Source organism: Pseudorhodoferax sp. Leaf265, assembly GCF_001422365.1.
In the GTDB taxonomy this organism is placed as follows: Bacteria; Pseudomonadota; Gammaproteobacteria; order Burkholderiales; family Burkholderiaceae_C; genus Pseudorhodoferax.
In genome coordinates, this window is sequence record NZ_LMMT01000015.1 from 54,516 (window position 1) to 161,955 (window position 107,440).

The 107,440-nt window shown below is 69.7% G+C and carries 97 protein-coding genes, 1 pseudogene and 1 riboswitch (1 of these 99 running past the window's edge); of the genes and pseudogenes, 54 read left to right on the forward strand and 44 right to left on the reverse strand.

Translation table 11 applies throughout. The features are described 5' to 3' along the window. Window positions 1–224, forward strand: the final stretch of a protein-coding gene (locus ASF45_RS15710; protein WP_056664235.1) for a glutathione S-transferase family protein. 445 nt of this gene lie to the left of the window's left edge; the window shows 224 of its 669 coding nt (coding positions 446–669); the start codon falls outside the window, past its left edge; the stop codon is at window positions 222–224. 329 nt (window positions 225–553) lie between these two features. Here ASF45_RS15710 and ASF45_RS15715 read toward each other — a convergent pair whose 3' ends face one another. Genes ASF45_RS15715 through ASF45_RS15725 form a run of 3 tightly spaced genes read right to left on the reverse strand, consistent with a single transcriptional unit; the run spans window position 554 to window position 3,883 of the window. Next, a complete protein-coding gene (locus ASF45_RS15715) occupies window positions 554–1,462 on the reverse strand; it encodes an SDR family oxidoreductase (protein ID WP_056664239.1) in 909 nt (302 codons plus the stop codon). A 25-nt stretch (window positions 1,463–1,487) separates the two neighbouring features. Then, entirely contained in the window at window positions 1,488–2,330 is an 843-nt protein-coding gene (murI, locus tag ASF45_RS15720; protein WP_235580930.1) for a glutamate racemase, read from the reverse strand. Further along, window positions 2,330–3,883: a fumarate hydratase gene (locus tag ASF45_RS15725; protein ID WP_056664242.1), complete on the reverse strand. Its 1,554-nt coding sequence runs from the start codon at window positions 3,881–3,883 to the stop codon at window positions 2,330–2,332. The genes murI and ASF45_RS15725 overlap by 1 nt, the downstream gene beginning before the upstream one ends. Before the next feature lie 154 nt (window positions 3,884–4,037). Between ASF45_RS15725 and fumC the strand changes: the two genes are divergently transcribed. Then, complete coding sequence (gene fumC / locus ASF45_RS15730) at window positions 4,038–5,423, forward strand: class II fumarate hydratase (protein WP_056664245.1); 1,386 nt, start codon at window positions 4,038–4,040, stop codon at window positions 5,421–5,423. Between the two features lie 13 nt (window positions 5,424–5,436). Here the strand turns inward: fumC and ASF45_RS15735 are convergent, their stop codons facing one another. Further along, complete coding sequence (locus ASF45_RS15735; protein WP_056664250.1) at window positions 5,437–5,898, reverse strand: MarR family winged helix-turn-helix transcriptional regulator; 462 nt, start codon at window positions 5,896–5,898, stop codon at window positions 5,437–5,439. 44 nt (window positions 5,899–5,942) lie between these two features. After that, window positions 5,943–7,559 (reverse strand): tannase/feruloyl esterase family alpha/beta hydrolase, encoded by a 1,617-nt coding sequence (locus ASF45_RS15740; RefSeq protein ID WP_162244009.1) that lies wholly within the window; start codon window positions 7,557–7,559, stop codon window positions 5,943–5,945. A 215-nt stretch (window positions 7,560–7,774) separates the two neighbouring features. On the opposite strand from ASF45_RS15740, the gene ASF45_RS35365 reads away from it, so the two are divergent. Both ASF45_RS35365 and ASF45_RS15745 read left to right on the forward strand, forming a co-directional pair. Further along, on the forward strand, window positions 7,775–7,942 hold the full coding sequence (locus ASF45_RS35365; RefSeq protein WP_156473034.1) for a hypothetical protein: 168 nt from the start codon (window positions 7,775–7,777) through the stop codon (window positions 7,940–7,942). Beyond that, the gene (locus ASF45_RS15745) at window positions 7,942–9,126 is read left to right on the forward strand and encodes a YncE family protein (protein WP_235580931.1); all 1,185 of its coding nucleotides are present in this window, start codon (window positions 7,942–7,944) and stop codon (window positions 9,124–9,126) included. Before ASF45_RS35365 ends, ASF45_RS15745 begins: the two co-directional genes overlap by 1 nt. Before the next feature lie 20 nt (window positions 9,127–9,146). Here ASF45_RS15745 and ASF45_RS15750 read toward each other — a convergent pair whose 3' ends face one another. Together ASF45_RS15750 and ASF45_RS15755 are read right to left on the reverse strand one after the other, a co-directional pair. Next, a complete protein-coding gene (locus ASF45_RS15750) occupies window positions 9,147–9,332 on the reverse strand; it encodes a hypothetical protein (RefSeq protein ID WP_056664260.1) in 186 nt (61 codons plus the stop codon). 99 nt (window positions 9,333–9,431) lie between these two features. After that, window positions 9,432–10,706, reverse strand: coding sequence for a D-amino acid dehydrogenase (locus ASF45_RS15755; RefSeq protein ID WP_056664264.1), 1,275 nt, complete (start codon window positions 10,704–10,706; stop codon window positions 9,432–9,434). A 160-nt stretch (window positions 10,707–10,866) separates the two neighbouring features. Next, window positions 10,867–10,968: riboswitch (glycine riboswitch) on the reverse strand. 370 nt (window positions 10,969–11,338) lie between these two features. Here ASF45_RS15755 and ASF45_RS36955 point away from each other — a divergent pair. After that, window positions 11,339–12,871, forward strand: a complete 1,533-nt coding sequence (locus ASF45_RS36955; RefSeq protein ID WP_056664268.1) for a methyl-accepting chemotaxis protein — start codon at window positions 11,339–11,341, stop codon at window positions 12,869–12,871. 64 nt (window positions 12,872–12,935) lie between these two features. Continuing rightward, window positions 12,936–13,541, forward strand: a complete 606-nt coding sequence (locus ASF45_RS15765) for a nitroreductase (protein WP_056664271.1) — start codon at window positions 12,936–12,938, stop codon at window positions 13,539–13,541. A 327-nt stretch (window positions 13,542–13,868) separates the two neighbouring features. Here the strand turns inward: ASF45_RS15765 and ASF45_RS15770 are convergent, their stop codons facing one another. The 3 genes from ASF45_RS15770 to ASF45_RS15780 all read right to left on the reverse strand — a co-directional run bounded on the left by ASF45_RS15770 (window position 13,869) and on the right by ASF45_RS15780 (window position 15,925). Then, complete coding sequence (locus ASF45_RS15770; protein WP_056664274.1) at window positions 13,869–14,864, reverse strand: 2-hydroxyacid dehydrogenase; 996 nt, start codon at window positions 14,862–14,864, stop codon at window positions 13,869–13,871. Next, window positions 14,861–15,118 (reverse strand): hypothetical protein, encoded by a 258-nt coding sequence (locus tag ASF45_RS15775; RefSeq protein ID WP_056664277.1) that lies wholly within the window; start codon window positions 15,116–15,118, stop codon window positions 14,861–14,863. Before ASF45_RS15775 ends, ASF45_RS15770 begins: the two co-directional genes overlap by 4 nt. A 126-nt stretch (window positions 15,119–15,244) precedes the next feature. Beyond that, window positions 15,245–15,925 (reverse strand): GAF domain-containing protein, encoded by a 681-nt coding sequence (locus tag ASF45_RS15780; protein WP_056664280.1) that lies wholly within the window; start codon window positions 15,923–15,925, stop codon window positions 15,245–15,247. A 206-nt stretch (window positions 15,926–16,131) separates the two neighbouring features. On the opposite strand from ASF45_RS15780, the gene ASF45_RS15785 reads away from it, so the two are divergent. The 3 genes from ASF45_RS15785 (at window position 16,132) to ASF45_RS15795 (ending at window position 19,471) form a co-directional block, all read left to right on the forward strand. Beyond that, window positions 16,132–17,049: a LysR family transcriptional regulator gene (locus ASF45_RS15785; RefSeq protein WP_056664284.1), complete on the forward strand. Its 918-nt coding sequence runs from the start codon at window positions 16,132–16,134 to the stop codon at window positions 17,047–17,049. A gap of 91 nt (window positions 17,050–17,140) precedes the next feature. Further along, entirely contained in the window at window positions 17,141–18,469 is a 1,329-nt protein-coding gene (locus ASF45_RS15790; protein WP_056664288.1) for an arylsulfatase, read from the forward strand. Window positions 18,470–18,496: 27 nt separating this feature from the next. Next, the gene (locus ASF45_RS15795; protein WP_082551046.1) at window positions 18,497–19,471 is read left to right on the forward strand and encodes a tripartite tricarboxylate transporter substrate binding protein; all 975 of its coding nucleotides are present in this window, start codon (window positions 18,497–18,499) and stop codon (window positions 19,469–19,471) included. A gap of 52 nt (window positions 19,472–19,523) precedes the next feature. Here the strand turns inward: ASF45_RS15795 and ASF45_RS15800 are convergent, their stop codons facing one another. Genes ASF45_RS15800 through ASF45_RS15810 form a run of 3 tightly spaced genes read right to left on the reverse strand, consistent with a single transcriptional unit; the run spans window position 19,524 to window position 21,689 of the window. Further along, a complete protein-coding gene (locus ASF45_RS15800) occupies window positions 19,524–20,393 on the reverse strand; it encodes a DMT family transporter (RefSeq protein ID WP_082551047.1) in 870 nt (289 codons plus the stop codon). Then, the gene (locus tag ASF45_RS15805; RefSeq protein WP_056664296.1) at window positions 20,390–20,947 is read right to left on the reverse strand and encodes a phosphonate degradation HD-domain oxygenase; all 558 of its coding nucleotides are present in this window, start codon (window positions 20,945–20,947) and stop codon (window positions 20,390–20,392) included. The genes ASF45_RS15800 and ASF45_RS15805 overlap by 4 nt, the downstream gene beginning before the upstream one ends. A 7-nt stretch (window positions 20,948–20,954) precedes the next feature. Then, window positions 20,955–21,689, reverse strand: coding sequence for a phosphonate utilization associated transcriptional regulator (locus ASF45_RS15810; RefSeq protein WP_056664298.1), 735 nt, complete (start codon window positions 21,687–21,689; stop codon window positions 20,955–20,957). Between the two features lie 163 nt (window positions 21,690–21,852). Between ASF45_RS15810 and ASF45_RS15815 the strand changes: the two genes are divergently transcribed. Genes ASF45_RS15815 through phnX form a run of 6 tightly spaced genes read left to right on the forward strand, consistent with a single transcriptional unit; the run spans window position 21,853 to window position 28,402 of the window. After that, a complete protein-coding gene (locus ASF45_RS15815) occupies window positions 21,853–22,896 on the forward strand; it encodes a putative 2-aminoethylphosphonate ABC transporter substrate-binding protein (protein WP_056664301.1) in 1,044 nt (347 codons plus the stop codon). Beyond that, a complete protein-coding gene (locus ASF45_RS15820) occupies window positions 22,896–24,023 on the forward strand; it encodes a putative 2-aminoethylphosphonate ABC transporter ATP-binding protein (protein ID WP_056664304.1) in 1,128 nt (375 codons plus the stop codon). The genes ASF45_RS15815 and ASF45_RS15820 overlap by 1 nt, the downstream gene beginning before the upstream one ends. Then, window positions 24,020–25,726: a putative 2-aminoethylphosphonate ABC transporter permease subunit gene (locus tag ASF45_RS15825; protein ID WP_056664307.1), complete on the forward strand. Its 1,707-nt coding sequence runs from the start codon at window positions 24,020–24,022 to the stop codon at window positions 25,724–25,726. Before ASF45_RS15820 ends, ASF45_RS15825 begins: the two co-directional genes overlap by 4 nt. After that, entirely contained in the window at window positions 25,723–26,406 is a 684-nt protein-coding gene (locus tag ASF45_RS15830) for an HAD family phosphatase (protein ID WP_056664310.1), read from the forward strand. Before ASF45_RS15825 ends, ASF45_RS15830 begins: the two co-directional genes overlap by 4 nt. Next, window positions 26,403–27,527, forward strand: coding sequence for a TIGR03364 family FAD-dependent oxidoreductase (locus ASF45_RS15835; RefSeq protein WP_056664313.1), 1,125 nt, complete (start codon window positions 26,403–26,405; stop codon window positions 27,525–27,527). The genes ASF45_RS15830 and ASF45_RS15835 overlap by 4 nt, the downstream gene beginning before the upstream one ends. 26 nt (window positions 27,528–27,553) lie before the next feature. Further along, window positions 27,554–28,402: a phosphonoacetaldehyde hydrolase gene (gene phnX / locus ASF45_RS15840; protein ID WP_056664317.1), complete on the forward strand. Its 849-nt coding sequence runs from the start codon at window positions 27,554–27,556 to the stop codon at window positions 28,400–28,402. A 58-nt stretch (window positions 28,403–28,460) separates the two neighbouring features. Here the strand turns inward: phnX and ASF45_RS15845 are convergent, their stop codons facing one another. After that, window positions 28,461–30,977, reverse strand: a complete 2,517-nt coding sequence (locus ASF45_RS15845; protein WP_082551048.1) for a mechanosensitive ion channel domain-containing protein — start codon at window positions 30,975–30,977, stop codon at window positions 28,461–28,463. Between the two features lie 83 nt (window positions 30,978–31,060). Continuing rightward, window positions 31,061–31,495 carry a PACE efflux transporter gene (locus ASF45_RS15850; protein ID WP_056664320.1) on the reverse strand — a complete coding sequence of 145 codons (435 nt, stop codon included), beginning with the start codon at window positions 31,493–31,495 and terminating at the stop codon, window positions 31,061–31,063. A gap of 72 nt (window positions 31,496–31,567) precedes the next feature. Here ASF45_RS15850 and ASF45_RS15855 point away from each other — a divergent pair, with 72 nt between their 5' ends. Continuing rightward, window positions 31,568–32,464 (forward strand): LysR family transcriptional regulator, encoded by an 897-nt coding sequence (locus ASF45_RS15855; protein ID WP_056664323.1) that lies wholly within the window; start codon window positions 31,568–31,570, stop codon window positions 32,462–32,464. A gap of 405 nt (window positions 32,465–32,869) precedes the next feature. Here the strand turns inward: ASF45_RS15855 and drt3b are convergent, their stop codons facing one another. Next, complete coding sequence (gene drt3b, locus ASF45_RS15860) at window positions 32,870–34,942, reverse strand: antiviral reverse transcriptase Drt3b (protein WP_056664325.1); 2,073 nt, start codon at window positions 34,940–34,942, stop codon at window positions 32,870–32,872. Continuing rightward, the gene (gene drt3a / locus ASF45_RS34575; protein ID WP_156473036.1) at window positions 34,935–36,269 is read right to left on the reverse strand and encodes an antiviral reverse transcriptase Drt3a; all 1,335 of its coding nucleotides are present in this window, start codon (window positions 36,267–36,269) and stop codon (window positions 34,935–34,937) included. The genes drt3b and drt3a overlap by 8 nt, the downstream gene beginning before the upstream one ends. A gap of 1,364 nt (window positions 36,270–37,633) precedes the next feature. Between drt3a and ASF45_RS15865 the strand changes: the two genes are divergently transcribed. The 11 genes and pseudogenes from ASF45_RS15865 (at window position 37,634) to ASF45_RS15910 (ending at window position 48,536) form a co-directional block, all read left to right on the forward strand. Beyond that, window positions 37,634–40,033 (forward strand): S8 family serine peptidase, encoded by a 2,400-nt coding sequence (locus tag ASF45_RS15865; protein ID WP_056664328.1) that lies wholly within the window; start codon window positions 37,634–37,636, stop codon window positions 40,031–40,033. Window positions 40,034–40,083: 50 nt separating this feature from the next. After that, on the forward strand, window positions 40,084–40,656 hold the full coding sequence (locus ASF45_RS15870) for a PEP-CTERM sorting domain-containing protein (protein ID WP_056664331.1): 573 nt from the start codon (window positions 40,084–40,086) through the stop codon (window positions 40,654–40,656). Window positions 40,657–40,996: 340 nt separating this feature from the next. Next, window positions 40,997–41,215 (forward strand): annotated as a pseudogene (locus ASF45_RS36490) (depolymerase); the annotation flags it as partial. 19 nt (window positions 41,216–41,234) lie between these two features. After that, entirely contained in the window at window positions 41,235–41,372 is a 138-nt protein-coding gene (locus ASF45_RS36495; RefSeq protein ID WP_235580933.1) for a hypothetical protein, read from the forward strand. A gap of 434 nt (window positions 41,373–41,806) precedes the next feature. Next, window positions 41,807–42,934, forward strand: coding sequence for an alpha/beta fold hydrolase (locus tag ASF45_RS15880; protein WP_082551052.1), 1,128 nt, complete (start codon window positions 41,807–41,809; stop codon window positions 42,932–42,934). A gap of 170 nt (window positions 42,935–43,104) precedes the next feature. After that, a complete protein-coding gene (locus ASF45_RS15885) occupies window positions 43,105–44,118 on the forward strand; it encodes a hypothetical protein (protein WP_156473037.1) in 1,014 nt (337 codons plus the stop codon). A 405-nt stretch (window positions 44,119–44,523) separates the two neighbouring features. Further along, window positions 44,524–45,507, forward strand: coding sequence for a universal stress protein (locus tag ASF45_RS15890; RefSeq protein ID WP_056664340.1), 984 nt, complete (start codon window positions 44,524–44,526; stop codon window positions 45,505–45,507). After that, window positions 45,504–46,172, forward strand: coding sequence for a hypothetical protein (locus tag ASF45_RS15895; RefSeq protein ID WP_082551053.1), 669 nt, complete (start codon window positions 45,504–45,506; stop codon window positions 46,170–46,172). The genes ASF45_RS15890 and ASF45_RS15895 overlap by 4 nt, the downstream gene beginning before the upstream one ends. Window positions 46,173–46,406: 234 nt before the next feature. Continuing rightward, a complete protein-coding gene (locus ASF45_RS15900) occupies window positions 46,407–47,405 on the forward strand; it encodes an SGNH/GDSL hydrolase family protein (protein WP_235580934.1) in 999 nt (332 codons plus the stop codon). Between the two features lie 62 nt (window positions 47,406–47,467). Next, window positions 47,468–47,677, forward strand: a complete 210-nt coding sequence (locus tag ASF45_RS15905; RefSeq protein WP_056664346.1) for a hypothetical protein — start codon at window positions 47,468–47,470, stop codon at window positions 47,675–47,677. 67 nt (window positions 47,678–47,744) lie between these two features. Next, a complete protein-coding gene (locus tag ASF45_RS15910) occupies window positions 47,745–48,536 on the forward strand; it encodes a THxN family PEP-CTERM protein (RefSeq protein WP_082551055.1) in 792 nt (263 codons plus the stop codon). Here the strand turns inward: ASF45_RS15910 and ASF45_RS37110 are convergent. After that, window positions 48,533–50,143 carry a helix-turn-helix domain-containing protein gene (locus tag ASF45_RS37110; RefSeq protein WP_082551056.1) on the reverse strand — a complete coding sequence of 537 codons (1,611 nt, stop codon included), beginning with the start codon at window positions 50,141–50,143 and terminating at the stop codon, window positions 48,533–48,535. The two genes, ASF45_RS15910 and ASF45_RS37110, sit on opposite strands and share 4 nt — an antisense overlap. A gap of 134 nt (window positions 50,144–50,277) precedes the next feature. Between ASF45_RS37110 and ASF45_RS15920 the strand changes: the two genes are divergently transcribed. From ASF45_RS15920 to ASF45_RS15940, 5 genes are all read left to right on the forward strand, one after another. Next, window positions 50,278–51,480: a CaiB/BaiF CoA-transferase family protein gene (locus ASF45_RS15920; RefSeq protein WP_056664352.1), complete on the forward strand. Its 1,203-nt coding sequence runs from the start codon at window positions 50,278–50,280 to the stop codon at window positions 51,478–51,480. Window positions 51,481–51,494: 14 nt separating this feature from the next. Next, entirely contained in the window at window positions 51,495–52,664 is a 1,170-nt protein-coding gene (locus ASF45_RS15925) for an acyl-CoA dehydrogenase family protein (protein WP_056664355.1), read from the forward strand. 25 nt (window positions 52,665–52,689) lie between these two features. Further along, complete coding sequence (locus ASF45_RS15930) at window positions 52,690–53,679, forward strand: tripartite tricarboxylate transporter substrate binding protein (RefSeq protein ID WP_056664358.1); 990 nt, start codon at window positions 52,690–52,692, stop codon at window positions 53,677–53,679. Between the two features lie 190 nt (window positions 53,680–53,869). Beyond that, window positions 53,870–54,862 (forward strand): acryloyl-CoA reductase, encoded by a 993-nt coding sequence (locus ASF45_RS15935; protein WP_056664361.1) that lies wholly within the window; start codon window positions 53,870–53,872, stop codon window positions 54,860–54,862. A 228-nt stretch (window positions 54,863–55,090) separates the two neighbouring features. Then, window positions 55,091–55,534: a hypothetical protein gene (locus ASF45_RS15940; RefSeq protein WP_056664364.1), complete on the forward strand. Its 444-nt coding sequence runs from the start codon at window positions 55,091–55,093 to the stop codon at window positions 55,532–55,534. On the opposite strand, the gene ASF45_RS15945 is transcribed toward ASF45_RS15940, so the two are convergent. The 4 genes from ASF45_RS15945 to ASF45_RS36845 all read right to left on the reverse strand — a co-directional run bounded on the left by ASF45_RS15945 (window position 55,531) and on the right by ASF45_RS36845 (window position 57,918). Continuing rightward, window positions 55,531–56,568, reverse strand: a complete 1,038-nt coding sequence (locus ASF45_RS15945; protein WP_162244010.1) for a GGDEF domain-containing protein — start codon at window positions 56,566–56,568, stop codon at window positions 55,531–55,533. The genes ASF45_RS15940 and ASF45_RS15945 overlap by 4 nt on opposite strands. 147 nt (window positions 56,569–56,715) lie before the next feature. Further along, the gene (locus ASF45_RS15950) at window positions 56,716–56,949 is read right to left on the reverse strand and encodes a hypothetical protein (RefSeq protein ID WP_056664370.1); all 234 of its coding nucleotides are present in this window, start codon (window positions 56,947–56,949) and stop codon (window positions 56,716–56,718) included. After that, window positions 56,946–57,797: a hypothetical protein gene (locus ASF45_RS15955; protein ID WP_056664373.1), complete on the reverse strand. Its 852-nt coding sequence runs from the start codon at window positions 57,795–57,797 to the stop codon at window positions 56,946–56,948. Before ASF45_RS15955 ends, ASF45_RS15950 begins: the two co-directional genes overlap by 4 nt. Further along, entirely contained in the window at window positions 57,790–57,918 is a 129-nt protein-coding gene (locus tag ASF45_RS36845; protein ID WP_255357799.1) for a hypothetical protein, read from the reverse strand. The genes ASF45_RS15955 and ASF45_RS36845 overlap by 8 nt, the downstream gene beginning before the upstream one ends. 232 nt (window positions 57,919–58,150) lie before the next feature. Between ASF45_RS36845 and ASF45_RS35370 the strand changes: the two genes are divergently transcribed. Then, window positions 58,151–58,303, forward strand: coding sequence for a hypothetical protein (locus ASF45_RS35370; protein WP_156473038.1), 153 nt, complete (start codon window positions 58,151–58,153; stop codon window positions 58,301–58,303). Between the two features lie 84 nt (window positions 58,304–58,387). On the opposite strand, the gene proX is transcribed toward ASF45_RS35370, so the two are convergent. The 3 genes from proX to proV are packed head-to-tail and all read right to left on the reverse strand — an operon-like array spanning window position 58,388 to window position 61,872. Continuing rightward, complete coding sequence (gene proX / locus ASF45_RS15960; protein WP_056664376.1) at window positions 58,388–59,392, reverse strand: glycine betaine/L-proline ABC transporter substrate-binding protein ProX; 1,005 nt, start codon at window positions 59,390–59,392, stop codon at window positions 58,388–58,390. Window positions 59,393–59,414: 22 nt separating this feature from the next. Continuing rightward, on the reverse strand, window positions 59,415–60,650 hold the full coding sequence (proW, locus tag ASF45_RS15965) for a glycine betaine/L-proline ABC transporter permease ProW (protein ID WP_056664379.1): 1,236 nt from the start codon (window positions 60,648–60,650) through the stop codon (window positions 59,415–59,417). 22 nt (window positions 60,651–60,672) lie between these two features. Further along, window positions 60,673–61,872, reverse strand: coding sequence for a glycine betaine/L-proline ABC transporter ATP-binding protein ProV (gene proV / locus ASF45_RS15970; protein WP_056664382.1), 1,200 nt, complete (start codon window positions 61,870–61,872; stop codon window positions 60,673–60,675). A 468-nt stretch (window positions 61,873–62,340) separates the two neighbouring features. On the opposite strand from proV, the gene ASF45_RS15975 reads away from it, so the two are divergent. Next, window positions 62,341–63,156, forward strand: a complete 816-nt coding sequence (locus ASF45_RS15975; protein WP_082551057.1) for a MipA/OmpV family protein — start codon at window positions 62,341–62,343, stop codon at window positions 63,154–63,156. Next, on the forward strand, window positions 63,156–64,343 hold the full coding sequence (locus tag ASF45_RS15980) for a carboxylesterase (protein WP_082551058.1): 1,188 nt from the start codon (window positions 63,156–63,158) through the stop codon (window positions 64,341–64,343). The genes ASF45_RS15975 and ASF45_RS15980 overlap by 1 nt, the downstream gene beginning before the upstream one ends. Here ASF45_RS15980 and ASF45_RS15985 read toward each other — a convergent pair. The 4 genes from ASF45_RS15985 to ASF45_RS16000 form a co-directional block, all read right to left on the reverse strand. Beyond that, on the reverse strand, window positions 64,280–65,740 hold the full coding sequence (locus ASF45_RS15985; RefSeq protein WP_063887693.1) for a sensor histidine kinase KdpD: 1,461 nt from the start codon (window positions 65,738–65,740) through the stop codon (window positions 64,280–64,282). The two genes, ASF45_RS15980 and ASF45_RS15985, sit on opposite strands and share 64 nt — an antisense overlap. Next, window positions 65,737–66,402, reverse strand: coding sequence for a response regulator transcription factor (locus tag ASF45_RS15990; protein ID WP_056664385.1), 666 nt, complete (start codon window positions 66,400–66,402; stop codon window positions 65,737–65,739). Before ASF45_RS15990 ends, ASF45_RS15985 begins: the two co-directional genes overlap by 4 nt. Before the next feature lie 67 nt (window positions 66,403–66,469). After that, window positions 66,470–67,075: a TIGR00645 family protein gene (locus ASF45_RS15995; RefSeq protein ID WP_056664388.1), complete on the reverse strand. Its 606-nt coding sequence runs from the start codon at window positions 67,073–67,075 to the stop codon at window positions 66,470–66,472. Window positions 67,076–67,199: 124 nt separating this feature from the next. Beyond that, the gene (locus ASF45_RS16000; RefSeq protein ID WP_056664391.1) at window positions 67,200–69,734 is read right to left on the reverse strand and encodes a membrane-bound PQQ-dependent dehydrogenase, glucose/quinate/shikimate family; all 2,535 of its coding nucleotides are present in this window, start codon (window positions 69,732–69,734) and stop codon (window positions 67,200–67,202) included. Window positions 69,735–69,952: 218 nt separating this feature from the next. Between ASF45_RS16000 and acs the strand changes: the two genes are divergently transcribed. Further along, window positions 69,953–71,956, forward strand: a complete 2,004-nt coding sequence (acs, locus tag ASF45_RS16005; protein ID WP_056664394.1) for an acetate--CoA ligase — start codon at window positions 69,953–69,955, stop codon at window positions 71,954–71,956. A 1-nt stretch (window position 71,957) separates the two neighbouring features. Here acs and ASF45_RS16010 read toward each other — a convergent pair whose 3' ends face one another. The 3 genes from ASF45_RS16010 to ASF45_RS16020 form a co-directional block, all read right to left on the reverse strand. Further along, window positions 71,958–72,572, reverse strand: a complete 615-nt coding sequence (locus tag ASF45_RS16010) for a glutathione S-transferase family protein (RefSeq protein WP_056664396.1) — start codon at window positions 72,570–72,572, stop codon at window positions 71,958–71,960. 58 nt (window positions 72,573–72,630) lie between these two features. Continuing rightward, window positions 72,631–73,344 carry a YafY family protein gene (locus ASF45_RS16015; RefSeq protein ID WP_056664398.1) on the reverse strand — a complete coding sequence of 238 codons (714 nt, stop codon included), beginning with the start codon at window positions 73,342–73,344 and terminating at the stop codon, window positions 72,631–72,633. Window positions 73,345–73,428: 84 nt separating this feature from the next. Beyond that, the gene (locus ASF45_RS16020; RefSeq protein WP_056664400.1) at window positions 73,429–73,740 is read right to left on the reverse strand and encodes a c-type cytochrome; all 312 of its coding nucleotides are present in this window, start codon (window positions 73,738–73,740) and stop codon (window positions 73,429–73,431) included. Between the two features lie 93 nt (window positions 73,741–73,833). Here ASF45_RS16020 and ASF45_RS16025 point away from each other — a divergent pair, with 93 nt between their 5' ends. Then, entirely contained in the window at window positions 73,834–74,076 is a 243-nt protein-coding gene (locus ASF45_RS16025; protein ID WP_056664403.1) for a TIGR04438 family Trp-rich protein, read from the forward strand. 190 nt (window positions 74,077–74,266) lie between these two features. Here ASF45_RS16025 and ilvD read toward each other — a convergent pair whose 3' ends face one another. Beyond that, entirely contained in the window at window positions 74,267–75,958 is a 1,692-nt protein-coding gene (gene ilvD, locus ASF45_RS16030) for a dihydroxy-acid dehydratase (RefSeq protein WP_056664406.1), read from the reverse strand. 99 nt (window positions 75,959–76,057) lie between these two features. Between ilvD and ASF45_RS16035 the strand changes: the two genes are divergently transcribed. Continuing rightward, window positions 76,058–76,996: a LysR family transcriptional regulator gene (locus tag ASF45_RS16035; protein WP_056664408.1), complete on the forward strand. Its 939-nt coding sequence runs from the start codon at window positions 76,058–76,060 to the stop codon at window positions 76,994–76,996. Between the two features lie 7 nt (window positions 76,997–77,003). On the opposite strand, the gene amt is transcribed toward ASF45_RS16035, so the two are convergent. Next, entirely contained in the window at window positions 77,004–80,408 is a 3,405-nt protein-coding gene (gene amt / locus ASF45_RS16040) for an ammonium transporter (protein ID WP_200932166.1), read from the reverse strand. A gap of 125 nt (window positions 80,409–80,533) precedes the next feature. Next, window positions 80,534–81,439, reverse strand: coding sequence for a LysR family transcriptional regulator (locus ASF45_RS16045; protein WP_056664411.1), 906 nt, complete (start codon window positions 81,437–81,439; stop codon window positions 80,534–80,536). Window positions 81,440–81,541: 102 nt separating this feature from the next. Here ASF45_RS16045 and ASF45_RS16050 point away from each other — a divergent pair, with 102 nt between their 5' ends. From ASF45_RS16050 to lgt, 6 genes are all read left to right on the forward strand, one after another. Continuing rightward, window positions 81,542–82,315 (forward strand): SDR family oxidoreductase, encoded by a 774-nt coding sequence (locus tag ASF45_RS16050; RefSeq protein ID WP_056664414.1) that lies wholly within the window; start codon window positions 81,542–81,544, stop codon window positions 82,313–82,315. Window positions 82,316–82,859: 544 nt separating this feature from the next. Continuing rightward, window positions 82,860–83,276, forward strand: a complete 417-nt coding sequence (locus ASF45_RS35375; protein ID WP_056664417.1) for a hypothetical protein — start codon at window positions 82,860–82,862, stop codon at window positions 83,274–83,276. Window positions 83,277–83,327: 51 nt separating this feature from the next. Beyond that, window positions 83,328–83,597, forward strand: a complete 270-nt coding sequence (locus ASF45_RS16060) for a hypothetical protein (protein WP_056664420.1) — start codon at window positions 83,328–83,330, stop codon at window positions 83,595–83,597. A gap of 106 nt (window positions 83,598–83,703) precedes the next feature. Further along, on the forward strand, window positions 83,704–85,494 hold the full coding sequence (locus ASF45_RS16065; RefSeq protein WP_056664423.1) for a monovalent cation:proton antiporter-2 (CPA2) family protein: 1,791 nt from the start codon (window positions 83,704–83,706) through the stop codon (window positions 85,492–85,494). Next, complete coding sequence (locus tag ASF45_RS16070; RefSeq protein ID WP_056664426.1) at window positions 85,469–86,047, forward strand: DUF924 family protein; 579 nt, start codon at window positions 85,469–85,471, stop codon at window positions 86,045–86,047. The genes ASF45_RS16065 and ASF45_RS16070 overlap by 26 nt, the downstream gene beginning before the upstream one ends. 27 nt (window positions 86,048–86,074) lie before the next feature. Continuing rightward, entirely contained in the window at window positions 86,075–86,896 is an 822-nt protein-coding gene (lgt, locus tag ASF45_RS16075; protein WP_056664429.1) for a prolipoprotein diacylglyceryl transferase, read from the forward strand. A 4-nt stretch (window positions 86,897–86,900) separates the two neighbouring features. Here lgt and ASF45_RS16080 read toward each other — a convergent pair whose 3' ends face one another. The 3 genes from ASF45_RS16080 to ASF45_RS16090 are packed head-to-tail and all read right to left on the reverse strand — an operon-like array spanning window position 86,901 to window position 87,969. After that, window positions 86,901–87,242 carry a tetratricopeptide repeat protein gene (locus tag ASF45_RS16080; RefSeq protein WP_056664432.1) on the reverse strand — a complete coding sequence of 114 codons (342 nt, stop codon included), beginning with the start codon at window positions 87,240–87,242 and terminating at the stop codon, window positions 86,901–86,903. Then, the gene (locus tag ASF45_RS16085; protein ID WP_056664436.1) at window positions 87,239–87,466 is read right to left on the reverse strand and encodes an oxidoreductase-like domain-containing protein; all 228 of its coding nucleotides are present in this window, start codon (window positions 87,464–87,466) and stop codon (window positions 87,239–87,241) included. Before ASF45_RS16085 ends, ASF45_RS16080 begins: the two co-directional genes overlap by 4 nt. Further along, a complete protein-coding gene (locus ASF45_RS16090) occupies window positions 87,463–87,969 on the reverse strand; it encodes a CinA family protein (protein ID WP_056664439.1) in 507 nt (168 codons plus the stop codon). The genes ASF45_RS16085 and ASF45_RS16090 overlap by 4 nt, the downstream gene beginning before the upstream one ends. A 390-nt stretch (window positions 87,970–88,359) precedes the next feature. Between ASF45_RS16090 and ASF45_RS16095 the strand changes: the two genes are divergently transcribed. The 5 genes from ASF45_RS16095 (at window position 88,360) to ASF45_RS16115 (ending at window position 97,415) form a co-directional block, all read left to right on the forward strand. Next, window positions 88,360–92,409: an EAL domain-containing protein gene (locus ASF45_RS16095; protein ID WP_162244012.1), complete on the forward strand. Its 4,050-nt coding sequence runs from the start codon at window positions 88,360–88,362 to the stop codon at window positions 92,407–92,409. A gap of 278 nt (window positions 92,410–92,687) precedes the next feature. Then, a complete protein-coding gene (locus ASF45_RS16100; protein ID WP_056664445.1) occupies window positions 92,688–93,356 on the forward strand; it encodes a GntR family transcriptional regulator in 669 nt (222 codons plus the stop codon). Between the two features lie 22 nt (window positions 93,357–93,378). Next, window positions 93,379–94,800, forward strand: coding sequence for a malonyl-CoA decarboxylase (locus ASF45_RS16105; protein WP_056664448.1), 1,422 nt, complete (start codon window positions 93,379–93,381; stop codon window positions 94,798–94,800). Between the two features lie 55 nt (window positions 94,801–94,855). Continuing rightward, window positions 94,856–95,842, forward strand: a complete 987-nt coding sequence (locus ASF45_RS16110) for a tripartite tricarboxylate transporter substrate binding protein (protein WP_056664451.1) — start codon at window positions 94,856–94,858, stop codon at window positions 95,840–95,842. 19 nt (window positions 95,843–95,861) lie between these two features. Beyond that, window positions 95,862–97,415: a malonyl-CoA synthase gene (locus ASF45_RS16115; RefSeq protein ID WP_056664454.1), complete on the forward strand. Its 1,554-nt coding sequence runs from the start codon at window positions 95,862–95,864 to the stop codon at window positions 97,413–97,415. On the opposite strand, the gene ASF45_RS16120 is transcribed toward ASF45_RS16115, so the two are convergent. Together ASF45_RS16120 and ASF45_RS16125 are read right to left on the reverse strand one after the other, a co-directional pair. Further along, on the reverse strand, window positions 97,412–97,924 hold the full coding sequence (locus ASF45_RS16120) for a GAF domain-containing protein (RefSeq protein ID WP_056664457.1): 513 nt from the start codon (window positions 97,922–97,924) through the stop codon (window positions 97,412–97,414). The genes ASF45_RS16115 and ASF45_RS16120 overlap by 4 nt on opposite strands. A gap of 130 nt (window positions 97,925–98,054) precedes the next feature. Next, complete coding sequence (locus tag ASF45_RS16125) at window positions 98,055–98,930, reverse strand: LysR family transcriptional regulator (RefSeq protein WP_056664461.1); 876 nt, start codon at window positions 98,928–98,930, stop codon at window positions 98,055–98,057. 101 nt (window positions 98,931–99,031) lie between these two features. Between ASF45_RS16125 and ASF45_RS16130 the strand changes: the two genes are divergently transcribed. Further along, window positions 99,032–100,021, forward strand: a complete 990-nt coding sequence (locus tag ASF45_RS16130) for an NAD(P)H-quinone oxidoreductase (protein WP_056664464.1) — start codon at window positions 99,032–99,034, stop codon at window positions 100,019–100,021. A 13-nt stretch (window positions 100,022–100,034) separates the two neighbouring features. On the opposite strand, the gene ASF45_RS16135 is transcribed toward ASF45_RS16130, so the two are convergent. Next, window positions 100,035–101,369 carry a PLP-dependent aminotransferase family protein gene (locus tag ASF45_RS16135; protein ID WP_056664512.1) on the reverse strand — a complete coding sequence of 445 codons (1,335 nt, stop codon included), beginning with the start codon at window positions 101,367–101,369 and terminating at the stop codon, window positions 100,035–100,037. 92 nt (window positions 101,370–101,461) lie between these two features. Between ASF45_RS16135 and ASF45_RS16140 the strand changes: the two genes are divergently transcribed. Continuing rightward, window positions 101,462–102,061, forward strand: a complete 600-nt coding sequence (locus tag ASF45_RS16140) for a DJ-1/PfpI family protein (RefSeq protein ID WP_056664467.1) — start codon at window positions 101,462–101,464, stop codon at window positions 102,059–102,061. A 45-nt stretch (window positions 102,062–102,106) separates the two neighbouring features. Then, complete coding sequence (locus tag ASF45_RS16145; protein ID WP_056664470.1) at window positions 102,107–102,874, forward strand: SDR family NAD(P)-dependent oxidoreductase; 768 nt, start codon at window positions 102,107–102,109, stop codon at window positions 102,872–102,874. Window positions 102,875–102,888: 14 nt separating this feature from the next. Here ASF45_RS16145 and ASF45_RS16150 read toward each other — a convergent pair whose 3' ends face one another. Beyond that, a complete protein-coding gene (locus tag ASF45_RS16150) occupies window positions 102,889–104,064 on the reverse strand; it encodes a helix-turn-helix transcriptional regulator (protein ID WP_056664473.1) in 1,176 nt (391 codons plus the stop codon). 113 nt (window positions 104,065–104,177) lie between these two features. Next, window positions 104,178–104,621, reverse strand: coding sequence for a universal stress protein (locus ASF45_RS16155; RefSeq protein ID WP_056664476.1), 444 nt, complete (start codon window positions 104,619–104,621; stop codon window positions 104,178–104,180). Between the two features lie 103 nt (window positions 104,622–104,724). Between ASF45_RS16155 and ASF45_RS16160 the strand changes: the two genes are divergently transcribed. Both ASF45_RS16160 and ccoS read left to right on the forward strand, forming a co-directional pair. Beyond that, window positions 104,725–107,073 (forward strand): cation-translocating P-type ATPase, encoded by a 2,349-nt coding sequence (locus ASF45_RS16160; protein ID WP_056664479.1) that lies wholly within the window; start codon window positions 104,725–104,727, stop codon window positions 107,071–107,073. After that, the gene (gene ccoS, locus ASF45_RS16165) at window positions 107,073–107,207 is read left to right on the forward strand and encodes a cbb3-type cytochrome oxidase assembly protein CcoS (RefSeq protein ID WP_056664482.1); all 135 of its coding nucleotides are present in this window, start codon (window positions 107,073–107,075) and stop codon (window positions 107,205–107,207) included. The genes ASF45_RS16160 and ccoS overlap by 1 nt, the downstream gene beginning before the upstream one ends. Here the strand turns inward: ccoS and ASF45_RS16170 are convergent. Beyond that, window positions 107,204–107,440, reverse strand: a 237-nt coding sequence (locus ASF45_RS16170) for a Fe-Mn family superoxide dismutase (RefSeq protein WP_304440566.1), incomplete at its 5' end; no start/stop codon positions are given. The genes ccoS and ASF45_RS16170 overlap by 4 nt on opposite strands.

Genomic DNA, 107,440 nt, shown 5'->3' on the forward strand with positions numbered 1-107,440 from the left:
AGCACCAGTCCTTCCTGGCGGCCGACCGCTTCACGGCGGCCGACGTCTCGGTCGGCTACGCGCTGATGCTGGGCGAACTCGTCGGGCTGTCGGGCCAGTACCCGGCCAGCGTGCGGGCCTACTGGGAGCGGCTGCGCCAGCGGCCCGGCCACCTGCGGGCGCTGGCGGCCCAAGAGCAGGCCGCGCAGGCGCAGGGCGTGGCCGTGGCGCCTGCCACGGTCTGAGAGGGTGTTTCCGAAATGAATAGGCCCACGGCCGCACCCTTCGGGCCGGGGCGCCCTGCGGCCATGGGCTGCGTCGCGCCACTTGTCCGGGCTCCAGCACGGCCTGCGTGTCGCGCCTTGCCCATGGCCGCAGGGCACCCCGGCGTGGGCCTATTCATTTCGGAAACACCCTCTCAGGCTTCCTCGCTGCGCACGAACGACGCCAGCCCCTGGACCATGCGCGCGNCGCCACTTGTCCGGGCTCCAGCACGGCCTGCGTGTCGCGCCTTGCCCATGGCCGCAGGGCACCCCGGCGTGGGCCTATTCATTTCGGAAACACCCTCTGAAGCTCAGCGGCCCGCCGGCGCGTCGAGCGCGAAGGCCGGTGGCTGGCGCCCATCGACATCGGTGAAGCCGTAGCGCTGCGCGAGCTCGGCCACCAGCAGCACCTGGCCGCTCCAGTCCAGCACCTGCGGGTCAGCCGCCAGCGCGGCCACCGCCCGGCCCAGATAGCGCGGCGATTCGGTCCGCGCGAGTTCCGAGCGTTCGTGCCAATGGTCTTCGTCCGTGCGGTGGCCCTGCAGCACGAACTCGGTGCGCATCCAGCCTGGCGACAGCGCGAGCGACGCCACGCCATGCGGCCGCAACTCCTCGGCCATGCCGAAGGCCAGGCGCGTCATGGCGGCTTTGGCCAGGTCGTAGTACAGGTTGCCGCGCAGGTAGTGGCCGCGGTCGTGGAAGGTGGTGGTGACGATCAGCCCGCGGCCCTGCGCCACCATGGCCGGCGCCGCCTGGCGGCTGGCCAGCAGGTGGTGCCGCACACCGTGCTGCAGCATGCTGTCCCAGTGCGCGAGCGGGTGCTGCCAGAACGGCGCATCGAACACGCCGTCGAAGCTCTGGTGCCCACCCCAGGCGTTGTTGACCAAGAGGTCGATGCGGCCGTGTTCACGCAGCACGCGCTCGAACAAGGCCTCAACCTGGGCTTCGTCGCCATGGTCGCAGGCGATGGCGATGCCGCGGCCACCCGCGGCGGTGACGGCCTCGGCCGTGCTGTCGATGTCGCCGGGCAGCTGGCTCTGGCCCGACAGCGCGAGGATCCCGTCGTAGCCCGCGGCAGGCCGCTCACGCGTGCTGCGGCCGGTCACGACCACGGTGGCGCCCGCGGCGCCGAGTTCCAGGGCGATGCCGAGGCCCGCGCCGCGGCTGGCGCCGGTCACGACGGCGATGCAGTCGGCCAGTGGTTGGGGGTGTTCGGACATGGCAGGGCTCCAGGGCGCAGGTCGGTCATGCCATGGTCCCACAGGCGGCCGGCACGTGCAGGCGCGCCAGCCAATGCCGGGCGGCACGGTCGAGTTGCGTGGTCGGGCCGCTGCTGAGCAGGCTCAGCTCGCCGAGCCGTGTGCGCCGCGCCAGCCCCCCGGGGCCGAGCCGGCGCACGGTCTGCCGGGCCACGGCCTCGCCGGTGGCCACCAGCCGCACCCAGGGACCGAGCAGCGACTGCAGCAGCGGGGCGATCAGCACGTAGTGGGTGCAGCCCAGCACCAGCGTGTCGATCTCGCCGGGGCCGGTGCCGAAGGGCCCCATCTGCGCGAGGTAGTGCGCGGCCAGCGGCTGCACCGCATCGGGTCCATCGTCACGGTGCACCGAGGCGTCGATGGCCGCGGCCAGGCCGTCGCAGGGCTGGACCACGCAGTCCACGTCGCCGGCCACGGCCGCCTGCAGCGCCGCGAAGCGCGCACTGGCCAAGGTGCCGCGCGTGGCGATCACGCCGATGCGGCGCGTGTGGCTGGCCGCCACGGCGGGCTTCAAGGCCGGCTCCACGCCGACGATGGGCAGGGCAGGCCATTCGGCGCGCACGGCCTCGGCGGCTGCGGCCGTGGCCGTGTTGCAGGCGATCACGAGCGCCTTGACGCCGCGCGCCTGCAGCGCCGCCGTGATGGCCTGCGTGCGCTGCTGCACGAAGCCGGCATCGCGCTCGCCGTACGGCGCGAAGCCGCTGTCGTCGGCGTAAATGAAGTCCTCGTGCGGCAACGCCGCATGCAGTGCGCGCAGCACCGACAGGCCGCCGGTGCCGCTGTCGAACACGCCGATGGGTCTGGGGTCGCCCGCCGGCATGGCCTGCAGCATCAGGCGCTGGCCAGTTCGATGCCCTTGAACTCGCCGCTGGCGATGCGCTTGGACCACTCGGCCGGGCCCGTGATGTGCGCGCTGGTGCCGCCGGCGTCCACGGCCACGGTGACCGGCATGTCGACCACGTCGAACTCGTAGATGGCCTCCATGCCCAGGTCGGCGAAGCCCACCACCTTGGCGGTCTTGATGGCCTTGCTGACCAGGTAAGCGGCGCCGCCCACGGCCATCAGGTAGGCGCTCTGGTGCTTCTTGATGGCCTCGATGGCCACCGGGCCGCGCTCGGACTTGCCGATCATGGAGATCAGTCCGGTCTCGGCCAGCATCATCTCGGTGAAGCCGTCCATGCGCGTGGCGGTGGTCGGGCCGGCGGGGCCCACGGCCTCGTCGCGCACCGGGTCGACCGGGCCGACGTAGTAGATGACGCGGTTGGTGAAGTCCACCGGCAGCTTCTCGCCCTTGGCCAGCATGTCCTTGATGCGCTTGTGGGCCGCATCGCGGCCGGTCAGCATCTTGCCGTTCAGCAGCAGCGTGTCGCCGGGCTTCCAGCTGGCGACCTCGGCCTTGGTCAGCGTGTTGAGGTCGACCTTCTTGCTCTTGTTGTAGTCGGGCGCCCAGGCCACGTCGGGCCACAGGTCCAGCGAGGGCGGATCCAGGTAGACCGCGCCCGAGCCGTCCAGCACGAAGTGCGCATGCCGCGTGGCCGCGCAGTTGGGGATCATGGCCACGGGCTTGCTGGCCGCGTGCGTGGGGTACATCTTGATCTTGACGTCCAGCACGGTGGTGAGGCCGCCCAGGCCCTGGGCGCCGATGCCCAGCGCGTTGACCTTCTCGTACAGCTCGATGCGCAGCGCCTCGACCTTGCTGAGCTCGGCGCCCGAGGCCTTCTTGGCCTGCAGCTCGTACATGTCCAGGTCGTCCATCAGCGACTCCTTGGCCATCAGCACCGATTTTTCGGCCGTGCCGCCGATGCCGATGCCCAGCATGCCGGGCGGACACCAGCCCGCGCCCATGGTCGGCACGGTCTTGAGCACCCAGTCGACGATGGAGTCGCCCGGGTTCAGCATGGCCATCTTGCTCTTGTTCTCGCTGCCGCCGCCCTTGGCCGCGACCGTCACGTCCACGGTGTTGCCGGGCACGATCTCGGTGAAGATCACGGCCGGCGTGTTGTCCTTGGTGTTCTTGCGGTCGAAGTGCGGGTCGGCCACCACGCTGGCGCGCAGCGTGTTGTCGGGGTGGTTGTAGCCGCGGCGCACGCCTTCGTTGATGGCGTCGTCCAGGCTGCCCGTGAAGCCTTCCCAGCGCACGTCCATGCCGACCTTGAGGAACACGTTGACGATGCCGGTGTCCTGGCAGATGGGGCGCTGGCCGGTGGCGCTCATCTTGCTGTTGGTCAGGATCTGGGCGATGGCGTCCTTGGCGGCGGGGCTCTGCTCGCGCGCGTAGGCGCGCGCCAGGTGGGCGATGTAGTCGGTCGGGTGGTAGTAGCTGATGTACTGCAGCGCGGCGGCGATCGATTCGATCAGGTCTGCCTGCTTGATGGTCGTGGTCATGTCGTGGGGGATCGTTGTAGGAGGCGGGCGGAATTATCCCAAACGGTGCCTCCCGGGCCCGGCGCGGGGTCGAATGCCGGGCCGCGCCCGGCGTGCCGTGCGCAGCTGTGCGCGGTAAGATGAGAATTGCTCTTGTTTGCTAAGGCCTCCCATCATGACCACCCGTACCGAACGCGACACCTTTGGCCCCATCGAGGTGCCCGCCGACAAGCTCTGGGGCGCGCAGACCCAGCGCTCGCTGCAGAATTTCGACATCTCGGGCGAGCGCCAGCCGCGCGAGATCATCCGTGCGCTGGCCCAGGTCAAGCGGGCCTCGGCCACGGTGAACCATGCGCTGGGCCTGCTCGACGCGAAGAAAAAGGACGCCATCGTCGCCGCCGCGCAGGAGGTCATCGAGGGCAGGCACCCGGACGAATTCCCGCTGGTGGTCTGGCAGACCGGCTCTGGCACGCAGACCAACATGAACCTCAACGAGGTCATCGCCAACCGGGCCAGCGAGCTGCTGGGCGGCGAGCGCGGCGAGGGCCGGCTGGTGCACCCCAACGACGACGTGAACAAGAGCCAGTCGTCCAACGACGTGTTCCCCACGGCCTCGCACGTGGCCGCCGTCGATGCACTGACCCGCAAGCTGCTGCCCGCCATCGACCTGCTCAAGGCCACGCTGGACGCCAAGGCCAAGGCCTTCGACCACATCGTCAAGATCGGCCGCACCCATCTGCAGGACGCCACGCCGCTCACGCTGGGCCAGGAGATCTCGGGCTGGGTCGCGCAGCTGGAGCACGGCAAGAAGCACGTGCAGGCCGCGCTGCCGCACCTGTACGAACTGGCGCTGGGCGGCACGGCCGTGGGCACGGGCCTGAACGCGCCCAAGGGCTATGCCGAAGGCGTGGCCCAGGAGCTGGCCGCCATCACCGGTCTGCCGTTCGTCACGGCGCCCAACAAGTTCGAATCGCTGGCCTCGCAGGATGCGCTGGTGCACGCGCACGGCGCGCTCAAGACCCTGGCCGCCAGCATGAACAAGATCGCCAACGACGTGCGCTGGCTGGCCAGCGGCCCGCGCAGCGGCATCGGCGAATTGAGCATCCCCGAGAACGAGCCCGGCTCGTCCATCATGCCGGGCAAGGTCAACCCCACGCAGAGCGAGGCCGTGACCATGCTCGCCGCCCAGGTGTTCGGCAACGACGTGGCCATCAACATCGGCGGCGCCTCGGGCAACTTCGAGCTCAACGTGTTCCGCCCGGTGGTGGCCCACAACTTCCTGCAGAGCGTGCGCCTCTTGGCCGACGGCATGGTCAGCTTCAACAACAACTGCGCGGTCGGCATCGAGCCCAACCTGGACCGCATCGCCCACCTGGTCGAGCAGTCGCTGATGCTGGTCACCGCGCTGAACCCGCACATCGGCTACGACAAGGCCGCCTACATCGCCAAGAAGGGCCACAAGGAAGGCCTGAGCCTGCGCGAGGCCGCCATCGCCTCGGGCCATGTCACGGGCGAGCAGTTCGACCAGTGGGTGGTGGCCGCGAACATGGTCGGCCGCTGAGCGGCCCGCCCGCTCAAGGCATGTCCGCCATGCGCTGCAGCAGGTAGACCAGGGCCAGCCGCTCTGCGGGATTGAAATCGCCGAAGGTGCGCTCGGTGACGCGCTGGGCGAAGGGCACGGTGGCCGCCACGAGTTCGGCACCCGCATCCGTCAACGCCAGTTCGCGCTTGCGTCCATCGCGCTGGTGCGCCGACACGGTCAGCAGGCCGCGCGCGGCCAGCCGCTCGACCACGCCGCGCACCGTGGCTTGGTCGATGGCCGTGCGCTTGACAAGATCGTTGAGCGAGCAGCCTGCGATGTCCCGCACCGCACACAGCGTCACGAACTGTGCCGCCGTCAACTGCGAGTCCGGGATCTCCGCCTGGAACAGCGCGACATGCCGCTGGTAGGCCCGCCGCAGCAGGTGGCCCACCTGCTCGGTGACGGCATAGTCGTTGGGCGGTTCGCGCGGCGGGGCAGGGGGCGTGCGTGGCATGCGGGGAAATGCGGGCAATGCGCCGGTGCAGCGCGCACCGCGCGCTACTGGCAGCTGAAGTTGGCGGCGTCTTCGATGCTACCGGAGCCCTTGTAGATCGCCTCCTTGGGATAGGCACACAAGGGGCGGGTGCGGCCAGGCCAGGCGACACCGGCCGCGGCCCGCGCCGTGGACACCATCGCGTCGGGCGCCGTGCCCTTTTCCACCCAGTCCACCAGCGCGCCCACGGCGTCGAACTGGTCGGTGCCGTAGGCGCCGCCGGAGCAATGCCCCATGCCGGGCACGAAGAAGGCACGCGCGAAGCCGGCCGCCTGGTCGGCGCCGTAGCGTGCCTGCACCTTCTTGTAGTAGCTCTCGACGTCGTGGATGGAGAACGCCAGGTCGGCCGCGCCGTTGAAGACGATGAGCTTGCCACCGCGGGCCCGGAAGCGGTCCATGTCCGGCGACTCGGCGTTGGTGAAGTCGTTGCCCGAGCGCGTGAAGCTGGGGTTGGTGGCACTGAGCTTGGCGAATTCCGCGTCCACGCTGGCGCCCAGCCCGTAGCCCAGCAGGTCGGCCGTGATCGTCGGTGGCGTGGTGTAGATGTGCGAGGCCTCGCCCGCGAAGATGGTGTAGAACGGATTGGCCGACTGCGCCGCCATGCCGGGGTCGAAGGGCCATGGCGCATAGACCTGCTCGCCCGCGGTGGTCCTGGCACCGTCGAACAGCTTCTTCACATAGTCGGCCTTCGGTGCCGACAGGCAGTTGCCGCTCTCGCCCGGCTGGCAGGCCCAGGCCAGCGGATCGGGCTTGCAGGCGCTCATGCGGCTGACCATGCCGTCCGCGGCGCCGTCCAGCGCATCGCAGGCGTCCAGGATGCGCTGGCGCACCACGGCCTGGTCGTCGGCCGTGAGCGGCTTGGTGATGTCCGGCCGGCCGTCGGTGCCGGTGGGGGCAATGGCCGCTGCGATCTGCGCCTGGTAGACCGAGCCCTGGATCGACGCCTGCGTGAGGCGGAACCCTGGCGCCGCGGCCACGATGCCGTCGAACAGGTCGGGGTAGCGCTGGGCCGCGATCATGGCCTGGCGGCCGCCGTTGGAGCAGCCGACGAAGTACGAACGCACCGGCACGATGCCGTAGAACTTGCGGATCAGCGCCTTGGCCGCCGCCGTCACCTGGGGCAACTGCTGGTCGCCGTATTCGTACCGTGCCTGCGGATCGGCGCCGAACAGGAAGGCGCCGTTGGCCACGCCCGCCTCGGCGCGGTGGCCCGAGTCGGTCGTGACCACGGCATAGCCGTCCAGCAGCGCGTTGCGCGTGTTGCCGCCGCCGGTGTAGGCGCCCAGGGCGCGGAACAGGGTGCCGTCGACGCCCGATCCACCCTGGTAGTAGAAGCGCTTGTTCCAGGTGAAGGGCAGGCTCATCTCGAAGCCGAGCGCATAGGGCTTGCCGTCGATGCCGGTGCGCTGGTTCATCGCGCCGCGCAGCAGGCAGTGCTGCGGCACCGCGGTCGCGCTGGCCGCGCCGTCGGACGCCGCCGTGAACGTGGACTCGCTCACCGCGCCGCCCGCGACGGCCGTGCCGTTGAGCGCGGCGCAGGCCACCTGGAACTGCTCCAGCGTCATCGCGGTCGGTTCGGGGTCGCCGTCGCTGCCCCCGCAGCCCGACAGGGCAAGGGTCAACAGAACGGCACCGGCAGGCATCGTGGCATTGCACAGGCTTCGCATGGCTTACTCCAGGGTGAAGGGGCAGGGCGCGCAGCACGGGAGCGGCAAGGGCGCACGACTTCCAGTGCATACGCTGAACTGCTATAGCAAGCTCTGCGCCATCGCACAAGGAAATTTCATCGGAAGAAGGTCCGATGCAGGGCAGAAATTAGAGCGCCTACACCCTATTCATGCTGGTGCAACACGCACTGGTGCGCACCGGCATGGCGCGCACCATGCATACGCGGGAGCTTGCTGGCAAATGCGAATCGATTGCATTTGAGGTTATGCTGTCGACTGGCAGTGCTGCCGCCGTGGCGCACCTGGTGATGACCCCCCTTCCCAAGGAAATGTCTTGATGTCTCGCATGCGAATCCGTCCCGCCACTGGTCCTGTCTGCCGGCGCGCCTGGCGCCTGGGCGCCACCCTGGCCGCCGCGCTGGCGCTGGTGGCCTGCCAGAGCGGCCCGTCCCTGCACGCCGCCAGCACCGGCGCGGCGGCCATCGGCGCGGCACCCGTGCTGCGCCAGGACGCCTTCCAGGGCATCTACGAAGTCGCCGTGGCGCCCGCCACCGGCACCGTGTTCGTGGCCGCCACGCCCTCGTTCGACGCCGCTTCGCCCGGCTACGTGCACCGCCTGGACGCGCGCACGCTGCAGCCACTGCAGACCGTGCAGCTGCCGCGCCGCGCCTTCGCGCTGGGCCTGAACAGCGTGACCAACACCTTGTACGTGGGCAACACGCTGGACGGCTCGCTGACCGTGGTGGATGCCGCAAGCGGCGCTGTCCGAGGCCAGATCCAGCTCGGCGTGGCCGAGAAGAAGGCCGACGGCAAGGAAAGCATGCCGCACACGCGCAAGGTGATCGTGGACGAGAAGCACAACCGCGTCTTCGTCACCAGCCCTGGCCAGCCCGGCGTCGTCTGGATCGTCGACGGCGCCAAGGGCCAGCTCACGCACACCATCCGCAGCGAAGGCATCTGGACCGCCGGTGCCGTCTACGACGCGGCCGCGAACCGCCTGTACGTGAGCCAGGGCGGCGTGCACGAGATCCTGGCCATCGACCCCGATGCGGGCCAGGTCGTCGGCCGCTTCTCCACGGGTGATTCCAAGGGCAACACGGCGCAGGACTCCAGGCACTTCTTCCTGAACCTGGCGCTGGATGCGCAGGGCCAGCGCCTGTTCAACACCGACTCCAACACCGGCCAGCTCTACGTGTGGGACATCGCCAGCGGCAAGCTGCTCAAGACCGTTGCACTGGGCACGGGCGCGCTGGACGTGGCCTACAACCCGCAGCGCAACGAGATCTATGCCACCAACCGCGGCGTCTCGCGCGAGAAGCCGGAGGGCACGGGCGCGCTGACCGTGATCGATGGCGCCAGCTACGCCGTCAAGCGCAGCATCGACCTGCCGGTGCACCCGAACAGCCTGGCCGTCACGCCGGACGGCGACACGCTGTACGTCTCGGTCAAGGCCCCGCGCGAAAAGCATCCGGCCTTCCGCAAGGACGGCCGCGAGAGCCTGGTGCGGATCGATCTGCGCTGAGGGGCGCGGGTCACGCTGCCTCAACGGCCTCGCTGTAGCGGTTGATGCCGGCCCAGCACGCAGGGCTTGCGCGCCACGGCCGGCTCCGCCAGATCGACGCCGCGCCCGAGCAACTGTTCCAACGCGGCCTTGGCGCCGGAGAACGTGTGCAGCCCGGGCTGCGCGCCGGGCGCAAACTCGACCAGGAAGTCCACGTCACGGTGCACCAGGTCGAAGTCGCTTGCGCGCGCTGCGCAAAGGTACAGGCCGCGCTGCGCGAGCGGTTCTGACGCTGGGAGCCGGGGGCGCCGCGCCGGCCCCGCGCTTCAGGCCGCCGCCGCGGCCAGCGGCGCACCCGCGACGGATGCCGTGCTGCCGTACGCCGTGGCCACCGTGCCGGCCACCATGTCCGCCGTCACGGCCGACAGCGTCCAGCCCAGGTGCCCGTGGCCGGTGTTGTAGAACACGTTGGCCGAGCGCCCGCGCCCCACGCGCGGCAGCATGTTGGGCAGCATGGGCCGCAGCCCGGCCCAGGGCGTCACACGGCGCGTGTCCACGCCGGGGAAGCAGTCGCGCACCCAGTCGACCAGCGGGCGGATGCGGTCGGCGCGGATGTCGCGGTTCTCGCCGTTGAATTCGGCCGTGCCGGCCACGCGGAAGCGGTCCGGGCCCAGGCGGCTGGTGACCAGCTTGGTCGCGTCGTCCAGCAGGCTCACGTGGGGCGCAGCAGCGCGGCTGGCTTCGTCGTCCAGGTGCACGGTGATGGAGTAGCCCTTGACCGGGTAGATGTTCACGCGGTCGCCCAGCGCGGCGGCGAACTGGCGGCTGGCCACGCCCGCGCAGACCACCACGCCGTCGTGCTGGCGCCGGTGGCGCTGGCCGTCGGGGGCGGTGGCGGTGATGGTCACGCCGCCGGCATCGCTCTGCACCGACTCGACCTGCTGCTCGTACAGGCACTGCACGCCGCGCCGTGCGGCGGCCTGCGCCAGCCCCACGGTGAAGCGGTGGATGTCGCCCGTGCTGTCGCTCTCGGTATACCAGCCGCCGTAGTAGTTGCCCGCCAGCGTGGGCTCGATGGCGCGCATCTCGCCCGGCGTCACGGCGCGGCGCTCCAGCCCGCCCTGGGCCAGCAGCGTGGACACACGCCCTGCGTGGTCGAAGCCGGCCTGGTCGCGGTAGATGTGCAGGATGCCCTCGCGCTTGTGGTCGAAGGCGATGCCCTCGTCCTCGGCCCAGCCGAACAGATGCTCGCGCGCGGCGATGGCCAGCCGCGCGGTCTCGATGGTGTTGCGTTCGTAGTGCGGCATCGCGGCGATGAACTCGGCGAACCACGACAGCTTGTGCCAGCTCGGCTTGGGCGAGACCAGCAGCGGCGCATCGGCGCGCAGCATCCACTTCAGGCCCTTGAGCATGGTGGCCGGCAGGTTCCAGACCTCGGCGTTGGAGGCCGACAGCTGGCCGCCGTTGGCGAACGAGGTTTCCATGGCGGCGTATCGGTGGCGCTCGTACAGCGTCACGGCAAAGCCGCGGCGGGCGAGGGCGTAGGCCGTGGTGACACCGGTGATGCCGCCGCCGACCACGGCGATGTGGGATTGCTTCATGTCAGGTTCCAGAACACGTCAGGGGGTTGGGACCGCTGCACGACCGTGCGGCGGACACCCCCTCTGTGCTGGACCTGAGAGATTCACGCAACGGTGGCGCTGCGCTTGCTCCTTCGGTGCACCCGGTTGGCGGAGCCGCCGGGCGCTCTTCAGAGTTCGGTTCGTGGGGCCGGTCCTTTTGCCTGAGAGATTCCGGGGCGGTTGCTCCTTCGGCGCCGACCGCGGCATGTTGCTGCGGTGCGGACTCTCCCGATCCCACGCCGGTCGGCATCTGGGAGGCCGGCCGGGTGTGGCGGACCTTGCGGTGCCGCCAAGGCCGCGATTGTGGCGCGTTGCGCGGCCGATGCCCAGGTTTGTGCGACGCCGGCGCTGCAGGGTGTTGTTTGCAGCCACCACGCCAGCGTGCGATCGACCATTTCAGCCCGGGGGACGACGGCTCTTGCGGCACGCTGAGCGGCCGGCTGCAGTGCTTGTGCGGCAAGCGGTGGTGGACCAAAAGATCGGCGTGCGTGTCATATTTCGGCCCATATTTGTGCGATACCAGAACATATTCAACTGCTTTCCCATTGGCCGCACGTTCCACGTGCCCATGGCGACAGTGCCAGGTCCCCCCGTGACATGAGGAGTTCCGCATGCGTTTCGGCGTCCGTCTGCTGTTGTGCTCGTTGGTGCCTGCGGCACTGTTCGTCGTTGCCCTCGGCATGAGCCTGTGGGGACTGCTGCGCACGCAGGGCGATTTCGACCGCTACATCCAGCAGGAGCAAGCCGTGGCCAACGGCCTGAACGAGATGTACGCCCAGGGCCTGCAGATGGGACAGGCGCTGCGCAACATCGTGCTCGACTCCACCAACAAGCGCGCCTACGACAACCTCACCGCAGCGCAGGACGCCTACGAGCTGGCCGCCCGCGATGTGGGCGAGCGGACCGCCGGCACGCCGCTGCAGGCCACCATGGGCCAGATCGCCAAGCTGCGCGAAGTGCAGGGCGCCAAGCAGGCCCAGGTGCTCGCAGCCGTGCGCAGCGGCGACCCGGCCACCACCGCGCGCGTGTTGAACACCGAGGAGACGCCTGCCTGGCGTGCCCTGCGCGCACTGCTGGTGGAGCAGATCACCAAGGGCCGCGAGGCGTCGCTGGCCGCCCACGCGCGCACCGGTGCCGACGCGCGCCGCCACACCTGGCTGGCCGCGGCCCTCGCGCTGGCGGCCGTGCTGGTGGCCGCCACCATGTGCTGGCTGCTGCAGCGCACGGTGCGGCGCGAACTGGGCGGCGATCCGGCCCAGGCGCGCGAGGCCCTGCGCCGCATCGCCGACGGCGACCTGGGCGGCGGCAGCGCCGCAGGGGCCGCTGCCACCGGTCTGATGCAGGAAATGCACCGCACGCGCGAACACCTGCACGAACTGATCGCCAACGTGCGCGCCACGGCCGAGCACATCGGCACCTCCAGCAACGAGGTCGCCGCCGGCAGCCAGGACCTGTCCGCCCGCACCGAGACAGCCGCCAGCAACCTGCAGCAGACCGCTGCCTCGATGGAGCAGCTGACCGGCACCGTCAACCAGACCGCCGACGCGGCGCGCCAGGCCAACCAGCTGGCCGCCACGGCGGCAGCGGTTGCGGGCCGCGGCGGTGCGGTGGTGTCCGAGGTGGTGACCACCATGGACGAGATCAACACCGCGTCGCGCAAGATCGCCGACATCATCGGCACCATCGACGGCATCGCCTTCCAGACCAACATCCTGGCGCTCAATGCGGCGGTGGAGGCCGCGCGCGCGGGCGAACAGGGCCGCGGCTTCGCGGTGGTGGCCGGCGAGGTGCGCAACCTGGCGCAGCGCAGTGCCGAAGCCGCGCGTGAGATCAAGGTGCTGATCGGCGCCAGCGTCGACAAGGTGGCGGCCGGTGCCGCCCTGGTCGGCAGTGCGGGCAGCACCATGGCCGAGATCGTCAGTTCCGTGCAGCGTGTGAGCGACGTGATCGGCGAGATCACGGCTGCTGCGTCCGAGCAGTCCTCGGGCATCGGCCAGGTCAACTCGGCCGTGGGCCATCTGGATGTCATGACCCAGCAGAACGCCGCCCTCGTCGAAGAGTCGGCCGCCGCAGCCGAAAGCCTGAAGGACCAGGCCGCGCGCCTGACCGGCTTGGTCGGCCGGTTCCGCCTGGCAGCCGCCTGACGACCGGACGGGGCAATGCGCCGCCAGGCGCAGTTGAGATCGGCTCGCATCTATAGTGCCGCCGATGACCATTGACGCACCCGTGGCCGAAGCCATCGCCCCGCAGGCCCTCGACCTGCTGCTCACCCGCCGTTCCCCCTGGCCGGTGGCCGAACCCATCCCGAGCGAGGCCGAGCTGCAGCGCGCCTTCGCCGCCACCATGTGCGCGCCCGACCACGGCGCGCTGCGCCCCTGGCGCTTCGTGCTCATCCGCGGCGCGGCGCGCGAACGCCTGGGCGACCTGTTCGTGCAGGCCGCACGCCTGCGCGATCCGGCGGGCGATGCCGAACGCTTTCGCCGCAAGGCCTTGGTCGCGCCGCTGCTGGTGGCCGTGGTCGCCCATCTGCAGCCCCACCCCAAGGTGCCCGAGATCGAGCAGACCGTGGCCACGGGTGCGGCCGCGATGAACCTGCTCAACGCGCTGCACCTGCAGGGCTACGGTTGCTTCTGGGTGTCGGGGCCCAATGCCTACGACCCCACCGTGCACGCCGGCCTGGGCCTGGCGGCCAACGAGCAGCTGCTGGGCTTCGTCTATGTCGGAACGCCGCAGAGCGGCGACAAGCAGCCGCCCGCACGGGCTGCGGCTGCGCCGCACGTGCGCGAATGGTGCGGGCCCGCAGCCGGGCGGTGATCCGCACTTTCTTGCAGCGCCCATGCCCGCCGACACGCTGCGCCAAGCCTTCACCGTCGATGCCTTCGCCGGCTTCACGCTGGCCATCCTGCTGCTGTTCGCGGGCAAGGGTCGCACGCAGCGCGCGGCCGTGCTCGCGGTCGGCGTCCGCCACAAGGACGAAGCCCGCACGCGGCTCGACGACCACGGCATGCTGTTCGCGCTGCTGTGGCTCAACCTCGCGCTGGTGCCGGGCAATGGCAGCCCGGCGCTGATCGCGCGCACCGGGCTCAACCTGCCGGGCTTCGTCGCGTCGGCGCCGGTTTCGGCGGCATCGCGCTGGGCGCGTCAGCTCCTTGGCACACGGTTGACGAGTTCTTCCCCGCGCGCGAAGGCCGTGATGCTGTCGATGGTGGTCTGCATGATCTGCCCGATCGCCTCCTGCGTGAAGAAGGCCTGGTGGCCGGTCACGATCACGTTGGGGAAGGACACCAGGCGCTGGATCACGTCGTCGGTGATGACGGTGGAGGAGAGATCCTGGAAGAACAGGCTGGCCTCCTGCTCGTAGACGTCGATGGCCAGGCCGCCGAGCTGGCCGGTCTTGAGCGCCGCGATGGCGGCCTCGGTGTCCACGAGGCCGCCGCGGCTGGTGTTCACGAGCAGCGCACCGCGCTTGGCGCCGGCCAGCGTCTGCGTGTTGACGAGGTAGCGCGTGGCCTCGGTCAGCGGGCAGTGCAGCGAGACCACGTCGGCGCCGGCCAGCAGTTCGGGCAATGGCACGTAGCGCCCGCCCGCCTGCTCGAAGGCCGGGCTGGGGAACGGGTCGTGGCCCAGCACGGTGCAGCCGAAGCCGGCCATGATGCGACCGAAGATCGCGCCGATCTTGCCCGTGCCGACCACGCCCACGGTCTTGCCGTGCAGGTCGAAGCCCATGAGCCCGTCGAGTTCGAAGTTGCCGTCGCGCGTGCGCATGCTGGCGCGCGCGATCTTGCGGTTCACGGCCAGCAGCAGGCCCACGGCGAACTCGGCCACCGAATGCGGCGAGTAGTCGGCCACGCGCACCACGGCAATGTCCAGTGCTGCTGCGGCGCCGAGGTCGATGTGGTTGAAGCCGGTCGAGCGCGTGGCCACCAGCCGCGTGCCCTGGGACGCCAGAGCGCGCAGCACGGTGGCGTCCACCTGGTCGTTGACGAACACGCTGACGGCCGGGCAGCCGGCCGCCAGCGGCACCGTGTCGGCGGTGAGTCGGTCGGCGATGAACAAGAGTTCGTGGCCTGCGCCTCGGTTGGCCTGGGCCAGCAGCGACTGGTCGTAGCGGCGCGCGCTGAAGACGGCGGTTCTCATGGTGTCGGGCTCCCTGGGGAATGGGCGCCATGCCAGCGGCCTGGCCGGCCGCCCGCGAAGGCCGTGATGGCGTGGTGGTGCGGGCTCAGGATCCAGGCGCGCAGTTGCGCGGGCGTCTTGTTGCGCAGCCATGCGTCCAGGGCCACGGGATCGCCGTGGTGGTCGTCCACGCAGCAGTGCGTGATCGACGCGTGCAGCACGGCGCAGGCCGGGTCGGCTTCGTCTGCGGTCGCGGTGCGGATCTGGTGAGGCATGGTGGTGGGGGGCGAGGCGGGCGGGCCTACCTTATCCGAATCGCACGCAGGCCGGGGCCATCGGTCCCCAGCGCTTGCGCGGCATCCATCCTCACCAGGGCAGGCCATGGCGCCGCCCCGCCCCGTTCAGGCCCCGCGCTTCTCCAGCACGGCGATCACCTGGTTCGCGAGGAACTCGAGCTCCTGGAGCTGCTCCTGCGCGATGGTGCGCGGCACCGTGTCGATCACGCACAGCGTGCCCAGGGCATGGCCGTCCGACGTGACCAGCGGGGCCCCGGCGTAGAAGCGGATGTTCGGATCGCCCGTCACCAGCGCGTTGTCGACGAAGCGCGGGTCGGCCTGCGCGTCGGGCACCACCATCACCTGTTCCGGGGTCTGGATCGCATGCGCGCAAAAGGCCAGCTCGCGCGGCGTCTCCCTGGCCTGCAAGCCGACCCGCGCCTTGAACCACTGGCGCGTGCCGTCCACCAGCGACACCAGCGCGATCGGCGTGCCGCAGACCGAGGCGGCCAGACGCGTGATGTCGTCGTAGGCCCGCTCCTCCGGCGAATCCATCACGTTCAGCGCCTGCAGGGCCGCGATGCGGGCGCTCTCGCCCAGGGCCTTGGCCAACGCGTCGCAGTTGTGGCTGAACGAGGCCTGCACGCGGCGCATGTCCTCCAGGTAGCGCAACAGGTCTGCGGTCGGCTCGCCGCGTTCGCCGGCGCGCGCCACCAGCCCTTCCATGCGCTGGATGCAGTTCTCACCGGCCGCGACCCTCTGGATCAGGGCGGTCAGGTCGTCGATGCGTTGCTTGCGGGTTGGCACGGTATTCCTTGGCTTCAGAGGGCGCGATTGTCCACGCATGCCGTGTCAACCCCATGTTGGACACACAACGCGCTGTGCGCCCCGCTGTTCGAACGCGTCCGGTGTGGAGGACACGCGCGGGTGCGCGGTCTCCCGCCTGAACCCGCAGCCGCCGCCTGCCGGCGGTCCTACCATGGCGCGGAGTTGCATCCCGATCCCCGTCGATCATGAATTTCTTCAACAACGATGTCGCCACCTTCCTCGAGGTGGTGCGCTCCGGCAGCGTGAGCCGGGCCGCCGAGAAAGTCGGCCAGACCCAGCCCGCCGTCTCCAAGGCGATCCGGCGGCTGGAGCAGGAGGTGGGCGTGCCGCTGCTGGAGCGTGGCGCCAAGGGGGCGCGGCTGACAGGCGAGGGGCAGGTCTTCCTGGAGACCGCCCGGCGTTTCGAGGCCCAGCATTTCGAACTCGTGCGCATGGCCACCGACCTGCGCGCGCGCCACGCCGGCCTGCTGCGCCTGGGCATCACGAGCCCGGCCGCCGACAGCATCGCAGTGCGCGCGATCGCCGACATGGTGCGCCGGCGCCCCGCCATGCGGCTGCAGCTCGGCATCGGCAAGTCCGATGAGCTCAATGCCCAGGTCGAGAACGGCGAGCTCGACCTGGCCGTGGTGCCCACCTACAGCGGCCAGGCCTTGAGCTGCGCGCAGGTCGACATCGGCGAGGACCGCATGCACGTGGTGGTGCGGGCCGCCCACCCGCTGCTGCGCCTGCCCACGCCCGCCCTCCACGACCTCACGCCCTACGGCTGGGTCATGCCCTCGGCGCAGAGCGCGGCCCGGCGCCATGTGGTGGAGATCTTCGCGCGCCACGAGGCGCCGCGCCCGCATGTCTGCGTGGAGGTCGAATACACCTCGGAAGCCGTGATGGGCGTGGTCATGGCCACCGACCTGCTCGCACTCGTGCCGGCCTCGGTGCTGCGCAGCTGGCTCGGCCGGGTGCAGCCGCTGCCGCTGCGCGAGTTCGCCATCCAGCGCAGCCAGGTGCTGCTGTCGCATCCGCAGGCGCACTGGACGCCGCTCATGACCACCTTCCGCCAGCTCCTGCTCGACCAGCGCCCCATCAAGCCGCAATCCATGGCGCGGTGATTCCCCGCATTCATGCTTCTGCGCCCGTCGGGAATGCTGGCGGCGCGCGTCTCGCATATCTTGAAGCCGTCACCACTGCTGTCGGCTTCACATGTCCTCTCCGAACATCGTTCTCATCCTGGCCGACAACCTCGGCTGGGGCGAACTGGGCTGCTACGGCGGCGGCGCGCTGAGGGGCGCGCCCACGCCGCGCATCGACGCGCTGGCCCGCCAGGGCCTGCTGCTGCAGAACTTCAACGTGGAGAGCGACTGCGTGCCCACGCGCTCGGCCCTCATGACGGGCCGCCACCCGATCCGCACGGGCAGCCTGCAGTCCGTGCCGCCCGGCCTGCCGCAAGGGCTCACGCGCTGGGAGATCACGCTGGCGCAGCTGCTGTCGCAGCAGGGCTACGCCACGGCCCACTACGGCAAATGGCACCTGGGCGATGTCGAAGGCCGCTACCCCTCGGACCGCGGCTTCGACACCTGGTACGGCATCCCGCGCACGACCGACGAAAGCCAGTTCACCTCCAGCATCGGCTACGACCCGAGCGTGGCCGATCTGCCCTACATCATGCAAGGGCAGGCCGGCGCGCCGACCGAGCAGGTCCGGCTCTACGACCTGGATGCGCGCCGCGGCATCGACGCCGAACTGGTGCAGCGCGCGTGCACCTTCATGCAGCGCAACGTGGCGGCCAAGAGGCCCTTCTTCCTGTACTTCCCGATGGTGCACCTGCACTTTCCGACGCTGCCGCACGCCGAGTTCGCAGGCCGCACCGGCCACGGCGACTTCGCCGATGCCATGGCCGAGATGGACCACCGCGTCGGCCAGATCGTCGACGAGGTCGAGCGCCTGGGCATCGCAAACGACACCTTGTTCGTCTTCTGCAGCGACAACGGCCCCGAGTTCCGCCAGCCCTACCGCGGCACGGCCGGCCCCTGGCGCGGCACCTACCACACGGCCATGGAGGGCAGCCTGCGCGTGCCCTTCATCGCGCGCTGGCCCGGCCGCATCGCGGCCGGGCGCGTGAGCAACGAGATCGTGCACGTGACCGACCTCTTCACGACGCTGGCCAAGGTGGGGGGCGCCGAGGTGCCGGCCGACCGCCCCATCGACGGCGTGGACCAGCGCGACTTCCTGTTCGGTGCACAGGAGAAGTCGGCGCGCGAGGGCTTCATCTTCTACATCAAGCAGGAGATGCGCGCGCTCAAGTGGCGCGACTGGAAGCTGCACTTCTACTGGGAGCCCGAGGTCAACGAGGGCAAGGGCAAGCTCGAATCGCCCTACCTGTTCAACCTCACGCGCGATCCCAAGGAGGAGAGCGACGTGCTGGTGTTCAACACCTGGGTCATGGGGCCGATGCTGCGCATGGTCAAGGCCTTCAACGACAGCGCCGAGCAGCACCCCCACACCAAGCCCGGCGCCAGGGACCCCGCCTGAGCCACCCCCATCCATCCGGAGCATTCCATGACCCCACGTTCTGCCTTCACCCGCCGTGCCTTCGCCGCCGGTGCCCTCGCGTTCGCGGCGTTCGCCGTCCAGGCCGAGGCCGCCAAGCCCTGGCCCGCGGCCAAGCCCATCACCTGGATCGTTGGCTTCGTGCCCGGCGGCTCGGTCGACGTGCTCACGCGCGCCGTCGCGCGCGCGGTCGCCGACAAGATCGGCCAGTCCATCGTCATCGACAACCGGCCGGGCGCTTCGGGTGCGCTCGCGCTGCAGTACGCGGCCCGTGCCGGCCACGACGGCTACACGCTGGTCACCGTGCCCGGCCCTGTGCTGCACGCGCAGCGCCAGCCCGAGATCGGCCGCGAACTCGCCGCCGTCTCGCTGCTGTCGCAGGGCCCCATCGTGTTCGTGGGCGCGGCCGCGGGCACGCCGCCGCGGCTCAAGGACCTCATCGCCGCGATGAAGAAGGAGCCCGACAAGTGGAACTTCGCGAGTTCAGGTACCGGCACGGGCCAGCACCTGGCGGGCGAACTCTTCAACACCATGGCCGGCACCCGCATGGTGCACGTGCCCTACAAGGGCGGCGGACAGGCCGTGACCGATGTGGTGGGTGGCCAGGTGTCGCTGGGCATGCTGGGCGTGACACCCGTGCTGGCGCAGATCAAGGCCGGCAAGCTGCGCGCCTACGCCGTCACCACGCCGTTCCGCATCCCCAGCCTGCCCGGTGTGCCGACCATGGCCGAGGCCGGCCTCCAGGGCTACGACGCCACGCAGTTCTTCGTGGCCGCCGTGCCCGCGGGCACGGACGCGGCCGTGGTCGGCAAGCTCCATGCCGCCATCGCCGAGGCGCTGACCACGCCCGAGGTGAAGGCCGCGCTCGAGGCCGCGGGCCAGCTGCCCGGCAGCCTCAGCCCGGCACAGACGCAGGACTTCGTGGTGCAGAGCCTCAGCAAGTTCAACGCACTGGCGCACCGCAACAAGATCGGCCTGCAATGAGCGCGGTGCCCGCCCCAGCCTGGTCCATCCGGCCCCTGCTTGGCAGCTGGCCTCACCCCGCCCGCAGCGCCAGGATGCCGGCCAGCATGACCAGCACGCCCACGGCCCGGTGCGCGCCGAAGGGCTCGCGCAGCCACAGCGTGCCGATCAGCACGGCGAACAGCACCGAGGTCTCGCGCAGCGCCGCCACCACGGCCACCGGCGCGCGCGTCATGGCCCACAGCGCGATCGCGTAGCTGCCCAGCGAGGCCAGCGTGCCCAGCCAGGCGATGCGCGCGCGCCGCGCCAGGTAGCCCAGGGCCGCGGCCCGGCCGGCCGGACCGCGGCGCCACAGCACCAGCAGCAGGTAAGGGATGCCGTCGAACAGGAACAGCGCTGCCACATAGGCGCCGGCGTCGCCGGCGGCCCGCACGCCCAGGCCGTCGACCACGGTGTAGAGCGCGATGATCAGGGCATTGAACAGCGCGAAGCGCAACGCCTTGTTGCGGCTGGCGTGGCCCGCGCGCAGGCTGGCCGGCGACAGGCCCAGCACCACCACGCCCACACAGACGCCGACCACGCCCAGCCACGCCGTGGCCGAGAGCTGCTCGCCGACCAGCTGGTGGCTGCCCAGCGCCACCAGCAGCGGCGCGCAGCCGCGCATGATCGGGTAGGTCAGCCCCAGGTCGCCGTGCTGGTAGGCGCCGGCCAGCGCGATGTAGTAGCCCACGTGCACCAGCGCCGAGGCCGCCAGGTAGGGCCAGGCCGCCGCCGCCGGCAGCCCGGTGAGGGCCAGCAGCGGCAGCGCGAACAGCACGCCGATGCTGTGCACCAGGCCGGTGTCCAGCGCCTTGTCGGGTGCCGACTTGATCAGCGCGTTCCAGCTCGCGTGCAGCAGCGCGGCGAACAGCACGGCCGCGATGACGGGCCCGCTCAGCGTCACGCAGCGGCGCCGTGACGGCAGCGTTCAGCGCGCGCGAGGAAGTGCGCCAGCGGCGGCGTGGCCAGGCCGGCCGTCTTGGCCTGGTCGTCCCACAGCCGCAGCTGCACGGCCTCGTGCGCATGCGGGCGGGCGATGAAGGCGTCGGCCTGCGCCGGCGTGAACACGCCGCCCTGCAGCACCAGGCTGCGCCGCGAGTCCTCCGACAGCGCGGCGTGGTAGTGCGGCCGCGTGGCGCACAGGTAGCGCTTGGCGTCCACATGCCACCGGATCGGGTCGAGCACGGCGTCGCCGAACAGGCCGCGCAGGAAGGGCAGGGCGTAGAACTGGTGCAGGTCGTCGATGCCGCGCAGCGTGGGCGATGCGCCCTGGTCGTTCAGCAGATGGCCCAGGTCGTGCAGCAGGGCCGCCGTGACCAGCGTGTCGTCGGCGCCGGCCTGCTCGGCCAGCCAGGCGCACTGCAGCGCATGCGCCAGCTGCGTCACGGGCTCGCCGCTGTACTGCTCGGCGCCGCGCCGGTCGAACAGCGTGCGGATGTCGTCCAGCGTCAAGGCCATGGCCGCCTCAGGCCGCGACCGCACGCCGCGCCGCGCGGGCCGGCGTGGCCGCCACAGCCGGCTCGCCGGCCGCGAAGTTCTGCCGCGTGCGCTCGCGGCTGTTCATCACGTGGTCGTACATGGCCTGCCCGGCGGCATCGGCGTCGCCCGAGGCGATGGCCTTGACGATGGCGCGGTGCTCGCGCGAGTACACGGCCATCGACTCGTCCGTGAGGTTCTTGCGCCGGAACAGCGACAGCTCGTTGACCAGCTTGCGGTAGGTGGCGGTCAGCTTGGCGTTGCCGGCCAGCTCCAGCAGCCGGTCGTGGAACTGCAGGTTGAAGCGGTGGTAGTCCTGCGCATTGCCGGCCTTCACCGCCTGGTCCATCGCCTCGACCAGCTGGCGCAGTTCGCGCACCTGGGCCGGCGTGGCGGTCTGCGCGAGCTTGCGGCCCACGTACAGGTCCATCACGGCGCGCACCTCGAAGATCTCCAGCGCCTCCTCGACCGGCACGTCGCGCACGAACACGCCGCGGTTCTTCTCGGTGCGTACCAGGCCGGCCTCTTCGAGCAGACGGAAGGCCTCGCGCACCGGCCCGCGCGACACGCCGAGCTGGTCGGCCAGCGTGGATTCGGTCAGCTTCGCGCCGGGCAGCAGCTGGCCTTCCAGAACCATGCGTTCGATTTCGTTCTGCACCAGTTTGGCCAGGGAATTGCCCTGCAGCTGTGCAATCGTCGGGTGGGTCTGGGCACTGGTGGGCATGCTAGCAAAGGGTGGGTTGCAGAGTGAAGATTGTCTACGATTTGCGATCTGCAATAGACAATCAGCGATCCTGGCGCGCATTTTGCATCGTCTCCGTGTCATGAGGATGACATTTGCACTTGGCACATTGCCGGCTGTTCTTCCCAGACCCAGGAGTCGTTTCATGCCGTTCGCCCCCCTCTCCAAGACTGTCGCAGCGCTGGCCATCGGCCTGGCCTTCGGTGCCGCTGCGCATGCGCAGAAGACCGACCTCACGGTCTACACCGCGCTGGAGACCGACCAGCTCAAGGCCTACCAGGAAGCCTTCAACAAGGTGCACCCCGACATCGCCATCAAGTGGGTGCGCGACTCCACCGGCGTGGTCACGGCCAAGCTGCTGGCCGAGAAGGCCAACCCGCAGGCCGACGTGATCTGGGGCGTGGCCGCCTCCAGCCTGGCGCTGTTCGACAAGAACGGCATGCTGGAACCCTATGCGCCGCTGAACCTGGACGCCATCATGGCCAAGTACCGCGACAAGAAGACCCCGCCGGCCTGGTGGGGCATGGACGTGTTCGGCGCCACGGTGTGCTTCAACACGGTGGAAGCCAAGAAGCGCAACATCCCGCTGCCCACCAGCTGGCACGACCTGACCAAGCCCGAGTTCAAGGGCCAGGTGGTGATGCCCAACCCGGCCTCCTCGGGCACCGGCTACTTCGACGTGGCGGCCTGGCTGCAGATGTGGGGCGACGACAACGGCAAGGGCGGCGGCTGGAAGTACATGGACGCGCTGCACCAGAACATCGCGCAGTACACGCATTCGGGCTCCAAGCCCTGCAACATGGCGGCGGCCGGCGAGTTCGTGGCCGGCATCTCGTTCGAGTACCGCGGCTACACCAACAAGGCCAAGGGCGCCCCCATCGAGCTGGTGTTCCCCAAGGAAGGCCTGGGCTGGGACCTGGAAGGCTTCGCCATCCACAAGGGCACGAAGAAGCTCGACGCCGCCAAGAAGCTGGCCGACTGGGCTTCGTCCAAGGACGCGATGCTGCTGTACGGCAAGAACTTCGCCGTCACCGCGCAGCCCGGCGTGGCGCCCAAGCTGGCCCACATCCCGGCCGACTACGAGGCGCGCCTGATCAAGATGGACTTCGACCAGTCGGCCACCAGCCGCGAGCGCGTGCTGACCGAGTGGACCCGCCGTTACGACGCCAAGAGCGAAGCGAAGAAGTGATGCACGCCGCCCCCGATGCTGTGGCCGCAGCGCCCGAGCCCGCCTACCTGCGCCTGCAAGGCGTTCAGAAGCGCTTCGGCAGCTTCATGGCGCTCCAGGCGATCGACCTGGACATCCGGCGCGGCGAGTTCGTCTGCTTCCTCGGCCCCTCGGGCTGCGGCAAGACCACGCTGCTGCGCATCATCGCGGGCCTGGAGGTGCAGAGCGCCGGCCGCATCCTGCAGGCCGGGCACGACATCTCGGTGCTGCCGCCGGCCCAGCGCGACTACGGCATCGTGTTCCAGTCGTACGCGCTGTTCCCCAACCTCAGCATCGCCGACAACGTGGCCTACGGCCTGGTGAACCGGCGCCAGCCGCGCGCGCAGATCGCCGCGCGCGTGCAGGAGCTGCTGAAGCTGGTCGGCCTGCCGGACAGCGGCGCCAAGTACCCGGCGCAAATGTCGGGCGGCCAGCAGCAGCGCGTGGCGCTGGCGCGCGCGCTGGCCACCTCGCCCGGCCTGCTGCTGCTGGACGAGCCGCTCTCGGCGCTGGACGCCATCGTGCGCGTGCACCTGCGCAACGAGCTGCGCGCGCTGCAGCGCGCGCTCGGCGTGACCACCATCATGGTCACGCACGACCAGGAGGAGGCGCTGTCCGTGGCCGACCGCATCGTCGTCATGAACCATGGCGTGATCGAGCAGGTCGGCACGCCCACCGAGGTCTACCGCGAGCCGGCCACGCCCTTCGTGGCCGGCTTCATCGGCAAGGTCAACCGGCTGGACGCCGTGGCCGAAGGCGCGCAGTGGTTCCGCTGCGGCGACAAGCGCTGGCAGTGTGCCTCCGGCCATGGCGCCGATTTCCACCCCGGCCGCCCGGTGGCGCTGTACCTGCGGCCCGAAGACCGCGTCGTCGGCCCGCTGCGCGAGGACGATCCCCTGCTCTGCGAAGGCACGGTGCGCGGCATCGAGTTCCTGGGCGGCAACTGCCTGGCCGACGTGGCCGTCGACGGCCTGGGCGGCCAGCAACTCCAGCTGCAGTACTCGCTGAACCAGATGGACGAGTTCCAGGTGCGCCACGGGGCCCGCGTGCGCTTCGGGCTGCGGTCGGACCGGCTGCGCGTGTTCCCCGCGTCCGGGGCCCACGCGTGAGCACCGTGGCCACCACCGTGCACCTGCCCGCACCGCGCCTGCGCCAGGGCCTGGGCGACCGGCTGCCCCAGCTGGGCCTGCTGGTGGTGGCGCTGCTGCTGGTCGTGGGCCTGCTGGCGCCGCTGTTCGCCATCCTGGCCCAGGCCTTCCGGGGCGGGGCCGGCCCGGCCGCGTTCATCGCCTACCTGGGCTCGCCCGCGCTGCTCGGCAGCCTGTGGAACAGCCTGTGGGTGTCGCTGCTGGTCACGGCCATCGTGGTGCCGCTGGCCTTCACCTTCGCCTATGCGCTCACGCGCAGCTGCGTGCCGTTCAAGGGCCTGCTGCGCACCGTGATGCTGCTGCCGCTGCTGGCACCCTCGCTGCTGTCGGCCATCTCGGTGATCTACTGGTTCGGCAACCAGGGCATCGCCAGGGACTTCTGGCAGGCGCTGGGCTTCGACAGCATCTACGGCGCCAGCGGCATCGTGCTGGCGCAGTGCTTCGCCACCTTCCCGCACGTGCTGATGATCCTGGTCACGGCGCTGGCGCTGGCCGACGCGCGGCTGTACGAGGCCGCCGACGCGCTGGGCACCTCCACCGTGCGCAAGTTCTTCACCGTCACGCTGCCGGGCGCCAAGTACGGCCTGGTCTCGGCCGCGCTGGTCTGCTTCACGCTGGTCATCACCGACTTCGGCATCCCCAAGGTGGTGGGCGGCAGCTTCAACGTGCTGGCCACCGACGTGTTCAAGCTCGTGATCGGCCAGCAGGACTTCCAGCGCGGCGCGGTGGTGGCCCTGCTGCTGCTGGCGCCGGCTGTGCTGAGCTTCGGCATCGACGCGGCCGTGCAGCGCCGCCAGACCGCCACGCTCACGGCGCGCGCCGTGGCCCTGGTGCCGCGGCCCCGGCGTCGCTTCGATGTGGCGATGGCGCTGTACTGCGGCGCCATCGTGGCGCTGGTGCTGGCGATGTTCGGCATGGCGGTGTTCGCGTCCTTCGCCACCTTCTGGCCCTACAACCTCGCGCCCAGCCTCAACCATTACGTGGCCGGCCTGCTGGACGCCGGCCTGGGCGGCGCCATGCTCAACAGCCTCAAGCTGGCGGCCTGCACGGCCGTGGCCGGCACGCTGGTGGTGTTCATGGGCGCCTACCTGCTGGAGAAGACGCGCGGCCTGGGTGCGGTGCGCCCGGTGCTGCGGCTCATGGCCACGCTGCCCATGGCCGTGCCGGGCCTGGTGCTGGGGCTGGGCTACATCTTCTTCTTCAACGCGCCGGGCAATCCGCTGGGCGGGCTGTACCAGACGCTGGCGCTGATGGTGCTGTGCACCGTGGTGCACTTCTACACCACGGGCCACATCACCATGGTCACGGCGCTCAAGTCCATCGACGGCGAGTTCGAGTCCGTCTCGGCCTCGCTCAAGGTGCCGCTGCTCACCACGCTGCGGCGCGTCACGCTGCCGATCTGCCTACCGGCGCTGCTGGACGTGTCGCGCTACTTCTTCATCAACGCCATGACCACCATCTCGGCGCTGGTGTTCCTGTATGCGCCCGACACGCGCGTGGCCTCGCTGGCCATCCTGAACCTGGACGAAGCCGGCGACACCGGCCCCGCCGCGGCCATGGCCGTGCTGATCGCCGCCACCTCGGCCGTGGTCACGCTGCTGTACCTGGCGGTGGGCAAGCTGGTGGAGCGGCGCACGCAGGCCTGGAAGGCGCCCGCGCGATGACGCCCCGACTTGCCTTGTTCGACCTCGACAACACGCTGCTGACAGGCGACAGCGAGGTGCTGTGGCTCGACTACCTGCGCGCCCGCGGCCTGCTCGATGCGGCCATGGCCGCACGCAACGCCGAGATGGACCGCCGCTACCACGCCGGCGAGGCCACGCCGTCTGAGTTCTGCGGCTTCTACGCCGCGCTGTTCGCGGGCCGCACGCCGCAGCAGTGGCAGCCGCTGCGCGACGACTACTTCGCCACCGTGCTGGCGCCGCGCCTGCCGCCCGCCGCCCACGCGCTCGTGCAGCAGCACCGCGCGGCCGGCGACCGGCTGGTGCTGACCACCGCCTCCAGCCGCATCCTGGCCGAGCCCAGCGCGCAGGCGCTGGACTTCCCGCACCTGATCGCCACCGAGCTGGAGACCGCGGCCGATGGCCGCTTCACCGGCCGCACCGCCGGCACGCTGAACATGCGCGAAGGCAAGCGCGCGCGGCTGCGCGACTGGCTGGCCGCGCGCGGGGAAGACGCCGATGCCGCGCTGGCCAGCGCCGCCTTCTACAGCGATTCCATCAACGACCTGCCGCTGCTGCTGGCGGTGGGCCACCCCTGCGCCGTCGACCCCGATGCGCAGCTGCTGGCCCAGGCACAGCAGCGCCACTGGCCCGTCCTGCGGCTGCAACGCGATTTCCCATGAACCCCTCCACCCACTTCGACCTGGTCGTGGTCGGCGCCGGCATCGTCGGCCTGGCCCATGCGTACACCGCTGCGAAGCGCGGCCTCAAGGTCTGCGTGGTCGAGCGCGATGCGGCCTGCGTCGGCGCCTCGATCCGCAACTTCGGCTTCATCACCGTCACCGGCCAGGGTGCCGGCGACACCTGGCGACGCGCCCGGCGTGCGCGCGAGGTCTGGGGCGAGGTCGCGCCGCAGGCCGGCATCCAAGCCGTGCACCACGGCCTGTACCTCACGGCCTTCCGGCCCGCGGCCCACACCGTGCTCGAAGCCTTCCTGCGCACACCGATGGGTACCGGCTGCGAACTGCTGGACACGGGCGAGGCCGCCCGCCGCGCCCCCGCGCTGCAGCTGCAAGGCGCGCAGAGCGTGCTCTACAGCCCGCACGAGATGCGCGTGGAGTCGCGCACCGCCATCGGCCTCCTGGCGCGCTGGCTGGCCGAGGCGCATGGCGTGGTGTTCCGCTTCGGCGAGGCGGTGCTCGAAGTGGCCACGCCGCGCGTGCGCACGGCGCGCGCCGTGCTGCACGCCGAGCGCGTGGCCGTCTGCACCAACACCGAGCTGCACGGCCTGTTCGCCGAGCGGCTGGCGCCGCACGCGCTGCGCCTGTGCCAGCTGCAGATGCTGCGCGTGCGGCCCGAGCCCGGCTTCCAGCTGCCCGGCGCGGTGATGGCCGACCTGAGCCTGGTGCGCTACCACGGCTACAGCCGGCTGCCCGAGGCCGCGCCGCTCAAGGCCCAGATGCAGCGCGAGGAGGGCGAATCGCTGGCCCACGGCATCCACCTGATCGTGGTGCAGAGCGCCGACGGCACGCTGGTGGTGGGCGATTCGCACCACTACGGCGCCGCGCCCGAGCCCTTCGCCGACCAGCGCGTGGACGCGCTGATCCTGCGCCACCTGCGCGAGACCTTGCGCCTGCGCAGCTGCGAGGTGACCGAACGCTGGGTCGGCACCTATCCTTCGTCGGCTGAGACCGACTGCCTGATCGACCGGCCCGACGACGCCACCCGTGTCGTGCTGGTCACCAGCGGCACCGGTGCGAGCACCGCCTTCGGCATCGCCGAAGACGTGTTCGCCGCCTGGTGAACCCATCCACCCCGAGAGACAACACCATGCAAACGACCGCCTCCGCACCCACACCCGTCTCCACCGCCCGCGACCGCCTGAGCGCCGTGGTGTTCGACTGGGCCGGCACCATCCTGGATTTCGGCTCCTGCGCGCCCATGGGCGCCTTCGTGCGGCTGTTCGAGCAATTCGGCATCCACATCAGCATCGCGCAGGCGCGCGGCCCCATGGGCCTGGCCAAGTGGGACCACATCCAGGCCCTCACGCGCCTGCCCGACGTCGCCGCGCAATGGGAAACCCAGTACGGCCAGTTGCCCGGCAAGGCCGACATCGACCGCCTGTACGAGGTCTTCACGCCGCTCAACGCCGCCGTGGTGCCCGATTTCGCCGCCTTCATCCCCGGCGCGCTGGAGGCCGTGGCCGCGGTGCGTGCGCGCGGCCTCAAGGTCGGCTCCACCACGGGCTACAACCGGCCCATCATGGAGGTGGTGACGGCCATCGCGGCCCGGGGCGGCTACGTGCCCGACAACCTGGTCTGCGCCGGCGACCAGGCCACCGGCCGGCCCACGCCGCTCATGATGTGGCGCTGCTTCGCCGACCTGGGCATCTGCTGGCCCGCCACGGTGGTCAAGGTCGACGACACCGAGGTCGGCATCGAGGAGGGCCTGAACGCCGGCACCTGGGCCGTGGGCGTGGCCGTGAGCGGCAACGCCATGGGCCTGCCGCTGGCCGACTGGCAGGCGCTGTCGCCGGCCGAGCAGGGCATCCGCCGGGCGGAGGCCGTGGCCAGGCTGCGCGCCGCCGGCGCCCACTACGTGATCGACTCCGTGGCCGACCTGCCGCCCGTGCTCGACGCCATCGCCGAGCGGTTGGCGCGCGGCGAGCAGCCGCGTTGAGCGCGCGACCGGTGCGCCCCGGCGTGTGGCGCCGCGGTGGCGCGGCCCTGGAAGCCGGCTAGGCCGGGCCCGCGCCAGGCGCGGCACCCGGCACGCTGTCTGCCGCGGCCGGCGCGGCGCCCAGCAGCCGCACCTCGCGCTGCGGGAACGGAATCGCCACACCCGCCGCCTCCAGCGCGGCCAGCACGCGCACCAGCACCGCGCTGCGCACCGTCACCCAGTCGTTCACGTCGCGCGTCCACACGCGCAGCGAGCAGTTGAGCGCGCTGTCGCCGTAGCCCGTCATCACGGCCACCGGTGCAGGCTCTGACGCCACGCCCGGCGTGCCGCGTGCCGTCTCCACCAGCAGGGCCAGCACCTGGGCGGGATCGGCGCCATAGGCCACGCCCACCGGCACCTCGATGCGGCGGCTGCGGTCGAACAGCGTCCAGTTCACGAGGTTGCCGCCCAGCAGCAGGCCGTTGGGCATCACCACGTCGGCGCCCTCGAAGGTGCGGATGGTGGTGGCGCGCAGCCCGATCTCGCGCACCGAGCCCGAGATGCCGGCCGCGTCCACGATGTCGCCGGGCTGGATCGGCCGCTCGAACATCAGCACCAGGCCCGACACGAAATGGTTGACCACGTTCTGCAGCCCGAAGCCGATGCCCACGCCCAGCGCGCCGAACACCAGCGTGAGCTGGCTGACCTTGAAGCCCGCGGCCGACAACGCCACCAGAAAGCCCAGCACCAGCACGCCGTAGTAGCTCAGCGTGGCGATGCTGTTGCCCACGCCGCGCGGCAGCCGCGCGTGCTCGTGCAGCTCCTCGCGCAGCAGCCCGCGCACGCCGCGCGCGGCCCACCAGGCCAGCCACACGGCCAGCGCGAAGACCAGCACGTCGCCCAGGTGGATGGAGACCTCGCCCACCTCCACGCCGACGTCCAGCACCGCCGCCCCGATCTGCTGCGCCGGCCGCAGCACGCGCAGCCGCTCCATGGTGTAGGCCAGCCAGCCCAGCGCGGCGGCCAGCAGCAGCACGCGGCGGCAGGCCGCCAGCAACTGCGGCGCATGCTGCTGCACCGCACGCCGGCGCGCGAACTCGGGCTGGCGCAGCAGCGCCTGCACCAGGCCCAGGCTGGCCGCCACGGCGGCGTAGAGCATCAGCGCGAAGTAGCCGCTGTCGATCACGCCGCTGGTCAGCGTCTCCGCCAGCGTGACATTGCCGCCGATGTTGCAGGCCGCCGAGACGCCCAGCAGCACCAGCACCACCCAGCCGGCCCGGTGCCCGGCCTGGCGCAGCCGCGCACTGGGCGCATTCGGCGCACCGGGCGCCGCGGCCATGCGGGCGATGGCGCGTTGCATCTGCCAGGTCAGCCCCAGCGCCAGCAGCGTCAGCGCCAGCAGGTAGAGCCGGTACAGGCCGGGGCTGGCCGACAGCACGCCGCCCACGCGGTCGGCCAGGTACAGGCCGACGGCCACGTAGGGCCAGCTGCCCAGCGCCTGCAGCACGCCGGACGGCAGCAGCCGCAGCACCGGCACCAGTGCGATGAGCAGGGCGGCCTCGGCCACCAGCAGCGGCGCGTCGGGCTCCAGCACCAGCACCGCCAGCATGGACAGCAGCAGCCAGGTGGAGAAGGGACGGCGCAGCGCGCGCTCCACATGCTGGTCGCCCGGCCGTGCGGCGGGGCGGCTGCGCCAGGTCAGCCACAGGACCAGCGGCAGCAGCAACAGCTCGAGCAGGCGCAGCGCCTGCACGTTGCTGCTGCCGTCGGCCTGGTAGTCCTCGGCAAAGCGGGTCTCGATGCCCAGGCTGCGCTCCGCCTGGTCCAGGGCCTGGCCCGGCGTGCCCAGCGCGGGCCACTGCACCCACAGCGGCGGCACGTCGCGCCGCAGCAGCCGGCGGTCGATCTCGTCGATGGCCGCCTCGGTGGCGGCGCTGCCGGCCTGGATGCGTGCCTTGAGTTCGCTGGCGCGCTGGTGCAGCGCCACCTGCTGGTCCAGCGCGGTGGAAAGCGCGGCCTCGGTCGCGTCGACCGCGTCCAGCATGCCCTGCACGCGCGCGGCCAGCACGGCCGGCAGGTTGTCGAGCAGGCCCTCGGCCCGCGTGGCGGCCCAGGCCATGCGGCGCTGCGCCAGCTGGGCCAGCTGCTCGCCATAGGGCGCCAGGCTGCGCTGGGCGCGCGCCTGCCAGGCGTCGAAGCGGCGTTCGTCGAAGCGCCAGTGCCGGCCCAGGCTCTCCAGCCGCATCACGGGCAGGTCGGCCATCGCCACGCCGCCGCCGGCGCGCTGCTTGCCGTCCACGGCCGCGGCGATGCGTTCGAGATCCCGCGCCAGAGCGGGCGTGGGGTCGGGCGCGGCCAGCAGCTGGCGCGCGCGGTCGACCAGGCCCTGGTCTTCGTCGGCGCGGGCCAGGATGGCACCCACCGGGATCGGCGCCACGCCGGCCGCCGCGGGCGCCACCGGCACGGAGGCCGCAGGCAGCGCCTGTGCGGCGACGGGCCAGGGCGCCAGCCACGCGGCCAGCCACAGCAGGCCGCACAGCAGCCGGGCGCGGGAGCCCGCGAACGAGGGGAGGGGGGCGCGGGTGGAAGTGGGCATGGGCGGCCCGCAGTATGCGTTGGCCGCGTGCCGCGCCGGTGGCCGCCGCGCCTGCCTGGACGGCGGGCGCGGCGCAGGGCGTGTCAGGCCGGTTGTGGCGCGGCCGCCGAGGCCGGCAGGCCGAACACGCGGTCGAAGCCCCAGTTGAAGACGAAGGTGTAGACCAGGAAGAACAGCAGCAGCGCTGCGTCGTAGAGCAGGGCTTCCCACAGGCCCACGCCCAGGTACCAGGCGAACACCGGCACCAGGATGAAGGCCAGCCCGCCCTCGAAGCCCAGCGCATGGCCGATGCGCCGCTTGAGCGAGCGCCCGCGCACGGGCTGGCGCTTCTCCCAGGCCTCGAACAGCGTGTTGAACACCAGGTTCCAAATCACCGCGATGGCCGAGGCGATGGTGGCCAGCACCGTAGACTGCCCCGCGCCCGCACCGGACATGGCGGCCAGCCCCACGCTGGCGCACAGGATGGCGATCCCTTCGTAGAGGGTGACGTAGACGATCTTGCGTTGAATGCCTTGCATGGCCGCGACTGTATGGCTGCTGCACTGAAAGAAAAAGTCAACTCATGTCAGCGCAGCTGATAGATTGCGCCCATGGTCTTCAATTCCGACAACGTCGTCCTGTTCCTGGCCGTGCTCGACCAGGGTTCGTTCTCCGCCGCCGCCCGTTCGCTGGGCCGCGTGCCCTCGGCCGTCAGCATGGCGGTGGCCAACCTGGAGGCCGAGCTGGCCATCCCGCTGTTCGACCGCAGCGGGCGCGAGCCCCAGCCCACGGCCGCCGCGCGTGCGCTGGAGCCGCAGGCCCGGCAGATCGCGCAGCAGCTGCGCGCGCTGGACGCGCATGCGCTGGCCCTCACGCAGGGGCTGGAGGAGCGGCTCACGCTGGCCATCACGCCCGAGCTGCTGTCGTCGCGCTGGACCGGCCCGCTCGCGCAGCTGGCGGCCGAGCACCCGCTGCTGGATGTGGAGGTGCTGGTCTCGCCCCAGGCCGACGCGCTGGCCATGCTGCACACCGGCCGCGCGCAGCTGGCCCTGGTGTTCGAGCGCCCGCGGCTGGACGGGCGCGAGGCCTTCCGCCAGGTCGGCAACGAGACGCTGCTGGCCGTGGTGGCGCCCGGCCATGGCTTGCTGGGGGAGGCCGATCAGCCGGGCGGCCTGGGCGCGCTGCAGCTGGCCAACACGCGCCAGATCGTGATCGCGGGCCGCGACGGCGGCGTGGCCGACCCGCGCGTGGTGTTCGGCCGCCACGTGTGGCACACCGACAGCCCCGAGGCCGCGATGGGCCTGCTCGAAGCCGGGCTGGGCTGGGGCTGGCTGCCGACCAGCCTGGTGCAGGAGCGGCTGGACCGCGGGCGGCTGGTGGCGCTGCCGCTCAAGACGCTGGACAACGGGATGGCGCTCTGCGTGGACGTGGTGTGGTCGCGGGAGAGGCCGTTGGGGTTGGGGGGGAGGGCGTTGGTGGAGGGGATGGCAAGGGCGAGGGCGGCCTAGTCACTGACTGCCTCACTGCTCACTTCTACGCTGCAGCCATCCTCGTGATTGCTATAACAAAGATTCTTGAAAATGTGTGCATCATTAATGAGGAATACGTACGTGGCCTTAAAAGGCCCATCCTGGCCGTCGCCGCGATGTCGACCGGCGGATGGCCGCAGTGACCAAAAACAACATCATTCAAGGGAGATGCTTGATGTAGACCTGACCAGACACGGAGTCGTGCCTAAAAACACCTGCCGATCCTTAAGGCCCGGCCATCCCACGGTGCAGAATGCGATCAAACAAAAAGGTGAGGCGGCCCGCTCCTGCCGCCTCGCACCCCATCCCCAATTGATATAGGAACAAGGTCGGCGCTTGTGTGTGGGCTGCCAACAGCCATTAGGGTAAAGCGGAGCGCCGCCGTCAGTATACCTCACGGCTCCGCTTTGCATCTAGCTCCCTTCCAAGATCGAACTTATCGCCCCAAGCGGTGAACCAGTGATCGTTAGACGCTTGAACCGACATAAAGCTTGCAGGATCTAAGCCGAAAGTCTGCCCGATGCGTTCCTTAGTAGCGGTACTGATATAAGGACAGATGATGAGGTCTAGCAGCATGATCAAGGCTTCGGTGTCCTCGTGGCAGAGGGCCTTCGTGTGTTCAAGCTTGGCGACGATATGCGCCTCCAGAAAATCTTTTAACTTAGTGTATCGAACTTTGTCCTTTATATATGTCAGAAGAATAGTTATCGAAAAGTGGCTCATAAATCCAGCCGGGCGGCAGTAGTTTCCGGTCCCTTTCTCCTCTTTTATTAGAAAGTGTCGGAGCAGGATGGGGGGTGGAAGCCAATATTCACGACCTATCTGAGACAACGAGAGAAGGAGATAAAGACTCTCAACTTCTCGATAAGCACTCATGGTGTTCTTGTCGAGTTGCTGCACGACGTTGTCGTGCACATACTTGAATAGCAAATGCTTCAGCTCATGCGGGAAGTTCTGCGAGTTCAGGAAATCTACCGAGGTTGCGATCATTCGGCAGAGACGAATCGTGTGATTTACTTTAGGACTTGCAGAATAAGCAAAGAAAGAAAACTCCATGATGGCTAGCAAAGATCTTGAAAGTCGTCTGCGATTCCGATCGGAATTGTCGCATCCAACATAGACCTTGAATAGCTTTTCGATCTTGTTTTCCGCTATGGCAAACGTATAGTTCAAAAGTTCGCCGTATGTGATCCCTGATTCTTTTATCGCAGATTTGTACCCAATTATTAGGCGGTTCGTATTTATGCTGCAAACCAAATTCTTTGTCGGCGAAGTTAAGGGCGAGGCCGAATCTTCCTCCTCGCACTTTGGGCTGATCTGTTCATTAAGGAGTGCCGAGACACGCTCTTTGGCTATTGTGATTTCGGTGATGATCGGTTTTTGGTAATGCTTTATCTTTGCTGTATTGATACTAAGCTTCTTCGATTTGAGAAGATCCTGTAGTGCGTCAAATATTTTTGTTCGCGTAGATTCGTCGTTATAAAAAACAAAAAAATCATCTACGTATCGAAAAATCTCATAATCCACCTTGTGGCGCAGGTTTTCCGCAGCTCGCAATCGCTCGACCAGCTTAAAGTCAATGGATTGCAGGATGATCTCTGCAAAAATCCGAGAAAACTCTGGTCCAATAACAATGCCGTTCGTCTCTTTGTGATTTAAATTCTGCATGAGAGCGTCAAAGCGCCCCCCAAACGTCTTCTTTGATTCTTCTAGGCCAAATTTTGTCTGATCCTTGCCCAAGATTGCCCATGGCAATGAATGGGTGTAAATGCTATCAAAGCACTTGCTTACGTCAATCTGAACCATTGCATCGTATTTTTTCTCGCTACGATGGTATTTTCGTGATTCGAAGAATCGATGTATGTTTCGAAATTCTTTGTAGACGAAGTAAGAGCCAATTTGCTCATATTCTTTGCCGTCCTCCTCCACTCCCGCGATGACATCCAGGCGCTGCTCGTGCAGCTTGTCCTTAAAGTAGACATAGCGGGATACTGAAGCAGGGCGGCGGATAGAAAATTCGCTTACGGATGTGTGATAAATAATTAACGCGCTGTGAGTTGCATAAAAACTGGCAACTTCAATCTGATTGCGTGGGTGAATGACGCTTAATGTGCGGCCGTCAAGATTGTGTGCAACCCGAAAATTAAAGGGTATGGTTGCCATCTGGCATTTCCCGAGAGAAACGAAACGGCGCGTCTTCTGCTTGCCCCACTCTGTCACGACTTCGGTATTTACGGGCGTGTGTTTATGTATTCCAAACAGCAGTTTCATTGTCTGATCAAGGATCGGTTTGTCACATATCCAGCGTAACTGTCTGTTCTCTATTTCGACACTATATTTCCGTAGAAACCGGTAGTAGCCCCTGTTGGAAAACGTTGGAGGCACCTCGAAAGGCAGCATGTCCGTCAGTACGGGCCGTTGCTTGCGGTGGGTAAGTGATATGCGCCGCTTAGCCATGTTTCCACGCCTCAACGATAACTCGGAGTTCCTTGGGACTGAAATTATGGTAGCGCTTTTGTTGGAAACCAGTCGTGAATTTGCAGTGCTTCAATTTCTTCTGCAAGCTGGTTCGTTTTAATTCTCCGATATGTTTTTTTAGTTTTTTGTCAAGCAGTGTGAAACTCCGCAAATTTGTAACGATCGAATTGTTGAAGTAGATTCCGGTCACTGCGGAGGCCTTGCTATTCGCGAGGCGGGTGTTGGCCGTCAAAAATTTCACACGCGCAGCCAATTTTCTGAATGCATTTTTAGGGCTAATGGGTTTCTCTTGCCAGTAATCTGAGAACGCCAAATTTATTCGGGTGCGATATTTTGATATTTTGGCCGCACTGGGGCTGATATCAACTTTTCCAGCCTTCACAGCAAATCGATATCCAAGATATTCAAACTTCTTTAAGGTCGAAGCGGCTAACTCAAATTCAAAAGTTTTTTTCGCGTTATGGGAGAGTCCTCTTTTCCCAAGGATGTCGATGATTCTAGTCTTAAATGATCCAAGAGCTTGTCCGGCCGGAGGACGTGCAAAAATTGTTACTATGTCGTCTACATAACGGCAATAGAGGACTAATCCAGGAAGCGACCGAATTTCATCGTCAACTGGCATCAGGTAAAGCTCTGCCAAGTACGCGCTGATGCCTACGCCGCGTGGGATTCCCTCGGGTGATCCGGAAATCGCGCCGTACGAGTTAAGGACCTGCTTGATATACTTTTTCGATGCGGGGCTTAGCAAATTATCGCGATCCAGTTTCTCGATAAGTCGTTTCCGGTCGATGCTTTCATAGAAGGATGAGATATCAGTGCGAACTAGCTCGAAGGGGAAATCGCTGCCAAGTAGATCTCGAAGCTGGCAGGCCAAATCGTGGCGGCTGGCCTGTTTTACGTCGTAGATGTGGTGGATGTTGAGTTGCAGCTGTTTGATGACAAAAAATGTTTCTGGCTCTGCGTCTATGCAAAAAACCGACTTTCCTTTTGGTCCTGTTTTTTGGGAAAGTTTGATGCTGAAGCTTGGCTTTAGGACTTTTTGACTGATGTCATCCATGAGGCTATTGATTGCAGAAGACTTGACTTCTTTGGCAGATGCCAAGTCAGCCTTCAGAGCAAGTAACTGGGCCTTGAAAGCATCGGGCGTTAATGTGGCTTCAACTTGCCTTAGCGCGCGGATCTCCTTTACCTTATCGCGGACAGCGAAAGTAAGTGGTTCAAGTGTGGGGAAATATCGCGTGGCTAGATCAGAGCCCTTTCGATTCTCTATGTCATATATGCGACGGAAATTCTCCGCGGTGAACATTTGGTCAAGCATTGCGTGAAACTATTCCATTAAATCTACGTCGGTGCAGCATCCTTGGAATACCTTATGATTAGAGTAACGATAATTTCTGTTGCGAGGCAAAGATCACTATAAGTAATCAAGGCGAGAACTGATTGGTAACGGCAAGGTGGTAGGTACGCCGCCAGTAAGAGTCCGCGATTCTCAAACGCCCGCAGACTGGCGTCAGTCTTATCAAATCGGTCACCCTCTGCATGGCCGCCGCAGGCAGGTCAGCGTTTCCGATCGCTTCTAAGCAGACAGTGCGACGCACAGGTTCCGAAGCTTGTGAAGTGCCCCATACAGTGCTACGCCGTCGTGTTCCGCCGGGACAGTTCAGGGCGTGCGCCAGGTCGATGCAAAGAGCAGCTGATCGCCAGCGGCGAATCTTTGCTAGATCAGGAGGCAAGTGCATCGCTGACCTGCTGGACCGTCTGAGCAGTGGGCGAGCGGCGCGCGGCCACGATGTATTACCCAGTACGACACCGCATCCAGCTCCACGCCAAGGCAGCAGCCCCACGAGGTCAATCCGATTGACGGCCGTGCCACATTTGCGCCTTCCCATCGCCTCCCTTTTGTAGAGATGTCGATTTAGAAACCTTCTGAAACAATCCTATGAGGGATTTGCGCAGGGGTTGCAACTGAGCCGCGCAAGTTCTCCATCAATTGGTGGAGAGGGCGCCCGGGAGCGTGTCAACCGGATTGCGTGACGCAGGCGGTTTGGCGGCGCCGAGCCCGACATAGCAGCGGACACTGATCCGCACAGCTGCACGATTTTTGAACGTCCAAGCGCAGTCTTTCGGCCGTCTTCCAGACAGGTGCGGCGGAGGGCCCGCAACGCGTCGCTGGCTTGCGTTCGGGTGGCCGAACGCGGCAGTGCACGCCGTTCGGAAAACCGTCCATTGCCCGGTTTCGCCGTGGGCCGCCATCGATTCGCCGGCCACGGCCTCCGACCAGCCGGCCGGTTCCTTTGCACCCAGCTCCGACCACCCCTGTGCCTCCGGCCAAGCATGTGCCTCCGGCCAAGCATGTGCGGGCGGCCCTCAGGCGTGCACAAGCAGCAGCCTTTCCCCCGCGCGCGGCGGCTCGTGAAGACCCGTGGCATGCCACGCAAATCGAGTTCTTGCCGATGGCACGGATCGTGCGCTGCAAGCCACGAGGGTCTTGTCCTCTAGAAGGGCTGCATGCGCGCACCGGCCTTGCGCGACATGTCCGCTGCGCGCGGCAGCCCGCCAAGTCCAACGTCAATTGAGGGATCAGGGATGTACCAGGAAATCCGCAGCCATGGCACACGGCGCACAGCGCGCGCACGGCGCCCACGCGCCACGCCACCGGCACTGAAAAACATGCACGTGCAACTGGCCTGCCTGTCGCTGCTGGCCTTGCTGGCCGCACCGGCCAGCGCCAACCAGTGGTCCTACCCCGGCGACCCCGGCTTCGTCGCCCGCAGCGCGCCGGAAGTGCCCGGCGCCAAGGCCAGCTGGGAGACGCCCGAGTACGGCACCTACTTCGGCACGCTGGGCGGTGGCACGGCCATCACGGCGCCGTGGCAGCTCGTCGCCGTCAACGCGTCCACGGCGTACGCGCTGGGCTACTACGGCCAGGGCGTCACGCTGGGCATGATGGATTCGGGCTACCGGCCGACGCACCAGGGCTTCCAGACCACCATGATCGCGCCCGTGCGGGCCGGCGGCGTCTACGCCACCTCGGGCTTCGGCTACCGCAGCACGCCCACGCCGGGCAACCCGTTCACGGCCGGCGAGGCCTTCGTGGTGGATGGCGACCAGGCGCGCACCAGCGACTACTCGCACGGCACCGGCATGCTGGGCGTCACCTCCGGCATCCGCGATGGCCTGGACCAGCATGGCATCGCCTTCGGCTCCAGGATGGTCGTGGCCAAGACGGGCGGCTCCGACACGCAGTCGCACGGCCCCTTCCACGACTACGTGTACTGGTACACGGCCAACAAGGCCCTGGTGGACGCCGGCGCCCAGGTCATCAACAGCAGCTGGGGCTCCTACGTCCAGACCTTGAACCGCACCCAGTTCGACGGGTCGGGCAACGACCTGGGCGCCAACGGCAACCTGGCCAATGCGTACCAGATCGCCGGCAAGGACAGCGCCAATCCGGCCGCGATGGCCAGCATGATCCCGAACGAGACCTTCAAGGATCTGGAGTACCAGTACTTCTTCACCAAGAAGACCTACTCGGCCGGCGGCATTCAGTACAACCCGGCCTACCCGGGGCGCTCGTTCATGGACGCGATCTGGGAGGCCATCAAGGTCACCGGCACCGTCAACGTGCGCTCGGCCGGCAACAACGACTGGAGCAACCCCTACTTCCGGCCCGCGTACCCGCTGTTCAACCCGCTGGCGGAGAACCAGTTCGTGGCGGTGGGCGGGGTGCAGCCGCCGACGGCGGCCAACCCGGAATACACCAAGCAGTTCGGCTACAACGAGGCGGGGCTGGCCAAGTGGTGGTCGGTGTCGACCCCGTCGAACAGCGTGCGCACCACGAGCAGCGCGGGCGACACCAACTACTCCAACTCCAGCGGCACCTCGCCGGCCACGCCGGTCGCCACCGCAGTGATGGGGGTGCTGCTCTCGCGCTTCCCGAACATGGATGCCAAGCAGGTCCGTGACGTGATGCTGACCACGGCCAACAACCGCATGTCCGACGGCACGCGCTTCCTGGGCACCGGCCAGACCTCGCCCACCGGCGCCTCCATCGCCTGGACCGCACCCGACGGCCTGCCGGACGAGCGCTGGGGCTGGGGCATTCCCGATCTGGCCAAGGGCGTGCACGGGCCGCGCCAGTTCCTGAGCCCCATGGTCTACGCCATGAACAAGGCGCCGCTGGACGTCTGGTCCAACGACATCGGCCAGGTCGCCATCAAGCAGCGCGAGCAGGAAGACCGCCAGTGGCTGGCCAGCTACAAGCAGCAGGGCATCGCGCTGGCCGGCCCCTTCGGCCCCAACGTGCTGAACCAGAACGGCACGCTGAGCCCGCAGGCCTTCATGGTCCAGGGCCTGCTGAACGATCCGGCCATCCAGGCCATCACCAACGGCCGTCCCGAGACCTACGACAAGATCCCCTATGCCAACGCGGTGGCCTGGCGCAAGGAATGGATGGACGCGCGCGCGGACTCCATCCAGAGCAAGATCGACCGCGGCCAGTACACGGCCTCGCTGACCAAGACCGGCAGCGGCACGCTGATCCTCACGGGCAACAACAGCTATGCCGGCGGCTCGACGGTGGCGGGCGGCAAGCTGTCGGTGGTCGGCACCAACGGCTCGGGCGTGACGGTGACCAGCGGCGGCACGCTGGGCGGCACGGGCACGGTGGCGGGCGCCATCGTCGTCATGAGCGGCGGCGTGCTGGCGCCCGGCGTCAGCGCGGCCGAGGCCGCGGGCGTCACCGGCGTGGTGGCCGATGTGACGGTGGCCGCAGGCGATGTGCTGCGTGCGAGCAGCGCCAAGATTGGCCTGGGCGGCTGGTTCGCCGCCACGCTCAAGCCGGGCGGCGTGTCCTCGCGCCTGGTGGCTTCGGGCAGCGTCGCACTCGGCGGCAGCCTGAGCCTGTCGGCGGCGGTCGCACCCAACCCGGGCGAGACCTACACGCTGATCCAGGGCAGCAGCATCCTCGGCACGTTCGCGGGCTTGCCCGAGGGTGCGAGCTTCCAGTCGGGCGGGCGGCAGTTCCGCATCTCCTACCAGGGCGGCCGCGTGACGGTCACCGCGGTGTGATGGCGCCCCGCAGCATTCCATTTTGTTTTTGTCCAGGGAAGGAAATGAGCATGAAAAAAATCGGTTCGTCGATCGCAGGCCTCGCGCTGGCCGCCACGGCGGCTTTTGCGGCGCCGGTGCAGGCCAACCTCGTCACCAACGGCGGGTTCGAGACCGGCGATTTCTCCGGCTGGGCGCAGACCGGTGAGTCCGACTTCAACGGCGTGCAGTGCGCCGGGCCCGGCGCCAGCGTGTACGCGGGCAACTGCAGCGCCTACTTCGGCCCCTTCTCGTCGCAGGGCGGGATCGCGCAGACCATCGGTGTCGGCAGCATCGGCAAGATGTGGAGCCTGTCGTTCGCGTTCATGCCCGATGGCGGCATGCCGAGCAGCTTCACGGTGAGCTTCGGTGGCAAGACGCTGCTGTCGATCACCGACCCCGTGGCGAGCGACTACATGGTCTACCAGTTCAGCGGCTTCACCACGGCGGAGAACATGACGCTGAGTTTCGACTTCTTCGACCCGGTGGGCTTCCTGTCCCTGGACGAGGTCTCGGTGACGGCCGTGCCCGAGCCGGCGACGACCGCCCTGATGGGTGCGGCGCTGGCCGGCCTGCTGGTGATGCGCCGCCGCAAGGCAAGCTGAGGCGCCGCGCCGCCGACGGCTCCCGTGGCCCGCTGCGCGGCTGCGGCCGCTGGCGGCGCACGCAGGCCACGCGAACCGACCTGTTCGACGCGGAGGAGGTGAAGAACCACCTGCGCACCTTCCGCTGAGGGTGGGCAGCTGCGCGATCCGCAGGGCCTGCCGGTCGGTGCACGGCTGCTGCGCGAGGCGCACCGGCTTCCGCTGGACGGTGCGCGCTGCGCCGGCAAGCAACCCGGGCGCAGCGCGGTGGGGAAGGGCGGCACGCGGCGACGTGATGCGACCAGCGGTCGCGGCACCGGAATTGCATGCCCCATGGACTTCGCTCCGCAGGAGAAGCTTCATGCACCGTGCTGTGTACCGCGTTGCCCTGGTTACGCTGTTGTGGGGCGCCACGTTGGCCGGCGCGGCAGATGCGCTGCCGGCGCTGCAGGCCGACGCCAGACGCACCACGGTGTCGGGCCTGTCTTCCGGCGGCTTCATGGCGGTGCAGTACGCGGTGGCCTTCTCGGCCAGCGTGCAGGGCGTGGGCGTGGTGGCAGGCGGCCCTTACCGCTGCGCCGTCACGGTGGGTTGACGCCATGGGCCGCACCGTGGTGGATGGCGGCGGCTTCAACCGCTGGGCCGACACCAACCGGTTGATCGTGCTGTATCCACAGGTGGCACGCAGCGGCGCGTCGCCGTTCAACCCCAAGGGCTGCTGGGATTGGTGGGGGTAACTGGGGCCTTACCTCTACACCGGGCCGGCCTACGCTTCCCGCAGCGGGTTGCAGCCATCGGCCGTGCGCAAGATGGTGCAGCGCCTGACGGACGGACAGGAGGACGTCGTTCGGTGACGGCTGCCGGTGCGTGGGCTTGCAGATCGCAAGCCATGCGCGGGCCTCCATTGGCGTGGAGAAGGCGGCGGACTGGCAACACACCAAGCTTGCACCCGTGACGCAAGGCGGTCGCCGCGCCTGGGCGAGGCGCAGGCCGACGCGAGGCTTCGGCCCAGGCCGCCAGCCGCGAGGCACGCCGGCCCGCGGCAGGCGGCATGCGAAGTCCCACGGGCCAAGGGTGTCGCTGCCGGCCCCGGCGGCCTGGCGGGGCTTCTACAACCGGGGTGGACGGGCGGCCTCTTGCCGGCCCGCCGGCACCACTCCTGGAGAAGACCATGCCCGAAATCCCGACCCCCATCACCCCGCCCACCCCACCCGAGGCGGGTGACGCCGACCTCGCAGCGCAGGCCCGCCCGGGCTATGGCGTGCCCTCGCAAGACCCGCGGCCTGGTGCGCAGCAGCCGCTGTCGCCGGCCGAAGCCACGCGCGAGGCCGGCAGCACGCTCGCGGCCGGCGGCGTGCTGGCCGGCGCTGCGGCGGGGGCCGCCGTCGGCGCGGTCGTCGGCGGCCCGGCGGGCGTGGTGGTGGGCGGTGCGGTCGGCGGCATCGCCGGCGCGGTGGGCGGCGCGGCCGCCGGCAAGGCCATCGCCGGCGCGGGCGTGGGCCTGCACATCGAGGACAGCGGCGGCAACGGCCGCCCGGTGGTGCTGATCCACGGCTGGCCACTGTCCGGCCAGGCCTGGCAGGCCCAGGTGCCGCTGCTGGCCGCAGCCGGCTACCGCGTGGTGGTCTACGACCGGCGCGGCTTCGGCCGCTCGGCCAAGCCCGCCAGCGGCTACGGTTACGACCAGCTGGCCGACGACCTGGCCCAGGTGCTGGACGAATGCGGCCTGCAGCAGGACGTGACGCTGGTCGGCTTCTCCATGGGCGGCGGCGAGGTGGCGCGCTACGTCGCGCGCCACGGGCAGGCGCGCCTGCGCAGCGTGGTGTTCGCTGCGGCCGTGCCGCCCTTCATGATGCAAGGCCGCGACAACCCCGAGGGCCCGCTCACGCCCGAGAAGGCCAAGGAGATGAAGCAGAACCTGGAGCAGGACCGCGACACCTTCTTCGAGCAGTTCACGCGCGATTTCTTTTCGGCCAACGGACGGCTCGTGGTCAGCGAGCAGCAGCGCGCCGAGGCCGTGGCGCTGTGCCGCCAATCCGACCAGCAGGCGGCGCTGGCCTGCATGGAATCGTTCGGCACCACCGACTTCCGCAACGACCTCCAGAAGCTCACGGTGCCTACGCTGGTGCTGCACGGCGATGCGGACGGCATCGTGCCTCTGGAGGGCTCGGGCCTGCGCACGCACCGCGCCGTGCCGCACAGCGGGCTGGTGACGGTGCCCGGCGCGCCGCACGGGCTCAACACCTCGCACCCGCGCGAGTTCAACGACGCGTTGATCGCCTTTCTGCGCGAAGGTTGAGCAGGAGGGGGCACAGGCTCCCGCCGGCGGCCCGCCGGGACCACCGCGTCCATCCATCGGCTGGAGGAGGAAGGCGGCACGCGCCTGCGGTACGCTGCGCGCAGCCCATCCGGGCGGCCACGGGAGGGACCATGGTGCAGTGTCTTCGCTCCGCTCAGGCGCGGCGGTTGTTGCAGCTTCTCTCTGCAGGGGCACTGGCCCTGGCCGCGGCAGCCGCGGCGGCCGATGCGCCCACGCCCGGGCCCGCGCCGCCGGCCTGCACGGCCTCGGCACCGCGGCAGCCCGGCCGGCCCGTGGCGGTGCCCGTGCCCAAGGCCGCGCCGCTGGTGTTGCAGAACTTCGTCTACTGCAGCGCGGCGCCTGCGCCGGCTGCCACCGCCAGTGCCACCGCACCGCCGGCTGGCGGGCCGGCCACGGCGCCGCCACCCGCATGCCCACCACCGGCACCGGCCGAGAAGTGCACGGTCGACCCCGCCACCGTGCCGACTTCGGTGGAAGTCAACTTCGGCAAGGGCATCGGCCTGAAGTTCCAGTCCGCCGGGTGGCTGGCCTGGGTGCTGACGGGCCTGTGCGCGGTTGCGGTGGTCGTGGCGCTGGCGCAGATCCTGCGGTCCGGGCCCGCCACGCCGGCCGCAGGCGGCACCGCGCCGACCCGCGCCTGGGCGTGGCTGGCGGCCCTGCTGGCGCTGGTGCTGGGCCTGTTCGTGGGCCTGGCCCTGGCGCCGGGGCCGCAGCTGACGGAGGCGCAGCTGCTGGAGCTGCAGGCCTCGCCGCAGTTCAAGGCCGCCATGGTGGAACTGGTGGAGGCCAAGGCCGAGGCGGCCCGGCTGCGCGAGCGCGTGGCGGTGCTGGAGCTGGCGGCCCGCACCGCCGTGCCGGTGGCGCCGCCGCCCGCGCCGGCGCCGGGGGAGCCGCGCATGGGCGGCTACGACCCGTTCAGCCTGGTGCTGGGCGCGGCCTTGGCCGTGGCCGTGGGCCTGGCGTGGTTCACGCGCTGGGCGCAGGAGCACGCGCAGGCGCGCGCGGTGCTGCGCGCCATCGGCGCGGCGGTGGCGGCCGCCGGGGTGGAGCGCTCGGCCACCTCCAGGCCCGACTCCGTGCCGCCTTCCGCCGAGGAGATGGCGCTGATGACGGTGCGGCGTCTGCTGTCCGGGCGCTGGGGCCTGCCGGGCGAGAGCCTCTGAGCGCGGCGGGCATGCCGCTGCCGCGCGCCCCGGGCACGGCCCGCGTGCCGCCACGGCCAGGCCGGATCGGCGTGCGCCTGGCGCGCCGCGCCGGTGTGCCAATCTGGCAAGGACCGTGGGGCCATGGCCCCGCGTGCGGCCCGGGCGGCCTAGACTCCGCGCCCATGTCTTTCCGCCACCACGCCCGCCTGCAAGCCGACCGGCCCTGCCGCGCGCGCAGCGTGCTGGCCCGGTGCGCCGCTCCGCGCCGAACCGCCGGCCATTCCTGAGCCCGGCGGTCCGCACCAGAAGCACTTCCCCCTTCCTCGCTGCCGATCGCCGGGCCCCAACAGCCCCAAGGCCCCGGTGCGTCCGCGCGCCGGGGGTGGTCGTTGCGTTCGCACCCCGTGCGATGAAGGAGTTCCCATGCAGTTGCGGCAGATCCTTGCCGTTGTCGATGCGTCCGCCGCAGGTGTGCAGGCGGGTTGGCGCGCTGCGCGCCTGGCCTGGGCGCATGGCGCCACGCTGAGCCTGGTGGCGCCGGTGGCGCTGCCGGACCGGCACCCCGCCTCGCGGCACGGCCCCAGTGCGCCGCCCGTGCGCATGCGCGCGGCGCTGAGCGACCTAGCCGGCAGCATAGCCGCCGCCATCGGCATCCGTCCCAAGGTGGCGGTGGACCTGGAAGGCGAGGGCGGCGCACTGCTGCACAAACAGGCGCGCGCCGCCAGCCTGGTCGTCGTGCCGGCGTCGGCGGGTCCGGCGGGGGCCACGGCCTGGTGGCAGGGGAACCTGGCCGAGCGGCTGCTGCGCGAGGCGGGCGTGCCCGTGCTGCTGGTGCGGCGCCCGGCGGGCACGGCGCACCGCAGCGCGCTGGTGGCCACGGGCCTGGACGCCGAGGCCGCCGGCCCGCTGCTGCACGCGGCCCGCTGGCTGTGCCGGCCCGACGGGGTGCTGGCCTGCCATGTGCTGGACCCGACGATCCAGCGCCACCTGCACGCGGCCGACCTGCCGCTGGCCACCGTGCAGTCGTGGATGGAAACCGCCGGGCGGCGGGCCGAGCTGGCGCTGGGCCAGCAGCTCGTGCAGGCCGGGCTGCCGGCCGGGCAGGCGCTGGTGCTGCAGGGCCCGGCGCTCGCGCGGCTGCTGCATGCGCAGCACAGCCGCGCGGCCTCGCTGCTGGTGGTCGGCAAGCCGCGGCGCAGCCGCTGGGCCGACCTGCTGCGGCCGGCGCTGGCGCGGCAGCTGGCCGCGCGCGTGGCCAGCGACGTGCTGTGGCTGCCGACGCCGGAGCCTGGCGCGCGGGTGGCGCGTGCGCGCCTGGACGGCGCGCAGGGCGCGGCGTGGTGCGCGCCGCCGGGCGGCGCGCCCGTGCTGGCACCGCAGCGCGCCGATGCGAGGCCGTTGCCATGAGCGCCGCCCTGGCATGGCCGGCCACGCCGATGGCCGCAGGGCCGCTGCCCGAAGCGCTGCGGCGGCTGGGCCGCTGCCTGGCCCCGTGGACCTTTCTGCGCATCGACGTGGACCGGCCGCTGGACGGCCTGGCGCGCGAGCTGCAGGGCCTGCACGGCCGCCTGGCCGACGGCACGCTGCAGGCCACCAGCCTGCTGCTGCCCGGCCCCTTGCCGGGGCTGCGGCTGTGGCACCGCCAGGCCGATGGCGAGCACTACGTCTACGTGGAGGACATGGCGGCCGGCTGCCTGGCCGGCACCACGGTGCTGAACCGGCTCGTGGAAGTGGGCCGGGCCGTGGACCCGCATGTGCGCTCGCCGCACTCGCGCTACCTGCCGGCCTACCAGCGCCGCGGCATCGCCACGGCCGTCTATGCCTGGGCGCTGGACAGCGGCATCTGCCTGGTCAGCGGCGCGCGCCAGTCGCCTGGCGCGTACGCGCTGTGGCAGGCGCTGGGGCGGCGCTACGGTTTGGGCTACGTGCAGCTGTCGGCCCGGCGGCTGCGCTGGCTGGGCACGGCCGTGGTCGTGGCGCCGGCGCTGGCCGACGGGCTGGACACGCGGCTCATGCTGTGGAGCGGCGCGCGCGAGCGGCTGCGCTGGCTGGACGGCCTGGCGCGGGCCTGACCACCGGCTGCCATGGCGGCGCGATCGGCGCGCCCGCACCCGCCATGCAAATGCGAATACTTATTACCGGCATCGAATAAGGTGGCGGCGCCGGTAAATCAAGACGCACTGGTCGGCGCGGCCCCGCAAACTGCTTTGTCAGACAAATCCTTCTTTTTTTGTAAGCAGGGTTATGGCGGCTCCGTTACTGCTTGCGGCCGCTTATAGTCGCGCCGCCCCACGGAGAGGTAAATGATGAAATTCGGTGTAAAAGAACTTTGCCGCAGCTTGTTGGTCGTCGTTGGAATCGGGGTGACCCAGATGTCCTGGGCCGGCCGGTCCAATTACCAGGAGCTTTATGTGTTCGGCGACAGCCTGTCGGACACGGGTAATTCTCTGGTCGCCACGACGGCGCAGCAAATGGTGCCTGCATTGCCGCCATCCCGTTCGCCTTACGCTTCGTATTGGCAAGGGCGTTATACCAACGGGCCGGTCGCCGTCGAATATCTCTGGGATTTGATGAACCGCAAGAACGGGTCGGAACTGACGCCGTCTCTGGTACTGGACAGCCGCGTCAAGAAATCCGGCGTGAGTTTCGCCTTCGGTGGTTCCACGTCCGGGTTCAGCACGCAGTCGCCGCTGGGTTTCACCGCGCCGGGGCTGCTGGGCCAGGTCCAGCTCTTCAACACCTTGCTGGCCGGCAAGAAGGCGCCGCCCAATGCGCTGTATGTCGTCTGGAGCGGCTCGAACGACTACCTGCAAGGCATCACCAGCACACCCGCGACGGTGGTGAGCAACGTCGCGGCCTCGGTGCGGCAGCTGTATGCCATGGGTGCGCGCTCGTTCCTGGTGCCGAATCTGGCCGATTTGGGACTGACGCCTTTCGTGCAGGTCCAGAATGCCGGCCCGGCGTTCACCCAGCTGAGCCAGGCGCACAACGCCTTGCTCCAGAGCACCCTGGAACGGCTGGGCCGGGAACTGCCGGCTGCGCGCATCGTCTCGCTCGACGTCTTTGCGCTCGGGGCCACCGTGGTCGGCTCCGGCCAGGTGTCCACCGAATTGCCGGCGCTGGAATATCTCGCACCCGGTACCGGCGCGGTCGATTGCCTTTTCCGCAATCCGGCGACCTGTGTGGATGTGAATTTCAACACCTTTTTGCCGCCATTCCTTTTCTGGGACGTGATGCACCCCACCACACAGGCGCATGGCTTGATTGGCAGCGCCATGTACCGCGCCCTGCAGAACAAACCATAAATCACCGCTGGTCAGCCGATTCGTTCGCCACTTGTTTCTACGCATGACAGGATGTTCTCGCGATGGACACCATGCAGCAAATCAGAATATCGAGCGGTGAGAGCTTCATCTCCGGCAAACGTCGCTTCGATTGCGAATGGATGGAGGGTTCTCAAATGAACCGCTGGCTGTTACGGGCCAGGCTGGCCGAAGCCTTGGCAGAGCACGGCCCGCATTCGCATTGGCTTGAAACGCGGCTCAAAAGCGAGGCAGCGCAAGCCATCAGCTTGTAACAGCATGGCCGGCCATTCATTGAAAGTGGTCTCGCCGCGAAATGATGTCGACAACCCGGAGTAGAAAATGAATTTGGTGAAATCAGGGCTTCTCGCCGCAGCGGCCTTCTCGGCCCTGCCGGCGTTCTCATCCCAGGTGACGCAATGGGACTACGTCGTCGACAGCGCCTTCAACGCGGCGCAGACCACGTTCTCGGCCGGACGCGCGTCCAGCAACGGCACGGTGGCACCGTCCAACCTGCAGATCAGCTGGGGCGTGGCGAACGGCAGCGTCGGCGTGAACCGCAGCGCGCTGGAGATCTCGGCCACGCCGAGCAGCGGGGTGCTGGTGACCGACGGCGCGTCGCAGCTCGCCAACACCTACACCCACGTCAACAACGGCAACCTGGGCCGCAACAGCGTCTCGCTGCTGACGACGCAGATCGACGCGCAACTGCAGCTGCGCCCCAGCGGCTCGGGCCTGCCCTATGCCTCCTACCTGGCGAGCTACACCGTCAACTTCGCCGAAACGCCCAACGTGTCGGGCAGCTGCGTGGTGCAGGGCGCGGTCGCCTGCGACGACATCTTCGTCATCTCCGGTTCGCTGAACGAAGCCTTCGTCTACGACGGCTTCGAGTACTTCGTGAGCTTCTTCGCGGCGCCCACGCTGGACACGCTGGACGACACCGTCTGCGCGGCCGCCGGGGCCGGCCCGGGCTGCATCGGCTTCACCACGCAGGAGTTCATGGCGACGACCGTCAACTTCAACCTGGCGATCACGAGCCGGGCCATCGAGGTGCCGGAGCCGGGTTCGATCGCCTTGCTGGGCGCGGGCCTGCTCGGGCTGGTGGGCCTGCGCCGCCGCCACCCGCGCGCCTAGGTCGCGAGCGCTGCCTCGAGCTCGTGCACGAGCTCGGTCAGCGCGCTGCCCAGCGCCAGCACCTTGCGCGCGGGCAGCGGTTGCGGCGCCAGCACGCCGCAGTTCAGCACGAAGCGGATCGCGTCCACGGGCTGCGCGAAGGGCACGGCCACGGCCTCGATCTCGGGCCGGAAGTCGCGTGAGCTGCAATGGCCGTGGCGCGCGAACTGCGCCATGGCGCGCTCGACCACGCCCGCATGCCGGCGCGCAGCGGCCGGGTCGCGCACGGCGATCTCGTTGAGCGCGGCGCGGCGCTCGGCCGGGCGCGCGCCGCAGAGCCAGGCGCGGCCCATGGCGGTGGCCAGCATGGGCATCACGGCGCCGGTGTCGGGTGGCAGCAGCCGGCCGTCGGTGCGCCAGGCGGTCTGCACGTAGACCATGCCGGCCTGGTGGCGCAGGCCCAGCGACACCGCCCCACCGATCTTCTGCGACAGCGCCAGCATGCCCGGCCGCGCCAGCGCGCGCAGGCGCAGGCCGGCCAGCATGGGGTAGGCAATGGCCACGGTGCCCGCACCCAGGCGGTAGCCGCTGCCGCCCAGCGGGTCGCGCCGCAGCAGGCCCAGTTGCACCAGCGTGTAGGTGAGCCGCACCACGGTCTGCGGCGACAGGCCGAGCCGGCGCGCGAGCTGGGCGTTGCCCAGCACTTCGTCGCCGGGCTGGAAGCAGGCCAGCAGGTCCAGCCCGCGCGCCAGCGTCTGCGCGGCGGCGTTGGCGGGATCGTCGGCAGCGCGGCGCCGCGCCGGGGCCGGTGCGGGCGGTGGTGGCCAGGCGGCCGTGGGTGGCACGGCGCTGGCGGACTCGGCCCGCCATTCCTGCTCGATGTGCCGGGCCAGCGCCAGCAGCCTCGGGGCGACGCGCTCGGCCAGTTCGCCAGGGGCCAGGCGCCGCGCCGGCAGGCCGCAGTTGAGCACCAGGCGTTCGCCGCCCAGGCGCACGTCCAGCGGCACTGCCACGGCGTGCACGTCGCGCTGGAAATGCCCGGGCGAGAAGCACAGGCCGTGCTGCGCGAGATCGCGACTGGCCTGGGCCAGCGCGGGCGCCCAGGCCGCGAGCTGGGCCGGTGCGTGCGCGCGCAGCGCGGCGAGCGCCTCGGCGCGTTCGGCGGGCGCGGCGCTGGCCAGCCAGGCGCGGCCGACCGCGCTGGCCAGCAGCGGCAGGGCCGCGCCCACGTCGGGCTTGAAGGCCGAGGGCTGGTGCCAGCGGCAGGTCTCCACATAGACCATGTGGCGGTGGTTGCGCATGGCCAGCGAGACCGCGCCGCCCAGCTCCTCGGCCAACTGGCCCATCGGCAGCCGCGCGAGCCGGCGCACGCCCAGGCTGGCCAGCAGCGGGTAGCCCAGCGTGAGCGCGCTGCTGCCCAGCCGGTAGCGCCGCGTGCCAGCGTCGAACAGCAGCAGGCCGCGCGCGAGCAGCTGCGTGCTCAGGCGCGAGATGCTGGCCTTGGACAGGCCGGTGCGCTCGGCCAGCTGCTTGTTGGACAGGCCGGCCGGCGCGTCGGCGAAGGCGTCGAGCAGGGCCAGGCCGTGGGCGAGGCTGCTGGCGTAGCGGGGATCGGTGGCGGCTGGCACGCGTTCAATATAGCGAAACAAGGATTGGCCCGGCGGTGGTGCCGAACCTAAGCTGCGCACCGGATTCCCCCCCGAACGACAGGAGACCCGAGGATGCGAGCGAACGACCGTGCAGCGCTGCGAGAGGCCGCGCCATGAACCATGCCACGCGCAATCAAGCGCAAGGCCCGCTGGCCGGCCTGCGCATCCTGGACATGGCCACCGTGGTGGCCGCTCCGTTCGGCGCCACGCTGTGCGCGGATGCAGGCGCCGAGGTCGTCAAGCTCGAGCTGCCCGAGGGCAACGACCCGCTGCGCGGCCTGGCGCCCACGGGCCTGTACTGGAAGGTGCTGAACCGCGGCAAGGCCGGCATCTCGCTGGACGTGCGCAAGCCCGAGGGGCGCGCGCTGTTCCTGCAGCTCATCGCGGGCTTCGACATCCTGGTGGAGAACTTCCGCCCCGGCACGCTGGACCGCTGGGGCCTGGACTGGGCCACGCTGCAGGCAGCCAACCCGCGCCTGTCGGTGCTGCGGCTCACGGGCTTCGGCCAGACCGGGCCGTATGCGGACCGGCCCGGCTTCGCGCGCATCTTCGAAGCCATGGGCGGGCTGGCCCACCTGACGGGCGAGGCTGGCGGCAACCCGCTGCACATCAACTTCCCGCTGGGCGATGCGGTGGCCGGCCTGTTCGGCGCGTTCGCCATCGCCAGCCTGGCGGCCGAGCGCGCGCGCGACCCGCAGGCGCCGGGCCGCGAGGTCGACCTCTCGGCCACCGAGGCGCTGCTGCGCGTGCTGGAGCCGCTGGCGGCCGAGCATGAATGCCTGGGCGAGGTGCGCGGCCGCACCGGCGCGCGTGCCAGCTACACGGCGCCGTCCAACATCTACCGCACGCAGGACGGCCTGTGGATCACCCTCGTGGGCTCGTCGGACGCGATCTTCCGCCGGCTCTGCACGGCCATGGGGGAGCCCGGGCTGGCCGACGATGCGCGCTTCGCGAGCAACCCGCAGCGCATGCGGCACCTGGACCAGATCGACGGTGCCATCGCGCAGTGGTTCGCCACGCAGGACTACGCGGGGCTGGCCGCGCTGCTGGAGGCGCACGGCGTGCCTTTCAGCAAGATCTATTCGATCGCCGATGTGCTGGACGACCCGCATTTCCAGGCGCGCGAGGCCTTCTGGCGCCTGCCCGACGCCGAGTTGGGCTCGCTGCCCGCGCCGGCCGCGGTGCCGCGCTTCGGCCACAACCCGCCACCGCCGCGCACCGGTCCGGCCTGCGGCGAGCACAACGCCACGGTCTACGGCGCGCTGGGTCTCACGGCCGGCGACCTGGCCACGCTGCGCGCCGCCCACGTCATCTGAACAGGAGCTTGTCCATGATCCGCGATCCCCAGGCCTTCGGCGAACTGCTGGCCAACGTGCGCCGCCAGGTGCGCGAGAAGATGATCCCGCGCGAGGCCGAGGTCGAGCGCCTCGACGCCGTGCCCGACGACCTCGTGGCCGAGCTGGCCGCGAGCGGCTATTTCGGCTGGTCCATTCCCGAGGCCTACGGCGGCGCCGGCATGACGACCGAGGAATTGGTGCTGGCGGCGATGGAGCTGTCGCAGGCCAGCGTGGCCTTCCGCGCGCGCGTGGGCACCAACACCGGCATCGGCTCGGAGGCGCTGGTGGCCGACGGCACGCCGGCGCAGAAGGACCGCTACCTGCCGCGCATGGCGCGCGGCGAGTTGACGGGCTGCTTCGCGCTGACCGAGCCCGAGGCCGGCTCGGACGCCGTGGCGCTGCAGACCAGCGCGGTGCGCGACGGCGACCACTACGTGCTGAACGGCAGCAAGTGCTTCATCACCAACGCGCCCATCGCCGGTCTGTTCACGGTGATGGCGCGCACGGATGCGAACGACCGCTCGGCGCGCGGCATCTCGGCCTTCCTGGTCGAGCGCGGGACGCCGGGCCTGTCCACCGGCGTGCCCTACGACAAGATGGGCCAGGCCGGCTCGCCGGTGTCGGAGGTGCATTTCGACCACTGCCGCGTGCACGCCGACCAGATCGTGGGCGGCGCCGGCAACACGGGCAACGGATTCAAGACCGCGATGAAGGTGCTGAACAAGCAGCGCATCCACCTGGCCGCGCTGTGCACCGGTCCGGCGATCCGCATGCTCGACGAGGCCGTGGCCCACACGGCGCAGCGCCAGCAGTTCGGCCAGGCCGTGGCGGGCTTCCAGCTGGTGCAGGCGCTGATCGCCGATTGCCAGACCGAGATCCACGCCGCGCGTGCGCTGATCCTGGAGACGGCGCGCGCCCGCGATGCCGGCGAGGACGTGACCATGCAGGCCTCCATGTGCAAGTACTTCGCCTCGGAGATGTGCGGCCGCGTGGCCGACCGCTGCGTGCAGATGCTGGGCGGGCTGGGCTTCATCCGCGGCCACGCCATCGAGCGCTTCTACCGTGACGTGCGGCTGTTCCGCCTGTACGAGGGCACGAGCCAGATCCACCAGCTCAACATCGCCAAGCGCACGCTGGCACGCGCCGGGCACGACCTGCGCTGAACGCAGACACCACAAGGAGACCGACATGCGAGCACTGAAAACCACCACGGCGTGCACGCGCCGCGCCGCCGCTGCCGCACTGCTGGCCCTGGCCGGCGTGTTGCCCATGGCCCAGGCCGCCGACTACCCGGACAAGCCCGTGCGCATCATCGTGCCCTACGCGCCGGGCGGCGGTGCCGACACCGCAGCACGGGCCATCGGCCAGCGGCTGACGGAGGTCTTCGGCCAAAGCTTCATCGTCGAGAACAAGGCCGGCGCCGCGACGCAGACCGGCACGCTCGCGGTGGTGCGCGCCGCGCCCGACGGCTACACGCTGCTGCTGGGCACGGCCAACCTGGCGACCAATGCCGTGCTGTTCGACAAGCTGCCCTACGACGCGCAGCGCGACCTGGCGCCGATCTCGCTGATCACCAAGGCGCCGGTCTACGTGGTGGTCCATGCCGAGTCGCCCGTGAAGGACCTGAAGGGCCTGATCGCCCAGACCCGCAGCACCAAGGACGGACTCAGCTACGGCACGGCCGGCAACGGCAGCATCCCGCACCTGGCGGGCGAGCTGTTCCGCGCGAGCACCGACGCGCGGCTGCTGCACGTGCCGTACAAGGGCAGTTCGGAGGCGGTGGCGGCGCTGGTGGGCAAGCAGATCGACCTGAGCTTCGACAACCTGCCGCCCACCAACAGCATGATCAAGGCGGGCAAGCTGCGCCCGCTGGCCGTGGCCGCCGCCAGACGCAGCGCGCTGCTGCCCGAGGTGCCGACCACGGGCGAGCTGGGCGTGCCGATGGAGGCCTCGTCCTGGTGGGGCCTGCTGGCGCCGGCCGGCACACCGCCGGCCATCGTCGCCAAACTCAACAAGGCCATGGTCGAGGCACTGGCCACACCGCAGATGCGCGAGCACCTGGCGCGCCTGGGCATCGAGCCCGAGAGCTGCAGCCCGGCGGAGTTCACGGCACTGATCAAGGCGGAGACCGAGAAGTGGGGCCGCGTCGCCAAGTCCGCCAGCATCAAGGCGGATTGAATGCAAGCACCCCGCTTGAATGGCTCACTCCGTGTAGCCCTTCCATCCCCCTCGAGGGGCGCCGCCAGCGGCCGGGCCGAGCCTGTTGCGCGGCGTCTGCTGGCGTGGCCTGCTCCGCGGCCATGCGACCCATGTCCTGCAAGGCGGTGCTGTGCCCGGCCGGTGGCGCGCAAGGTCAAGGGAGAGAACGATGTCTTCTGAACGGTTTCGCGCATTCCGGCTGCACCGCGAGACGGCCGACGGTCCCGTGGCCGGCCGCTTCGTCGAGCTCGGCGTGGACGATCTCTCGCCCGGCGATCTGCTGGTGCGCGTGGCCTACACCAGCATCAACTACAAGGACGCGCTGGCCGCGGCCGGCCTGAACCAGATCGTGCGCCAGTACCCGCGCATCGGCGGCATCGACCTGGCGGGGCAGGTGGTGCAGTCCGGCGACCCGCGCTTCGCGCCGGGCGACGCGGTGGTGGTGCATGGCTTCGGCATCGGCGTGGACCACGACGGCGGCCATGCCGAGTTCGCCCGCGTGCGCGCGGACTGGGCGCTGCCGCTGCCGGCGGGGCTGAGCCTGGAAGAGGCCGGCACGTTGGGCGTGGCCGGCTACACGGCCGCGCTCAGCGTGCATTGGATGGAGCACAACGGCCTGGCGCCGGGCGGCCTGCCGGTGGTGGTGACGGGGGCCAGCGGCGGCGTGGGCAGCGTCGCCATCGACATCCTGGCCGGGCGCGGCTACGAGGTGGTGGCGGTCAGCGGCAAGGGCGATGCCGACGGCTACCTGCGCTCGCTGGGCGCGGCGCGCGTGCTGGCGCCGGACGTGGCCGCGGGCGCGGGCCGTGCGCTGGACAAGGCGCAGTGGGCCGGCGCGGTCGACGCCGTGGGCGGCCAGATGCTGGCCTGGCTGCTGCGCAGTGCGGCGCCCGAGGCGGTGATCACGAGCTTCGGCAATGCCGGCGGCGCCGAGCTGCACACCACGGTGCTGCCGCTGATCCTGCGCGGCGTGCGGCTGATCGGCATCAACGCCAACAGCCCGATGCCGCTGCGCCAGGCCGTGTGGGCGCGGCTGGCCAGCGACTACAGGCCGCGCCACCTGGCGCGCGTGGCGCAGCAGACGCCGTTCGCGCAGCTGCCCGAGGCCATGGCGCGCATGCGCGAGCGCGGCACGCGCGGGCGCATGGTGGTGGGCTTCTAGCGCAGCCGTCGCCGGCCCCAGCCCAGGCCGACGAGGCCCAGCCCGAGCAGTGGGGACCGGATTCGGTGGCGCCGACCGTGGTCGAGCCGTACTGCTGGAAGCAAATGGCCTGGTTCTGGCCGCGCGTGTTGGAGCCCAGCAGGCTGCCGGCGATGGTGTGCCAGGCAGGTGAGGAAGCTGCCCCAGCGGCCTGTACTACCATGGCCGGCCGCTGAACCCGCCAACACGATGCCCATGCGCCCCATTCCCGCGCTGGCCTGCTCGGCCCTGCTGCTGCTCCTGCCCGGCCTGGCCACGGCCCAGAAGATCGAGGTCGACCGCGAGACCTACCTGGCGCGCTGCACCGCGCTGCTTTACCCGCTGGACGAACTGCTGCTGAGCCGGCTGTCCAAAGAGAACGGCTTCGGCGCCAAGTCGCTGGGCTACCTGCGCGCCACGCGCGACGTGTGCGGCTGCAGCTTCGAGCAGGCCCAGCTGGCGCTCAGCCCGCGCCGGCTGTTGCTGTTCGCGCACCGCGGCTTCGAGCCCGTGGAGCAGGGCATCGGCCAGCTGTTCGAGCCGGCCGACCGCGAGGCGGTGGCCAAGTTCGAGAAGGAGCACAAGGGCTACCGGCGCTGCGCCGAGACCTTCGAGCGGCGCGTGGACGAACTGTCGGACGCCACGCAGCGCTAGACCGCGCGCTTGGCCGCGTACATGGCCCGGTCGGCGGCCTCCAGCAACTCGTTCTCGGTCACGAACTGCTCGGGGCCGGTGCCGGCCACGCCGGCGGCGACCGAGAACTCGGGGAACAGGGCCGTGAAGGCTTCGGCGATCTTCTCGGCGATGCTCTCGGCCACATCGGGCGTGGCGTCGGGCAGGATCACGCAGAACTCGTCGCCGCCCACGCGGCAGGCGAAGTCGGTGCTGCGGCAGCTCTTGGCGATGGCCTCGCCCAGCGCGCGCAGCACCTCGTCGCCCTTGGCATGGCCGAAGGTGTCGTTGATGAACTTGAACTTGTTGACGTCCATGTAGACCAGCGACACCTGGCTCTTGCGCCGCTGCGCGGCGTTGAGCTCGCGCGTGAGCGCCATGGTCATGCCGCGCTTGTTGTAGAGCTCGGTCAGCGGATCGCGCTCGGCATGCGTGCTCAGGATCTTGGACTTCTGCTCCAGCGCATGGGCATAGGTCTCGATGCGCTTCTTGGCGCTTTCCATGGCGCTGAGCAGGGTGCCGATGTAGGTGTCGAAGACCAGCGCGTTGTCGAAGTTCATGAGCTTGTCGAGCGCGCGCAGCACGTCCAGCAGCGTGTGGCGGTCCTCGATCTCGTGGGCCAGCACCTCGGCCAGCAGGTACTTGAGCGTGCAGGCGGCCGACAGGAACAGCTTGGGCTCCACGCCGATGCGCTTGTGCACGAGGCCGATGCGCAAGCGGCCGTTGACATAGGCGTGGCCGTAGTCGCCCGCGAACAGGTCCTGGATGTAGCGCGTCTGCGCAGAGCGCAGCCGGGCCAGCGTGTCGGCATCGCCGATCAGCAGCGCGATCTCGTCGAAGGCGGTCTGCTTCTCGTAGAACCTGGCGACGATGTGGTCGAGCCTGCGCTCGATGATGGGCTGCTGCGCCGTGAGCAGGTCGAGCTCGCGCTGCGTGAGGTCCAGCAGTTCCATCCGCCGGATGATCTCCATCTCGTTGATGTTGAACTGCTCCAGCAGCGTCTTCGCAATGGGCACGGCGGTTTCCTCGTCGGGGCGGTCGTGGGAATGGCGTGTCGCGGCCATCCAAAGGACTGGGCGGTTTCGCTCGGCCCAAGGATCAAATCAAGACATCGCTCGACCCAGGTTTGTCTTCAAATGGTAGCAGTCGGATCAGGAAACGGCCTAGCCCACGCGGGCGGACGGGGCTGAGGCCGCGGGCTTGTCTGGCAGGCGCGTGATCTGGATGGCGCGCCCGGTCCACACGCCGCCGGGCGGCAGCGCGCGGATGGCGGCCTTCTGCGCGGCGCCGAGGTCTTTCTCGTTGTCGATGTAGGCCGCGCTGACCTGGATGCTGCGCGGGCGCGGGTCGTGCGGGTCGGGCAGGATCAGGCTGATCTCGTAGGTGGGGGTCGTCATGCCGTGATTTTCGGTGATGGCCGCGGCCGGGTGGGGAGTGGCTGCACCTGCAGCCGCGGCGCATGGACCAGGCCGATGCTGGCCCACACGCCCACGCTGAAGTACAGCGTCATCCAGACGACCTCGGTCTTCCAGTCGGCCCAGTGCGTGGAGACATGCACGCGGCCCGCCACGTCGGCCATGCCGGCGGCGAGGTCCAGGTAGCTGCGGCCGGCGGCCTCGTCGGCCAGCCAGCGCTGCCAGTACATGGGCACGTCGACCGCGAACATGTACAGCGCGTAGGCTCCGGCCGCCACCACCCAGAGCGCCAGCACCGGCCGCTGCGACGGCGCCACGCGCGGCCACAGGGCGAGCAGGCACAGGGCCACCAGCGCGGCGCACAGGCCCCACAGGCTTTCCTCGATGGTGTGGCCCAGGTTGGAGGTGCTGAGCACCGAGTACCAGGAGCAGAGTTCGGCGACGAGGATCAGCGGCACGATCTGCAGCGCCGCCATCCGCGCCAGCGGGCGGTCGCCGCCGCGCGTGGTGTCCTTGAGCATCAGCGCCCATTGCGCGGCGAAGCACAGTTCGGCCACGGTGGCGACCGAGCGGCCGACCAGCGCGCTGGACCAGGGCGCATCGACCATCACCAGGCGCGGGATGTCGTAGACCGGCACCACCGAACGGAAGGCGCAGCCGAACACATAGCCGGCCGACAGCCACAGCTGCAGCCGGCGCAGGCCGTGCCATTGGGCATCGCAAGGCAGGTCGGCGCGGTGCACGCGCCAGGCGGTCCAGCACCAGGCGGCGATGTTGAAGAGGGCCACCGCCCACAGCGTGGTGCGCCACAGGGTGATGGGCTCAGCCATGGCGGGCCGGCCGCGGACGGCGCTTGTTGTTGTGCGGGTGCATGGCCTGTGCCTTGTCGTTCTGCGCCCATGGCGCGGACACCGACGCTACGCCGCGGGCCGCGTGGCGTCTGTAGGACATGCCCGGATGCGGCGCGGCGCAGGCGCTGGCGGCGATGGGGCACCGGCCAGCGATGTCGATCTGCTGGTGGAGTTCGCACCCGGTCGGGCGCAGAGTGGCTTTGCGCTGGTCGACCTGGAGGACGAACCGTCCGTGGTGTTCGAAGGGCGCGCAGTGGTCCTGGCGTTCCGTCGGTGCTCGACAACCCGTTCCGGCGCCGCGCCATCGAGCCGGAACGCAAGCCCCTGTTCCAATGACGGCGGACCGGCTGCCGGCGCATCTGCACGACATGCGCGACGTCGTGCGCGAACTGCGGGGCCTGCCGGCCGGCCTGGATGTGCAGGATGTCCCGGCCAGACGCGTGCTGTGCCTGGCGGTTGGAAAAGCGCTGCATCAATCTCGGTGAGGCCGCGTTCCGCGTGGGCGACGGGGGCCTCGCCGCTGGCCGAGATCGGCACGCCCGGTCGCTGACCGGGTGGACCGGGTGCGCTCAGTCCGCAGCCGCTGCGCGCGCTTGCGCGATCCAGCCGTCGAAGGTCTTCTGGTGCGCCTTGATCCAGCCGTCGGTGTGGCGCGCGATGTCGGCGGCCTTGTTCTCGCCGTTGCGCATGCGCAGGTTCTGGGCGTTGATGTCGGCCACGGGCAGCTGCATCACCGACAACAGCTTGGCGGCGGCCGGGTTGGCGTCGGCGAAGGCCTTGTTGGCCACGATGTGCTGGGTGTTGGGGATGAAGCCGTAGTTCTGGCCGTTCGGCAGTTTGGTGTCGATGCCCTTCTGCGCGCCGGGCAGTGCCGAGAACGGCACCTGCAGCCAGACCACGTCGGCGCCGGGCTTGAGCACGCCGCTGACCCAGTAGGGCGTCCAGGTGTAGTACAGGATGGGCTTGCCTTCCTTGTGGCGCGTGATGGTGTCGGCCATCAGCGCGGCGTAGCTGCCCTGCACGTGCTGCACGGTGTTGGCGATGCCGTAGGCCTGCAGGTGGTGGTTGATGACGCCCTCGCAGCCCCAGCCCGGGTTGCAGCCGGTGAGGTTGGCCTTGCCATCACCGTCGGTGTCGAACAGCTGGGCGATGGCCGGGTCCTTGAGCTGGTCGATGCTGCGGATCTTGTGCGCCTCGGCAGTCTTCTTGTCGATCAGGTAGCCCTGCAGCGCATTGGTCGAGTAGGTGCCCTGGCGCCACAACTTGGCCTCGCCGCCGGCGTTCCTGTAGAAGTCGTCGTGCAGCGGGTTCCAGCTGGCGGCCATCAGCGTGGCGTCGCCGTTGGCAATGGCCACATAGGCGGTGGCGTACTCGATCTCGCGGATCGGCTGCACGTCGTAGCCCAGCCTGGCCAGCGCGCGGCTGACCAGCAGGGTCTGGAAGGTCTCTTCGGCGATCGAGCTTTGCAGCGGCTGCACCTTGATGCCCTTGCCGGGCAGGTCCTGGGCCATGGCCGTTGCAGAGGCGGCCAGCAGGCCGGCGGCGAACGCGATGCGGAGGGTCTGGAATGTCATGCGGATGCTCCTTTTTGCAGATTCAATGGATGCGCACGGCCAGGGCGGCGGTGGCTTCGGTGGTGCTGTCGTTCGTCTGGGTTGCGACGGGCGCGGGCTTGCGCTGCAGCGCGCGCGCGACCAGCCCGGCCGGGCCGGTCTGCCACCAGTGGCGCACCCCTTTGCCGTTCTCGCGGCGCGGCTGGCCCATGGCCTGGGTGATGCGGTCCAGCGTGATGGCCAAGAGCACGATGCCCAGGCCGCCCACGGTGGCCAGGCCCATGTCGAGCCGGCCGATGCCGCGCAGCACCATCTGGCCCAGGCCGCCCACGGCGATCATGGAGGCGATGACGACCATGGACAGCGACAGCATCAGCGCCTGGTTGATGCCGGCCATGATGGACGGCATGGCCAGCGGCAGCTGCACCTTGGTCAAGAGCTGCCAGGGCGAGGCGCCGTAGGCGCGGGCGGCTTCGATCAGGTCGGGCCGCACCTGGCGGATGCCCAGCGTGGTCAGGCGCACCAGCGGCGGCAGCGCGAACACGATGGTCACGATCACGCCCGGCACGTTGCCGATGCCGAACAGCATGACCACGGGCACCAGGTAGACGAAGGCCGGCGTGGTCTGCATGGCGTCCAGCACCGGGCGGGCGACGCGGTTGGCGCGGTCGCTCGAGGCCAGCAGGATGCCCAGCGGCAGGCCCAGCACCAGGCAGAAGGCCAGCGAGGTCAGCACCAGCGACAGCGTGACCATGGCCTCGGGCCAGATGCCCAGCATGGCCACGAGCAGCAGCGAGACGACGCCGCCGATGGCCACCGCGCGGCCCGCGAACTGCCAGGCCAAGAGGCCCAGCAGCGCGACCATGGCCAGGGTGGGCACGGACTGCAGCAGGCCTTCCACGCCGGACAGCGTGGCGTCGATGGGGCCGCGCACGGTCTGGAAGAAGGGGCGGAAGTGCTCGACCGCCCAGGCCAGGCCCTGGTTGATCCAGGACTCCACCGGCAGGCTGCCATCCCACAGCTGCGTGAGCGAGAAGCCGTCGGGCGTGGCGGGCACGGCGTCGGCGGCGGCGCCGAGCCAGTCGTCGCCCGCGGGGGCGGCATCGGTGCCGGTGGACCAGGCGTCGGTGCCGGCGGCAGCGGGCGCCGCGTCGGCGGCACCCCAGGGATCGGCGGCCGGTGCCGATTCCACGGCGGGCGCGGCGTCGGGTGCCGAGGTCGCCCAGGGATCGGTTGCGGCGGCGGGGTTGGCCTGTGCGAGGGTGGTGTTGTCGTTCATCGGTGGTTCCTCCTCGAAGGGGTCAATCGCTGTTCTTGTCCATGAAGCGCAGCAGCGTGGTCTTGCTGATCGCGCCGATGTAGCGGCCCTGGTCGTCGACCACGGGCAGCGGCCAGGGCGACTGCGCGACCTGACCGAACAACTCGTTCACGGGGTGGATGGCGGCCACGGTCTGCACGTTCGGCAGGAAGGCGCGCTGCAGGCCCAGCGTGCCTTCGTGGTCCTGGAGCGCGGCGCGCAGCGAGTCGGCCGAGACCATGCCCAACAAGCGCTGCTGCGGGTCGACCACGTAGGCGAACTCGCGGTCCTGGTCTTCCAGCAGCTTGAGCGCGGGGCGGGCGCCGCGCGTGGGGTTCTCGGACACCACGACCTGGCTGCGCCGCGCGATGTCGCCGGCCTTGAAGACCTTGGCCGCGTCCACGCCGCGCACGAAGCTGCGCACGTAGTCGTCGGCCGGGTTGCGCAGGATCTCTTCGGGTGTGCCGACCTGCACCACCTGGCCGTCCTTCATGATGGCGATGCGGTCGCCGATGCGCATGGCCTCGTCCAGGTCGTGCGAGATGAACACGATGGTGCGGCGCCTGACCTGCTGCAGCCGCAGCAGCTCGCTCTGCATGTCGGTGCGGATGATCGGGTCCAGGGCCGAGAAGGCCTCGTCCATGAGCAGGATGGACGGGTCGGACGCCAGCGCGCGCGCCAGGCCCACGCGCTGCTGCATGCCGCCCGAGAGTTCGTCGGGGTAGCTGTCGCCCCAGCCGGCCAGGCCCACCTGCGCCAGCGCGTCGTCGGCCGCTGCCAGGCGCTGGGCCTTGTCGGTGCCGGCCAGCTCCAGGCCGAAGGCGGTGTTGTCGCGCACGGTCATGTGCGGCATCAGTGCGAAGGACTGGAACACCATGCTGATGTCCTTGCGGCGCAGCGCGCGCAGCTGGCGGCTTCCGTGCTGGAAGATGTCCTCGCCATCGACCACGACGCGGCCGGCGCTGGGCTCGATCAGGCGGTTCAGCAGCCGCACCAGCGTGGACTTGCCCGAGCCCGACAGGCCCATGATCACGAAGATCTCGCCGGCCTGGATGTCGAAATGCGCGTCGAACACGCCGATGGACTGGCCGGTCTCGGCCAGGATCTCCTGCTTGCTCTTGCCTTGGCGCACGAGCGTCAGCGCTGCGTCGGGGTCGTCTCCGAACACCTTGAAGACGTGCTCGATCTGGATGTCTTTTGCCATTGCGGCGGGCCTCCTGGTTGGGGCTGGGCAATGGCCGCCTGGAGGGCGCAGGCGGCCGCGATCCGCAGCCGCACGGCAGGCACTGAAGACGACGAAGCAGGCCGCAACCAGCGCCCGTCACGCAAAGCGGAGCCGGTCAGCGGGCCTGGTCGAAGGGGCTGAACGGTGCGATGCGACGCGGCGTCGGGGTGGCTGGAGAACCAGCCGGTTGCCGGGCAAGCCCGGCAGGGGGATGTCTGGCGCCGCGACGGGAGGCAAGGTGCTCCGCGAGTAGCGCTCAGACCGTCAACATATCGTGTTGACTGTTAGAACAGGGCGCATTGTAACTTTTGGATCTAAGACATGTCAAGGCGTGAGGCATCGATGGCCAACGCCTGGCGCTGCGCACCGGCAATGAATTCTTAAAAAGCCTAAACATCGGCTCATCGCGGCCGTGCAGCATCGGGCCAGCAACTTCAAGGACCCTGCATGCCACGTTCCATCCCTCCAGCCGCACGACCCCTTCGACGTCCGCGCGTGCGCACCGCCCTGACCGGGGCCGCGCTGGCCGCCCTCGGCCTGGGCAGCGCCCTGGCGCAGACCTCCGCCAGCCCCGGCGCCGACAGTGGCGCGGCCACGCAGTGGGGGCTGGGCGTGGGCCTGGACTACCAGCGCCGGCCCTACCGGGATTTCGACGACAGGCTGCGCGTGCTGCCGCTGCTGATGTTCGAGAACCGCTACCTCAGCGTGCTGGGCACCCGTGCCGACCTCAAGCTGCCGTCGCAGGGGCTTTTCAGCTTCAGCCTGCGCGCGCGCTATGCACTGGACGGGTACGAGGCCGACGATTCCTCGTTCCTGGCCGGCATGGCGGAACGCAAGGACAGCCTGTGGCTGGGCGGTGCGGCCACCTGGCGGGCCGGCTTCGGCAACCTGTCGGCGGAGGTGCTGGGCGATGCCTCGGGCCACAGCCAGGGCGCGCAGTTCCGGCTGCAGCTGGACCGCCGCATGCGCGCTGGCGCTTTCGGCTTCACGCCGCGCATCGCCGCCCACTGGATGGACCGCAAGTACGTGGACTACTACTACGGCGTGCAGGCCGCCGAGGCGCGCACCGGCCGCGCCTTCCACCGGGGCGAGGACGCCGTGAACCTGGAGCTGGGCGTGCGCGTGGACTACGCGCTGACGCCCCGGCAAAGCATGTTCCTGGACCTGAGCGCGACCCGCCTGGGCAACGCCATCCAGGACAGCCCGCTGGTCGACCGCTCGGGCCTGGCGGGCGTGCGCGTCGGCTACCTGTACCGCTTCTGATGGCCCGGCCGCGAACACGCCTGGCGCCGCGCGTGCTGGCGTGGCTGGCGACGATGAGCGTGGCGGCCCTGGCCGCGGGCTGCGCCGTGCCGCGCAGCCCGGCGGCCATGGCACCGACCGGGCAGGACAGCTTCGCCACCTACGCCAGCGAGACGCGGGCGTGGATCGCGCAGCGGCGCGATTTCCAGACCGACAGCGTGGCCGACGAGCTGGCCTGGAACGCCCCGCGCGAGTGGCGCCCGGCCGCGCCCGCCACGCGCGGCATGCTGCTGGTGCACGGGCTGGGCGATTCGCCCTGGTCGTTCGCCGACATCGGCGCCGCGCTGGCGGCGCAGGGCTTCCTGGTGCGCACCGTGCTGCTGCCGGGCCATGGCACCCGGCCGGCGGACCTGGTCGGCGTGGACCTGGACGACTGGCGGCGTGTGCTGCGCGAGCAGGCGGCGATCCTGGCACGCGACGTGCCCCAGGTGTTCCTGGGCGGCTTTTCCACGGGCGCCAACCTGGCGCTCGAGTACGCGCTGGAGCACGACAGCGTGCAGGGCCTGCTGCTGTTCTCCCCGGCGCTGAAGTCCGGCGTGCCGGGCGACTGGCTGCTGCCCTGGGTGGCGCGCGTGACGCCCTGGCTGCGCGCGCCCGCGCCCGGCACGGCCCAGCAATCCGCGCTGCGCTACCTGAACGTGCCCACCCACGCGTTCGCGCAGTACTACCGCAGCAGCGTGGCGGTGCGGCACAAGATCGCGCGCACGCAGTTCGACAAGCCGGCCGTGCTGGTGCTGGCGGAGCACGATTCGGTGGTCGATGTGGAGCACGCCATGCAGACCTTCGCCGCGCGCTTCACGCACCCGGGCAGCCGGCTGATCTACTACGGCGCGCTGGCGCCGCAGGCCACGCCTGGGCGCGTGCTGGTGCGTACGGACCGGCTGGCCGCGCAGCGCATCAGCCAGTTCTCACACATGGGGGTGCTGTTCGCGCCGGACAACCCGCTGTACGGCGTGCAGGGCACGCAGCGCATCTGCTGGAACGGCCAGGGCCACATCGAACGGGCACGCTGCCTGGCGGGCGATCCCGTGTGGTACTCCGAGTGGGGTTACCGCGAGAGCGACAAGGTGCATGCGCGGCTGACCTACAACCCCTGGTTCGACTGGCAGAGCGGCGTCATCGCCGGCGTGATGGGCGGCGTGGACTGAGCCGCAACCAGCGCGCCCTGGGCGTGGCCAGGCGCGCCCGCAGCCGCCACCGGGAACAGCACGCGCACGCCGAAGCCGCGGCCATCCAGCCCGGGGCCGGTCTCGATGCGGGCGCCGTGCAGCTGCGCGATGCCGGCCACCAGCGACAGGCCGATGCCGCTGCCGCGCGCACGGTTGCCCGCCACCCGGTGGAAGCGCTGGAAGATGGCCTGGTGTTCGTCGGGCGGCACGCCCGGTCCGTCGTCCGCCACCTCCAGCAGCACCTGTGCGCGGCCCTGCACCGCCACCTGCGCACAGTGGATCCGCACGCGGCCGCCGGGGCCCGTGTAGCGCAGCGCGTTGTCGAGCAGGTTGCGCAGCAGGATGCCGATCTCGTCCACATCGCAGTCGATGGTGCAGGACGCGGTCGCCAGCACGATGCTGCGTTGCTGCTGCAGCGCCTGCATGTCGAACTCGCGCACCACGTGCAGCACCAGCTCGCTGAGGTCGGCCCGCGACTGGTGCGCGGCGTGCTGGCCGGCATCGAGCTTGGCCAGGTCCAGCAGCTGTTCCGACAGCCGGGTGCTGCGCTGGGCCACGGCCAGCAGCTTGACCAGCGCGGCGTCCTTGTCGGCGCTGGAACGCGCCTGCAGCGCCACCTGGGCCTGCGCCTGCAGTGCCGCCAGCGGGGTGCGCAGCTCGTGCGCGGCGTCGCCGATGAAGCGGCGCTCGCCTTCGACGGCTTCGTCCAGTTGCCGCAGCACGTGGTTGAACGCATCGACCAGCGGATGCAGCTCGGTCGGCAGCGGCGCCGCGGGCAAGGGCGTGAGGTCGAAGTGGTGCCGACGGCGCAGCCCGGCCTGCAAGGCCACCACCGGCGCCAGCGCGCGGCGCACCGCCCACCAGATGCCCGCGCCGACCATCGCCAGCAGCAGCGTGGCCAGGGCCAGCGCAACGAACGCGCTGCGGCGCAACTGGGCATCGATCACGCTGTGCAGGTTGCCGACCTGCACGTGCACCTTGCCCGTGCTGTCGGACACGGAATACACGCGCCAGCGCTGGCCCCCGACCTCGGGGCTGCCGAAGCCATCGGCGAAGTCGGCCTTGAGCGGCGTGGCCGGCGACTGCGGGGTGCGCACCAGCAGGCGCGACCGGTCCACCCAGACCTGGAAGGCCAGCGTCTCGCCGTCGGCCCGCTCGGCGCCGCGCAACTGCAGGGCCGGCGTCTCTTCCTTGGGCAAGGTCGCCTTGGTGGGGATGGTGATCAGCATCCTGGTGGCGATCGCCCGCAGCTTGTCGTCCCAGACGCTGCTGTTGCTGTGCGACAGGTACATGGCCAGCACCGTCAGTGCGCCCGCCCAGCACAGGAAGATGGTGATGCCCACCACCAGCAGCAGGCGGCCCTGCAGCGACTTCATGCGTCCGGCTCCCCGACCATGTAGCCGCGCCCGTGCACGGTGGTGATGAAGCCATCGCCCAGCTTGCGGCGCAGCTGGTGGATGAAGACGGCGATGGTGTTGCTCTCCACCGTGCTGGCGGTGCCGTACACCACGTCCTGCAGGTGGTCGCGCGTGAGCACGTGCCCCGGCCGCTCCAGCAGCGCCAGCAGGGTGCGGTACTCGTGCGCGCTCAGCGGCACGCCCACGCCGTCGCGCGTGACGACGCGCTTGCTGCGGTCCAGCCGCACGCTGCCGTGCTGGAAGACCGGGACCACGCGCCCTTCGCTGCGCCGGACCACGGCGCGCACCCGCGCCCACAGCTCGTCGAACTGGAACGGCTTGACCAGGTAGTCGTCGGCCCCGGCGTCCAGGCCCTGGATGCGTTCGCTGAGCTGGCCGCGGGCCGTCAGCATGAGCACGGGCGTCGGGTCGTAGCGGCCACGCAGGGCCTTGAGCACGGTGAGCCCCGAGTCGCCCGGCAGCCCGATGTCCAGCAGCACCGCGGAATAGGCATGGTCCACCAGGGCCAGGCGCGCGGCCGTGGCGTCGCCCACGTGGTCCATGGCCCAGGCGATCTGGCGTGCGCCATCCAGAATGGCCTCCGCCAGCATGGGATCGTCCTCAACCAGCAGCAGATGCATGCCCCGCAGTATGCCCAGCGGGTTTTAGCATTCCGTTAAGACCGCCCGGCGGTGGGCGGCCCCAGGTTCAGTGCTTGCCGTTGGCGGTCGACGACATCAGCTTGTCGGTGTAGGCGATGGCCATGGCCGACAGCAGGAAGGCGACGTGGATCACGGTCTGCGCGACCAGCACCTTCTCGCTGTAGTTGTCGGCGTTGATGAAGGTCTTGAGCAGGTGGATGGAGCTGATGCCGATGATGGACATCGCCAGCTTGACCTTGAGCACCGAGGCGTTGACGTGGCTCAGCCACTCGGGCTGGTCCTCGTGGCCTTCCAGGTTCATGCGGCTCACGAAGGTCTCGTAGCCGCCCACGATGACCATGATCAGCAGGTTGGAGATCATGACCACGTCGATCAGCGCCAGCACCACCAGCATGATCACGGTCTCGTTGAGCGTGGTGATGGGGGCGTCGGTCTTGTAGCCGATGCTGTTGATGAGGGCCTGCAGCGCCGTCTGGCTGCCGAACGCGGCCTCGACCAGGTGCGTGAGTTCCACCAGGAAATGCACGACGTAGACGGCCTGCGCCACGATCAGGCCCAGGTACAGGGGCAGCTGCAGCCAGCGGCTGGCGAAGATCAGCTTGGGCAGCGGGCGCATCGGAGAGGTCTTGGCGGGCTGCAGAGGGTCGGACATGGGCGTGAAGGGTGGTGGGGGCGCCGGATTGTAGGGGCGTGCTGCGGCGCAGCAAACAGGCCTTCGCAACAACGGCATGTCCACCGGATGGGCCGCCGTCCGCGGCAGCGGGGCGCCCTGTGCTTCAGTTCCTGGGCAGGGCGTAGGCGATGATGGAATCGCCGGGCGTCGTGCCGAGCGACCCATGCCCCCCGGCCACCACCAGCAGGAACTGCCGGCCGTCGGCCGCGGTGTAGGTCATCGGCGTGGCCTGGCCGCCTGCTGGCAGCCGGCTCTCCCAGAGCTGTTCTCCGCTGGTCACGTCGTAGGCACGCACGTAGTTGTCGAGCGTGCCCGACAGGAAGGCCACACCACCGGCGGTGACGATGGGGCCGCCCAGGTTGGGCACGCCCATGCGCAGCGGCAGCGGGATCGGCGAGAGGTCGCGCACCGTGCCGTTGCGGTGCTGCCAGACGATCTTGCCGGTGGTCAGGTCGGCTCCGGCCACGTAACCCCAGGGCGGCGCCACGCAGGGCACGCCGAGCGGCGAGAGGAAGGGGCCGAGCCGGACGGCGAACGGCGCGCCGAAGTTCTCGTTGAGGGCGGGCAGGGCGCCGGTGGGCGGCCCGTCTTCCTGCACCATCAGCGCGGTGTCGTTCGGCCGCGGCACCAGCGTGGAGACGAAGGGCAGGTAGGTCGGCGTGGTGAAGGCGATCTGCCGGCGCGGGTCGACCGCCACGCCGCCCCAATTGAACACGCCGAAGTTGCCGGGGTGGATCAACGAGCCCTGGGTGGACGGCGGCGTGAAGCGGCCTTCGTAGCGCAGGCGCTTGAACGCGATGCGGCAGGCGAGCTGGTCGAACATGCTCACGCCCCACATGCTGCGCTCGCGCAGCACCGGCGGGTCGAAGGAGATGGCAGCCCGCGGCTGCGTGGCGGCGGTGCGGTCGCCCTGCGCCGCGCCCTGCGGTGCGGGAGCCTCTTCCTGCGGGCGAAGGGGCACGCCGGTGCGCCGGTCGAGCACGAACAGTTCGCCCTGCTTGGTCGGCTGCACCAGTGCGGGGATGGTCTGGCCGTCGATGCGCAGGTCGACCAGGGAGGGCTGGGACGGCACGTCGTAGTCCCACAGGTCGTGGTGCACGGTCTGGTAGACCCACCGTACCTGGCCGGAGGCGAGGTCCAGCGCCACCACCGACGACGAATACTTCTCGACCGCTTCGCTGCGGTTGCCACCCCACTGGTCGGGCGGCTGGTTGCCCATGGGCACGTAGACCATGCCCAGCGCTTCGTCCACGCTGGAGATCGACCAGCTGTTCGGCGAGTTGACCGTGTAGCGGGCCTCCGGCGCGATGGGGGCGGTGGCATCGGGGTTGCCGGAATCCCAGTTCCAGACCAGGGCGCCGGTGTCGATGTCGAAGGCGCGGATCACACCGGACTGCTCTGCGGTGGAGACGTTGTCGAGCACGGTGCCGCCGACGATGACGAGCCGCGCCGTCACGACCACCGGCGAGGTCGCGTAGTAGGCCCCCGGACGGCGGTTCGGCATGTGGGCCCACAGGTCGATTTCCCCCTTGCCGCCACCGAAGGCGGCGCAGGGGGCGCCGCGCTCGGGATCGAGTGCGATCAGGCGCCCGTCGGCCGTGGGCATGAACAGCTTGCCGTGGGGGCAGGACGCAGCCATGGCGTCGAGCGTGGCGCCGGCCTGCGGGACGGGTGCGGAAGGCGCGGCACCGGCGGGCGCGTCGGCGGCCCCGGCGGTTGCGGCGGTGGGCTGTGGGGTGGCGGGCGGCTGGTACGACAGCCCCCGGCAGGTCAGGTGCTGCAACGCGAGGTCGCGGCCGACCTTGGGGTCGTGGCGCCAGATCTCCTGTCCCGTGGTGGCATCCAGCGCCATCACGGTCTGGTGCGGGTTGCACAGGTACAGGCGGTTGCCGATCTTCAGCGGCGTCACCTGGTAGGTGGTTTCCACGGGGTCGCCCGGCTGGCCGCGCAGGTCGCCGGTGTGGACGTGCCAGGCGACCTGCAGATCCTTGACGTTGGCGGGCGTGATGTCGGCCAGCGGCGAATAGCGCTGGCCGAACCCGGTGCGGCCATAGGCATGCCACTCGCCCGCGGGCACGCCGCGCACGGCGGCGCCCTGGTCGACGAGGGCGCCCTGCGATGGCGGCAGTGCGCCCTGCAGCGAGTGCACGTCGCGTACCCAGGTGAGCGCCGACAACACGGCGAAGCACGCCATCGCCACGCCGAGGACCAGGCCGCTGCCCCGGCGCCACGAAGGGGTGCGGGGCGTGCGCAAAGGGCGGCCGAGCGGCGCTGGCGCTGGCGCTGGCTGCAGCCCGCCGCCGTGGTCGAGCCGGCGCAGCGTCCAGGGCAGCAACATCAGCAGGCCCAGAATGAACAGCACGCCCATGCGGGCGGCCAGGGGCCACCAGTCCAGCCCGGACTCCCAGACGGCCCAGCACAGTGAACCCGCGAAGAGCAACGCGAACGCCCACAGGGCCGACGGCGCGCGCCGGTGCACCAGCGACCCGGTGAGCACGAGCAGCAGGCCGGCCACGGCGTAGTAGATGCTGCCGCCCAGGACGATGAGCCAGGCGCCGCCGCCCAGCAGGAAGAGACCAGGGAGCGCCAGCAGCAGGCCGAGGATCGTGGTGTACAGGCTGCGCGGCTTGTTCTGCATCGTCTGGCTTTCCGAAACGCTCCATGCTGGGGGAAGGGGATGGCCGTCGGTGTAGGCGGGCATGCCCAATCGGCCGAAGGCGATTTCCGGGGCGGTCCACCGGGCCCATGGCTTGGGTGAAGATCGGGGGCGTGCGCCGGCTGTGCGTGTCAGTCGCCTGTAAGAGCCAGGCCGGACATTCCCCGCCATTTCCCGCGTGCCACCACAGGAGACAAACCATGAGCACTTCCCCGACCTCGTCGGCCATCGAATCCGTGCTGGTCGAGAACCGCGTGTTCGACCCACCCGCCGCCGCCGTGCAGGGCGCCCGCATCGCCGGCATGGCGGCGTACCAAGCCCTGTGCGATGAAGCGGAGCGCGATCCGCAGGCCTTCTGGGCCCGGCTGGCGCGCGAGAACCTGGCCTGGACCAAGCCATTCACGCGCGTGCTCGACGAGTCCAAGGCCCCGTTCTACCGCTGGTTCGACGACGGCCAGCTCAACGTCTCTGCCAACTGCCTGGACCGGCACATGGGCACGCCCGTGGAAGGCAAGACGGCCATCGTGTTCGAGGCGGACGACGGCACGGTCACGCGTGTGACGTACAAGCAGCTGCTGGCCCGCGTGGCGCAGTTCGCCAATGCGCTCAAGGCCCAGGGCATCGCCAAGGGCGACCGGGTGGTGGTCTACATGCCCATGGGCGTCGAGGGCATCGTGGCCATGCAGGCCTGCGCGCGCATCGGTGCCACGCACTCCGTGGTGTTCGGCGGCTTCTCGGCCAAGGCGTTGCAGGAGCGCATCATCGACGCGGGCGCGGTGGCCGTGGTCACGGCCAACTACCAGTTGCGCGGCGGCAAGGAGCTGCCGCTCAAGTCCATCGTCGACGATGCGCTGGCCCTGGGCGGCTGCGACACTGTGAGGACCGTGCTGGTCTACGAGCGCACGCCCACGGCCTGGAACAAGGTCGAGGGGCGCGACAAGACCTTCGCCGAAGCGCTGGCCGGGCGGGGCACGGAGTGCGCGCCGGTGCCTGTGGATGCCGAGCACCCGCTGTTCATCCTCTACACCTCGGGCTCCACGGGCAAGCCCAAGGGCGTGCAGCATGCCAGCGCGGGCTACCTGCTGTGGGCCCGGCTGACCATGGACTGGACCTTCGACCTGCGGCCGGACGATGTGTTCTGGTGCACGGCCGACATCGGCTGGATCACCGGCCACAGCTACGTGGCCTACGGGCCGCTGGCGGCCGGCGCCACGCAGCTGGTGTTCGAGGGCATTCCGACCTTCCCGCATGCCGGCCGCTTCTGGCAGATGATCGAGAAGCACCAGGTCTCGATCTTCTACACCGCGCCCACGGCGATCCGCTCGCTGATCAAGGCGGCCGACACGGATGCCAAGGTGCATCCGAAGAACTGGAACCTGCAGAGCCTGCGCATCCTGGGTTCGGTCGGCGAGCCGATCAACCCCGAGGCCTGGATGTGGTACCACCGGAACGTGGGCGGCGAGCGCTGCCCCATCGTCGACACCTTCTGGCAGACCGAGACCGGCGGCCACGTGATCACGCCGCTGCCGGGCGCCACGCCGCTGGTGCCGGGCTCGTGCACGCTGCCGCTGCCCGGCATCGCCGCGGCCATCGTCGACGAGACCGGCAAGGACATTGCCAATGGTTCGGGCGGCATGCTGGTCATCAAGCGGCCCTGGCCCTCGATGATCCGCACGATCTGGGGCGACCCCGAGCGCTTCAAGAAGGCCTATTTCCCCGAGGAAATGGGCGGCACCATCTACCTGGCCGGCGACGGCGCGGTGCGGTCCGCCGACCGCGGCTACTTCCGCATCACCGGCCGCATCGACGATGTGCTCAACGTCTCGGGCCACCGCCTCGGAACCATGGAGATCGAATCGGCACTGGTGTCCAAGACCGACCTCGTGGCCGAGGCTGCGGTCGTGGGCCGGCCCGACGACGTGACGGGCGAGGCCGTTTGCGCCTTCGTGGTCTTGAAGCGCTCGCGGCCCACGGGCGAGGAGGCCAAGGCCATTGCCGCGGAGCTGCGCAACTGGGTGGCCAAGGAGATCGGCCCCATCGCCAAGCCGAAAGACATCCGCTTCGGCGACAACCTGCCCAAGACGCGCAGCGGCAAGATCATGCGGCGGCTGCTGCGCTCGATCGCCAAGGGCGAGGCGATCACGCAGGACACCTCGACGCTGGAAAACCCCGCAATCCTGGAGCAGTTGGGCCTGGCCTATTGAATCAGGCGCGCTCGGGGATCGGCCCGTCCAGTTCGTTGGCGCGCGCCGCGGCCGGACGGCCGCGGTGCAGCTCGACGAAGCGCGTGAACGCGGGCAGGGCCGGCAGCAGCTGGAACTGCAGGTACCAGCCGATGTAGGCCGAGACCAGCAGGTCGGCGGCCGTGAAGCTGTCGCCCGCCAGGTGGTCGCGGCCCTCCACGGCGCCGGCCAGCGTCTGCACCAGGTCCTCCTCGGTGCCGAAGCCGGCCATGCCCGGATCGGGCAGCTTGCTGCCCGTGGACTTGGCCACCATCAACTGCTCCAGCGGTCCCATGAAGCTGATCCAGCGGTAGTAGGGGCCGCGCGCCGGGCTGCCCACGGACGGCGCCAGCTTCTTCTCGGGCACCAGGTCGGCCAGGTACATGCAGATCGCGGCGTTCTCGGTCACGACCGTGTCGCCGTGCCGGATCGCGGGCACCTTGCCCATGGGGTTGATGGCGCGGTAGGCGGGCGCCTTCATGCTGGTGCCGTACTCCAGGATCTCGGTCTGGTAGGGCAGGCCGGTTTCCTCGAGCATCCAGCGCGCCACACGGGCACGCGACATGGGGTTGGTGTAGAAGGTCAGTGCTGCGCTCATGGTGCGGTCCTTTCGTCGTGTTGCTGAGAGTGCGGCACCAGTGTCACGGGGGCGGGTGTCAGCTTCTGTCAGCAGTGTGCGCATGCCGTGCATGGCCCATGTGCACGCTCCAACGGCGGATCAGCAGGTGGCGGCGTTCGGGGTAGCGCTCGCCCGTGTCGGTCAGGTCCAGCACGCGGTCGGCGCGGAAATGCCGGAAGTCCTGACGCAGTTCGCACCAGGCCGCCATCAGCCGCGCGTGGTCGAAGAAGGCCACGGCGAAGGGCCACACGCGCCGCCGCGTGGTCTGGCCAGCCTCGTCCAGGTAGTCCAGCCATACGGCGTGCTCGGCCCGCACGGCCTGGCGCAGCGCCGGCAACCAGGGGGCCGTGGGGCGCGGGTCCGCGCGCGGCGGCACGAACAGGCCGCTGGTCTCCACCGCCATGCGCAGCGCCTCGGGCAGCGTGGCGCCGATGCGGTTCATCACGCCCTGGGCGGCGCATGCCAGCGCCGGGTCGGCGGACTGGCTGGCGACCCACCGCGCGCCCAGCGCCAGGGCCTCCAGTTCCTCCTCGCTGAACATCAGCGGCGGCAGCGTGAAGCCAGGCCGCAGCACATAGCCCACGCCGGGGTCGCCGTCGATGCGCGCGCCCTGTTCGCGCAGGGTGGCGACATCGCGGTACAGCGTGCGCAGGCTGATGCCGGCCTGCGCCGCCAGTTGCGGGCCAGGCAGCGGGCGGCGCTGCGCGCGCAGGAGTTCCAGCAGGTTCAGCAGGCGGGCGGCTCTCGACATGGCTGCAGTGTAGGCAGGCGTGCGTCGGTTGAACGCCCACAAAAAAGCCCGCTGCGAGGCGGGCTGGTGTCGGAGCCGGGGCGCTCAGTTCAGGCCCATCACCCAGGCGGCCAGCTTCTTGGCGTCGGCCTCGTTGACCTGCGGGTTCGCGGGCATGGGCACCGGGCCCCAGACGCCCGAGCCGCCCTTCTGGATCTTGACGGCCAGCTTGTCGACGGCAGTGCCGTCGCCCTTGTACTTGGCGGCAATGTCCTTGTAGGCCGGGCCGACCAGCTTCTTGTCGACGGAGTGGCAGGCCATGCAGTTCTTGGACTTGGCCAGCGCCTCGTCGGCCCAGCTCGGCAGGGCCAGCACACCGCCTGCGAGCAGCACGGCGCCGAGCAACACTTGTTTCATCGTTCTTCCTCGTGGGGGTTGGGGTACAGTCTTTCGACCCATTCTAGAGAGCAGGGTTCCCTGGCTCCGGGAAACACGCCCAAGGAGGCCGTCATGTATCTGCTGGGTTTGGGCCTGGTGCTGCTGCTGCTCAAGTGGGCAGAGTTCGGGCCTGTCGCCGGCTGGGCCTGGTGGGTGGTGCTGGCGCCGTTCGGGCTGGCCATCCTGTGGTGGGCCTGGGCCGATGCCTCGGGCTACACCAAGCGCAAGGCCATGGAGCGCGAGGCGGCGCGCAAGGCCGCCCGCATCGACCGCCAGCGCGATGCCCTGGGCTTGAACACCAGGAAGCGGCGCTGAGGCCCTCGGCCTTCCGAATCACCGCCCGCCACCGGCAAGGCACAGAGGCTGCACGCACGCAGAGGTTCAGAAGGCCGCGGAGCAGGCCATGCCAGCGGACGCTTTGGCCCGGACTCTGCCGGGCCGCTGGCGGCGCCCCTGGGGTGTAGAGGACTTCTACACGAAGTGAGAAGTCCAAACGGGGGAGACTTCAATAGTCGTCCAGCACAGCGCCCTTGCTGGCCGTGCTCGCGTTGAACGCGAACTTGGCCTGCACGCCGCGCGTGTAGCGCGGCTTGGGCGCCGTCCAGCCTGCGCGGCGCCTGGCGATCTCGGCCTCGGGCACGTTGAGTTCCAGCACCAGCTTGTGCGCGTCGATGGTGATGGAGTCGCCTTCGTTGACGAACGCAATCGTGCCGCCGGCCGCCGCTTCTGGCGCCACGTGGCCCACCACCATGCCCCAGGTGCCGCCGGAGAAGCGGCCGTCGGTGATCAGGCCGACGCTCTCGCCCAGCCCTGCGCCGATCAGCGCGCCCGTGGGCGCCAGCATCTCGGGCATGCCGGGGCCGCCCTTGGGGCCCAGGTAGCGCAGCACCATCACGTCGCCGGCCTTGATCTTGCCGTCCAGGATGGCCTTGAGCGCCGACTGCTCGTCGTCGAACACGCGGGCCGGGCCGGTGATGACGGGGTTCTTCAGGCCGGTGATCTTGGCCACCGCGCCCTCGGGCGAGAGGTTGCCCTTGAGGATGGCCAGGTGGCCTTCGTCGTACATGGGGTTGCTGATCGGGCGGATCACGTCCTGGTCGGCGCGTAGCGGGGGCACGTCGGCCAGCGTCTCGGCAATCGTCTTGCCGGTGATGGTCATGCAGTCGCCGTGCAGCAGGCCGGCATCGAGCAGCACCTTCATGACCTGCGGGATGCCGCCGGCCTGGTGCAGGTCCACGGCCAGGTACTTGCCGCTGGGCTTGAGGTCGCAGATCACCGGCACCTTCTTGCGCATGCGCTCGAAGTCGTCGATGGTCCATTCCACGCCGGCCGTGTGGGCGATCGCCAGGAAGTGCAGCACGGCGTTGGTCGAGCCGCCCGTGGCCATGATCACGGCCACGGCGTTCTCGATGGCCTTCTTGGTCACGATGTCGCGCGGCTTCAGGTCCTTCTTGATGGCCTCGATCAGCACCCTGGCCGATTCCTTGGCCGAGTTCTCTTTCTCGTCGTGCGGATTCGCCATGGTGGACGAGTAGGGCAGGCTCATGCCCAGCGCCTCGAAGGCCGACGACATGGTGTTGGCCGTGTACATGCCGCCACAGGAACCCGTGCCCGGGATGGCGCGGCGCTCGATCTCGGTCAGGTCTTCGTCGCTCAGGTTGCCGGCGGCGTTCTGGCCCACGGCCTCGAACACGCTGACGATGTTCAGGTCCTGGCCCTTGTAGCGGCCCGGCAGGATGGTGCCGCCGTAGACGTAGATGGCGGGCACGTTGGCGCGCAGCATGCCCATCATGCCGCCGGGCATGTTCTTGTCGCAGCCACCGACCACCAGCACGCCGTCCATCCACTGGCCGCCCACGCAGGTCTCGATGCAGTCGCTGATGACTTCGCGGCTGACGAGCGAGTACTTCATGCCCTCGGTGCCCATGGCCATGCCGTCGGAGATCGTGGGCGTGCCGAAGACCTGGGCGTTGCCGCCGGCTTCCTCGATGCCGGCGATCGCCGCGTCGGCCAGCTTCTGCAGGCCGGAGTTGCAGGGCGTGATGGTGCTGTGGCCGTTGGCCACGCCGACCATGGGCTTCTTGAAGTCGCCCTCTTCGTAGCCCATGGCGTAGAACATCGAGCGGTTGGGGGCGCGCGACTTGCCTTCGACGATGTTGGCCGAACGGCGGTTGATCTGGATGGTCTTGGTTTCCATCGTGTCTCTCTCGTGGGTGGATCGGGGGAGCGCCGAGTATGCCAACGATGCCTGATTGGTTCCAATCGCTTCTGCAGCATGGATTGATATGCTGTGCATATGAAAAACGCTGCTTCGCCCGACCTGCGTGTGTGGCGCCAGTTCGCGGTGCTGGCCGAGGAATTGCACTTCAGCCGCGCGGCACGGCGTCTGCACATGACGCAGCCGCCGCTGACCCAAGCCATCGCCCTGCTGGAGAAAGGCCTGGGCGTGGCGCTGTTCGAGCGCACGCGGCGCAGCGTGGCGCTGACGCCGGCGGGTGAGGCGCTGCTGCCCGAGGTGCGCGAGTTGCTGTCCCGTGCAGAGGGGCTCCCCGCGCTGGCCCGTGCGGCGGCGGCGGGCGAGCACGGCCGTGTGCGGCTGGCCTTCGTCTCCACCGTGGGCTTCGCGCAGTTGCCGCTGTGGGTGCGCGACTTCCATGCGGAGCACCCGGGCGTGGCACTGGAGCTGGTGGAGGCCACCGGCGACGTGCAGCTGGACGCCTTCGCGCGCGGCAGCATCGACGCCGGCCTCATGCTGCACGCGCCGGGCCAGGCGCCGGCCGGGCTGGACCGTCTGATGGTGGGCCAGGAGCCGCTGGTGCTGGCGCTGGGCGCGCGCCATGCCCTGGCGCGGCTCGACCCGTTGCCGCTGGCCGCGGTGCTGGCCGAGCCGCTGGTGCTGTTCCCGCGCCGCATCCTGCCCTCGCTGCACGACGCGGTGGTCGAGCTCTACCGCACGCATGGCGCCGTGCCGCAGGTGGCGCAGGAAGCGATCCAGATGCAGACCATCGTCAACCTGGTCTGGGGCGGCAACGGCCTGGCCTGGGTGCCGGCCAGCGTGATGCAGTTCCGCCGCGCCGGCGTGGTCTACCGCGAGGCGGCGCAGCTGGCCCTGGGCCGCAGGCGGCCGGTGCTGCCGGTTTGCGAGACCAGCCTGGTCTGGCCGGCGGGGGCCGTGTCGCCGGCGCTGGCGCGCTTCGTGGAGTTCGTGCGCGCGCGGGTGGCCACCGCCGCTTAGCTTCGGATCACCGCGGCATCATGCGCACCGCGCCCTGGTCGGCCAGCGGCTGCGGCACGCCCAGGTGGTAGCCCTGGGCGAAGTCGATGCCGATGGCTTCCACGCGGCGCAGGATGTCTTCGTCGGCCACGTACTCGGCGATGGTCTGCAGGCCCATCACATGGCCGATGGCGTTGATGGCCTCCACCATGGCCAGGTCGATGGGGTCGTGCACGATGTCCTTGATGAAGCTGCCGTCGATCTTCAGGAAGTCCACCGGCAGGTTCTTGAGGTAGGCGAACGAGGACAGTCCGCTGCCGAAATCGTCCAGCGCGAAGAAGCAGCCCAGCTGCTTGATCTCACGGATGAAGGGCACGACCTTGCTGAGGTTGGCCACGGCCGAGGTCTCGGTGATCTCGAAGCAGATGGCGCCGTGCGGCAACTGCAGCCGCTCCAGCGTGTCGCGCAGGTCCTGGCGGAAGCGCTCGTCCGACAGCGAGGCGCCCGAGATGTTGATGCTGTAGACGCCGGGCAGCGCGCCCTCGCGGCGCACGCGGTCGCCGATCCAGGCCAGCGTGTTGCGCACCACCCACTGGTCCACGCGCGGCATCAGGCCGTAGCGTTCGGCCGCGGGCAGGAAGCTGCCTGGCGTGATGAGGCGGCCGCCTTCCTCCATGCGCACCAGGATCTCGAAGTGCGGCGCGCGGTCCACGCCCGAAGGCAGCGGCACGATGGCCTGGGCGTACAGGCGCAGCCGGTCTTCGTCGAGCGCGTTCTGCAGCCGTGTGGCCCACTGCATCTGGCCTTGCTGCTCCATCAGCGCGTGGTCGTTGATCTGGTAGACGTGGATGCGGTTGCGGCCCTCGTCCTTGGCCGCATAGCAGGCGGCGTCGGCGGCCGACAGCACGGCGCCCAGGTCGCGGTCGGTGCCGAGCACGGGCACCAGGCCGATGGACACGCCGATCGAAAAGGACTTGCCCTCCCAGGCGAAACGGAAGTCGGCGATGTCCTCGCGGATCGCATCGGCCAGGGTGATGGCGCGCTGCATGGGACAGGACTCCAGCACCAGGCCGAACTCGTCGCCGCCCAGGCGCGCCAGCATGTCGGAGGCGCGCAGGTGGCTGCGGACCAGCGCAGCCACCTGGCGCAGCAGCTCGTCGCCTGCCACGTGGCCGCAGGTGTCGTTGACGAGCTTGAACTGGTCCAGGTCGAGGAAGCACACCACATGGGTCTGGCTCTCGTCGCGCGGGCGGTCCAGCAGCTCGCCCAGGCGGCGCTCGAACGCACGCCGGTTCGGGATGCCGGTCAATGCGTCGTGGCTGGCCTGGTGCTGCAGTTCCTGGGCCAGGTTCAGCGTGACCGTCACGTCGTGGAACACCAGCACGGCGCCGATCAGAAAGCCCTCGCGCGAGCGGATCGGCGCGGCCGTGTTCTGCACCGGGATGGGCAGCTCGTCGCGCCGCAGCAGCAGCGCATGGTCGAGCCGCGCGACCACCTGGCCGCGCGTGAGCACCTCGCGCACGGGCACGGGCAGCAGGTCGCCGCTGTGGGCATCGCGCAGCCGGTAGATCTCGTTGATGGAGCGGCCCTGGGCCTCGGCGGCCGACCACCCCGTCAGCCGCTCGGCCACCGGGTTGATGTACTGCACCATGCCGGCCTCGTCGGTGGTGACCACGCCATCGCCGATGGAGGCCAGCGTGACCTGGGCCAGGTCGCGCTCGCGGTGCAGCTGGGCCTCGACGTGCTTGCGCTCGGAGATGTCGCGCACCGTGCCCGTGAAGCGCAACTCCGGCCCCACATGGTTCTCGCTGACCGAGATCTCGTAGACCACGCGCGGCGCTCCGGAGCGGACCTTGCGCAGCTCCAGCTTGGTGCCGGGGCGGCACAGGTCTTCACGCGCTGCCGGCCCGCTGTAGCCGGCCTGGCGCAGCAGCGCCTGGAACGGGTGGCCGACCACCTGCTCGGCGCTGAGCTGCAGCAGCTTCTCCGCACCGGGGTTCAGGCTGGTCAGCACGCCGTCGCGCGTGAAGGTGACGATGCCGTCGCGCATGTCGCGCACGATGGCACGGGTCTGGTCGGTGGCGGCCTCCAGCGCGCCGATGACGCGGTTGTAGGCCGAGGCCACCTGGCCGACCTCGGTGAAGGGCTCCACCGGCACGCGCTGGCGCAGGTCGCCACTGCGCCGGTGCTCCTCCATGGCGTCCACCAATTCGATGAGGTCGGTGCGCGTGCCGTGCTCGGACACGTTCAGGCCCACATGCTCGTCCTGCGGCCGCACGCGCAGCGGCCCGAAGCGACCGATGCCGCGCAGCAGCAGCCAGGCCATCAGACAGGCCCACAGGCAGCAGGCGAGGGCGCCCAGCAGCTGCACGCCGATCTGCTCCAGCCGCGTGTTGCCGTTGGCGATGCGCTCCAGGTCGCCGAACAGGCCGACCGACAGCGTGCCCCAGATGCCGGGCGCCAGGTGCGCCGGGATCGCGCCGACCGCGTCGTCCAGGCGCCAGGACAGCAGCCACTCGGACACGAACACCATCAGCGCGGCGGCGACCAGGCCGATCAGCCAGGCCGACAGCGGCGAGATCACATGGCAGTTGGCCGTGATCGCCACGAGGCCCGCGATGGCGCCGTTGATCAGGTAGCCGATCTCGCAGTAGCCGCGGCGCCAGATGCCCATGGCGATGCCGCCGACGATGCCGGCGGCACCGCCGATCACGGTGTTGACCACGATGCCGGGCACGCGCGCGTTCAGCGCCAGCGTGCTGCCGCCGTTGAAGCCGAACCAGCCGAAGAACAGGATCAGCACGCCCAGCATGGCCAGCGGCAGGTTGCCGGCCGGCAGCGGCCGCGGGGGCTCGCCCGGCACGAAGCGGCCGGTGCGCGGGCCGATCATGGCCACGGCCACCAGCGAGACCCAGCCGCCCACGCTGTGCACGACCGTGGAGCCGGCGTAGTCCACGAAGCCGAGCCGGGCCAGCCAGCCGCTGGGCCGGCCTTCCAGGCCGCCGCCCCAGGCCCAGTGGCCGAACACCGGGTAGATCACCATGGCCACGCCGGCCGTCACGGCCATGTAGGTCGAAAAGCGCATGCGCTCGGCCACCGCGCCCGAGACGATGGTGGCCGAGGTGGCGCAGAACATGAGCTGGAACAGCACGAAGGCCATCAGCGGCGCGCTCAGCGAGAGCTGGTCGGCCAGGCCGAAGTGCGAGAACCCCAGCCAGCCGTCCTGCGAGGCGCCGAACATGAGCCCGAAGCCGACCATCCAGTACACGGCCGTGGCGATGGCGAAGTCCGCCACGTTCTTGACCGCCACGTTGATCGAGTTCTTGTTGCGCGTGAGGCCCGATTCCAGGCACAGAAAGCCGGCCTGCATGGAAAACACCAGGGCTGAGCAGAGCAGGATCCAGAGCAGGTCCAGCGGCTGGGCGGCGCTCACCGCCGCGCTCCGGCGGCGGCTACGAAGAAGAGGATGGGGAAGGCGGGGGGCATCGGATCGGGTGTTTGGGTCTCCGATGCATGCAAGCAATTTGCATTCCCGGCAGGATGCCGGGGCGGCTGGCGTCAATCCAGGTGCGGTGCGAGCAGCTCTTCGATCCAGGCAGCGAAGGCCTGCACGCGGTCGGCCAGATGGCGGCGGTGCGGATAGACCAGGTGCACGGGCATGGGCGGGGGACACCAGGGCGACAGCACTTCGACCAGGGCGCCGCTCTGCAGGTGGTCCTGCACGTCGTAGGCCGGCACCTGGATCAGCCCCATGCCGGCCAGGGCGCAGGCGATGTAGGTCTCCACATTGCCGGCGGCCACATTGCCGGGCAGCATGGCCGAGCGGGTGCGGCCATCTTCGGTCCATTCCCAGGGCGCGTAGCGCCCGCCTGCGGCGGGCGCGTAGTTCACCTGGCGGTGCTGCCGGGTCAGCAGATCCTGGGCGGCGCGCGGCGTGCCGTGGCGCGCCAGGTAACGCGGGCTGGCGCAGCTGATCACCGCGAACGAGCCGAGCGGGCGCGCCACCAGGCTGCTGGGCGCCAGCGTCCCGACACGCAGCGCGCAGTCCACGCCGTCGTGCACGAGGTCCACGGTCCGGTCGCTGGAGCCGAGCTCGAGTTCCACGCCGGGGTGGCGGGCCACGAAGTCGGGCAGTGCCGGCGCCACCAGCCGGTGGGCGATCCGGCTGGGCATGTCCACGCGCAGCCGGCCCTTCAGGCCCTGGCCGGCTGCGGTGAACTGCTGTTCCAGTGCCTCCATGCCATGGACCAGCGAACGCGCGCGTTCCAACAGGCTCTCGCCCTCGGCCGTGAGACGCACGCGCCGGGTCGTTCTGTGCAGCAGGCGCGCGCCCAGGCGGGTCTCGAGCTGCTGCAGTGCACCCGAAACGCTGGCGCGCGGCAGGCCGAGCTGGTCCGCCGCCAGGGTGAAGCTGTTGCACTGCGCGATGCGCAGAAAGATGCGGAGGTGGTCCAGCCGGTCCATGATTGTTCGGGATTCCTGGATGGTGTAGACGGGAGCGTCGACTTTATCTCGATTGTTTCCAAACATAGACTTGGATTCCCATTCCATACAAAGAGGTAATGCATGTCTTCTCCGACCCTGAAGGACAAAGTGGCTGTCGTCACCGGCGGCGGCAAGAATCTCGGTGCCCTGATCGCCCACCTGTTCGCCGACGGCGGCGCGCGGGGCCTGGTGCTGCACTACAACAGCGACGGCTCGCGCGACGCAACGGAAAAGACCGCCGCCGCGCTCAAGGCCAAGGGTGTCGACGTGCTGACCTTCCAGGGCGACCTGTCCGTGGTCGACAACTGCGTGCAGCTGTTCGACCGGGCCGTCGGGCATTTCGGAGAGGTCAACCTGGCGATCAACACCGCCGGCGTCGTGATCAAGAAGCCGATCCTGCAGATCACCGAAGGCGACTACGAGAAGAGCTTCGCGGCCAACTCCAAGGCAGCGTTCTTCTTCATCCAGCAGGCCGGCCGCGTGCTGGCCGAGCGCGGCAGCATCGTGACCATCGTGAGTTCGCTGCTGGCGGCCTACACCGACTCCTATGCGGTGTACCCGGGCAGCAAGGCGCCCGTGGAGCACTACACGCGCGCGGCCTCCAAGGAGTTCGGCGCCCGCGGCATCAGCGTCAACGCCATCGGTCCCGGCCCCATGGACACGCCGTTCTTCTACGGCCAGGAGTCCAAGGAATCGACGGCCTACCACGCGTCGGCCGCCGCGCTGTCGGGCTACTCCAAGAAGGGCCTGACCGACATCGAGGACATCGCCCCGATCGTCAAGTTCCTGGTCACCGAAGGCTGGTGGATCACCGGCCAGACCATCTTCGCCAACGGTGGCTACACCACCCGCTGAGCGTTGCGGCACGCGCCGCCCAGGAGGGCCGGACCATGAACCGATTCCAAGCCGTGTTGGGGGCAACCGCGGCGTGGTTCACAACGCCATGTACGGCACCGAACCACAGCAAAGCCCGGACTTCGCCCGCATGATCAGCACGCACGACACCGAGCGCGTGGCCTCCTCCATCCTGCCGGACAAGGTGGTGCATGGCGGCCGCTACGACGTGGCCGACCGCCATGTGGAACCCACCGTGCTCCATCCCTCCACCTGGGACGATCCGGCCATGCCGCAGGAGGTGTTCGACCCCGTGCTGCCAGTGCTGCACTACGACGACTTCGACGCGACACCAAGGCCATGCTCTTGGGCAACCCCGACCAGGTGCTCGATGTGTTCCCGTCCTGCGCGGGCAAGGACATCGCGAAGAACCTGTCGGTCTTCTCGGAATGAACACATGCGCATTTCCACCAGACGCCGATGGCTCGCCGTTGCGGCGGCACTGCCCCTGGGCGCCGCTCTGCCGGGTTGCGCCAGCTCCGGCGCCACGCCACCCGGCCCCGGCATGAAGGCCTCGACCACCTACCTGCACCTGCTGGCCAAGGTGCCGATGTTCCGCGGCATGTCGAACGAGCAGCTGCAGTGGGTCATCGACCATTCGCGCGAATGGTCGGTGGAGCCCGGGGCCGAGGTGGCCAGCAGCCAGCGCGGCGTGGCCAGCTTCTGGACGCTGCTCGACGGTGGCTGGCGCCTGGAGGTGGCCGGCCGCGCCATCGAGGCCGGCCATGCCGACCCGGCCAAGTGGTATGGCGGGCGCGACATGGCCGCCCTGGGCCTGCCGCCCACCCGGCTGGTCGCCGCGCGGAGCAGCTACGTGATGGAGATCGCACAGCCTGCGCTGGACGAGATGCTGCGCCGCGGCCTGCCGCTGGCACCGCACCTGCGGGCCGGGCTGGACTTCTACCGCACGCTGATACGCTAGCAAAGTGCCCCATGCGGAGCACATGTTTCAAATCTTGAAAGGGAGGCTGCCATGCACATGGCGATGACGATGGGGGCGGGGGTGTTGCTGCTCGTGGTGTTCGTGTTGTTCGGATGGCTGTGGGGCGCCAGCGGCACGGCCATGGCGCTGGCCGCCAAGGCCTTCATGCCGGTCTGGCTGCTGGTCGCGCTGCTCAACATGTGGGTGGGCGTGACGCACGCTGGCTATACAGTGCGGGAAGAGTTGCCGATCCTGCTCATCGTGTTCGCCGTTCCGGCGGTGGTGGCAGGCCTGGTGGCCTGGCAACTGTCGCGCAGCTGATCACAAGAAGAAGCATCCGTTCGGGGTGCGAACCCCGGTGATCCGTGCTGGATATGGGCGCGGCCTGCACAAGGGCCGCGCTTTTTTGTTTGTTGGGAGGGCCTCGATGGCTGTAGAAGGAAGTGCGAACGATCTGGTCCGGGTCGTGAGTCTGCTCGGAGCGGCCGTGGTCGGCGTGCCGCTGTTCAAGCGGCTGGGCCTGGGCTCGGTGCTGGGCTACCTGGCCGCAGGGCTGGCCATCGGGCCGTTCGGGCTCAGGCTGTTCGACGATCCGCAGGCCATCCTGCACGTGGCCGAGCTCGGCGTGGTGATGTTCCTGTTCGTGATCGGGCTGGAGATGCAGCCCTCGCACCTGTGGAGCTTGCGGCGCCAGATCTTCGGGCTCGGCAGCCTGCAGTGCCTGGTCTGCGGCGTGCTGCTGACGCTGGTGGGCGTGGGCTTCGGCTTCTCCTGGGCCGTGTCCTTCGTGAGCGCCATGGGCTTCGTGCTGACCTCCACGGCCATCGTCATGCAGCTGCTGGGCGAGCGCGGCGACATCGCAGCGCCGCGGGGCCAGCGCATCGTCTCCATCCTGCTGTTCGAGGACCTGCTGATCGTGCCACTGCTGGCCATCGTGGCCTTCATCGCGCCGCCCGCGCTGGACGCCGCGGCCGTGGCGCCTTCGCGCTGGGGCGTGATCGGCCTGGCCCTGGGAGCGCTGGCCGCGCTGGTGGCGGCCGGCGTGTGGCTGCTCAACCCGCTGTTCCGCGTGCTGGCCACGGCCAAGGCGCGCGAGGTGATGACGGCGGCTGCGCTGCTGGTGGTGCTGGGCGCGGCGCTCCTGATGCAGCTGGGCGGCCTGTCCATGGCCATGGGCGCCTTCCTGGCCGGCGTGCTGCTGTCCGAATCGACCTTCCGCCACCAGCTGGAGGCCGACATCGAGCCCTTCCGCGGCCTGCTGCTGGGCCTGTTCTTCCTGGGCGTGGGCATGTCGCTGGACCTGGCCGTGGTGGCGCGCAACTGGCCGCTGATCGCGGCCGGCGTGGTCGCGATGATGGCGGTCAAGGCGCTGTGCATCTACGGTGTGGCGCGGCTGGCCAAGAGTTCGCATGCCGATGCGCTGGACCGCGCCGTGCTGATGGCCCAGGGTGGCGAGTTCGCCTTCGTGCTGTTCGCGGCGGCTCTGGGCGCGGGCGTGATCGATGCCACCGTCAATGCCAACATGACGGCCATCGTGGTGCTGTCCATGGCGCTCACACCGCTGGTGGTGCTGCTGCACGGCCGCTTCGGCCCGCGCGCCACGGTGTCGATGGAAGGTGCGGAGGCCGCGCAGGACCGCCAGGCCAGCGTGCTGGTGATCGGCTTCGGCCGCGTCGGCCAGATCGCCAGCCAGGGCGTGGTGGCACGCGGCGCCTCGCTGACCGTGATCGACAACGACACCCAGGTGATCCGCGACGCCCAGTCCTACCTGGGCTTCAAGGTCTACTACGGCGACGGCGCCCGTGCCGACGTGCTGCACGCGGCCGGCGCCCACAGCGCCAGCGCCATCCTGGTCTGCGTGGACGACAAGGCGGCGGCCACGCGCATCGCCGAGAACGCCAAGGCCGAGTGCCCGCACGCGCGCGTGCTGGTGCGCGCCTTCGACCGCGAGCATGCGCTGGAGCTGGTCAAGACGGGCGGGGCGGACGTCGTGGTGCGCGAGACCTTCGAGTCGGCCATGCTGCTGGGCCGCGAGGCTGTGCTGGCCACGGGCGCCACGCCCGAGGAGGCCGATGCCGTGATGGCCGACCTGCGCCGCCTGGATGGCGAGCGCTTCGATCTCGAGGTGGCCGGCGATGCCTTCGCCGGCCGGGCCCTGGTGCTGGGCCATCTGCGCAGCAAGGAGAACGACGATGCCACGCAAGCGAAGCCCGCCTGAGCAAGAGCCCGTGCCGCCGGCGCAGGCCGCCGCCGTCGTGCAGTTCTGGCGCGACGCCGGTCCTGCGCGCTGGTTCGCCAAGGACGCGGCCTTCGACCGCGCGTTCCGCGAACGTTTCCACGACCTGCACTTCGCCGCGGCCGCGCGCCGCTGCGATGCCTGGGTGGCGACGGCCGAGGGCGCTCTGGCCTTGCTGCTGCTGCTCGACCAGTACCCGCGCAACAGCTTCCGCGGCACCGGCCACATGTACGCGACCGACCCGCTGGCGCGCATGTTCTGCCGCCAGGCGCTGGACGCCGGCCTGGACCGGCAGGTGCCGCAGGACCTGCGGCTGTTCTTCTACCTGCCGCTCTCGCATTCCGAAGACATGCCCGACCAGCAGCGCGCGCTGGCGCTGAACCGCGCGCTGGGCGAACCGTTCGCCAGCCATGCGCAGGGCCACCTGGACATCGTGGCGCGCTTCGGGCGCTTTCCGCACCGCAACGCGATGCTGGGGCGCGAGACCACGGCGGCCGAGCAGGCCTTCCTGGCCGAGGGGGGCTTTGCGGGCTGAGCCTTGGCCGGCGGGCACAATCGCCCGATGCTCATGTACCCCCAGATCGATCCGGTCGCGCTGCAGATCGGTCCTGTCGCCATCCACTGGTATGGCATCACCTACCTCGTCGCCTTCGGCCTGTTCATGTTCCTGGGCAACCTGCGGCTGCGCCACGAGCCCTTCGCCTCGCTGGTGCCGCCCTGGACGCGCAAGGACGTGGAGGACATCCTGTTCCTGGGCGTGGTCGGCGTGGTGGTCGGCGGGCGGCTGGGCTACTGCCTGTTCTACAAGCCTGGCCACTACCTCGCGCACCCGCTGGAGATCTTCTACGTGTGGCAGGGCGGCATGGCCTTCCACGGCGGCATGCTGGGCGTGATCGCGGCCATGGTCTGGTTCGCGCGCTCGCGCCAGCGCCCCTGGATGCAGGTGGCCGATTTCGTCGCGCCCTGCGTGCCCACGGGCCTGGCGGCCGGCCGCGTCGGCAACTTCATCAACGGCGAACTGTGGGGCCGCTTCTCCAGCCCGGACCTGCCCTGGGGCATGGTGTTCCCGCAAAGCGGCTCCATGCTGCCGCGCCACCCTTCGCAGGTCTACCAGTTCCTGCTGGAAGGCCTGCTGCTGTTCGTGCTGCTGTGGCTGTACGCGCGCAAGCGCCGCGCCGAGGGCCAGGTCGCGGCGGCCTTCCTGATCGGCTACGGCCTGCTGCGCTTCACGGCCGAGTTCTTCCGCGAGCCCGATGCCTTCCTGGGCCTGCTGTCGCTGGGCATGAGCATGGGCCAGTGGCTCTGCGTGCCCATGGTGCTGGCCGGCATCGCGATGTGGGTCTGGTGCGGGCGCCGCGCCGCTGCGCTGCCGGCCCGGGCCTGAGCCTTCAGCCGCCCCGCGCGCGCTGCAGGCGCCGCAGGAACACGGTGATCTCCTTGACGCACTGCATGTCGCCGCGCTCCCCCGCGACGGCCAGGCCCTGGGTCCAGGCCGCTTCGGCCTCGTCGGTGCGGCCCAGTTGCTCCAGCGCCTTGCCGAGCAGCTTCCAGGCCGCCGAGTGGTGCGGGTCCTGGGCCGTGGCCTGCTGCAGGTGCACGGCCGCTGGCTGCGGCTGGCCTTCCTGCAACAGCGCCTGGCCCAGCCCGAAGCGCAGCAGCGCGCCATCGCGTCCGCTGGCCAGCAGCTTTTCGAGGTTGGCGCGCAGCGCGGCGCGGGCCTCGGCCGTCATGTGGGGGCGGCCTCGGCCAGCAGGGCCCGGGCGTCCTCGCACCACCAGACAACGGCACCCAGGTAGCCCTCCCAGACACAACCGTTGCAGCCGCGGCCGCAGCAGGTGGTGGGCTCGGGCGGCGGTGCGCGCATGCCGGCGATGCTGCATGCCGCGAGTTGCGCTGCGATCGCCGCGATGGCGGTGCGCGCGGACGCCGCGTCGGTCGGGGGCGGCAGCGTCATGGCGCCTCGGCCAGCACGGTGTCGAACAGCGCCAGCAGCTGGCGCGCGAACAGGTCCATGTTGGCGGCGCGCTCGGTGCTGCCGGTCAGCACCGTGCGGCTGCGCTCCGTGGCACCGACCACGGCCAGGCAGGCGCGGCCGGCCGGGTCGCCGGCCGGGCTGTCGGACGGACCGGCCGCCCCGGTTTCGCCCAGGCCCCAGCTGGCGCGGTGGCTGGCGCGCACCTTGGCGGCCAGCAGCAGCGCATAGGGCTCGGTCTCGGCGCGCAGGCCTTCCATGTCGGCCGGCACCAGGCCCAGCAGGGCCTTGCCGGCGCGGCGCGAATAGACCACGGCGCCGCCCAGGAAGTAAGCCGACGCACCCGGCACGGCCAGCAGCGCGGCGGCGACCAGGCCGCCGGCCGAAGACTCGGCCACGGCCACGGTGTCGCGGCGTTCGCGCAGGCGCGCAGCGACACGGGTGGCCAGATCGGGCAGGGAGGGCAGTTCAGCGGGGGCGGACATGGGCCGCGATTGTGTCAGCCGCGCCGCGCGAAGCCGTCGGCACCCCATTCCTCGCTGCCCAGACCGTGGTGCACGGTGAAGCGGCATGGGGTCGTTGCGTGCTTTCACAGCGCGCTGTGGGCCCAGAAGCGCAGCAGCGGGGGCGCGGCGCGCAAGGCCGTCAACGGGTTCTCGCCGTCCTTTTCCCCCGTCCGCCAGGACGGTCCTTCGCGGCGATTCGTTCGAAATTCAAACAAAGTTGTAAGTTTATTCGCGCGGATGGTGAACTTTTTCTGCCGTTGTTGCGCCCGCTGACCTAGACTCAAAGGGCTACGACGGTTCTCGCAGCACATGACGTCGCGGACCGTCGCACTTGACCGCGGCCAACACCAGCAACACCCTCGAACCACCGTGAGCCAAGCAGTTGCCACCGCTGCCGCTAGCCAATACAACGAGCAGCCTGCCGCGAGCGCGGAGCTGTTCCGGGCTCTGTTCCATGACAGCCCGCGGCCGCTGATCATCTACAACCCGCACACCCTGCGCATACTTGCCGTCAATCGTGCGGCCGTGGCGCTGTATGGCTACGAGGTGGAAGAGTTCCGCGCCCTCGCTGCTCCTCAGCTTTGGGCCGAGGCCACGTCGGCCGGTGCGGAACGCGCGAAGGAGGATGCGACGGCCTTCTTGCGAAGCCTTCCGCTGCAGCACCCGACCCAACTGTTCCGCCGCTTGCATGCCCGCAAGAACGGGCAGCCACTCGATGTCGAGCTTTCCAGCACGCCGATCGTGTTCGACGGTGTTGCAGCGCGGCTTCTTCACGTCCTCGACCTCACGAAGAAGATGGAGGTCCAGCGGTTCGCTGCGCAAGCGAGCAGAGCGCAGCGCATGCTCAGCACGTGCAATGAGGCACTCATCCGCGCAGTCAACGAAGAGGAGCTGCTCAAACGCGTGTGCGAAGTCGCCGTGGAGCTGGGCGGCTACGTCCTCGCCTGGGTGGGCTTCGCCCACAACGACGAGGACAGGACCATTCTGCCTGCGGCGGTCGCCGGGGTGAACGGCCATCTTGTGCTTGAAGCCAAGCTGTCCTGGAGTGCGCAGAGCGACAGCGGCAAAAACTCTGCAGGGCGGGCCATTCGCGCGGGCAGGGCCGACGTGACGTTCGACGTGCGTGAGGACGCTTCATTCCCCATCTGGCGGGCCAACGTCGACGTCATTGGCTACAGAGGCATCGTGAGTCTTCCCCTGCGCCACAGGGGGAGAACGCTGGGGGCGATCTGTTTCTATTCGGCTGCGCAAGCCCACGTCAGTCCCAATGAACTGTCGCTTCTCCAGTCGCTGGCCGACGACGTCGCGTTCGGCATTGAGAACCTGCGTGTGCAAGACGAGCAGAGAAGGCTTCACCAGGCGGTGCTGTCCGTCGGATCTGCGGTCTCTCACCGAACCGGCGACGAGTTTTTCCAGCACCTTGTCCTCAGCCTTGTGGAGGCGGCAGGAGCGCAAGCCGGTCAGCTCGCAAGGTTCCTGCCTGGCGGTCTCCACAGGTGCCAAAGCCGCTCGGCGGTTGTCGGACACGAGCAGCTGCCTGCGGCCGACTTCGACGTTCCCAACGCGCTGTCGCACCAGGTGCGAACCAACGAGGTTTGGTTCGCGGCCGGGGACGCGTGCGCAGCCTATCCCGATGTGCGCCTGGTCGAGCGGGTGGAGGCGGAGGCATTCGCGATACACCGCTTGGACGATGTGCATGGCGAGCCCATTGGATTCCTTGCAGTGCTCTACCGGGCCTCTCAGCCGCAATCGAAGTTCGTGGAAGCCATGCTCCGCATCTTCGCTGCGCGCGCCTCGGCAGAGCTTCAACGTCTGCAATCGGACGCCCGTCTTCGCAGCCAGGCATCACTGCTGGACAAGGCGCAGGATGCAATCTACGTCCGCGACCTCGACCACCGGATCCTCACCTGGAACCAAGGCTGCGAACGAATCTTCGGATGGACTGCGGATGAGATGGTCGGCCGGGACGCGACCCAGTTCGGCTCCGGAACCTTGGCCGAGAAGCTGGCACGCCATGAGATCTTGCTGAAGGAAGGCGCGTGGTCCGGAGAAGCAACACATGCGCGCAAGGATGGCCATCTGGTTCAAGTGGAGACGCGCTGGTCGCTGGTTCGCGATGAGCAGGGGCGCCCCATGTCGGTCCTGTCCATCAGCACGGACATCACGACACGCAAAGAGGCCGAGCAAGCCGTTCACAGGCTCGCGTTCTTCGACACCTTGACTGGCCTGCCAAACCGCCAATCGTTCAATGCGGCCCTTCGGGCAAACCGCTGCGGAGCGACGACAGCCGTCGGTGCAGGCGCCCTCCTGTTCATCAACATCGACAGGTTCAAGCTGGTGAACGAGACCCTCGGGCACAGCAAGGGCGATGTGCTTCTCAAGCTTGCATCGAAACGGCTGCAATCTGCGGTGATGCCAACCGGCTACCTGGCGCACATCGGCGCAGACGAGTTCGTCGTTCTCCTCGCTCCGACGCTGGACACGATGGAAGACGCGCAGGCACATGCAGGCGAAGTATCGCGGCGCATCATGCAGGCGTTCAAAGAACCCTTCCGGCTCGAAGAGTTCGTGCACGTGGCCTCTGTCTGCGTGGGCATTGCACCGTTCCTGGGAGATGCGGTCAGCGACGAGGAACTGCTGCAGCACGCCGACCTGGCCATGATTCAGGCGAAGTCGGTAGGTCGTGGCGTTGCGCGCTTCTACGACCCGCGGCTGCACACGGCGGCCTCAGAACGGGCTGCGCTTGAGAAGGACCTGCGCCATGCCGTAGAACGCGCAGAGTTCTCACTGCACTTCCAGCCGCAGCTGCACCGAGATGGCCGGCTTGTCGGCGCGGAGGCACTGCTGCGCTGGAAGCACCCGGAACGCGGCATGGTTTCTCCAGCGCGGTTCGTTCCCATTGCGGAGGACACGGGCCTGATCCTCGGCATCGGTGCCTGGGTGCTGGAAACGGCATGCGCGCAGCTGGCGGCCTGGCAAGGCGATGGCGCCGTCGCTCCATTCGGGCACATGACGGTGTCGGTGAACGTCAGCGCGAGCCAGTTCCGTCAGGATGACTTCGTGGAGCAGGTCGATGCGTGCCTGCGCCGGCACAACGTGCGGCCGTCGAGCCTGAAGATTGAGCTGACCGAAAGTCTGCTGGTCTACGACATGGAGTCCATCATCCAGAAGATGCGGCAACTCCGGTCCATTGGCGTTGGCCTGTCGCTCGATGATTTCGGCACCGGGTACTCATCGCTGTCTTACCTGACGCGCATGCCACTGGACCAATTGAAGATCGACCAGGCCTTTGTTCGCGACGTCATCACCGACAGCAACGACGCGGCCATCGTCCGAAGCATCATCAGCTTGGGCCATGACTTGGGATTGACCGTCATGGCGGAGGGGGTGGAGGACGAGAACCAACGCGCATTTCTCGTCGCGAACTTCTGCGACAGCTTCCAGGGCTACCTTTTTGCGCGTCCTATGCCGGTGGAGGAGCTGGAACTGTATGCCCGCCATCACCTTGAGGTGAGCTCGGAGTTGTCTTCGGCCCTCTTGCCCGTGCTCGCGCACTCCCAGCCGAACCACGATGAAGTGCTGGCTGCAGTGGCACAGGCTGTTCCCGCGATGATTGCAGTCAATGGACCAGACGAACGCTATCTGTTTGCCAACCGGGCATTCGAGAACTGGTTCGGGGTGGACTGCTCCGAGATCGTCGGCAGAACGAGCCTGCAGCTTCTGGGTCGGGCGGAGTATGAGCGCTCTTCATCCTGGGTGAAGCGCGCCCTTGGCGGCGAGACCGTCAGTTTCGAGAAGTCATTTCCCAACCGGGTTCCGCCGGTCCATGTGGCCGTCAGCTTCATTCCTCTGAGGACTGTCAATGGGTCTCCGAATGGCTACGTCACTGTCGCACAGGACGTGACGCACCATCGGGAGGAGGCGAATCGCCTGCTCCAGCTGTCCGAGAGAGACCCGCTGACTGGCCTTCTGAACCGTCGCGGCTTCGAACGCTATCTGGAAGCCGAGGCCGCTGGCGGCCGCGGAAATCACGTGGGCCTGCTCTACGTCGACCTGGACCACTTCAAGTTGGTCAACGACGCCCAAGGGCACTTGGTCGGAGACCAGATCCTGCGCGAGCTTGGCCTCAGGCTACGCGGAGCCGTTCGGCCGGACGATGGCGTCGCACGGGTGGGTGGCGATGAGTTTGCGGTCATCCTGTCCTCGCTTCCGTCCGAGGCCTTGTGCCACGCGGCAGCCGAAGAAATTCTTCGCGTGGTTGCCCAGCCGTTTGTGGTGGGCGGCCTGGGTCTGAACATCACCGCCAGCATTGGCGTCGCATTCGGCGTGGAGCAAGGCGAGAAGTTCGAACAGCTCGTGAAGCGCGCCGACGTCATGCTGTACCAAGCCAAGGCCGGTGGTCGCGGAAGATGGGTTTAGTGCGGTCGATGAGAGGTGTTCCGCAAGGAGCAGGCGCCGGTTTTTCCGGTCGCGGTATGCCGCGACAACGACGGCCGGCATCCAGGCCATGGTGGCATCGCGTGGCGCGGGACACGGTTGCGCGGGGCTGACCGCGCACCGAGTGGCCTCAGCCGCAGGGCCTCGCTTGTGCCAGGCATTGCGGGATGGCCGCGCCGACTCAATAATTAGCGGTAATTATTGAAAATTACGGTGTTGCCGGCGGCCCTGCGCGGCGCGCCTGCGCCGCCCACCACGCCATGCGTCCGTTCCGAAGCTCCCTGCACGACGAAGTCGCCGAGCGGCTGCGCACGCTGATCTTCGATGGCGAACTCGCGCCCGGCAGCTTCATCGACGAGCCCGCGCTGTGCGCCAGCATGGCGATCTCGCGCACGCCGCTGCGCGAGGCGCTCAAGGTGCTCGCGGCCGAGGGCCTGGTGCGGCACGAGCCGCGCCGCGGCAGCTTCGTGAACCAGGTGACGGCGCAGGACCTGGACCAGATCTTCCCCATGCTCGCGCTGCTGGAAGGCCGCGCCGCGTTCGAGGCCGCCCAGCAGGCCAGCGACGCCGAACTGCAGGCGCTGCAGGACCTGCACGCGCGGCTGCAGCGCCATGCCCGGGCGCGCCGAATTCCCGACTACTACGCCGCCAACGTCGCCATCCACGAAGCCATCATCGCGTTGGCCGACAACCCGTGGCTGGCCATGGTGATCGGCGACCTGCGCAAGCTGGCCAAGCTCGCGCGGCTGCAGCAGCTGCAGGCGCCCGGCCGGCTGGAGCAAAGCTGCGCCGAGCACCTCGCGGTGTTCGCCGCGCTGCAGGCGCGCGATGCACCAGCGGCGCAGGCCGCCATGCACGAGCACCTGGTGCGCCAGCGCGAGGCGCTGCGCGAGGTGGCGCGCAGCCAGGCCAACCGGATCGCTCCCTGAACATGCATTGCAAGGACACACCATGAACGCCACCGACTGGATTGCCCGCAGCCTGGCGCTGCTCAAACCGGCCGCCAAGCCGCCGGCCGCCACCCCGGACGCGCCCCGCCCGATGGCCGAGCGCCTGCGCGCCACGCTGCGCCGCGAGCCCGAAGCGCTGACGCCCAGCGCGCTGCGCCGCCTGCTGGCGCAACTGCAGGCCGTGGTCGACCCGCATGTCAGCGAGGCCGAGGCCGGCCGCCGCGCCCAGAAGGTCATGGCCTGGTACGGCACGGCCACGGCACCCGAGCGGCGCGACCTGTGGCTGCTGCTGGTCGAGCAGTTCGCACCCGATGCCGACGAGGTGCGCGCCGCGCGCGAGCACTACGACGCCGTGCACGGCACGGCCGACCAGGGCGCCGCCGAGATCCGGCTGCGCAGCGCCTTCATCTCGCCGCGCACGCGCATGCTGCAGCGCTTCGCCGTCGATCCGCAGGGCCTGCACTTCCTGGTCGACCTGCGCGCCGAACTGCTGCCGCAGCTCAAGTCCGAGCGCCGGCTGCAGCCGCTGGATGCCGAACTGGCGGCGCTGTTCTCCAGCTGGTTCGACCTGCCGTTCCTGGAGCTGCGCCGCATCAGCTGGGACTCGCCGGCCTCGCTGATCGAAAAGCTCATCAAGTACGAGGCCGTGCACGACATCCGCAGCTGGGCCGACGTGAAGAACCGGCTCGACAGCGACCGCCGCTGCTACGGTTTCTTCCACCCGCGGATGCAGAACGAGCCGCTGATCTTCGTCGAGGTGGCGCTGATCGACCACCTGGCCGGCGGCATCGCGCCGCTGCTGGACGAGCAGGCGGCCGTGCACGACATCGGCAAGGCCACGACGGCGATCTTCTACTCCATCAGCAACACCCAGACCGGGCTGCGCGGCGTCTCGTTCGGCGACTCGCTGATCAAGCGCGTCGTGGAGACGCTGCGCGCCGAGTTCCCCAAGCTCAAGCAGTTCGCCACGCTGTCGCCGATCCCGGGCTTTCGTGCCTGGCTGGCCAGGAATGCGGACGGCATGCTGGCGCGCATGCCCGACAAGGCGCGCGCCGAACTCGGCCGCGCGCTGGGCGCCAAGGCGCCGGATGCCGGGCATGTGCTGGCCGCCACCGAGCACGTGCTGACGCTGGAGGAAAAATCCCCCGCGCGCCAGTTCCTGCTGCGCTGTGCGGCCGAGTACCTGGGCCGCGAGCTCGACCAGGGCCGCCCGCTCGACCCCGTCGCGCGCTTCCACCTGGGCAACGGCGCGCGCGTGGAGCGGCTCAACTGGGCCGGCGACCCGTCGCCCAAGGGCCTCAAGCAGTCCTGCGGGCTCATGGTCAACTATCTGTACGATCTGCGCCGGCTCGACAAGCACCGGGCCATGACGGCGGCGGGAAACATCCCGCTGTCGTCCGAGGTCGAGCGCTGGCTGCTCTGAGCAGCACACCGAGGCGGCGGCAGACCGCCTTGTTCCACAACGAAGGAGACACGACATGCACGTTCCCATCACGCGCCGCGGCGCCTTGCAGCTGGCTGGCGCAGGCCTGCTGCCCGCCGCGCTGGCGGCCCGCGCGCAGTCCGGCTGGCCCGGCAAACCCGTCACGCTGGTCGTGCCGTTCCCGGCCGGCGGCGGCACCGATGCCTTCGCGCGGCCGCTGGCCGCGCAGTTCGCCAAGCTCACGGGCAAGACGCTGGTCATCGACAACAAGGGCGGCGCCGGCGGCACCGTGGGCGCCAGCGCCGCGGCCAGGCTGCAGCCCGATGGCTACGGCCTCTTCATGGGCGCCGTGCACCACGCCATCGCGCCCTCGATGTACCCCAGGCTCGACTACGACCTGGAGAAGGACTTCATCCCGCTCGCGCTGCTGGCCAACGTGCCGCAGGTGGTGGTGGTGAACCCCAGGCGCGTGGAGGCCGGCGATCTCAAGAGCTTCCTCGCGCTCGTCAAGCGCAACCCGGCGCGCTACAACTACGCCTCGGCCGGTGCCGGCACCTCGCACCACCTGGCGGGCGAGCTGTTCAAGCAGCAGACCGGCACCTTCATCACGCACATTCCCTACCGCGGTGCCGGCCCCGCGCTGGCCGACCTGATCGCCGGCAACGTGGACGTGATGTTCGACGGCCTGGGCTCGTCCGCGGCCCACATCAAGGGCGGCCGCATCAAGCCGCTGATGGTGTCGGGCGGCAAGCGCAATCCTTCGCTGCCCGACGTGCCCTGCGCGGCCGAGGTCGGCCTGCCCGACTACACCGTGACCACCTGGTATGGCCTGTGGGCGCCCAAGGGCACGCCGGCCGACATCCAGGCCCGCGTGGTCGAGGAGGTGCAGCGCGCCGGCGCAACGGATGAGATCAAGACGGTCTGGGCCAGCAACGGCGCAGAATTCGGTACCCTCACGCCCGCGCAGTTCGGCCGCTTCGTGAGCGCCGAGATCAAGCGCTGGGCCGCCGTCGTGCAAGCGTCCGGCGCAAAACTCGAATGAGCCTTTCCTTCCCGTCACCATGAGCACCGCCACCGAGAACCAGAACCTCTACGCCGCCTTGCGCGCGGCGTTCCCCGCCGACCTGGACGCCACCGCCATCGATGCCACCGAGCCTGGCGGCCAGCCCTTGCGCTACAGCTGGCGCGACATCGAGCGCGCCAGCGCCATGGTGGCCAACCTGCTGGAGTCGCTGGAGCTGCCGCCGGCCTCGCGCATCGCCGTGCAGGTCGAGAAATCGGTCGAAGCCGTGCTGCTGTACCTGGCCACGCTGCGCGCGGGCCATGTGTTCCTGCCGCTCAACACGGCCTACCAGAGCGCCGAAATCGGCTATTTCGTCGGCAACGCCGAGCCGGCCGTGGTGGTCTGCAGCCCGGCCAACCATGGCTGGGTCAGCAAGATCGCGTTCCAGGCCGGCACGCGCTACGTGTTCACGCTGGGCGAGGACCGCAGCGGCACGCTGCTCGAACGCGCCGCGCACTGCAGCGACCTGCATGAACCCGTGCCGCGCGCGGCCGACGACCTGGCCGCCATCCTGTACACCAGCGGCACCACGGGCCGCAGCAAGGGCGCCATGCTGAGCCATGGCAACCTGCTCAGCAACGCGCGCGTGCTCAAGGATTACTGGGGCTGGCAGCAGGGCGACGTGCTGCTGCACGCACTGCCCATCTTCCACGTGCATGGCCTGTTCGTGGCGCTGCACGGCGCGCTGATCAACGGCAGCAAGATGCTGTGGATGGCCAAGTTCGATCCCAAGGTGGCGATCGCCAAGCTGCCCGAGGCGACGGTCTTCATGGGCGTGCCCACGCTCTATGTGCGCATGCTGGCCGAGCCCGCGCTCACGAAGGACGCGGTGCGCCACATGCGCCTGTTCATCTCCGGCTCGGCGCCGCTGTTGATCGAGACCTTCAAAGACTGGCAGGCGCGCACCGGCCACACCATCCTGGAGCGCTACGGCATGAGCGAAACCGCCATGCTGACCTCCAACCCCTACCGTGCCGCGGACGGCGAGCGCCGCGGCGGCACGGTTGGTTTCCCGTTGCCGGGCGTGGACCTGCGCGTGGTGGACGATGCGGGCCAGCCGGTACCGCAGGGCGAGATCGGCGGCATCCAGGTGCGTGGCCCCAACGTGTTCCAGGGCTACTGGCGCATGCCCGAGAAGACGGCCGAGGAGTTCACGGCGGACGGCTTCTTCAAGACCGGCGACGTGGGCCGCGTGGACGCCGCCGGTTACGTGACCATCGTGGGCCGCAGCAAGGACCTCATCATCAGCGGCGGCTACAACGTCTACCCGGCCGAGATCGAGGGCTTCCTGAACGAGATGCCGGGCGTGGCCGAGAGCGCCGTGGTCGGCGTGCCGCACCCGGATTTCGGCGAAGTCGGCGTGGCCGTGCTGATCGGCAAGCCCGGCGCGATGCTGGACGGCGAGGCGCTGCTGGGGGCGCTCAGGCAGCAACTGGCCAACTTCAAGATCCCCAAGCGCGCCTTCGTGGTCGACAGCCTGCCGCGCAACACCATGGGCAAGGTGCAGAAGAACCTGCTGCGCGAGCAGCACAGGGGCTTGTTCGCTTCCTAGCGCGCAGCACCGCGGGGTGACAGCCGGTCGGCGAGCAGGCGCGCCGTGTAGCGCAAGCGGTCGATGTCCGCGCCGGGCTGCACGCCGCGGCTGAAGCAGCACAGCGTGCCGTAGATGCGTCCGTCGGCGAGCCGCACGGGCGTGCTCAGGTGCGTGCCGATCGGAAACCCCGGATCGGGCGCCCTTCCCGAGGCGACGTAGGGCGCGGCATCGTCCATGCGCTCGGGCAGCCGGCCGTCCACCACGCGCAGGCACCAGCTTTCCTCGACCGGGTCGCACATGCCGGGCTGCAGCAGCGGAAAATCCGGCGCGCTGTCCACGGCCTGCAGGGTGCGCAGGCCATCGGCGAGCCGCGACACGAAGGCCACGTCCATGCCCAGCCGTACACGCAGCAGCTGCAGCACCTCCTGCACCGCCGCCGGCAGCGCCGGGTCGGCCCCGTCGCAGGTGGCCACCAGCAGCTCGCAGATCCTCACGTCCAGGTCGTCGGGGTTGTAGTTCAGGGGCATGCCAGACTGTCGTCCTCTCGCATCCTTGTGGGGTGTTTGCTCGCGGGCTCGGCGCCGCCGGTTGCCGCAGTCTAGCCACAGCCGCAATCGCCTGTGCCGCGGAGGGACGGGCCCTGCGCAGCCGGTCCGCTCAGACCGGCGGTTCTGCCAGTGCCTCGGCCAGGCACTGCGCCGTTGCACGCACGCGGGCCGTGCGCTGCAGGTCCGGGTGCATGACCAGCCAGACCTCGTGCGGGCGCGCACGCTGCCGCCCGGGCCAGACGCGGACCAGGCCTTCGCGCTCGCCCATGCGCACCGGCATCTCGCCCAGGCCGATGCCGGCCGCGACCGCCTTGCGCAGCAGCAGGCTGGAGTTGACCGCCATCGCGATGCGGGCCTGGCGTGCCGGCATCTCGGCCACGGTCGCGCAGGCCTTGTTCTCCAGGTAGGGGGCGTAGGCCACGATCTGGTGGCCGCGCAGTTCGTCCTCTGCCCGGGGGGCGCCGCAGCGTGCGAGGTAGGCGGCGCTGGCGAACAGGCCCACGGGCCAGGACGCCACGCGGCGCACCACGAGGTCCGGCGCTTCGGGCCGCACGTTGCGCAGGGCGATGTCGGCCTGACGCCGGCCGAGGTTGAGCACCTGGGTGGAGACCTCCAGGTCCACACGGATCTGCGGCCAGCGTTGCTGCAGGCGGTCGATGGCGGGCAGCAGGAATTCCACGGCGATGGTGTCCGAACTGGTCACGCGCACCAACCCCGTGGGGTTTTCGTCCTGGCCCTCGATCTTGCTGCGCAGGTCCAGGGCCGCGGTTTCCATGCGCCGTGCCGCGTGGAGCGCGGCTTCGCCGGCCGTGGTGAGCAGGTAGCCGTCCCGGGCGCGCAGGAACAGCTTGGCACCGAGTTCGGCTTCCAGCGCATTCAGGCGCCGCCCCACCGTGGCCTGGTCGATGGCCAGGCTGCGCGCCGCCGCGCGCAGCGAAGGCTGGCGCGTCACGGCAAGGAAGATGCGGGCGTCGTCCCAGTTCATGGCTGTTGTGGTGATGCAGATTTGCAGCACTGTAGAGCGAAATCGCTGCACCTTGCCTGCGCCGTCCGGGCCTAAGCTGCGCAGCCATGACACACCACACCATGCAAGCCATCGTCTTCGACCACTTCGGCGGCCCCGAAGTGCTCGTGGCCCGCGCCGTCCCGCGCCCCGAACTCCGCCCGCACGACCTGCTGGTGCGCAACGCCGCCATCGGCGTGAACCGTGCCGACGTCGCACACCGCAAGGGCGCCTATGGCCGCGCCCATTTCGGCGACGCCGACACCATGGGCCTGGAGATCGCCGGCACCGTGGTGGAGGTGGGGCCGCAGGTGCAGGGCTTCGCCGTGGGCGACCGCGTGATGGGCATCGTGGGCGGCGGTGCCTACGCCGAGTACTCGCGCATCGACCACCGCATGGCCATGCCGGTGCCGCCGGGCCTGGCACTGGCCGATGCGGGCGCGGTGGCCGAGGTCTTCGTGACCGCGCACGAGGCCTTGTTCCACCTGGCCCGGCTGCAGGCCGGCGAATCGGTGCTGGTGCATGCGGCGGCGGGCGGCGTCGGCTCGGCCGCGGTGCAGCTGGCGCATGCGGCCGGGGCGCGCGTGTTCGCCACGGCCAGCGGCGACAAGCGCGCGGCCGTGGCGGGCTTCGGCGCCGATGTCTTCATCGACCACCGCGGCGAGGACTTCCAAGCCGTCGTGGCGCGCGAAACCGGGGGCCAGGGCGTGGACGTGGTGATCGACTTCGTCGGCGCGCCCTACCTGGAGCGCAACCTGCGTTCGCTCGCGCTCGGCGGACGCCTGGTCGTCGTGGGCCTGCTGGGCGGCGCCGAGCCAGCACCCCTGCCGATGGACCTGCTGCTGTTCCGCCACCTGCAGATCTTCGGCACGGTGATGAAGTCGCGCCCGCCCGCCGTCAAGCAGGCCATGGTGCAGCGCTTCGCCGCGCGTTGGCTGCCCGCGCTGGCGGATGGCAGCATCCGGCCTGTGATCGACAGCCGCTACCCGCTGGCCCAGGCCGCCCAGGCGCACCGGCGCATGGAATCGGGGCAGAGCGTGGGCAAGATCCTGCTGCTGCCGGACGCGGCCTGAGCGGGCGATGCGGTCAGGGCGGCTGTGCGTCGATCACGCGGCGCACCGTGGCCAGGGCCGTGCCCAGCGTGTCCAGCGGCACCGAGCCCAGGGCCACACGCAGCGCATGCGGCACCTGTCCGCCGGCCGAGAACGGCTCGGCCGTGGACACCGCCACACCTTCGTGCAGCAGCGCCTGCGCCACTTTGTCGGCCCGCAGTTCCGCGGGCAGCGGCAGCCAGACGAAGTAGCCGTTCGGATGCCGCACCGGGTGCAGCCCGGCAAAAGCCTGGCCGGCCAGCGCCTGCCGCGCGGCGGCGTCCGCGCGCTTTCCGGATTCGAGCCGCAGCACGGTGCCGTCCTCGATCCAGCCGCAGGCGATCGCCGTCATCACGCCGGGCGTGTTCCAGGTCGTCGCGCGGATGGCGCGTTCGATGCGCGCCATGCAGTCCGCAGGCGCGGCGACGAAGCCCACGCGCAGGCCCGTGGCCACGCTCTTGGACAGGCCGGACACGTAGACCGTGCATTCGGGCGCCAGCGCGGCCAGCGGTGCGGGCGGGTTGGGCGCGAGGAAGGCATAGGCCGCATCCTCGATCAGCAGCAGCCCATGGCGGCGCGCGATGGCCACGAGCTGGCGGCGCCGCGCCAAGCCCGTGACCCAGCCCAGCGGGTTGTGCAGCGTGGGCATGGCGTAGACGGCGCGCACGCGGCGGCGCCGGCACAGCGCTGCGAGCGCGTCCAGGTCGGGGCCGGCACCGGCAGCCGGCAGCGGCGCCAGTTCCAGCCGGTGCGCCTGGGCCAGCAGCTTGAAACCCGGGTAGGTCAGCGCGTCCACGGCCACCACGTCGCCCGGCTGCAGCAGGGCCATCGCGGTGACCGCCAGGCCATGCTGGGCACCATCGACGATGGCCACCTGCCCGGGCGCGACCGCCAGGCCGCGCAGCGCCAGGTGCCGCCCCACGGTGGCGCGCTCGTGCGGCCGCCCGCCGTGCGGCTGGTAGCGCAGCAGCGCGTCGAGGTCGCCTGCCGCGGCCAGCTGGCGCAGCGCCGCGCGCAGCAACTCGGCCTGGCCGGGCAGGGCGGGGTGGTTGAAGTTGAGGTCGACCATGCCGGTGGCCGTGGCCTGCTGGTCGATGCCCAGGCCAGGCGGCAGCGCGGCCTCGCGCACGAAGCTGCCGCGCCCGGCCTCGCCGCTGACCAGGCCCATGGCCTGCAGCTCGGCGTAGACCCGCGTGGCCGTCACGAGCGCCAGGCCCTCGCGGGCGGCCAGCTGCCGGTGCGTGGGCAGCCGCGTGCCGGGCGCGAGGTGGCCGGCGCGGATCTCGGCGGCCAAGCGGTCGACCAGGGGCTTGTAGCGGGCACGGGCCATGGGCGTGATCGGCAATGTATTCAATACAATTTTTTGATTGTATTGAGTGGAAGGCCTAGCATGGCGGCATCCACCACGCTACCGGGCCCACCATGCACATCGCCATCCTGACCTTCGACGGCTTCAACGAACTCGATTCGCTGATCGCGCTCGGCATCCTGAACCGCATCAAGGTGCCCGGCTGGCGCGTGTCCATCGCCAGCTCCACGCCCGCGGTGCGCTCGATGAACGGCGTGGTGCTGCAGGCCCAGGCGACGCTGGCGCAGGCGTGCACGGCCGATGCCGTCGTCGTCGGCAGCGGCGTGCGCACGCGCGCCGTGGTGGCCGATGCCGCGCTGATGGCGCAGCTGCGGCTGGACCCGGCACGCCAGCTGCTGGCCGCGCAATGCTCGGGCACGCTGGTGCTGGCGCGGCTGGGCCTGCTGCAGGGCCTGCCGGCCTGCACCGACCTGACCACCAAACCCTGGGTGCAGGAGGCCGGTATCGCCGTGTTGGAGCAGCCCTTCGTGGCGCGCGGCAATGTGGCCACGGCCGGCGGCTGCCTGGCCTCGCAGTACCTGGCCTGCTGGCTGATCGCGCGGCTGCAGGGCGAGGCCGCTGCGCGCGAGGCCATGCACTACGTCGCGCCGGTCGGCGAGAAGGAGGAGTACGTGGAGCGTGCCATGCGCCACGTCGCGCCGGCGCTGGCCTAGGCGGCGTAGCTATCATCGCCGCCATTTCAGAGACAGGGGATTGCGATGAACGCGCCAGCCAGCCTCGATCGATTCCGCGTGGACGGCCAGGTGGCCGTCGTGACCGGCGGTGCCAACGGCATCGGCCTGGCCTGCGTGCAGCTGCTGGCGGCGGCCGGTGCGCGCGTGGTGGTGGTCGACCGCGATGCCGTGGCGGCCGCGGCGGTCGCCCGCGGCATCGCCGGCGCCCTGGCCTTCGGGTTGGATGTGGCCGATGCCGCTGCGGTGGCGCAGACCATGGCCGCCATCGCGCAGCAGGCGGGCCGCATCGACATCCTCGTCAACAACGCCGGCACGGCAATCCGCAAGTCCACGCAGGAGCTTGGCATCGAGGAGTGGAACCAGGTCGTCGCGGTCAACCTCACGGGCGCCTTCGTCTGCGCGCGCGAGGCCGCGCGCTTCATGCCGGCCGGCGGCGGCAGTGTCGTGAACATGGCGTCCATCATGGGCATGTCGGGCGGCGGCCTGTACCCCAACATCTCCTACCAGACCACCAAGGGCGGGCTCGTGAACATGACACGCGCGCTGGCCGTGGAATGGGCCGGGCAGGGCGTCCGCGTCAACGCCGTCGCGCCCACCTGGACGCGCACGGGCTTCATCGGCCAGCTCGAGTCCATGCCCGCGCTGATGCATCGCATCCGCGACGTCACGCCGCTGGGCCGGCTCGCCGAGCCCGACGAGGTCGCGCATGCCGTGCTGTTCCTGGCCAGCCCCGCGGCCTCCATGGTCACGGGCCATGTGCTCGCGGTGGACGGGGGCTTTCTGGCGCAGTGAGGGCCGGCGCGGCCTCAGCGCCAGGACTCGGCCCGCCGCGACAGCGCCGCCGGCCCCAGCAGCACCGTGCGCACCAGGTCCACCTGGCGGCGGGCGCCGACCTTGGCCGTGGCCGTGCGGATCTGCGTGCGCACCGTGCTGATGGAGATCCCGGCCTGCGCCCCGTATTCCTTGGCGGACAGGCCGTTCACCAGTGCTTCGGTCAATCGGCACTCGGCCGGCGTCATCTGGTAGACCTGTTGCAAGGCCTGGGCCAGCGCGCCCACCCGGCCGTCGGGCCGGCTCAGGAAGACGGCCGCCGCGGCGCGCAGCCCGAACGGCCCGGACCACGAGGGCAGCGGCGTCACGAACAGGTGCAGCGTGTCGCCGCCGGAGTGCTGCAGCCGCAAGGCGCCGCCGGCATGGCCTGATTCGGCCAGGCCGGTGCGCACGGCGGCGCGCAGCAGCGCCGCCAGCTTGTCGTTCTCGCGCGGGCGGCTGCAAACCAACCGGCCGCCGCGCAAGGCCAGCATGTCGCCGGACCCGGCCAGCAACTGGCTGGCGCGGGTGTTGTGGTGGACCAGCGTGCCGGACTCGTCGAACAGCGCCACGCCCAGCGGCATGCGGTCCAGCACCGCGGTGGAGGCGCCGGCCAACACGTCCAGGCCGCGGAACCTGCGGTGCAGTGCGAAGCCGGTCTGCAGGTGCGGCATGAGTTCCGCGAGGATGCCCAGCTCCTGCGCGCTGTAGGGGCCCGCAGCCTCGGGCCGGCACACGGTGGCGTTCAGCGAGCGGTCCGGCATGCGTTCGACGATCGCGGCGGACGAGTAGAAGATGTCCTGCGGCCGCAGCCAGTCGGCCCAGTACTCGGTCTTCTTGAGCTGGCTGTTCGGAAACAGCATCTCGCCGTGGACCACGGTGCCGCCCACATGCAGCGCAGGGTTCTGCAGCCAGACGTTCAGCGCGCCGTAGTGGGCGTCGAACTGCGCCAGCGCCTGCTCGGAGAAACCGACCGAACAGAACAGCGTGTCGCTGGTCCGGCCCGGCACGGTGACGGTGCGCTGGCTGAAATCATGGCCCCAGATGATGCCGGTGGTGGAGCCCGTCGCGAACACCAGTTCGGACAGGAAGCCGCCCCAACGCGAAGGATCGAGGGCGGCTTCGTAGACGCTTGCCACCAGTTGTGCACGCTGCAGACCCAGGACCGACATCCAGGCAGACTCCCTTCGCCACCACGGGCAAACCGAACCGACACGGTCACCGGGGCGATCCGGCGAACGCCGCGGTTCGCCGGGAATCTACCCCAAGTCCTGCGCCGCGCCGCTCAGCGCAGCACCAGCACCGGGATGTGCGAGTGCGTCAGCACGTGCTGCGTCTCGCTGCCCAGCAGCAGGCGGCTCACGCCGCGGCGGCCGTGCGAGGCCATCACGATGAGGTCGCAGTGGTGCTTCTGCGCGGTGGCGATCAAGGCTTCGGAAACCTGGTCGCCGCGCACGACCACGGGTGTCACGGTCACCTTCCTGGTCAGGCCGGCGGATTGCACGGCCTCCAGGTCCTTGTGCGCGGCCGCGCTCCAGCTGGCCTCGGTGCGTTCGATCTCCTTCAGGTCGATGGCCATGGCCCCGTCGAAGTAGCTCTGCGGATAGGGCGGAACCACCTTCACGGCGACCACGGCCGCGCCGAGCTTGGCGGCCAGGTCGAGCGCACTGTCCACGGCCTTTTGCGAGAGCTCCGAACCGTCGGTGGCAACCAGGATGCGTTGGTACATGGTGTTTCTCCTTTGAAGCGGTGTGTTCAGCATAGGCGGCCTGCGCCGGAATGGGTTGATGTACGTCAAGGCATGGGGAATAGGCACTGGCTACGCTCCAGCCATGTCCTCCCACCCTTCGTTCGCCGCGGAACCCGCGCCACCAGCGGTTCCGCGCGGCCTGGACTGGATCGACGACCCCGGCGAATGGGCCGCGTTCAGCCGCCCGTCAGGCCAACATGGCAGCGGGGCCTGGGAATCGAGCCTGGCCATCGAGGGCATGACCTGCGCGGCCTGTGCGCTGGCCATCGAGGACGCGCTGCGCGCCGTGCCCGGCGTGCTGGCGGCCGAGGTCGGCGCGGCCAGCCGGCGCGCGCGCGTGGTCTGGCGCGCCGGCCAGGCGCTGCCCTCGCAATGGCTTGCGGCCGTGCGCCGAGCCGGCTACCGCGGCGTGCCGCTGGCCGACCTCGCGCTGCGCGCCGAGCGCCGGCGCGAAGCCCGGCTGGTGCTGTGGCGCTGGCTCGTGGCCGGGCTGTGCATGATGCAGGTCATGATGTACGCCTGGCCCGCATACACCGCGGCGCCCGGCGAGATCTCGGCCGACGCGCAGGCGCTGCTGCGCTGGGCCTCCTGGGTGCTGAGCCTGCCCGTCATGCTGTTCTCGTGCGGTCCGTTCTTCCAGGCTGCGCTGCGCGACCTGCGGCGCCGCCGCGTGGGCATGGACACGCCCGTCACGCTGGGCATCCTCATCACCTTTGCGATCAGCAGCTGGGGCACCTTCGAGCCCGACGGCATCTTCGGCGCCGAGGTTTATTTCGATTCGCTGACCATGTTCGTGTTCTTCCTGCTCGGCAGCCGCTGGCTGGAATCGCGCCTGCGCGACCGCACGGGCGGCGCGCTCGACCTGCTGCTGCAGCGCCTGCCCGAGGGCGTGGAGCGCGAGGGCACGGACGGGCGGCGCGAGCAGGTCGCCGCGCACCGCGTGGTGGTGGACGACGTGCTGCATGTGCGGCCCGGCGAGGCCTTCGTGGCCGATGCGCTGGTGCTGGACGGCGAGACGCTGGTCGACGAGGCCCTGCTGTCCGGCGAGTCGCGCCCTGTGGCGCGCGGGCCGGGCGCGCGCGTGCTGGCCGGCAGCTACAACCTGGCGGCGGCCGTGCGCGTGCGCGTGACAGCCGCCGGCACCGACACGCGTTTCGCCGAGATCGCCGCGCTCATGGACGAGGCCGCGCGCTCGCGGCCCCGCCTGGCGCAGCTGGCCGACCGCATCGCGCGGCCCTTCCTGCTGCTCGTGCTCCTGGCGGCCGTGGGCGCTGCATTGTTCTGGTGGCGCCACGACCCCGGCCACGCGCTCATGGTTGCCGTGGCCGTGCTGATCGTGACCTGCCCCTGCGCGCTCTCGCTGGCCACGCCGGCCGCGATGCTGGTTGCCGCCGGAACCCTGGCGCGCCGTGGCGTGCTGGTGCGCCGGCTGCAGGCATTGGAGACGCTGGCGCGGGTCGACACCGTGGTCTTCGACAAGACCGGCACGCTCACGCGCGATGCGCTCGTGCTGGGCGCCGTGCAGACCCGCGCCGGCATCGACCGTGCGCAGGCGCTGGCGATGGCCGCGGCGCTGGCTGCGCATTCGCTGCACCCGGCATCGCGCGCGCTCGCGGCGGCCGGGCAGGGCGGCGCGCACGCGGAGCAGTGGCGGGCGGCAGACCTCGTCGAGGAGCCCGGCCTGGGCCTGCGCGGGCGCCTGTCGCGCAACGGCTGGCCCTGGCCCGGCGCGCTGCGCCTGGGCTCGGCCGCGCACTGCGGCATCGCAGCGCCGCCCGGCACCGAGACCATGGTCTGGCTGGCGGACGAGCAGGGCATGCTGGCCTGCTTCGTGCTGCTGGAGGACCTGCGCGCCGACGCCCTGGCCACGGTGCAGCGGCTCGGACGGATGGGCGTGGCGGTGCAGCTGCTGTCGGGCGACGCGGACGCGGCCGTGGCGCGCGTGGCCGCGCAGCTGGGCATCGGCGAGGCGCGCGGCGCCTGCTCGCCGCAGCACAAGCTGCAAGCCTTGCGCACGCTGCAGCGGCAGGGTCGGCACAGTGCCATGGTCGGCGACGGGCTCAACGACGGCCCGGTGCTGGCCGGTGCCGACGTGTCCTTCGCCTTCGGCCAGTCCGTGCCGCTGGCGCAGGCCCAGGCCGACTTCGTGGTGCCGGGCGGCCGGCTCATGGCCGTGGCCGACACGCTGGCGCTCGCGCGCCAGACCATGGCCGTGGTGCGCCAGAACCTGGCCTGGGCCGCGCTCTACAACGCGGTCAGCGTGCCGTTGGCCGTGGCGGGCTGGATGCCGGCCTGGCTGGCTGGCCTGGGCATGGCGGCGAGCTCGCTGCTCGTGGTGCTCAATGCGTTGCGCCTGGCCACGCCCCCGCCGGACGCCCCGGAGCCGCCCGCACCCGTGCGCCTGGCGCGCCCCGCCACCGAAAGCCCCTGATGGACATCCTGTTCCTGCTGATCCCGCTGTCCGTGGTCCTGGTCTTCTTCATCCTGGGCGGACTCTGGTGGGCCATCCAGCGCGGCCAGTTCGAGGACATCGAGGCCGAGGGCGAGCGCATCCTGCGCGACTAGCCGAAATTGGCCTGCGCGAACTCCCAGTTCACGAGCTTGTCGAGGAAGGTCTCGACGAACTTCGGACGCAGGTTGCGGTAGTCGATGTAGTAGGCGTGCTCCCAGACGTCGACCGTCAGCAGCGCCTTGTCGGCGGTGGTCAGCGGCGTGCCGGCAGCGCCGGTGTTGACGATGTCGACCGAGCCGTCGGCCTTCTTGACCAGCCAGGTCCAGCCCGAACCGAAGTTGCCCAC

What these genes read in the sequence shown, in the direction of transcription:
- ASF45_RS15715 (WP_056664239.1), bottom strand. Translation starts at nt 1,462, where the DNA reads ATGTCCGAACACCCCCAACCACTGGCCGACTGCATCGCCGTCGTGACC.
- murI (WP_235580930.1), bottom strand. Translation starts at nt 2,330, where the DNA reads ATGCTGCAGGCCATGCCGGCGGGCGACCCCAGACCCATCGGCGTGTTC.
- ASF45_RS15725 (WP_056664242.1), bottom strand. Translation starts at nt 3,883, where the DNA reads ATGACCACGACCATCAAGCAGGCAGACCTGATCGAATCGATCGCCGCC.
- fumC (WP_056664245.1), top strand. Translation starts at nt 4,038, where the DNA reads ATGACCACCCGTACCGAACGCGACACCTTTGGCCCCATCGAGGTGCCC.
- ASF45_RS15735 (WP_056664250.1), bottom strand. Translation starts at nt 5,898, where the DNA reads ATGCCACGCACGCCCCCTGCCCCGCCGCGCGAACCGCCCAACGACTAT.
- ASF45_RS35365 (WP_156473034.1), top strand. Translation starts at nt 7,775, where the DNA reads ATGCTGGTGCAACACGCACTGGTGCGCACCGGCATGGCGCGCACCATG.
- ASF45_RS15745 (WP_235580931.1), top strand. Translation starts at nt 7,942, where the DNA reads ATGTCTCGCATGCGAATCCGTCCCGCCACTGGTCCTGTCTGCCGGCGC.
- ASF45_RS15755 (WP_056664264.1), bottom strand. Translation starts at nt 10,706, where the DNA reads ATGAAGCAATCCCACATCGCCGTGGTCGGCGGCGGCATCACCGGTGTC.
- ASF45_RS36955 (WP_056664268.1), top strand. Translation starts at nt 11,339, where the DNA reads ATGCGTTTCGGCGTCCGTCTGCTGTTGTGCTCGTTGGTGCCTGCGGCA.
- ASF45_RS15765 (WP_056664271.1), top strand. Translation starts at nt 12,936, where the DNA reads ATGACCATTGACGCACCCGTGGCCGAAGCCATCGCCCCGCAGGCCCTC.
- ASF45_RS15770 (WP_056664274.1), bottom strand. Translation starts at nt 14,864, where the DNA reads ATGAGAACCGCCGTCTTCAGCGCGCGCCGCTACGACCAGTCGCTGCTG.
- ASF45_RS15775 (WP_056664277.1), bottom strand. Translation starts at nt 15,118, where the DNA reads ATGCCTCACCAGATCCGCACCGCGACCGCAGACGAAGCCGACCCGGCC.
- ASF45_RS15785 (WP_056664284.1), top strand. Translation starts at nt 16,132, where the DNA reads ATGAATTTCTTCAACAACGATGTCGCCACCTTCCTCGAGGTGGTGCGC.
- ASF45_RS15790 (WP_056664288.1), top strand. Translation starts at nt 17,141, where the DNA reads ATGTCCTCTCCGAACATCGTTCTCATCCTGGCCGACAACCTCGGCTGG.
- ASF45_RS15795 (WP_082551046.1), top strand. Translation starts at nt 18,497, where the DNA reads ATGACCCCACGTTCTGCCTTCACCCGCCGTGCCTTCGCCGCCGGTGCC.
- ASF45_RS15805 (WP_056664296.1), bottom strand. Translation starts at nt 20,947, where the DNA reads ATGGCCTTGACGCTGGACGACATCCGCACGCTGTTCGACCGGCGCGGC.
- ASF45_RS15810 (WP_056664298.1), bottom strand. Translation starts at nt 21,689, where the DNA reads ATGCCCACCAGTGCCCAGACCCACCCGACGATTGCACAGCTGCAGGGC.
- ASF45_RS15815 (WP_056664301.1), top strand. Translation starts at nt 21,853, where the DNA reads ATGCCGTTCGCCCCCCTCTCCAAGACTGTCGCAGCGCTGGCCATCGGC.
- ASF45_RS15820 (WP_056664304.1), top strand. Translation starts at nt 22,896, where the DNA reads ATGCACGCCGCCCCCGATGCTGTGGCCGCAGCGCCCGAGCCCGCCTAC.
- ASF45_RS15830 (WP_056664310.1), top strand. Translation starts at nt 25,723, where the DNA reads ATGACGCCCCGACTTGCCTTGTTCGACCTCGACAACACGCTGCTGACA.
- ASF45_RS15835 (WP_056664313.1), top strand. Translation starts at nt 26,403, where the DNA reads ATGAACCCCTCCACCCACTTCGACCTGGTCGTGGTCGGCGCCGGCATC.
- phnX (WP_056664317.1), top strand. Translation starts at nt 27,554, where the DNA reads ATGCAAACGACCGCCTCCGCACCCACACCCGTCTCCACCGCCCGCGAC.
- ASF45_RS15845 (WP_082551048.1), bottom strand. Translation starts at nt 30,977, where the DNA reads ATGCCCACTTCCACCCGCGCCCCCCTCCCCTCGTTCGCGGGCTCCCGC.
- ASF45_RS15850 (WP_056664320.1), bottom strand. Translation starts at nt 31,495, where the DNA reads ATGCAAGGCATTCAACGCAAGATCGTCTACGTCACCCTCTACGAAGGG.
- ASF45_RS15855 (WP_056664323.1), top strand. Translation starts at nt 31,568, where the DNA reads ATGGTCTTCAATTCCGACAACGTCGTCCTGTTCCTGGCCGTGCTCGAC.
- drt3b (WP_056664325.1), bottom strand. Translation starts at nt 34,942, where the DNA reads ATGGCTAAGCGGCGCATATCACTTACCCACCGCAAGCAACGGCCCGTA.
- drt3a (WP_156473036.1), bottom strand. Translation starts at nt 36,269, where the DNA reads ATGTTCACCGCGGAGAATTTCCGTCGCATATATGACATAGAGAATCGA.
- ASF45_RS15865 (WP_056664328.1), top strand. Translation starts at nt 37,634, where the DNA reads ATGCACGTGCAACTGGCCTGCCTGTCGCTGCTGGCCTTGCTGGCCGCA.
- ASF45_RS15870 (WP_056664331.1), top strand. Translation starts at nt 40,084, where the DNA reads ATGAAAAAAATCGGTTCGTCGATCGCAGGCCTCGCGCTGGCCGCCACG.
- ASF45_RS36495 (WP_235580933.1), top strand. Translation starts at nt 41,235, where the DNA reads ATGGGCCGCACCGTGGTGGATGGCGGCGGCTTCAACCGCTGGGCCGAC.
- ASF45_RS15880 (WP_082551052.1), top strand. Translation starts at nt 41,807, where the DNA reads ATGCCCGAAATCCCGACCCCCATCACCCCGCCCACCCCACCCGAGGCG.
- ASF45_RS15890 (WP_056664340.1), top strand. Translation starts at nt 44,524, where the DNA reads ATGCAGTTGCGGCAGATCCTTGCCGTTGTCGATGCGTCCGCCGCAGGT.
- ASF45_RS15895 (WP_082551053.1), top strand. Translation starts at nt 45,504, where the DNA reads ATGAGCGCCGCCCTGGCATGGCCGGCCACGCCGATGGCCGCAGGGCCG.
- ASF45_RS15900 (WP_235580934.1), top strand. Translation starts at nt 46,407, where the DNA reads ATGAAATTCGGTGTAAAAGAACTTTGCCGCAGCTTGTTGGTCGTCGTT.
- ASF45_RS15905 (WP_056664346.1), top strand. Translation starts at nt 47,468, where the DNA reads ATGGACACCATGCAGCAAATCAGAATATCGAGCGGTGAGAGCTTCATC.
- ASF45_RS15910 (WP_082551055.1), top strand. Translation starts at nt 47,745, where the DNA reads ATGAATTTGGTGAAATCAGGGCTTCTCGCCGCAGCGGCCTTCTCGGCC.
- ASF45_RS15920 (WP_056664352.1), top strand. Translation starts at nt 50,278, where the DNA reads ATGAACCATGCCACGCGCAATCAAGCGCAAGGCCCGCTGGCCGGCCTG.
- ASF45_RS15925 (WP_056664355.1), top strand. Translation starts at nt 51,495, where the DNA reads ATGATCCGCGATCCCCAGGCCTTCGGCGAACTGCTGGCCAACGTGCGC.
- ASF45_RS15930 (WP_056664358.1), top strand. Translation starts at nt 52,690, where the DNA reads ATGCGAGCACTGAAAACCACCACGGCGTGCACGCGCCGCGCCGCCGCT.
- ASF45_RS15935 (WP_056664361.1), top strand. Translation starts at nt 53,870, where the DNA reads ATGTCTTCTGAACGGTTTCGCGCATTCCGGCTGCACCGCGAGACGGCC.
- ASF45_RS15940 (WP_056664364.1), top strand. Translation starts at nt 55,091, where the DNA reads ATGCCCATGCGCCCCATTCCCGCGCTGGCCTGCTCGGCCCTGCTGCTG.
- ASF45_RS15950 (WP_056664370.1), bottom strand. Translation starts at nt 56,949, where the DNA reads ATGACGACCCCCACCTACGAGATCAGCCTGATCCTGCCCGACCCGCAC.
- ASF45_RS15955 (WP_056664373.1), bottom strand. Translation starts at nt 57,797, where the DNA reads ATGGCTGAGCCCATCACCCTGTGGCGCACCACGCTGTGGGCGGTGGCC.
- ASF45_RS36845 (WP_255357799.1), bottom strand. Translation starts at nt 57,918, where the DNA reads ATGTCCTACAGACGCCACGCGGCCCGCGGCGTAGCGTCGGTGTCCGCG.
- ASF45_RS35370 (WP_156473038.1), top strand. Translation starts at nt 58,151, where the DNA reads ATGACGGCGGACCGGCTGCCGGCGCATCTGCACGACATGCGCGACGTC.
- proX (WP_056664376.1), bottom strand. Translation starts at nt 59,392, where the DNA reads ATGACATTCCAGACCCTCCGCATCGCGTTCGCCGCCGGCCTGCTGGCC.
- proW (WP_056664379.1), bottom strand. Translation starts at nt 60,650, where the DNA reads ATGAACGACAACACCACCCTCGCACAGGCCAACCCCGCCGCCGCAACC.
- proV (WP_056664382.1), bottom strand. Translation starts at nt 61,872, where the DNA reads ATGGCAAAAGACATCCAGATCGAGCACGTCTTCAAGGTGTTCGGAGAC.
- ASF45_RS15975 (WP_082551057.1), top strand. Translation starts at nt 62,341, where the DNA reads ATGCCACGTTCCATCCCTCCAGCCGCACGACCCCTTCGACGTCCGCGC.
- ASF45_RS15980 (WP_082551058.1), top strand. Translation starts at nt 63,156, where the DNA reads ATGGCCCGGCCGCGAACACGCCTGGCGCCGCGCGTGCTGGCGTGGCTG.
- ASF45_RS15985 (WP_063887693.1), bottom strand. Translation starts at nt 65,740, where the DNA reads ATGAAGTCGCTGCAGGGCCGCCTGCTGCTGGTGGTGGGCATCACCATC.
- ASF45_RS15990 (WP_056664385.1), bottom strand. Translation starts at nt 66,402, where the DNA reads ATGCATCTGCTGCTGGTTGAGGACGATCCCATGCTGGCGGAGGCCATT.
- ASF45_RS15995 (WP_056664388.1), bottom strand. Translation starts at nt 67,075, where the DNA reads ATGTCCGACCCTCTGCAGCCCGCCAAGACCTCTCCGATGCGCCCGCTG.
- ASF45_RS16000 (WP_056664391.1), bottom strand. Translation starts at nt 69,734, where the DNA reads ATGCAGAACAAGCCGCGCAGCCTGTACACCACGATCCTCGGCCTGCTG.
- acs (WP_056664394.1), top strand. Translation starts at nt 69,953, where the DNA reads ATGAGCACTTCCCCGACCTCGTCGGCCATCGAATCCGTGCTGGTCGAG.
- ASF45_RS16010 (WP_056664396.1), bottom strand. Translation starts at nt 72,572, where the DNA reads ATGAGCGCAGCACTGACCTTCTACACCAACCCCATGTCGCGTGCCCGT.
- ASF45_RS16015 (WP_056664398.1), bottom strand. Translation starts at nt 73,344, where the DNA reads ATGTCGAGAGCCGCCCGCCTGCTGAACCTGCTGGAACTCCTGCGCGCG.
- ASF45_RS16020 (WP_056664400.1), bottom strand. Translation starts at nt 73,740, where the DNA reads ATGAAACAAGTGTTGCTCGGCGCCGTGCTGCTCGCAGGCGGTGTGCTG.
- ASF45_RS16025 (WP_056664403.1), top strand. Translation starts at nt 73,834, where the DNA reads ATGTATCTGCTGGGTTTGGGCCTGGTGCTGCTGCTGCTCAAGTGGGCA.
- ilvD (WP_056664406.1), bottom strand. Translation starts at nt 75,958, where the DNA reads ATGGAAACCAAGACCATCCAGATCAACCGCCGTTCGGCCAACATCGTC.
- ASF45_RS16035 (WP_056664408.1), top strand. Translation starts at nt 76,058, where the DNA reads ATGAAAAACGCTGCTTCGCCCGACCTGCGTGTGTGGCGCCAGTTCGCG.
- ASF45_RS16045 (WP_056664411.1), bottom strand. Translation starts at nt 81,439, where the DNA reads ATGGACCGGCTGGACCACCTCCGCATCTTTCTGCGCATCGCGCAGTGC.
- ASF45_RS16050 (WP_056664414.1), top strand. Translation starts at nt 81,542, where the DNA reads ATGTCTTCTCCGACCCTGAAGGACAAAGTGGCTGTCGTCACCGGCGGC.
- ASF45_RS35375 (WP_056664417.1), top strand. Translation starts at nt 82,860, where the DNA reads ATGAAGGCCTCGACCACCTACCTGCACCTGCTGGCCAAGGTGCCGATG.
- ASF45_RS16060 (WP_056664420.1), top strand. Translation starts at nt 83,328, where the DNA reads ATGCACATGGCGATGACGATGGGGGCGGGGGTGTTGCTGCTCGTGGTG.
- ASF45_RS16065 (WP_056664423.1), top strand. Translation starts at nt 83,704, where the DNA reads ATGGCTGTAGAAGGAAGTGCGAACGATCTGGTCCGGGTCGTGAGTCTG.
- ASF45_RS16070 (WP_056664426.1), top strand. Translation starts at nt 85,469, where the DNA reads ATGCCACGCAAGCGAAGCCCGCCTGAGCAAGAGCCCGTGCCGCCGGCG.
- lgt (WP_056664429.1), top strand. Translation starts at nt 86,075, where the DNA reads ATGCTCATGTACCCCCAGATCGATCCGGTCGCGCTGCAGATCGGTCCT.
- ASF45_RS16080 (WP_056664432.1), bottom strand. Translation starts at nt 87,242, where the DNA reads ATGACGGCCGAGGCCCGCGCCGCGCTGCGCGCCAACCTCGAAAAGCTG.
- ASF45_RS16085 (WP_056664436.1), bottom strand. Translation starts at nt 87,466, where the DNA reads ATGACGCTGCCGCCCCCGACCGACGCGGCGTCCGCGCGCACCGCCATC.
- ASF45_RS16090 (WP_056664439.1), bottom strand. Translation starts at nt 87,969, where the DNA reads ATGTCCGCCCCCGCTGAACTGCCCTCCCTGCCCGATCTGGCCACCCGT.
- ASF45_RS16100 (WP_056664445.1), top strand. Translation starts at nt 92,688, where the DNA reads ATGCGTCCGTTCCGAAGCTCCCTGCACGACGAAGTCGCCGAGCGGCTG.
- ASF45_RS16105 (WP_056664448.1), top strand. Translation starts at nt 93,379, where the DNA reads ATGAACGCCACCGACTGGATTGCCCGCAGCCTGGCGCTGCTCAAACCG.
- ASF45_RS16110 (WP_056664451.1), top strand. Translation starts at nt 94,856, where the DNA reads ATGCACGTTCCCATCACGCGCCGCGGCGCCTTGCAGCTGGCTGGCGCA.
- ASF45_RS16115 (WP_056664454.1), top strand. Translation starts at nt 95,862, where the DNA reads ATGAGCACCGCCACCGAGAACCAGAACCTCTACGCCGCCTTGCGCGCG.
- ASF45_RS16120 (WP_056664457.1), bottom strand. Translation starts at nt 97,924, where the DNA reads ATGCCCCTGAACTACAACCCCGACGACCTGGACGTGAGGATCTGCGAG.
- ASF45_RS16125 (WP_056664461.1), bottom strand. Translation starts at nt 98,930, where the DNA reads ATGAACTGGGACGACGCCCGCATCTTCCTTGCCGTGACGCGCCAGCCT.
- ASF45_RS16130 (WP_056664464.1), top strand. Translation starts at nt 99,032, where the DNA reads ATGCAAGCCATCGTCTTCGACCACTTCGGCGGCCCCGAAGTGCTCGTG.
- ASF45_RS16135 (WP_056664512.1), bottom strand. Translation starts at nt 101,369, where the DNA reads ATGGCCCGTGCCCGCTACAAGCCCCTGGTCGACCGCTTGGCCGCCGAG.
- ASF45_RS16140 (WP_056664467.1), top strand. Translation starts at nt 101,462, where the DNA reads ATGCACATCGCCATCCTGACCTTCGACGGCTTCAACGAACTCGATTCG.
- ASF45_RS16145 (WP_056664470.1), top strand. Translation starts at nt 102,107, where the DNA reads ATGAACGCGCCAGCCAGCCTCGATCGATTCCGCGTGGACGGCCAGGTG.
- ASF45_RS16150 (WP_056664473.1), bottom strand. Translation starts at nt 104,064, where the DNA reads ATGTCGGTCCTGGGTCTGCAGCGTGCACAACTGGTGGCAAGCGTCTAC.
- ASF45_RS16155 (WP_056664476.1), bottom strand. Translation starts at nt 104,621, where the DNA reads ATGTACCAACGCATCCTGGTTGCCACCGACGGTTCGGAGCTCTCGCAA.
- ASF45_RS16160 (WP_056664479.1), top strand. Translation starts at nt 104,725, where the DNA reads ATGTCCTCCCACCCTTCGTTCGCCGCGGAACCCGCGCCACCAGCGGTT.
- ccoS (WP_056664482.1), top strand. Translation starts at nt 107,073, where the DNA reads ATGGACATCCTGTTCCTGCTGATCCCGCTGTCCGTGGTCCTGGTCTTC.